The sequence below is a fragment of the Mobilisporobacter senegalensis genome (genome assembly GCF_003752155.1).
GTDB classification, from domain to species: Bacteria; Bacillota; Clostridia; order Lachnospirales; family Lachnospiraceae; genus Mobilisporobacter; species Mobilisporobacter senegalensis.
Genome location: NZ_RJVG01000002.1, coordinates 403,701 through 519,043, shown reverse-complemented (window position 1 = coordinate 519,043; position 115,343 = coordinate 403,701). Strand labels below are relative to the sequence as shown.

Sequence of the window (115,343 nt, the reverse complement as noted above, 5' to 3'; positions counted from 1 at the left end):
TAATAGTTATTAAAATGCAATATTGAAAATGAGAATAAATCTCATTTTCAATATTTTTTTAAAATAAATTCCAACACACAATTCTGTTTATTTCTAATAAAATCACAACTTTTAGAAAAATACCGAAAATAATACTTGCAATATTTAATGAACCGTTGTATGATATATATTGTTGCAAGGCCCATTGGTCAAGTGGTCAAGATGCCGCATTCTCAGTGCGGAGACAGGGGTTCGACTCCCCTATGGGCTGTTAATATTTTAGATGTTTTTTTGATTTCACATATATTTGTAAGTCATAATTATGTTTATCTGATGACTGGCACTTATTGTTTCTCTCTTACAAAATGTGAGATAACAGCTGCTATGTCCCTAGATAAGTATAACTAAAGTTCAAATGTGGTAATACCACATCTGAATCAAGTTATACTTTATGAATTACAATGTATGTGATTTTTTATTTACAGGTAAAATATAATAAATAATAGGAGGTATCTTTCATGAACAAAGGTACAGTAAAATGGTTTAACGCACAAAAAGGATTTGGTTTTATTACAAACGAGGAGAATGGTGAAGATGTATTCGTTCACTTTTCAGGAATTACAACTGATGGTTTCAAATCTTTAGACGAAGGTCAAAAAGTAACTTTTGACTTAACAAATGGTGCTCGTGGAATGCAAGCAATCAACGTTTGCGCATTCTAGGAATCAGACTACGTATAAACAAAATTATGTAGATAAAAAAAGGACTTTGGCCAATTAGCCAAGGTCCTTTTCCTTTATCAGATATGATTAAACTTTTATTATTTTTGATGATGTGGATTCTCTTGGACTATCTGAATTGCTTTCACTATTTCTGTAACTAATTGAATTTCAAATTTTTTATCTAAGGAATCTACTTTAGATATAATACTTCCCTCAGCAGTTGCAACATATCTTGTAGGAACTCGATTTAATACGTAAGAAGCAATATCCAGCCTACATTGTTCACACTTGCAACCTTCTACTGTGTTAATAATTTCATCTACCTTGTTTAGCACGATTTCTTCCATTACATTCCTAAATTCAATTGACACACAATCCCCCCCTTACAGACTTTGTTACTCCTTTAACATATCGGCTATATCCTATAAATAATTAACCCCATAAGTCTAATAATGATATCTGGTCTGATGCCGGCAGATCTCCTAACAGTCCAAGATCCCCCATAAGATCAACTACAGTTGCACTTACTTTTGACCTTTGTCTAAAATCATCTCTTGATAAGAACTTCCCATCTTTTACTGCTTCCACAACTGCATCTGCTGCCTTTTCTCCAAGACCATCAATTGTGCTTAAGGAAGGCATTAATTTATCCCCGATAATCTGAAAATGATGGGCTTTTGCCTTATATATATCAATAGGTTCAAATTCAAATCCCCTTGCATACATCTCCTGCACAATCTTCATGTCTTTTAATGTGTCTTGTTCTTTTTTAGACAATTCATTGCTTCGTTTTTTATAATCAACCAGATAATATTCAAGGCGTTCTCTCCCCTGACACATAATCTCATAATTAAAAGCAGAAGCACGAATACTAAAATATGCTGCATAATATGCCATTGGATAATAAACCTTAAAATACGCAATACGGAATGCCATCATGACATAGGCCGCTGCATGAGCTTTTGGGAACATATATTTAATCCGCTTACAGGACCAGATATACCATTCTGGTACATTAGCAGCAAGCATTGCTTCTTCCATCTGAGGCTGCAGACCTTTTCCTTTACGCACAGATTCCATTATTTTAAACGCAAGTCCACTTTCCACTCCCATATAGATAAGATATGTCATAATATCATCACGGGTACAAATTGCAGTAGATAGAGTACATTTCCCTTCTGCAATTAAAACTTGTGCATTATTCAGCCATACATCTGTACCATGGGATAGTCCGGAAATACGCACCAGGTCGGAAAAATTCTTTGGTTTCGTATCACGCAGCATCTGCATAACGAATTCAGTACCAAATTCAGGGATGCCAAGACATCCTAGATCACAACCCCCTAAATCATTTGCCTTTAATCCCAAGGCGCTTAAATTGTCAAACAGGGATAAAACTTTTTGGTCATCCAGTCTGATTGTCTTTGCATCTACACCAGTAAGGTCTTCCAGCATACGTATCATAGTAGGATCATCATGACCCAGAATATCTAATTTCAAAAGGTTATGATCAATGGAATGGTAATCAAAATGTGTGGTAATTGTTTTGGTTGTCATATCATTGGCAGGTCTTTGCACCGGTGTGAAAGAATAGATTTCCTCACCATGAGGCAGAACGATAATTCCACCTGGATGTTGACCTGTAGTTCTGCGAACTCCAACACATCCATAAGATATTCTCTCTATCTCCGCTTTTCTTTTATGAATATTTCTCTCTTCATAATATTTGTAAACATAGCCATATGCTGTTTTATCTGCCAATGTACCAATGGTACCGGCCCTGAATGTATACCCTTTACCAAAGATTTCTTCCGTATAGTCATGGGCATGACTCTGATACTCACCTGAGAAGTTAAGATCGATATCAGGCTCTTTGTCCCCATTAAACCCTAAGAAAGTTTCGAATGGGATATCATGACCATCTTTACTTAAAGGCTCTCCACATACCGGGCACAATTTATCAGGCATATCACAGCCAGATGCCCCGGCATGTTTTTTGATATCTTCAGAATCAAAATCAGAGTAAAAACAATGAGTACAATAATAATGGGCAGGAAGAGGATTTACTTCGGTAATACCTGACATGGTAGCTACAAAGGAAGAACCTACAGATCCTCTGGAACCTACCAAATATCCATCTTCATTAGACTTCCATACTAATTTTTGAGCAATGATATACATAACCGCAAATCCATTGGTTATGATAGAATTTAATTCATGCTCCAGTCTGTTTTTTACCATAGCCGGCAATTCAGGGCCATACATAGAGGTTGCCTTATCATAACATATATTTCTTAATGTCTTATCTGAATCTTCAATGACAGGAGGACATTTGTCAGGACGCACTGGCGATATCTTTTCAACCATATCTGCAATCTTATTGGTATTGGTAATTACGATTTCTTCTGCTTTCTCCCGTCCAAGATAACTGAATTCCTCAACCATCTCTTCTGTTGTTCTAAAATATAATGGCGCCTGATTATCTGCATCTTTAAATCCTTTCCCTGCCATAATAATACGACGGTATACTTCATCTTCCGGATCTAAGAAATGGACATCACAAGTTCCAACCACTAATTTATTGAATTCTTCTCCTAAAGCGATAATTTTCTTATTAATATTAATTAAATCTTCCTTAGAATTAATATCCATTTTATCACTCTCAATCATAAACTGATTATTACCAAGTGGCTGTATCTCAAGATAATCATAGAAATTTACAAGCCTTGTAATTTCTTCTTTCGGCTGATTTCTCAGAATTGCCTGATACAGTTCACCTGCTTCACAGGCAGAACCAATTATCAATCCTTCCCGATTCTCCATAAAGACACTCTTTGGTATCCTTGGCCTGCGATTATAATATTCAATATGAGAAAGTGATATTAATTTATATAGATTCACTCTGCCAATATCATTTTTGGCTAGTATAATTGCATGATATGTCGGCAATTTCTTAATGGTATCTCCAGTTAATTTACTTATTTGATTTAACTCATCCAGATTATGTACCTCACGCTCATGAAGCATCTCAATAAATTTTACAAAGATCTCAGCAGTCGCACCTGCATCATCCACTGCCCTGTGATGATTTTCCAGAGAAATTCCCAGAGCTTTTGCTACCACATTCAATTTATATTTACTTAGTTCAGGAAGCAATACTCTTGCCATTGCAACTGTATCCAGCACGGTAAATTCTGTTTCGATTCCAAGCTGTTCTGCTTTCTTTTGGATAAAACCTACATCAAAAGAAGCATTATGGGCAACTAATATACATCCTTCACAGAACCTTAAAAATTCAGGAAGAATTGTATCTATCATAGGCGAATCCATGACCATGGAATCATTAATACCCGTTAATTGCTCAATCTGAAATGGAATTGGGATATCAGGATTAATGAATGTGCTGTATTTGTCAACAATCTTTCCATCCACAATTTTAACTGCACCGATTTCAATAATTTTATCATGTACTGGTCCAAATCCTGTAGTTTCAATATCAAAGACAACACAGGAGGCCATTAATGACTGGCCTTTGGAATTCTCCACAATATCCTTTAAATCATCCACCAGATATGCTTCCACTCCATAGATCACTTTAAAATTATCATTCTTTTCCACTGCATGATTTGCATCCGGGAAAGCCTGGACCACACCATGGTCGGTAATAGCAATCGCCTTATGTCCCCAGGCAATGGCTCGCTTAATTAGTGTTTTTACATCAACAACTGCATCCATATCACTCATCAATGTATGTGCATGAAGTTCAACCCTCTTAACCGGGCTATTATCCTGTCTTGTTGCTGTAAAATCAGGAATGGTTTTAATTCCTACAATAGAACCAATGGTAATTTCCCGCTCGTATTTATCCATCAGGGCCATACCCTTTAATTTTATGAATATACCTTCCTTAAGTACATCTAATAATTCAGATACCTGTTCATTCTTTAGAAAGATCTTTCCAGCGATAGTATCTGTAAAGTCTGTTACGGAAAATGTAACAATTGTTTTTTCATTTCGTAATTCCCGTGCTTCCAGTTTCATGATCTTACCACGAATTACCACTTCTCCTATTTCATCTTGTATATCTGAAATAGGCATGGATTCTCCCTCAAAACCCTTACCATAAATAGTATCCGGGTCATGAATCGTCTTTTTGGGAGTGTACTTACTTGTATAATTGCTTTTTTTATCACTCACAGCCGATTGACTTGTAGTTTTTTTAGCAATCGTTTCCTCTGTCTTATTCTCACCTCTCCCGGATTCCGGGTTTACAGACTTTTGATTGGTATGTTGTACATTTACTCTTGCTTTCGCAAAAGTAACTACATTATCTTCCTCAGTTTCTTCTTTTTCCGGTATTGGAATATAATCAAAGAAAACCTTGACCATATAGCCAAAGCGATTCTGAAATATATCTTCTAATTTCATTTTAATATTTTGTGCCTTGCTCTTCATGATGAAACTGTCATCAAGAGCAATATGTAAAACATCCCCCTCAAATGACCATCTGGAATGTTTTAATATATTGCATTCAATAATACTCTCTTCCTCAAGTTCTGCAAGAAAACTATCAAAATATAAAGGCATAAGTTTCTCAGGAGTATATCCGGCAGATAGTTCATATCGTTCAATGATAGTAATCTTATTGCTCACTTTTTGAAACAGCTGTTTTTTCATCTGATATTCCATTTGCTTCATTTGTACTTTACTAATCAGCCTTTTACTTAATAGATGAATTTTGATCTCAAAAGTAGATTTAGAGATATTTACTTTTTCAACAATTACCTCTGCAAATAAATCATGAAGACTTCCACTAATTGATAAAGTGTCAAACACTTCAAAAAAACTCATTCCCATATCATTCACTCCAATTTCATCAGATAAAGCAATAAAACATATGCCCAGGTTTTCTATTGGATTCTCTTGTAAAATAAATTTCTTACTCTTTCCAATTTAACAATTCATATCTTAATGTTTCAAGGAGCTGTTCCTCAGGGACTTTCTTAATAATCTTACCTTTTTTGATTAATAATCCTTCCCCATTGCCTCCCGCAATTCCAATATCGGCTCCTTTTGCTTCCCCAGGACCATTCACTGCGCATCCCATAACAGCAACCTTAATATCTAAATCAATATCCTGAACCATTGTTTCAACTTTATTTGCTAATTCAATAAGATTAATCTTAGTTCTGCCACAGGTCGGACAAGAAACAACTTCAATCCCGCCTTTTTTTAAACCTAATGTCTTTAAAATTAATTTAGCACTATAAATCTCTTCCAATGGATCTCCTGTTAAAGAAACTCTGATTGTATTTCCAATACCTTCATTAAGAATGATCCCCAAGCCAATAGAGGATTTAATATTACCCGATAGAACTGTTCCCGATTCTGTAATACCCACATGAAGGGGATATCCCGTCTTTTCTGCAATCAATTCATGTGATCTGACACACATTAAGACATCCGAAGATTTAATGCTTATTACTAGATTATCATAATCTAAATCTTCTATAATCTTCACTTTATCTAAAGCACTTTCAACAATTCCCTCAGCAGTGACACCACCGTATTTTTCAAGCAGATTCTTCTCCAAAGAACCACTATTTACTCCAACCCGGATTGGAATATCATACTCTTTCGCTTTGTCTACTACAGCTTTAATTCTATCGATACTACCTATATTCCCTGGATTAATTCGTATCTTATCTGCACCATGCTCTATTGCAGCAATTGCCAGACGATAGTCAAAATGAATATCTGCTACTAACGGAATACGAATTTGCTTTTTTATTTCAGTAAAAGCCTGTGCAGCCTCCATTGTTGGAACTGCAAGGCGTATAATTTCGCATCCTGCGATCTCAAGTGCTTTAATTTGTGCTACAGTGGATTCTATATCTTCTGTCCTGGTATTACACATGGATTGTATTAAAACTGGATTTTTGCCACCGATGATACGATTTCCGATATGAATTTCTTTCGTATTCTCTCGAATCATGATAATTCTCCTATCTATTACTTTATAACAGTTCAGCCATACAGCAAAGCGGAATCAAACTTAGGGCTGAACTGTAACATTACTTTGGGTTGTTACTGAAACAATCTTGAAATATCGTTGAACATAATAAATACCATTAAAATCATTAATGCAATCAATCCAATCATATGAACCAATCCTTCTTTTTCCTGATCGATTGGTTTTCCTCTGAATACCTCAAGGATAAGAAATACCAATCTTCCTCCATCTAAAGCCGGAATAGGTAATAAGTTCATAACACCAAGGTTGGCGCTAAGAAGGATACTTATATAGGAAAGACTTAAAAATACTGTCAATATACCTTCCTGTTTACTTTGTTCATACGTTTCTCCAATAATATTTACAATTCCAACCGGACCGGCAATGTCATCTTTACTGACTCTCCCCATTACCATCTGCTCCAGGCTCTTTATCGTAGTAACAATCCAATATTTTACTTCAATTGCACTATATTTTAACACTCCAAGTGGAGATGTCTTTACTCTTCCCATATTATATCCGAAACCTAATTTATAAGATTCTTCGATAAATTTTGGTGTAATATTTACGGTATCAGACATTCCGTCTCTTTCATAAGTGAGCAGAACGGTTTCTTCCCCCAGAGGATTGGATTGGAAATACTGATTTAATTCTGTGCCGGTGGATATTTTTTGCCCATTGATATTAGTAATAATATCACCAACTTTTAAACCCGCCGCCTCAAGAGGCATACCTTCACCTATTACTGTTATTTCAGCTGCTTTTTCAGACGGATCATAATAGAATCCCATTTGGTAAGTTTTTGTCTTTACAGGATTTAATTTAACCGTATTTAATTTACCATTTCTAAGATACTCAATTGTAACAGGTGCCTGAGTGATTGTGTTGAATTGAAAAAAGTTAGCGATATCACGAGAGATATCAATGTTTGAACCATTCATTTCAGTTATCACGTCACCAACCATAAGTCCAGCCTCTTCTGCACTCATTCCTTTGTCAATCTTTGTGACAGCCGCCGGATCATATCCTATGTTCCCTATGATAAATAATGCAAGAACAAATGCCAGTATAAAGTTAAATATGGGACCTGCAGCAATTACAGAAATCCTTGCCCATACAGATTTTTTATTAAATGCATTATCTGCATCTACTAATTCATCTTCACCAACCATCATACAAGAGCCGCCAAATGGAAGAAGTTTTATTGAATATCTGGTTTCTCCTTTTTTAAAGCTTGCAATTCTAGGCCCTAAACCAATGGAAAACTCATTTACTCCAATTCCATTCTTCTTTGCTAAAAGAAAATGACCAAGTTCATGTATGATAATAATAACACTAAATATAATGATCGCAACTAAAATATTCATATTACCACCTGCTTTCTATTAAATCATATGTTGCCTTTTCTATATCTAGAATTTCCGAAACAGACGGATTCGGTATGTTCTTATGTTCTCTGACAGCATATTCAATAATCTCTGGTATTTGTAAATATTGTATCTCTCTGTTTAAGAATTTAGCAACTGCAATTTCATTAGCCGCATTAAACACAGTAGGCATACTTCCACCAGCTCTGCCAACTTCATAAGCTAATTTTAATCCTGTAAAAGTATCAAAATCTGGTTCTTCAAAAGTAATTTGTTTTAATTTATAAAAATCTAATCTTTCTCCTGGAAGATTTCTTCTGTCAGGATAGAATAGGGCATATTGAATTGGCAATTTCATATCAGGAGTGCCAAGCTGTGCCATAATTCCACCATCTAAAAATTGTACCATAGAATGAATTACACTTTGGGGTTGTATTACTACCTGAACCTGATCAAAACTAACGTCAAACAGCCACCTTGCTTCAATCACTTCCAGACCTTTGTTCACTAATGTAGAGGAATCTATTGTGATTTTTCTTCCCATTGACCAGTTTGGATGCTTTAGAGCATCTTCCACCTTCATAACCTTTAATTCATCCTTGGTTTTACCTCGAAATGGACCGCCAGATGCTGTTAATATAATTTTATCAATTTGTTCCTGTTTTTCACCATTTAAAGATTGAAAAACAGCTGAATGTTCGCTGTCTACCGGAAGGATATGAACTCCCATTTCTTTTGCTAAAGGCATTATAATATGCCCTGCTGTTACCAACGTTTCTTTATTGGCAAGGGCAATATTTTTCTTATTCTTAATTGCTTCAATGGTAGGCCTGATTCCAATCATACCTACAATGGCAGTAACTACTATATGCCCTTTATCCCATGTAGCACATTCAATTAACCCATCCATACCAGACACTACTTTTACATTGGTATCTTTAATGTTTTCAGATAGTTCTCTGGATTTATCGGCATCCCATACACAAACAATTTCCGGATTGAACTCACGAATTTGTTTTTCTAATAAAAATATATTCGAGAATGCTGCCAATGCTACAATATTTAGGTCAGGATTTTCTCTTGCTACTTCAAGGGTCTGTGTTCCAATAGAACCGGTAGAACCTAAAATCACTATATTCTTCATTTCATTTACCTCATCAGAATTAAGTTTTACTTTATCAATAACTTGGCAAGATAATATACAATTGGAGCTGTAAATATAATGCTATCAAAACGATCTAAAATCCCGCCATGACCTGGTATCAATTTAGAATAGTCTTTTATATTATGATCTCTTTTAATCGCAGATGCAGCTAAATCACCAATTTGTGAAATGATACTTGCGCATCCACCTATAATAGCAAAAATAATTTGGGGATTTGCAATATTTAAATATGAATTTAAAATAGTTCCGTAAATACCTCCAATAAGGGCAGCACCAAGAATACCCCCAATTGCTCCTTCAATTGACTTTTTAGGACTAAGCTTTGGAGACATCTTATGTTTACCAATCAACATTCCCACGCAATATGCACAAGTATCAGATCCCCATGCACCAATAAATATAAGCCATACAAGGATCGCACCATCCCTTAGCATTCTGACTTGATAGATGTAACTAAGCATAATTGAAACATAAAAAAAGCCAAAGAAAATTAAGGTTATCTGATCTGTATGATATTCAGGAAACGAAAAAACATAAACTCCCATAAGTATCATTAAAAATCCTATGATATAGGCAAAAGAATATTCTTCTAAATGTAATAATAACATAGTATCAAAAATTATACTAACTAAATAACCTATATATCCAATCAGTTTATTATGAATTCCTACGATCTTATATAGCTCATGTAGCCCAATTACTGATATAACGAGTATTGCTGCAAATAGAATATTTCCTCCCATAATTACTGTGAAAATTGTGATTGCTAAAAGAATCACTGAACTAATCAGCCTCTCTTTAAACATAGTACTCCTCCTATATTGCCCCAAAGCGTCTATCTCTACTATTATAATATTCGATTGCTTTTAATAATTCTTCTTTCGTAAAATCGGGCCACAATACATCTGTAAAATAAAATTCAGTATATGCCAGCTGCCATAATAAATAATTAGATAATCTCTTCTCCCCGCTAGTCCTTATCAATAAATCCGGATCTGGAATTCCTTTGGTATCTAAATATTTTTCAAATAATTCTTCATCTATATCATCCAATTTAAATTGTTTATTATCATAATCATGTATTAAATTCTTCATTGCACGAAGGATTTCATCTCTACTTCCATAATTTAATGCAACTTGAAAATTAAGGCCCGTATTACTTGCAGAAACTATCTCTAATTCTTCAATACTTTCTCTAATATCAGGACCTAACTTAGATTTATCTCCAAGCACTCGGACTTTCATATTGTTCTTTTTACATGTTTTAATACAACTCTTTAAATAACTACGAAGAAGTTTCATAAGCGCTTCCACTTCTTCATCCGGTCTTTTCCAATTTTCAGTAGAAAAAGCATATATAGTAAAATACTCAATTCCTAGATCATATGCATCCTCCAGAATTTTCTCAACTGTTTTACTGCCCTGGACATGACCATAGTTTCTAGGCATAAATCTTTTCTTTGCCCATCTTCCATTCCCATCTAATATTACTGCGACATGTTTTGGTATCATCATATCACTACCAGTCTCTTTCAAAATCTATGCCTCCTAGCTCCTATGCAGCCTCTTTATGTAACACTTTAGCCGCAAAGTCCTTAAATGAATATGTAAAGAAAAAGAAGACGTACTTTGCTATAATAGACAAAATACGTCTTGAATCTTCTATTATACTGTAAGTATTTCTTTTGATTTATCTTCAACAGCCTTGTCTATTTCAGCAATATATTTATCCGTAAGTTTTTGAACCTTATCTTCTAAATTTTTTAATTCATCTTCTGAGATTTCATTTGCTTTACTTTGCTTTTTGAATAAATCATTTGCATCTCTTCTAATATTACGAACAGCTACTTTAGCATTTTCGCCTTTTTTCTTAACATCTTTCACTAATTCTTTTCTTCTTTCCTCTGTTAATTCCGGAAAAGTAAGCCTGATTATTTTACCATCATTATTTGGAGTCAGTCCAAGGTCAGAAACCATGATTGCTTTTTCAATTTCTTTAATTAAACTGCTTTCCCATGGTTGAATTTGAATAACTCGTGGTTCTGGAACAGATATATTAGCTACTGTCTGCAGTGGAGATGGTTGGCCATAATAATCAACCTTAATCTTGTCAAGCAGATGAGGATTCGCTCTCCCCGCCCTTATAGATGCATATTCTTCCTTTAAATTACTCAATGATTTTTTCATTTTATCTTCAAAAATTCCAATATTTGAATCCATAATATTTCCTCCTAATCCAAATAATAGTATCATAAAAATATACTATTATTCACCAAATAATATTCTATATTCTATACAATTACTCTAGTACCATTTGATTCGCCTCTTACAGTATTTACAATACTGTTTTCTTCATGTAGAGCAAATACAAGCATTGGCATACGATTCTCCAGGCACATTATTGTAGCCGATAAATCCACCACACCAAGTTTTTTCTCAAGTACCTCTTCTATTGTTATCTCATCGTACTTCTTTGCAGAAGGGTTTACCTTAGGGTCGCAGTCATAAACACCATCTATTGCTTTCGCTAGTAAAATTACATCTGCTTCAATTTCTATTGCACGTAGTACAGTTGCAGTATCCGTTGAAAAATATGGATGTCCTGTGCCACCTGCAAAGAAAACTACCATCCCCTTTGAAAAATATTTATTTGCCCTGTCTTTAGAATATAGTTTAGTCATTGATCCACATTCAAACGGAGTCAATACTTGTGTCATCATCCCTACATGGCGAAAGATCTCTGATACATAAATACAATTCATTACCGTTGCCAGCATTCCAATCTGATCTGCCTTAGTTCTGTCAATGGTCTCACTGGTTCTACCTCTCCAAAAGTTGCCACCGCCTATTACAACTCCTACAGATACACCGTCCTCTACAAGTTGTTTTACTTGATTTGCTACTTTAATACAAGTAGCTTCATCAAAACCAGTTTTTTTATCTCCTGCTAATGCTTCACCACTTAATTTCAGTAAAACTCTATTATATTTTTCCATCTTACACCTCTTATGTTTATTCAATCGATTCGGCAATCAGATTTTTATTCACTTACTAATTACTTATCAAATACACTTTCAATATCTACATCTGAATAACTTAATGAACAGAATCCATCAATGATTGCTCCATTATTGATTTGAACAGATTTTGCATTGATATTTCCTTTAATGATAGCTTTCGAATCAACCACAATCGGACCATTAATATCAATTTCTCCTTTTACTGCCCCTGCAATAACACCTGAAGATGCGGTAATGTCACCAATAACTACTGTACCATCACTTATTTTAACACTTCCTTCACTATTAATACTGCCTTCCAATCTCTTTGTATTAACATACACTTCAGAAGCCATAGCATTACCAGTTACTTCGCCAATAATTGATAGTTTGCCAAGACAATCAATATCACCATGAATTGTTCCCATTACTTCTAAAGACCCATCTGATGTAATGCTACCTTCAATAATAGTCCCTTTTGTTATTACTGTAACTTCATTTTTTACTTTATTTTCCTTGTCCTCAGGGTCATTTAATGTTTCTTCAAAAGTGATTTCCTCTGGAACCTCATTCTCTTCTCTGGATAAAGTCTCTGTAAGTGTCTCATCAGAAAGTGAATCATCTTCACTATCATATTCTTCATTAAATAATTCTTTTAGAAACTCTTGATCTACATCATCATTGAAGCTTTCTTCTTCGTCTTCTTTTTCTACTTCAGTTTCTACATTTTGTACTTCTTCTAAAGTATTCACCATCTCATCGTCGTTATAAGAATCTTCCGATCCACCTTCTGGCAATAATTCGTTCACAGCTTGTGATAAATCATCCTTAAAATCTTTAAATAAACTCATTCCTATACCCTCCTAAGTAATTTCTCTATTTTATAGATTCAGCTCTAACATGCTGAACTGATACGGTGTCTTGATCTATCGGCAAGATATTATATTCCTGTTCTTTCAATTCCCGTATTAATTTCGGTAATGAATTCACTGTGTTTAGCTTTGTGGGAGAATCATGCATCAAGACTACTGATACCTTCTTATTCTTAACACCTGAAAGTACATTCTCAACTAACTTGTCCGATGTCAGTTTCTCACCTGTAGCATCTCCATTCACTACATTCCAATCAAAATATGTTATATTCTTATCATTGAGATAGCGTATGTACTGTGACATATCAACTTTACTTACTTGATTACTGCTTCCTCCCGGAAAGCGAAATAAATTGGGTCTGACTCCAGTTACTTCGTATAGCAAATCACTTAACTGGTTAAAATCCTTTTTGAAGTTTTCCAGGGAATTATATATATTTTTATATTGGTGAGAATAAGAATGCATTCCTAATGTATGCCCTTCATTAACAATCCGCTGGTACATAGCTTTCGAATACGAATCTGTCTTGCCAATAACAAAAAATGTCGCCTTAATCTGATTTTCATTCAATATGTCAAGTATCTTCTCTGTATAGATGCTCGGTCCATCATCAAAAGTAAGATAGACTTTTTTATTATTTTCTATTTTTTTAATATCAACTGAATCCTTATCTTTAGATTCCTTATCCAATGATTCATTTGATACTTCCTTGCTATCGTTTACTTGTGTTGCATGATTTACAGTTTCTTTCTCTGCCGCATGTACTATATTATCTTTATGTGAAGAATTCATGGAATCCTTATAAGTATCATACTCATCATCATGCATCACTTTTAGAATTTTAATCTCTTTTTCTAAAGAATTTATTTTAGAAAAAAGAATCAGGCAAAGAATCGTAGGTAATAACAAAAATATTATAATAAAGGTTATAATAAACATCTTGATGCGTTCTATACGCTTGCGTCTATGATTAAGATTATTTCGATTGATTTCTAGTTTTTCATTATCCAAGAAATCATCCCCTTATCAATATTAACATAATCATTCTATCATATTCTAACACATTTCCAATTGTTTGTACAATTTAATTTAATAATTTTAATAAAAATATGTTACAGTTCAGCCTTAAGCAAAACTGTAACATAAATATGGCTTTACGATTTCTCGTAAAGCCATTTGTTATTTATACTTAATAAAAATTATTTGCCTAATTGTCTTGCTACTTCTTCAGCAAAGTTTTCTTCTTTCTTTTCTAAACCTTCACCAGTTTCATAACGAACAAATTTCTTAACAACGATTGGCGAGCCAGTTTCTTTTGCTACACTTTCAAGATATTTGGCAACAGTTAAATCACCATCTTTAACATATACCTGATCTACTAAACAGAATTCTTTTAACTCTTTATTAAGACGGCCAACGATCATTTTATCAATAATATTATCTGGCTTATCTGGGTTTTCATTCTTAGCTTGAGCTTTTAAGATTTCTGTTTCATGAGCAATGAACTCTTCAGAAATTTCATCTCTGGTAACATATTTTGGATTAATAGCTGCAATTTGCATTGCAAGATTCTTTGCTGCTTCCATTGCAACTTCATTAAAGTTACCGGTTTCAACCTGAACTAATACACCAATTCTACCACCACCATGGATGTAAGAAACTACATAGTCATCCCCAGCTTCAATTTTTTCAAATCTTCTGATATTCATATTCTCGCCGATAACAGCAATTTGAGAAGATAATTCTTCCTTAACAGTTTTTGAAGTATCTAAAGCCCATTTTTCTTCAAGGAATGCTTCAATATCAGTTACTGTAGTCTTAGCTGCCTGAGCTGCAACTGCGTCAACAAAACTTCTAAATTTCTCATTTTTAGCAACGAAATCTGTTTCACTATTTACTTCAACAATTGAAGCAACTTTATTATCATCACTTATATTAGCTGTAACAATACCTTCAGCTGCAATTCTTCCTGCCTTCTTTTCGGCAGCTGCAAGTCCTTTTTCTCTTAAAAATTCTACTGCTTTTTCCATATTTCCATCTGTCTCTGCAAGAGCTTTTTTACAGTCCATCATTCCTGCGCCTGTCATTTCTCTTAATTCTTTTACCATTGATGCTGTGATTGCCATTCTAAACGTACCTCCATTAATTAATTTGAATTAATCTTCACTTGATCTATACTTAGAAAAAGCTTCAACCTAGGCATGATCAGAAACTCATATAATGATTTTCTAATCATACATATTAGGCTGAAGCATCTTAACTTTCCTATGCTTCTACTGCTTCTTCTACAACTTCTTCTACAGTATCATCGTTCATCTGTGTTCCTTGATTTGCTTCAATAACTGCATCAGCCATTTTAGCTACAATTAATTTAACTGCTCTGATAGCATCATCATTACCTGGAATTACAAAATCTAATTCTTCTGGATCACAGTTTGTGTCAGCGATACCAATTAATGGAATCCCTAATACATGTGCTTCTTGGATACAGATTCTTTCTTTCTTAGGATCAACTACGAAGATTGCATCTGGAATGCCCTTCATATTTTTAATACCGCCAAGATTCTTTTCAAGTTTTTCCCATTCTTTTCTTAATTCAATAACTTCTTTTTTAGGAAGAACATCGAAAGTTCCATCTTCAGACATAGTTTCGATTTGTTTTAATCTATTGATTCTGCTTTGAATTGTCTTGAAGTTAGTTAGCATACCACCTAACCATCTTTCATTTACATAATACATACCACAACGTTCAGCTTCTGATTTAATTGAATCCTGAGCCTGTTTTTTAGTACCTACGAAAAGAACCTTACCACCATCAGCAACAACATCTTTAATTGCTTTGTAAGCTTCATCTACTTTACCAACTGATTTTTGTAAATCGATAATGTAGATACCATTTCTTTCTGTGTAAATGTATGGAGCCATCTTAGGGTTCCATCTTCTAGTTTGGTGACCAAAATGTACACCAGCTTCAAGTAATTGTTTCATTGAAATAACACTCATTGTTTTTCCTCCATTTGGTTGATTTCATCCGCATGTTTCCTTTTTCTAAAAAACCTTTCGGCACCATTTTAGAAATCAACATACGTGTTTTTTAACGTGTAGATTATATCACATTGATTTTAATATAGCAAGGATTTTCTTTATTTTCTTTATTTTGTAATTATTTCTGCGATTTTATCGTAAGAATCCCCCTCTTGGATTTCATATGTCCCAGGGATAATTCTTCTTTGGTAATTATGTTTTATTAAATATTGATCGAACTCTTTTGCACTATCTATGACCCCGGCATCTTCAAGTGCTTTAGATACTGAATAGGAGTACATACCGCTCTTAATTGTTACTTTGATTTTTTGTAGTGATTCTTCTGCTTTTTCTTCCACTTTTGTCTCTACAGGCTTTTGATCTGCTCCATCTGTTGAAGATTTGTCTGACAAAGAAGTATCTTTTGAAGCTTCCTTGTCCGCTGTTTCATCCTCTGAAGTTTCATCTGTTTTATTATCATCGTTGGTATTTGCTTCTTTATTGTCTGTATCTTTATTGTCATTAGCAGCATTCTTAGACAGTTCCTTTAAATCGCCCTCATCTAAGCCTGCTTCTTCTTTTGATACCATTCCTAATTTTGCTGCTCTTTCGATGATTTCGGCATCGCTTATTTGGGGTTTTGTAGTGAGCGCTGCCAATGCCGCTGTTAATACAATTCCACTACCTAGACCTCTCATGAAATATTTAAGTCTCATCCTTGAATCTGTCCTTTCCCACGCATCTTATCCTTTTTGAATAAATATCTTACTACACTTTTTCTCCCTGGGATAAACCGATAACCAATTTAATTTCCCCTTGTCCGATCTCAAGCGTTTTCGCAATTTCTACAATTGATTTTCCTTCACTATAAAGTTTCAATATTTGTTCATTCTTTAATTTTTGCTCAATCATCTCTTGTGTCTCTGAAATTTCTTTTGCTTCCTTTGTCTTTAGCTGTGTATTTCTTAATTTTTCAATCGCTTTTTCATCTTTTGTTACATGCTCAACTCTTTCATTGCCGGACTTTTCTTTTACTTCAATATCATTTTTGTTTTCATATAATTTTTTTATAGCATCTTCTTTTTCATTTAACATATTATATAGAAAAACAGCCTCAGTGTGGTTTTGATTGATCTTCTCCAATATTTGATCCGAATATTCACTTACAGCCATTATCTTCTCATTGGAGATTTGACTAAGTCTGTCTTCTGTTTTATACATAGCAGTGTCAAGCTCTTCTTTTATAATTGTATTAATCTGATCTTTCACATTAGTTGTTTCTAAGTCTTTTAATATATCAGAATTCTTTCCATCTGTATTTTGACCATTTGCCCCTGTAATCTTTTCAGATATTATATAACTAATTGCAATAATAACTAAACCAACTGCTACTAAAAAAACATGAAAAACTGTCATAAAATTCTCTCCTATATCTTTATATCAAAATTACTGAGTTTAATCTCAGTCTTATCTTTTGACTCTTTTTTTTCTTTCTTTGTCCCTTGTCCTTCGTATGAATTGCTTCCCTTCTCTTTTGCATCATAACGTTTCTCTTTGTTTTCACTCTTAGTAGATTTGACGGCTTGCTGGCTGTTATGAATTACTTCTTTCTGGAACCCGGACTGAATCTGAACATGTTCTGCAAAAGTTTTAGAAGCTTCACCCTGTTTATACTGAGTTACTTCCTGGGATTTCGGAGCCATAGAAATCATATCCAACCTTGATATTGGCATGCATAACACTTCCTTCCTGTTATCTAATAAGGTTTTACAAGTATATCAGCACCCTCACGTAAGAATTGACAGTAATGCTGTTCACTTCTTACAAAATAAATTACATTAGATATTACAATCTTAACTCCAGGATAGGCTATATTGGATACTCTGACCTTACCACCCTCTGTATTTTCTATAACTACTTTTAAATCTTCGAATCTTGCTTTTGCTTTTTCAATATTTTCTTCTAAAGCCAGACTATTCTTAGAAGCTATTTGTAGATAATTTAATTTATCTGCTGTCAGCTTTTCACCCAGATCCATCTTTTTTTGTAATAAGGTCACAACCTGTAATAATTTTTCTTTTTCATTTATCATAGCAGGAATATCTTTTTCTAAAGTATGTAATTCATCTACTAAAATTGGATCAATACCTACTTCTAATGTTGTACTGGTTCCCATGGTAGACCCTACACTCTTGACCGAGATAAGAGAACTCGACCGTAAGGTCCCCCCGGTTACGGAGCCATTCCGTCCATTTACATTAATTTCTCCCTTGGCAGTTACATTGCTATGAAGTATTGCTCCTGCTGTAACATTACTGCCTGATATTACCTCACAGCTTTCAATAAACTTAGTTATAACATCTCCCTGAGCCTCTAACTTACCACGACTCATTCCCTGAATTCCTCGTCTTAAGATTATTTTACCTTCAGCAATAAGAGTTGCACCTTCAACAACACCATCTACTTCAATATCTCCTTTTGCCTTTACAGAAAATCCCGTGATAACATTACCTCTGATATGAACATTTCCATCATAGTTAATGTCACCCGTAGAGGTATTTACATCGCCGTTTACATCATATGTATCTGCAACCACAACTTTATCATTTTCAAGTTTTACATGCCCAGAAACATCTGTATACATAATACATCCATCTTCTGATAAGTGAATATTCTTTCCATATCTTAAGATACGATTTACTACTTTATCTGGAGGAAGTGTCTTACCAAGTACATCCATCCCTGGCTTTCCATAAACAACAGGTTCTAGCGTTGCAAGAATATCCCCAGCTTTCACTTTACTAATAACATCTAATTGATGAAAATCCACTGAACCGTCTTCATTTATTTTAGGCTTTGCATTATTACTGATATTGAAGTGGTAAATAATTTTAGCATCATGACCCTTTTCCGGAGGCGTACCCGCTGCAAGGATGATATCTGTACAATATTGCCTGTTTTTGAAAAACGCTTCAATATTCTCATTTAGAATTCCATGTTTTACTCCTGCATGGACCAAATCATTTAGAACTTCTTCACTGCTAATTGTTTTTCCTCCAGTGGATGGTGGATAAAATCTTCCAAAGACAGTCATTCTATCGCTGGATATGGTAATTTCAACGCTTTCATTTTCCGGTAATACAGTCTGATTCCCAATTTTTACTTCAATTGGTCCCTTCGCCTTGTTAATTGTATCATGAAGAGTTTTTATATCATAATCCATAATTCTCTTTTTTGTTAAATATCTACTGACCTCATCAAACTTAAGCGGTGCACCACCATTCATTGCAGGAAAAATCTTCATATATATTCCGTCATTCTTTATACTTAATTGAAAAAAACCATTTTTATACATCATATCCATCCCCCATTTCACACTAATAGATATTAGTAAAGACTTCTACATTCCCACCTAACTTTAATCGCAATTTTTGCAGAGCTTTTGTATGTAATTGCGATATTCTGGATTCAGAAACCTCTAGAATCTGACTAATTTCTTTTAATGTTAATCCTTCATAATAATATAAAACAACCACTTTTTTTTCTTTTTCTGTTAAAGAATCTAAGGTTTTAACCAACAACTCTTTGAGTTCCTGTTTCTCAATAATCTTCTCAGGCTGCTCAAAATCTGAATTGTGGAATGCTTCCATTTTTATTTCTGATCCTTGCTCAATAAATTCATCTAAAGAAATAAGATTTGATATCTTAGTCTGATTTTGCCACTGTTCTAACTCTTCTAAAGAAATATCCAATTCTTTTGCTATTTCTTCGTCTGATCCAATCTTTCCGTATTCTTTGTTAAATTTGTGATATGCATTATCAAGCTTCTTTTGCTTCTGCCTAAGTGTTCTTGGAACCCAATCCATTTTACGTATCTGGTCTAAAACAGAACCTCTGATTCTTAAGCTTGCATATGTTTCAAACTTAATCCCTTTTGAATAATCAAATTTATCAATAGCATCTATCAGCCCAAATATTCCATACCCAACCAAATCATCATATTCAACGCTATAACCAAGATACATGCTCAATCTCCCGGCTACAATCTTAACAAGTCCAGCATATTCAATTATTAGTTTGTCCCTAACCCCTGGGTTTCTAGTTTTTGTATAATCTTCCCAAAGCTTATTCTTCTCTGCTTCGTTCATATATTCCTCCTAAGGTTCCAGTTCTTCTCCAGATTCTGAATTTCCCTCTAAGGAGTTGTCATCTTCTGCTACACTAGATAACTCCTCTTTATTATCAGAAAAACTTTCGTTATTATTTGATTGCATTGCAAAGTTAAGTATATTTCTGGCAATCAATCCGATAATATAAAATATAATTAAAACCAATAATAAAGTTTTTAAACTACTTAAAATCTCATTTTGTCTTATAATACTAATCATACAAGTAATTATCCCAGCCAATAAAGTTATGAAAGCCGGTATGTATCTTAATTTCATATTATCCCCTCAATCTGCTTCGTTTTTCGTCTTAAGAATGAAACTATAAGATTTTTATTTCTTTTCCAACTGATTTAATTAATAATTCCCCTGTTTCTGTATAAAATTCTATGGTCCTACCATAATTTTTTCCTGTATCCTCAGCCAAAATCCTTATTTGAAGATCATTTAACTTTTGTTTTGTCGCCTCTACATTTCGTTCCCCAACTCTTAACATATCACTATTTGAACTAAAAGCAAACATCTGGGCTCCTCCGGCAATTTTTGCAACCAAAGAATTTCTATTTGCCCCTTTTTTCTTCATCTCTTCAATCAGAGTCTCAATACCAGTATCTGCAAATTTTGCTTTATTATTATTGTTTTTTATTTTAGTACTGTCTGGTAACATTATATGCGCTAAACCGGCAACTTTCGTTATTGGATCATATAAAACAATACCAACACATGAACCAAGTCCTAATGTGGTTAAAGAATCTGGGATGATACATGTATTTAAGTCAGCCATCCCCACTTTTATCATCTGTCCCATAATTGCACCTCTATAATCCTAATGAAGATAGGATTAAGCTATAGGACTCTATCGTTGGTATTAAAATAAAATATCCATTTACAAACTTATCTGCTTCTCCAAATTGTGATTGAATTAATAATGCCCTGTCTCCAATTTTGCCAAACTCAATAGCCGGTACACTTAAAATAGCGCCAGCCATATCTATTGCCATATAAGGAACGGATGAGGTTATTGTAAGATTTGTTAACGCTGCTAAAGAAGAAAGATATGCTCCGGCTATAATATTACCAATTTCATTTAACGCTGATAATTCCATTTCTGAAAAATCATCAAAATTGTCAACTTCTTTGCCTAAGAGAGCATTCACAAGATGATGTGCAGATTCCTGGTCCAAAATAAACATCATCATACCTTCTGCTTGTCCTTGCAAGGTTAATAAAATACCTACTACCAGTCTTTCAGCTCCTCCAATAATTTCAGAGATTTCCTTAAATTCTAATAGCTCAACTTTTGGGACATTCATATCAATCTTAGTGTTAATGAGCTGAGACAATGCCGTAGTGGCATTGCCTGCTCCAATATTACCAATCTCTCTTAATACATCAAAGTCCATATTATCCATATTATCTAAATTAAGTCCTGACATAGTATCACTCCTTTAATTAATCTCTTTATCGATAATAACTCCTGCGATGTTTAATAATGAGATCAGACCATCTCCATGTTTCCCAATTCCACTTAAATATGATGTTTTCTCATCTTTTGAATTGTGGGTTACTTTTTCAATATCGCTGTCATTTAGTGTTACAACTTCTTTCACTTCATCTACTATAACACCAACTGCAGATTGTGATTCCAGTTTTATAATAATAATTCTTGTAGAATTTGTAAATTCATCTGCTTCCAAACCAAATTTCAAACGAATACTCATAACAGGAATAATTTCGCCTCTCAGGTTTATTACTCCTTTAAAGTATGATTGTGCTTTTGGTACTCTTGTGATTCTTTGCATCCTGACAATATTATCTACATATTGGATATCAATACCATACTGTTCATTACCAATTTTTACAACTATGTATTGTTTTCCATCAATTACACTTATCTTTTCTTCCATAGTAAGCCCCCCTATACTAATGTATTAACATCAAGAATTAATGCTACTTCACCGTCACCAAGTATTGTGGCGCCACCGATTATCTTATTATTATTAATATATTTACCTATTGATTTAATAACAATTTCTTGTTGTCCGATTAGATTATCTACCACAAGACCTGCAAGTCTATCACCTTTTGCCACGATAACAACTGTTAAGCTTTCCGGTTTTTCTTCTCTCGGTGTGACATCTAAGATCTTCTCTAATCTAATTAGCGGAATAACAGATCCTCTTAAGTTGATTACTTCTTTTGTCTGCACATACTTAATCTCAGAATAACTTACATCTTCAATTGTTTGAATGCTGCCAAGTGGAATTGCATATTTCTCATTACCAAGTTCTATCATAAGCGCCTGGATGATTGCTAAAGTAAGAGGTAAGCGAATAATAAAGTTGCTTCCTTCACCAAGTTTTGTTCTGGCTTCTATATCTCCTCCCAGACCTTCGATCTTATTCTTAACAACATCAAGACCTACACCTCTGCCTGAGACATCTGTAATTACTTCCGCTGTAGAGAAACTTGGTCTGAATAGAAGTTCAATTGCATCTTTTTCAGACATGGTATCCGCTTGTTCCTGAGTAATAACACCTTTATTAATAGCACTTTGTTTTACTTTTTCCACATTAATTCCAGCACCATCGTCTTTTACTTCAATAACAACATTATTGCCATCCTGGTATGCGTCTAAATAAATAGAACCTTGTTCTGATTTTCCGGCCGCTTTTCTTTCTTCTGCACTCTCGATGCCATGATCTGCTGAATTACGGAGTAAATGCATTAATGGATCACCGATTTCATCAATTACAGTTCTATCAAGTTCTGTATCTTCACCAGTCATGTATAATTCCATCTGTTTATTTAATTTTTTAGAAAGGTCGCGAATCATTCTTGGGAATCTGTTTACTACACTTTCAATAGGAACCATTCTGACTTTCATTACTGATTCATGTAAGTTTGTTGTTACTCTTTCAAGATATTCAATTTGTTCATTAAATCCTGATTCATGTCTTTCTGCACTTTCTGAACCATTCAATGAAACAAGACCATTCTTGGCTATAATTAATTCACTTACAAGATTCATTAAAACATCTAATTTTTCAATATCAACACGAACAGAACGATTTACTACTGGCTTAGAGTTCTGCTTTGCAGCTGTATTGCCATTTCCATTACGATTTGCTTTTGCAGTATCTTCCTTTATTTGTGCTGCTTCTGTAGCAGTTGCAGTGTTGCCATTATTGCTATTACTGCTACTAACTGTTTCATTAGGTAAATCTATAAGTTCCATTGATTCTAAAAATACTTCTTTTACTTCAGATACATTTAGAATTGCTTGTTTTACAACATCAATTTTTTCCTTTGTAAGAAGTATTACGCTAAAATCAAAATCAAATCTTTCATCTTCGATGTCCTGCACCTCAGGGGATGATTTTATAACATCACCAAGTTCTTCCAATGCTTTAAAAACTAAAAATGCTCTTGCCGCTTTCAGTATACAATTTTCTGAAATATAAACAGTAATGGTATATACATTTTCGCCTATCTCTTTCGCCTTTGTGATTGCATGTCTTTCATGATCTGCTACTGTAAGTTTTTTGATCTTATCAGGAGTTGCTTCTGCTAAAGCACTGATAGACATGGCTTCAACTTGTCCATCTTCTTTCTTGTTTTCAACACCTTTTCCTAAACCTATCTCTAATATCCTGTTAAGGGCCTTAATAATAGCTTCGTTATCATCAGTTCCTTCATCTGCTGCTTCCTGAATATTGGCAAGATAAGATTCCAGGGCATCTAAACCTTTGAACAATATATCTACTAATTCTGCCGTTACATTCATCTTTCCATTACGGATTTCAGAAAATACATCTTCCATATCATGTGTAAGACGCTGCATTCTCTTATAACCCATAGTTCCAGCCATACCTTTTAAGGAATGAGCTGCTCTAAAGATTTCATTAATTGTATCTGCATTATCAGGTTCCTTTTCTAAAATTAATAATTGCTCGTTAAGACTTTGTAGATGTTCTCTTGTCTCATCAATGAAAATCTCTAAATATTGGCTTACGTCCATTTTAATGCACCCCCACGTTTCTTGTAATAGCATCTGCAACTTCACTAAGAGATACAACCTCATCAACTAATCCTGATTCCTTGATTACTTTTGGCATCCCGTAAACTGTGCTCGTTGCCTCATTTTGGGCTATTACATAGATTCTTTTCTTTTGGTCTAATTGTTTGATCCCTTTTGTGCCATCACTTCCCATTCCAGTAAGAACAACACAAGTAATTTCGTCAAAGGTGGAATCTAATAAAGATTCATACATGATATCTGCACAGGGTTTTAAGCCATTTCTAGCTGCTTCTAAGGTAATTGATAACTTATATTCTCCGGAAGCTTGTGGAAGTAATCTCATCTGATAACCACCCTTGGCAATATATACTACACCTTTTTGTATGATGTCACCATTCTCAGCTTCTTTTACTGTAACCTTGCTTAATTCATTTAGACGGGCTGCAAGCGTTTTCGTAAACCCTTCTGGCATATGCTGAACCACTAGCATAGCAGCATCCATATTGGCTGGAAGTTCAGGAATTACTGTCTGAAGCGCTTTTGGTCCCCCTGTGGAACAAGCAAGAGCAATTAATTTAGAAGCTTTTGATTTATTAAGAATCTCTTTATTTCTAACCTTATTAATTGGCTTTGTCTCCTCTATAACAGAATTTGTAATCGGTAAATTCTGATTTGTAGCCAGAGTTAAACATTGAATTAAGCGATTCCTAAATATATCACCTTTGGTCTCAAGAAAACTTATAGGTTTTGTTACAAAATCAAATGCTCCAAGTTCCAAAGCCCGGATTGTTTCTTTTGCATCTTTTTTTGCAACGGTACTTACCACAATAACCACTAATTTAATATGATTTCTCGCTAACTGTTCTAATAATTCCAGCCCATTCATTTTCGGCATATTAATATCCAGCAGAACCGCATCATATTTATTAGAGTTACGTGTTATGAGATCAAATCCCTCTAAACCATTTACAGCTATATCTGATACAGTGAATCTATCATCTGAGTTTATTATATCAGATATAACCCTTCTCATAAGTGCAGAGTCATCTATTATTAAAATTTTTTTCTTCATCTTAAATAAAACCCTTTTCTTTCCATCGAATTTTCCTCTCCTCCTGGAAAATAAATTGTATTATTTCCTCTCGTTGAGTATAATCAATTTCTATAAACTCCACACGATATTCATAATAATCAGACTTATTTATTAATTTTAATACTGATTTTATAAGTCCTACAACAGTTAATTCATGTTCTTTAGTCTGGTTGAATAGGTTAAGTTTTACTCTTAGTCTGTCTCCTTCATTTTCTTCATGGTTGGAATGAAATCGTATTCCTCCGCCACTGATATCATTAGATATTCCAAGAGTCCAGAAGCTTTGAATCTTTTCTAATTCATCCATTATTTCTTGTCTTTCTTCTTGGGACTTAAACTGTTCTTCTTGAATTCTGTTAATATACTCTCTTTCATTCTCTGTTTCAATTCGATATTTAATATCCATAACATAATTTAATCTATAATATTGACGTCTTTGGAATTTTTCAAAATCAGATAAAAACTGAACTGTAACTGCAGAAATATTATTTTCATGGTAACGGTCTACTATTACTGCATCACACTGATAAGGTCCCTTTTTTGTATAAAAGCATAAATGATATCTTTCACCAATCCCTAACAGAATTAGTTTACCTCTTTGGATAGGCATGGCTATGGTAGCCTCGTGCTTTCCAAAATCTAACAATTGGCTGACATATTGTTTCATATCTATCTGATTGATATCATTCAATTTTTTACGTAAATCTATCTTATCACCGATTGAAATTAGATTAGAAAGCATATTTTGACCTCCAAACTAAGCAAAAGGAACCTGCCTGAATATATTTGGTGGAAATTTCAAGTGTGAAAGTTTTTTGTCTCACACTTCGTCCCAGCTACTTCATGGTCTTAACCCTTAAAAGGTTGGAAAATAAACTACTGATTCCTCTATTATGGGACGCCTTGATTGGGATATCATCACTATTTAAATTATTAGCCAGATCAAATATAGCTTTTGATGAAGTTGATGTAGGATAAATGAGAGAGAACGGCTTTTGCTGCATAACCGCTTTTGAAACATTATTATCTTGTGGTATGGCTCCTAAATATTCTAATTGTATATTTAAGAATTTTTGAACAACCACACTTAATTTATGGAATAATTCTTTTCCATCATTTGCTGAAGCAACCCGATTTGTAACTATTTTTATTACTGTATTCTCGTTACAGAATTCTGCATTTTTATTTAACGTTTTCAAGAGTGCATATGCATCTGTAATTGATGTAGGCTCAGGAGTCACTACCAACAGTACTTCTGAACTGGCAATTACAAATTCAAGAACACTTTCAGATATTCCAGCCCCTGTATCAATAATAATGACATCAGCTATTTCATCTAACTCACCGAGATTTTTGGTCAATGATACTATCTGTTCTCTATTCAGATTGGATAATTCCTGTATTCCAGAACCTCCTGAAATAAATCCAATATCTTCAGGGCCTTTTGTTATAATTTCCTTTATATTCTTTCCATGATAAATTAAGTCTGCAAGATTATAAATAGGTCTGATACCAAACATAACTTCAACGTTTGCAAGACCAAAATCTGCATCAATGATGACTACTCTTTTTCCAAGTCTTTTTAACTGAAGCGCCAAATTTACAGAAACACTGGATTTGCCAACTCCTCCCTTTCCACTGGTAACCGTAATTACCCTTGCATTGCTTAATCGTTGGTTGCTCTTCTTAATAATATTTCTGAGATTTTCAGCCTGGTCCATACATCATTTCCCTCCCAACAACTTCTTTGCAATCTTTTGTGGATTTATAAGTCCTATGTCATCAGGTACATTTTGGCCCCATGTGGCGTAAGATAATGGTGCATTTGTCAACATCCTAATATTTAAAATGTTGCCGACACAATTGGTTTCATCTATTTTAGTAAAAATAAGTCTATAATTCGTAATCTCTTGATAAGTCTCTGCAATTCTGATTAAATCGTTGTATTTTGTCGTAGCGCTGAGTACTAAGTACACTTCTTTCTCTTCTTCTTCAATTGCTGAAAGTAATAGTTCAATATCGTCTCTTTGTTCTCTGTTCTTATGAGAACGGCCTGCAGTATCCACTAAAACAAGGTCATAATCTGCAAAAATTTCCCTCGCCTCACGAATCTCTTCCTCAGAATAAACCACCTTAAGTGGTATCCCCAGAATATTAGCATATGTTCTTAACTGTTCTACTGCGGCAATGCGATAAGTATCCGATGTGATTAAAGCTACTTTCGCTTTTCGCTCAAGCATAAAGCTTGAAGCTATTTTAGCTATAGTTGTTGTTTTACCAACTCCGGTAGGTCCAATAAAATATACGAATTTTACCTTACCTGGCTTTATTTCAATATTCTTTGGCTGACCTAATTTCAAAACTATTTTTTGATATATGGTCGCCAATATATTATCTACTGAAACATCCTTATTTAATGTTCTTTCAAAATCTTTAAGAATTTGATTCGCATATTCTTCATCCACTTCATTATTTAAAAGTTGATGAAAAATCAAATTAATATAAGTAGCATTTCTATTCAAATTCTTATTTGGTTCTTCCTGTTTTTCCGGGCTCATTTTTTCATCACGTTTCTCACTCATTTGCTGTTCTAATAGAAATTGTAAACTATTTAGTTTCTCTTCAATGGCTGACGTTCCTGCTTTTGCTTCCACAGATTCTTCTTCTTTAATGATATCCTTAAAATTATCTAAAGATACCTTGGGAACCTGAAAATTTTCATTACTTTTTGGTGCACTTTTTCCTCCGCTATAAGATAAGTTTTCGTCTAAGGCAGCAGTTACCTCAACATTCATCTTTTTAAATATCTTATAAATTCCTTTTGGTTTTACCGTCTTTATATTCATAACAATAGCATCCTTGCCAAGTTCCTCCTTGGCAAGCATGATCGCTTCTGTTTCAGTATTCCCTTGAAATTTTTTAATAACCATTATGCTGTCACCATCCCAACTGATTGCAATTCAACATCAGATTCAATTTCATTATAAGAAATAACAATTAAATCTTTATAATAATCTGAAGTCAATTTTTTAAAATACATTCTTACAATTGGTGAAGTGATTATAATTGGATTCTTTCCCAGGTTTTCCAATTTTGAAACTTCTTCACCTACAGAATGAATGATATCTTGTGTTTTTTCTGGATCCAGAGTTAAATAAGTACCTTGCTCCGTCTGTTTTACTGAGCCCATGATTTCCTGCTCAATTTTAGGATCCAGTGTAACTACACTAGTTGTTTCACTATCCGGAAAATATTTATTGGATATTGCTCTTTTTAAACTTTGTCTTACATATTCGGTCAAAACATCTGTATCCCTTGTTGTAGATGCAAAATCTGCTAATGTCTCAAGTATGGTTATTAAGTCCCTTATAGATATGCCTTCTTTCAACAAATTCTGAAGCACTTTCTGAACTTCACCAATACCAAGAAGTTTCGGTATTAATTCACTAATTAATGTAGAATTGGATTCTTGAACATTGTTGATAAGATTTTGGACATCCTGTCTGGTAAGCAATTCCCCTAAGTTATTACGTATGACTTCAGTTAAATGAGTCGCAATAATAGATGGCGGGTCCACAACGGTATATCCAAGTGATTCCGCTCTTTCTCTTTGGCTTTCCGTAATCCAGATGGCTGGAAGATGGAAAGATGGTTCAAATGTAGGTATACCTGTTATTTCTTCTTCCACGTAACCAGGATTCATAGCCATATAATGATCAAAAAGTATTTCTCCTTCACTCACAGGAGTTCCTTTTATTTTGATTACATATTGATTTGGTTTTAATTGAATATTATCTCTTAAACGTATCATAGGAACAACACAGCCAAGTTCAAGAGCAACTTGTCTACGGATCATGACAACACGATCCAGCAAGTCTCCTCCCTGATTTGTATCCGCCAGAGGAATAATTCCATATCCAAATTCAAGTTCAATAGGATCCACCTGTAACAGGGACGTAACATTTTCCGGCCGTCTGATTTCATCTGCAGAAGACTCATCTGTATTAACTTCTTCTTCAATTCCTGCAATTTCGATTCTGTTAGCTATTACTCGTCCGCTAATGATAAAAAGCAAACCATAAGCGCTAAATACTACTACATTTAACGGTGTGGTAATTCCAAGGAATATCATAGCAGCTCCAACCATGTATAAAACTTTTGGTATGGAGAATAATTGCTTTACAAGGATATCTCCCATATCTGCTTCTTTTGATACTTTTGTTACCAAAATACCTGTAGCAAGGGATATCATTAAGGAAGGAATCTGACTTACCAAGCCATCACCAATGGTTAAAATCGTATATCTGTCTAAAGCTTCATTGAAGCCTAATCCTTGCCTGAACATACCAATTGCGATACCACCGATAAAGTTGATAAATGTTATTACAAGACCGGCAGTGGCGTCTCCTTTAACATATTTTGTAGCACCATCCATCGCTCCAAAGAAGGAAGATTCTTCTTGTATTTTCTCTCTTCTTTCTCTTGCCTGGACATCTGTAATGGCTCCAGTATTTAAATCAGCATCAATTGCCATCTGCTTTCCTGGCATAGCATCTAATGTAAATCTTGCAGTTACTTCTGCTACTCTTTCAGAACCCTTATTAATTACGATAAATTGTATAATAATTAAAACGATATATACAATGATACCTACAATTAAATCTCCCCCACCAACAAAGTTACCAAAGGTAGTTACAACGTTACCAGGTGCCCCTGTAGTTAAAATTAATTTTGTAGAAGAAATATTTAAAGAAATTCTAAATAATGTAGTAAATAACAAAATACTTGGGAAGCTTGACATATTTAAAGCTTCTTGAGAAAATAATGCATTTAACAGGATAATAAGAGCTATTGAAATATTTAAAGCCAATAATATATCTAATAATGCAGCAGGCATAGGAATAATCATGAAAATGATTGCTGACAATAGAAATATACCTAATGCTAAATCTGACTTTTTCATCGGATAATCTTCCTTTCAAATAATTTTAGCTCATCTTATTTTTAAGTCCATATACATAAGCCAATACTTCTGCTACCATTTGATAAAGTTCATTTGGAATCTCGCTATCAAGATCCACATTGTAATACAACATTCTGGCAAGAGGTTTATTCTCAACAATTTCAATTTGATTTTCTCTTGCTATCTCTTTTATCTTCAAAGCCATATAATCAGCTCCCTTAGCAATCACTATCGGTGCTGAATTGGAATCTTTGTCGTACTTAATTGCAACCGCCAAATGGGTTGGATTGGTAATAACAACATCTGCCTGAGGTAGTGCTTGCATCATTCTTCTTTGAGAAGCTTCCCTCATTTTACTTTTTATTCTGCTTTTTATCTGTGGATCTCCCTCAGATTGTTTAAATTCATCTTTTACTTCCTGTTTTGACATCTTCATATCCTTTTTAAACTTCATCTTCTGATAGAAGAGATCTGCAAAACCAATAATCAGAAAAAACATACTGATTTTTAATCCTAAATCGATGGTCATTGACCCAATTAGTTCAATTGCCTGATTTAAAGGAATATCATATAAATTTATTAATGTCGCCCATTCGTCTTTCAGAGCGTCATAGACCACGTAAAACATAAAACCGACTTTAATTACTGATTTTGACAAATCTAATAATTTCTCCATTGATATGATTCTTTTAAAGCCTTTCAATGGATCTATTTTATCAAACTTTGGTTTCAAAGGTTTTGTGGTAGGTTTCCATTTGACCTGTAAAATATTTACCAATATAGCCACAATAATTGTAGAAAGAAAGACTGGAACACTTATGATAATAATTTGTAACAGAATATCAAAAAATAGTGTTCTGGCTGTTGCTACATTGAATTCTGTCTTTGCCAGATCAGGAATTTTATAGTATATAATGCGAAAAGATTCTAAAAATTTAGTACCGATAAATCCAGTAAAAATTCTTAAGATTATGAAAAGTGTGGCCAGAGATGTTGCTGTAATTAATTCTGTACTTCTTGCAACCTGCCCTTCTTCTCTTGCATCATTTAATTTCTTGGTTGTAGCCTCTTCTGTTTTTTCACCACCAGGTCCTTCTTTGGCAAAAAACTGAAGATTATATTTTAGATATTTTTCCATCTATATACCTCTATATTAAAATTAAGGCGACATGGAACGAATTATTAATTTCATCATTTTATCCATCTCATTGAATACAAAATCTGATACATTTGGCAGTAATCCTATCATCAGGAACAAAACAACCAAACCTGCGAATATCTTAAGCTGCATACCAATTACAAACATATTCATCTGTGGTGCTATTTTAGCCATAATGCCCAAAATAATATTTATTAGCAAACTAGATGCAAATATGGGTAAAACAATACGAAATCCAATAATGAAATAATCTACCATGAACTGAATCATGATCAGGTACATATCCGGCCTGAAAATCCCTTCACCAACAGGTATTATCGTATAAGTATCAACAAATGCTATCAAGATATAATGATGCATATTGGTTATAATTAACATAAGCATAACTAAATACATATAAAAATTACCGGTTATGGAAGTTTGGCTCTTAGAAACCGGATCAAAAAGATTGACCATGGATAACCCAATCTCCATATCTATTACCTGTCCTGCAAAATTAAGAATTGCCGTGCATATATTGGCAAAATACCCAAGTAATAAGCCTACTAAAAATTCTTTCAATACAAGAATCCCATATTCTATCTCTGTTTGATAGCTTATCGTCTTTAAATCCACTACCTGGTATAATAAAAAGGCAAGAAATATTGAAAAACCAGTCCTTAGTCTTATTGGTGTATTGGACATACTAAAAAAAGGTGCTACTAAAATAAAAGCTGATATTCTCACAAGTATCAGCAGGAAATATTCAAAATTTTGTAATGTAAAGAATTCCATAATAGTTATCTTATATATTGACTAAAACTGGAATATAATTCTATCATATAATCTGCTGTCGTCTTAAGAATCCATGATCCGCACAGCATCATGACAATAAAAATAGCGATCAATTTGGGAACAAATGTGAGGGTTTGCTCTTGAATTGACGTTATTGTTTGAAATATACTAATAATTAACCCCACTACCATGGATACTAAAAGCATCGGAGATGATACTAATATTATGATCCATAAAGCTTGTCTTGCTATGTCTATTGCAATATCCGGCGTCATTTAATTCACCCTCTTAATAAAATGTCTTAACGAGATTTCCAATAATCAAATTCCAGCCATCAGCCAGAATAAATAATAATATCTTAAACGGCATAGAAATTGTTGTTGGTGGCAACATCATCATACCCATAGACATCAAGGTAGAAGCTACAACCATATCAATAATAATAAATGGGATATAAATTAAGAACCCTATAATAAATGCCGTTCTTAATTCACTTATTATAAAAGAAGGAATCAACACTGTAGTTGGTATATCCTTAATATCATTTACTTCTGTTACATCTGCAATATCCAAAAATAATTTTAAGTCTTTGGTATTCGTCTGCCCATACATGAAATTTCGTATTGGTTCGAGTCCTGCTTCTATAGCTTCTTCCTGGGTTATTTCATTATTGGACAACGGCTTTAATGCAGTGTCATTCACCGTTGTTATTACTGGTGACATAATGAACATTGTTAAGAATAAAGCTAAACCAATAATAATCTGATTGGGAGGTGTAGTCATAGTTCCAATCGCACTTCTTACAAAATGGAGTACCACAACAATTCTTGTAAAAGAAGTCACCATAATTATAATAGATGGCGCTAAAGTAATTATGGTAAGTAACAATAAGATTTCTAAAGTACTGGACAAATTCTGGCTATCGCCGTTATTTGTAAGGTTTACATCCAGTTGCCAGGGAATTGTACTTCCCGCTCCTTCGTCAACATCTGTTGCATATACCGGTGTTGAAAAAATAAAGGTCAAAGTACTTATGAAAATTAACATACCTAAAATTTTTAAAATATTTTTTTTCATTTTAACCAAATATGCTTTCATAAATATCAACCTTTACTTGTTTTTATTATTATCTTTTTTGATTTTTATATTATTTAATATATCTTTAAAATTTATTGGTGCAATTTCACCCTCGCTTTTTATTACCTGGTCAGCATCAAGCTCAGTTATATATTCAATATGATCTTTGCTGACCCCGATTACCACATATTTACCACTTACTTCAATAATCTGAAGAAAACGGTTTGGAGCAATCTTATAAGTTTCAATTACTTTAAAATTACGGTTTTTCAAATTGGTCACAGTAGTAGTACCAACAAATTTTGAAGTAAAATATGCTGCTGCTAGAATTAGTACAAATACTATTATCAGACCAATTAACTGCAATGCATTTTCTAAAGTTGATCCCCACGTTACCAGATATACCATATTAACCCACCGCTTTTTTAACTGCTTCTAATACTCTGTCTGCCTGGAAAGGTTTCACAATGAAATCTTTGGCTCCACATTGAATAGACTCAATTACCATTGCTTGTTGACCCATAGCAGAACACATAACTATATTAGCATTAGGATCTGCAGCTTTTATCTTCTTTAAAGCTTGAATTCCATCCATCTCTGGCATTGTAATATCCATTAAAACTAAATCAGGCTTTGTTTCATTATACTTTTCAACTGCTTTTACTCCATTTTCTGCTTCACCAGCCACATTATAACCATTCTTGGTTAAAATATCTTTAATCATCATTCTCATAAATGCAGCATCGTCACATATTAAAATATTCTTTGCCATTGCAATATCTCTCCTGTCATTTCATTTATTCAATATAAAGCTATGCTTCTATTGTATTTACTTATTTATTTTGCCGGAAAACAAATTACTCTTTAATAATTTCTGTAACCCTTATTCCGAAACTTTCTTCAATAACAACAACTTCGCCTTTTGCAACAAATTTACCATTTACCAAAACATCTACTGGCTCTCCGGCTAATTTATTTAGTTCAATGATAGTTCCTGGTGTGAATTCCAAAATTTCTTTAATAGATTTATTGGATCTGCCTAATTCAACCGTAACTTCAAGGGGTACATCCATAATCAGATCGATATTCTCTTTTTGAGTAAATACATTCATATTATTAGAGAATGCTTGGAATTGTGCCGGTTGTACATTAACGTCCGGTGAAGGCATACCATAAGGCATTTGTCCGCCATAAGGTATCTGTCCGCCCATTGCAGGCATACCATAAGGTATCTGTCCACCCATTGGAGTTCCATAAGGCATTTGTCCACCCATTGGTATTCCCTGTTGTCCCATAGTCTGATTCATTGGTTGAGATGTTAAATCGACTGAAGGTGCTGGTGTTGGATTTGTCGCTTTATTCCTATCCATATTCTTATTATGAGTCTCTGCAAAATTTTTATAAAGTTCTCTTGCAAAGTCAAATGGATATAATTGCATTAATTCACTGTTGACTAAATCTCCAATCTCCATTTTAAATGATACTTTTACAAAGGTTCCTTCTAAGAATTTATTAATATTCTTAATGTCAATGGTATCATTTAAATCAACCAGACTTGCTTGTGGAGGACTAATATCCACTCTCTTTTCCAACATGGATGAAATTGAAGTAGATGCAGATCCCATCATCTGGTTCATGGCCTCACATAAAGCACTAAGGTGCAGTTCTGATAATTCGTCTGATGTATTTGTTCCGTCTCCACCCATCATTAAGTCTGTAATAATTTTGGCATCATATTCTTTTATGATTAAGATATTATTACCCGCTAGTCCGTCTTTATATGATATTTGAACAAAAACACATGGTCTGTCACTATCATCTGTTAAATCACTTAATGTCGCATATGATACTACAGGTGTAGTAATAACCACTTTTTGACTAACCAGAGTTGATAAGGTTGTAGCTGCAGTCCCCATGCTAATATTAGAAATTTCCCCAATGGCATCCTTTTCAGCTACTGAAAGAGAGTCTTCTGTCTGACTCTTATTATTATTTGAATCTGACGGCTCAATAACTTCATCTGAGCCTACTCCATTAAGTAATGCATTTATTTCTTCTTGTGATAACATACCATCCATAACCCTTTACTCCTCCTTTATAATCGATGTAATTCTTGCCGCATAATTCTCCCCTGAAGCTCCTGGTAAGGCTGAAAATTTCTTTATATTACCCACAAAAATATCAAGTTCATCTTCTACCTTTGTATTCAACCGGATAATATCACCTAACTGTAAGTTCAAAAAATCATTCACAGAAATTGAACTTTTACCCAATATAACCCGAATTGGTATCTTCGCCTTTGAAATTGCTACTTCAATTACTTCTTCATATGATTTATCATCTTTTACTTTCATTGTTGAGAACCAATATTTCGTATTCAGCTTATCAATTACAGGTTCCAAACAATCATACGGTAAGCAAATATTCATAAGTCCTTCTACATTACCTATTTTAATATTCATAGTGACAATGGAAGTCATCTCACTTGGTGAAATAATTTGTGCAAATTGAGAGTTTGTCTCAATTCTTTCCAGTCTAGGTTCTATATTAATAACATTCTGCCAAGGATCTCGAAGTAAATTCGTACATATATTCATAATTCTTTCAATAATAATTAATTCGATTTCTGAGAAATCTCTTGATCGTTCCAGGGGTAAGCCATTACCACCTAACATTCTGTCAACGATTGCATATCCTAAATTATCTGCAAGTTCAATTATTATATTACCCTCAAGTGGAGCAAAATTAACGATTCCAAGAAGCACTGGATTAGAAAGGGCATTGGAGAACTCGGAGTAAGTAACTGCTTCTGAATTCACTACCTCAATCTGAACATTCTTTCGAAAATATGCCGGTAAATTTGTTGATAATAACCTTCCATAATGTTCAAAAATTATTTCTAATGTTCTAAGATGTTCTTTAGAAAATTTAGAAGGTCTGGCAAAATCATAATTTTTAATTTGCTTTTCACCAGTATCTTTGAGCTCATCTGTATCTAACTCACCACTACTTATTGCTGCTAACAAATTATCTATCTCGTTTTGCGATAGAACATCGCCCATTACTATTCACCTCCTGGATATCTTAATTAAATTTAATTCCCTCATCTTAAATTTAAACAGTATTCTACTGTAATATCATATCATAATTAATCATTAAGATAAAGTGAAATCATACTAATTTCCTACCTTTTTTCGTAAAATATTACAAAAATATACATTTAATATTTTTTCTGTTTATTGAACAAGCATATTGCTAAAGGAAACATTAATAATAAAGTTCGATTTAAAATAATCCCTTAATTGAGTTAATACTTCTTCTTTTATCTGTTCTTTATTTGCAACTACTTCACTTGCAGTATAATTAGAAAACACATTATTTATAATTTCTTTAATTACACTTTCATTTGTTGCAATCGTTGGACTTAATGTTTCATAATCTTTTGATGTTGTATCAAGTGACAGCGATACTTTAAGTAATGCATAATGAGACTTCGTATCCCCTTCATTTCCTTTTAATGTGATTGTTAATTCATCCTCAATATTATGAATTGCTATATCTTGGACACTTACATTTGAAGATTCTCCATCCGGCGATTCCAATTCCAAATCAATAATGGAAGCCACCTGTGCAATTAATTTATTTGTTTTATTTGATGTTGGAACAACTGCAAAAACTAAAACTGCTGAAAATATTACATTAATTACACAAAGTGCTATAACAATAATACTTAATAAATTTTTTCTCATTATACTCTCTCTCCTACTCTTATTCTTTTACTTCATTATATATTTTTATTTCTACTCTTCGGTTCTTTGCTCGTCCATCTTCCGTTTTATTGGAAGCAATTGGATCAAATTCACTTCTGCCACTGGATTCTAATTTTCTAGGATCAAGCCCTTTTTCATTAATAAAATACTCATATACGGTACAAGCCCTTGCAGTTGACAGCCATAAATTATTTTTATAATTCGCATTTGAAATGGGAATATTATCCGTATGTCCCTCAATAACTATCTGAGCATCACTATATTTTTTAAGAATATCGCCAACCTTACTAAGAATAGGAATTGCATTCTTCTTAATATCTACCTTGCCTGAATCAAATAAAACAGCACCACTTAAAGATATCCTGATAAATTGATTATTCTCATCAATGCCTATATCTATATAATCATCTAAATTCTTTTTATCTGCTATCTTAGAAATATTATCATAGTTCTCTCTGGCTACCTCTTCTAATTTTTCCTGATATGCACTAAGAGGATCTGTTTCATCCTCTTCATTGGTTTCACTTGCTTCCCCCATATTGGTGTAATACTCATCTAAATTATTAAGCTGAGCCGTTCCATTCGATATGAGATTTCCATCTCCTATCCCCTCACCACCTTTTTCAAAAATTGAAAAAGTACTTGAAAACGATTTTACAAGCTGATCATATTTTTCAGCGTCTACAGTGGAAGAAGCAAAAAGTAAAACGAAAAAACAGAGAAGTAAATTCATTAAATCGGCAAATGTATTCAGCCATGGAGCACCAGCTCCAGGTTCTTCTTGTTTTTTCTTTCTAGCCATTCACTTCACCACCTTCATTTCCATTAAAATCCGCTCTACTTGAAGGCGATAAGAAAGATTTCAGTTTTTCTTCTATAACTCTAGGATTTTCACCTGCCTGAATTGATAAAAGACCTTCTACCATTACCTCTTTCATCATGACTTCCCCACCATTTCTAGATTTCAGCTTATTAACAACCGGTATACAAATCCAGTTAGCTAACACTGATCCATAAAATGTAGTTACAAGTGCAACCGCCATATTGGGACCTATGGACTCAGGATCATTTAATGACTTAAGCATATTAATAAGACCAATAAGAGTACCGATCATACCCCAGGCAGGACCCATGGCACCTAACTTATCCCAAAAACCAATAACATCATTATGCCTATCTTCAATACAGTTTAATTCTGTCTCTAAGATACTGCGGACTAATTCAGGATCTGTACCATCTACAATAAGTAAAATTCCTTTCTTTAAAAATTCATCTTCTACCCCATTCGCCGCTTCTTCCAATGCAAGCAGTCCTTCTTTTCTGGCTACATTAGATAAATCAATAATTGTACGAATAGTCTCTACTTCATTTGAAGGAAGAGGTTTTAAAATTAATCCGAAAGAAGCAAGCTTTCCAGCATAAGCTTTTAAACTTGGTTCCATTGTTATTAGCGTCGTAAAAGATCCACCAAAGGTAATTAAGATTGATGGAATGTCAAAGAAATTTGTCAAGTTCCCCCACATCCATGACATTGATTGTTGATCAAACGCAATACCAAATACCATTAACGCAATACCAGCGATTAAACCTATAATTGATGCAATATCCAAATTAGTCACCCACCTAACATAATCTTTTTACTTTCTATTTGTCTTTTGTTTAAATAATATATATAACATTTAAATTTTTTTCATATTTATTCTATATTAAAATTTTGTTAATTTTACAAAAATTTGCATTAATCTTGTTTATATAATTCTTTTTTGTATAATTTTACAAGATTGAATACTTCTTGTCTACTTTCTTTTACAATTAATTTCTTACCTGTTGTAAGAGTAATTACTGTATCTGGTGTTTCCTCAATTGTTTCAATTAAATCATCATTTAATGTAATTTTTATATTACTCATTTTTGTTACTTCTATCATCTAAAACACCTCTTTTTCCAAGTTAAGGGTGGTAAGGAAATACCACCCTTAATTCATTGATATTATCGTTTCAAATTAATCAATTCTTCTAGTAAAGAATCGGAAGTTGTAATAATTCTTGAGTTTGCCTGGAAACCTCTTTGAGTAACAATCATATCAGTGAATTGTGCAGACAGGTCCACATTAGACATTTCTAATACACCTGTTGAAAAATTACCGCCGCTTGCTGAAATATCTTTACCAATACCATCAAAACCACCAGAGTTCTGAGTCTCTGCAAAGCGATTATTACCTACCGCTTCCAGACCTGCTGGATTTGAGAAGCTTGCAACTGCAATTTGGCCAAGTAATTTCTGGTCACCATTATCATATGTACCATAAATCTTACCGGCTGCATCTACGCTGACACCTGTCATATTACCGACTTTTTTACCGGCACCAGTTCCATCTAAACCACCTTTGGTAGATGAGATAGATGATTTACCACTTGTTGCATACATTGTCATTGTTGAGAAGTCTACATCGATTGGTTTATATAATCCCGTACTGGATGAAGTAATTGTAAGTGATGTTGATTTGGCATTAGCAGTTGTTCCAACTTGTACAAAGGCACCGCTACCTGGATTAAATGTAATTGTATTTGTTCCAGCAGTTTGGGTTCCCCCTGTTATCGTAGCTAATCCTGTTTCTTCATCAACTGAACCAACAGTATAAGAAATTCCCCCAAAGGATACAGCAGTAGTAGTAGTTGATTTAACATATTTAGTACCGTCAAATGTTGCAAAAATCGACTTATCATTAGGTCCTAAAATATCAATTAAATTCATATTATATTGACCTTCTATTGGAGGGTTTAACTCTATAAGTTCAAATTTAGCAGTACATAAATTACCAAGATTATCATAGAACTGCATCTGAGTTGGCTTTCCGTCCACAAGTTGTGTATCATTTTGATCAATATTACCTGTAAAATATGTTTTTTCTGTCGCTGCTGGTTCTGTTAATAGATTCTCTGGTGACATAATTCGAAGGGCAGACACTTGGTTTGCAACAATTTTTGTTGGATCTGTTGGGTCTACCTGCCATCCCATAACAGTAGCACCATCAGAAGTACATAATGTACCACCTGCATCTACTTCAAAAGCACCACTCTTTGTGAAATAGTTTGTTCCACCACTATTTACAATAAAGAAAGAATCATCACTAATCATAATATCAAACGGATTGTCTGTTCTTTGTGCTCCACCTCTTGTTGTAATCTGTGTTTTAATAGAGGCTAAGTTAGCACCAAGACCTATCTGCTTCGCATTTTGTCCAGCCGCACCAGTTTGCGCATTTGGTCCGGTTGCACTTTGAGTGGTTTGATAAAAGATATCTGAAAAATTAACTGTACTTGCTTTAAATCCAACGGTATTAACGTTAGAAATATTGTTACCTATAACATCCATCTTGGTCTGGTGTACTCTTAAACCTGAAACACCAGAGTATAATGATCTCATCATAATATTTGACCTCCTAAATCAAAAATGTTCATACACATTTTTTAATAATTTGCTATAATATTCTTCATCTTCTCTGTCATTCAAAGATGATTCGCTTCCTAAAAGGTCCAGCTACTTAAATAATTACAGCACCATCAATATTGGTAAAAATTTTATTCTCACTATCATTTACTGCAGTGACAACCGTATTATTCTTAACATTTACAATAAACGCAAGATCGTCAATCATCACCAAAGACTCATTAATTCCTTTTTCAGAAGCTTTTCTTGCTCCTAATTCAAGTCTTTCCAGTTGTGAATCTGACAGATCAATGTTCCTCTCTGCTAATCTATCATTGGCATGTTTTGAGAATTTTAACTCACCACCATCAATTATCTCTTGTTTCTTCTCTAATATAGATTGAAATGATTGGGAGTCAGCCTTTAAAGGCTTGTCCACATACTTGTTTTTTGGATTGGTGACGAGCTGCCCTGTCATCTGCTCAATGGAAGGAAAATTGTTTTTAGAAATATTCATATCATCTTCCCCATTTCTATCCTATTCTTAATAATACAGAATATTAAGATTCGCTTGGTGTCTTCGTAGAATCTGTAACAGTAAGGGTAACTGTGTCCTTCACAGTAGTTTTACTAACATCATCAAATACTATTTGAACTTTATAAGCACCAACCTCAAAGTCCTTTAACGCCTCTTTATCGATTGTTAATAAACCACTTTCACTAATGGATACATATTTATCTTCAATCGTGACTTCGCCAATCTTAATTGTAGCTTTTGTTGCAGCATTTTTACTGCTTCCAAGACTTACTTGAAAACTTTGGTCAATTGGTGTTGCCTTATCAAAGCTTAAATCTGTCTTAGTTACATAAGGTAAACCAAGGGAATCTAAGAATGCCTCATCAATTACAGTATCCAGATTACTTGCCGGATATAGGCTTCCGTTAATAGAGAGATAGGCAGCTCCATTGGTCATTGTAGCAAAATCAACCCTGCCACTTACATAACTTGTATTTCCACCTGTATCAACAGTCTTCATAATAACATTCTTACCAACCAAACCAAATGCCTGGGTATTCGTACTTGTGGTATTTAGATTCTGCATCTGCTCTAACTGTGAAAAGGTAGCCAGCTGTGCCACATATTCCGTATCTGTACTAGGATTAAGTGGATCTTGATATTTCATCTGTGCTGCCAGCAATTTTAGAAATGCATCTTTGCCAAGGGTATTGTTGCCATAATTACTAGTTTTTGAAGTAGTGTTCATATCTTTTAATACTCCATTTTCAACACCATTCACTAAATCTGCCATTTTGTTTCCTCCTTTCTTTTTTATGCGGTGTAGCTTACTGTACTGCCATTCATTAACATCTCAGTCGTAATACTGTCATCAATGGATAAGTCATTACTTTCATCAAAACCATCTAATTTCAGAGGCCTTTTTGATTGTTTTTGTTCCTGGCCTTCTTTAAATGTTTCATTACTTTCTGAAAATGTAAAATTTGAAACTGTGACATCAATTGATTCTACCTTAACACCCTGGTTGTTCAAATTCTCTTTCAAAATCTGTATTTGACTTTCTATTGCTTCTTTTGCCACTGCATTTTGGACTGTAAATTGTGCAGTCAATACACCTTCTTTTGTGGTTACTGATAAATTGACTTTTCCAAGGTTCTCCGGATTCAAATGAAGCTCCATGCCTGTTGCATCAGGTTTAATATTAATTCTGATTTCTCTGACAATCTGATTCACAATATCTCTCATCTGAGTCACTTCTACAATTTCCTGATTTACTCCATCATTTCGAATGGTAGTAAAGGTAAGATTATTAATGAATTGATCAGTCTTAGAGGCCACAGAGGTATCCTTATTCTTTTCCTGCCCATTTCCATTCATTGTTTCATTGCCTGAATTCCTGTTATCATCATCACTAACTTTCACATTTTCCATATCCGGATTCTGTTCCTGTGACTGGTAAACCTTCTGATTCTCTTTTGCATCATTGCCATTTACTTCTTTGTGAACAGTAAACTTTATCTCCTGCTCAAGAGACTCTGGTTCCGTTCCATCGACAGGCATATCCTTTGTGACCTGATCAGCTATATTATTATCCTTTGAAATCTCTGTTTCGCTCGTACTGTATTCTAATGTTGATTTATCAGAGTTTTTACCAAGAAGATATTGAAGTTCTTCTTCTGTAATTCCAAAGTCTTGAATATTTAACTGATTCATCTCCCCAGACAGATTCATTAATTGATTCAATAAATTCTCATTAGTAAGCACTGCAGTAATATCAGTTTCACCAGATGCTGTTAATACCAGATTCTTTAAATTATCAGCATTTAATAAATCTATCATTGTCAAACCTAATGTACTCATGATCTGATTTAATTCTTCTTCACTGATATTTAAAGATTCTTTCACTATAGATTCAATCTTCTCTGATAAAGCTGAAATTTCTTTACTACTTTCATCAATTATCGTGGATTTTATGTCTTTTTCTTCATTGGCATCGGATACTTTTTTTGTATCTTTAGGACTTATTGCGCTATCTGCCACTTGATTTTTTTTCCCTGTCTGTGAAGCATTTACATCAACTGTTTTTTTACTATTTGCTTTTTGGTCAGCCCTGGTAGATACATTTTGATAGTCAGAATTTAAATTGCCATTTAAATACTTGCTAAAATCACTATCAACAGGCGTATTTTTTGAATTTAATGTATTACCGGAATTGGTTGAACTAAGGATGTTCACTCCTCCCGAAGTAATTGTCTGTGCTGTCATACGGCTCCTCCTTTCCTTAATATTTGTGCTTTGAATGTTTCATGAACCATTCTCTGCTCTATGCTAAGTTGACTATATTTAATAATCAATCTTAGTATCTCATTCATAATTTTGATGCTTTATTCCATTAAAGACATTTTCTTTGTGATTCTGGCAGCAATAGCACTATCCATTTTTGCTAAAATTGCTCCACTTTCTTTTGGTTTCATACTCCTTAGTATTTTGCATACTAAATCTAAATCTCCTGTCATTACTTCAAGAATTGGAGCTGCCTCTTCCGGCTTCATTGTAGAATATTGTTTGGCTTGATTTTTAATTTCTTCATCCACCTGCATTTGCTGAATCACTTGTTTATATAATTCTTCCGCATGTGTAGGATCTATACTTTCATAATATTTCTGATATTCAGTAATTTCCGGAGCTTTTTCATTAAACACAACTTCTGTTTCAAATTCTTTTAATTTCTTCTCATATTCTAATTGATTCTCTTCAAAAACTTTAAGTCGATCGATTTCAGCTTGTAACTGGGCTACACTAGAACCTTCTTCAGATTCTGATTGTTTCATGCTGTCCAGTTCTTTCTCAAGTTTTTTAATAACTTGTACAGCTTCACTGTAGTTCTTATAAGGATAATCATTCTCTTCTGCTAACTGTTCATCCGGAACGGACGGCAATACTCGGTTGATTACAGGAATATCCTTTAAAACCGGCCTTAAAACCGTGCTGCCAAAGCCTCCCACATCAAACTTTATTAATAGTGCAAAAACTCCAAGCCATATTAAAACAATTGCAAGAATGATTAATGAAGTTATAATCTTACTACCAAAACTTTCCTTCTCCCGGTCAAGTCCGTCGAATTGCTGATCCCTCTTATTCTTCTTTGCCATTATTTATCTTCCTCACTACTTGTAGTATTGTTAAACTTAAAACTGACTAATTCATCAATTTCCTTACGTTCTTCCGCATCAATTTCTTTCTTGAATTCTTCAAAAGCATTTTCCTTCAGCTTTTCATAAGTTTTCCTTTCTATCATTGCTTTATTTAGCTTATCTCTCGCAATTTCTAACTCATGTTCTGCTTGCTTTACTTTTATCTTTTGTACTTTTATATGATATTTTGTGGTTTCTATTGCATTCTCATGGGTTTTAATCTCTAATAGATTTAACCTCCTGGATGTAGTTACCTTATTCTCTGATTCCTTTTCATTAGCTATAAACAGGTTATTATTCATTCCCTCTGGCTCCTGATGAATTAAAGATCTGGTTAATTGTTCATAAAATACCTTTTTATCCTCAAATTCCTGTAATACCTTTTCTTCTTGATTTAGTTTAGCTCTTGCTTCTCCATAGGCGGTTTTCGCCTGATCTTCCAGTCGAAATTTAATATCAAGAATATTTTGCATTTTAAAGATAAATTTTGCCATATCTTATCCTATTCTTCAAACAATTCACTCATCATAGTTATTATCTCAGGAAATTCATATTTATCATTTACATTCTGAGTCAAAAACTGATTTACAGCTTCAATATTAGCGATCGCATAATCGATATTCTTATTAGAACCTGCTTTATAAGCACCAATATTAATCAAATCTTCTGCCTCATTATAAGTTGCTAATACTGCTTTTAATTTATTTGCAGTTTGTTTATGTTCACTTGTTGCAATTGCACTCATGACACGGGAAATACTTTGTAAAACATCTATCGCTGGGTAGTGATTCTTGTGAACCAGCTTTCTTGACAGCATAACATGCCCATCTAATATACTTCTCGCTGTATCTGTAATTGGTTCATTAAAATCATCACCATCAACTAAAACAGTGTAGAGACCAGTAATAGAGCCAATATCTGACTTCCCTGCTCTCTCAAGAAGTTTTGGCATTTGTGCATAAACACTTGGCGGATAACCTCTTGATACCGGTGGTTCTCCTGATGCCAGACCAATCTCCCTTTGAGCCATTGAAAATCTTGTTAAGGAATCCATCATGAGTAAAACATCTTTCCCCTGATCCCTAAAAAATTCAGCGATTGCTGTTGCTGTTTTTGCTGCTTTGTTACGAATAAGAGCAGGTTTATCAGAAGTTGCTACTACAACAACGGAACGTTTCATTCCTTCTTCTCCCAGATCTCGTTCAATAAATTCACGAACCTCCCTGCCACGCTCTCCAATGAGCGCAATTACATTGATATCTGCTTTTGTATTTCTTGCAAACATACCTAGCAGCGTACTTTTACCAACACCACTTCCTGCAAAAATACCAATTCTTTGACCCTTACCTACTGTGATGGTTCCATCAACTGCCTTAACACCTAATGGCAGTACTTCATCAATGAGTTCCCTTTTTAAAGGATCTGGAGGCATTGCTTCTACAGAATATCTGTCATAGCAATTAAAATCGGTTCCATCAATTGGATTTCCTAATCCATCCAGGGTTTTCCCTAATAAATCCTCTCCAACAGGAATCATTAATGGTGCATTGGTACATTCAACTGTACTTCCTATACCTACACCCTCTACATTGTCGTAAGGCATTAATAAAATTCTATCATCCTTAAATCCAACTACTTCTGCCATAATTGTCTGGGTTTTATCTTTGGAAACTATAATACATAAGTCATTTAATCTTGCGTCTGGTCCTATAGATTCTATTGTTAAACCAACAACTTTAACTACTTTACCAAGTTTTTTTTCATATGACTTATCAAGTAATTCTCTATATTTGCTAAAGTCTATGGATATCAAATGATTACCTGCTTTCCCCTCAAAATCTGCTAAATACGTGCAAGAATCTTTAAATCTGTAATAAGATTCTCTAATTTAATATTTAGGCTACAATCAATCATACGATTATCTGTTTCAATGAAACATTCGTTACTACTTAAACTGTTGTCTTCAATAATTTCAAGCTGGGCATCGTTTTTCAAAATATTCGTAATTTCTTCTCTCTTAGATTCCACTACCGGATAATCATCTTTTGATACTTTAATTGTGTAATTCTTACTATTTTCTGTACCTGTAATTGCCTGGTGTATGAGATAGTGAATTATTTCTTTATGATCTTCAGCCATAACTCCAGTTAATTTGTAAAGATAATCAATCATTAATTTCACGAAGGCCGGTTCAACCTCTTTTATTTTTTCGTTATAATCCTTTTCAAGAGAAACAACCTTTTCTTCCAGTTCTGTTTTTAGCCTGGCGATTTCATCCTGACCCTCTTTTTTGCCAATAGAGTACCCTTCATTTCTGGCATCTTCAAATATTTTTTCTTTTTCAAGATTCGCTTTGCTAATCCCATCATTAATGATTTGCTCCGCTTTTTCATTTGCATTTGCCAGAATCTCATCCACCATTTCATCTGTATTGATTTCTGGGGTTATCTCCACATTCTTTGCGTTAATCCCTTCCACAAATGTTTTTGCTTCTTCATCACCAGATTCAACATCTACATTTGTGACCGGATTAAACTTATATATATCTTCACGATTGTTCGAATCTATCACTCGTTTTTCAGTACCACTGAAATAAATATAGTTGGATTTAATAAGATTAGACAACAATCTCGTCACCTCCACCTCTGGAAATAATAATCTCTGAAGAATCTTCTAGTTTTCGAATGATATTAACAATTTTCTGCTGTGCTTCTTCAACATCCTTCATACGAACAGGACCCATATATTCCATATCTTCCCGGATCATAGTTGACAGACGTTGTGACAAGTTATTAAAGATAACATTTTGAACTTCTTCATTAGAACCTTTAAGTGCAACAGCAAGCTCGTTATTATCAACTTCTCTAAGAACTCTTTGAATAGATTTATCATCAAGCGATAAGATATCTTCGAATACAAACATCTTTCTTCTGATTTCATCTGCAAGTTCTGGCTCTTCAATTTCAAGAGTTTCCATAATATGTTTTTCAGTTCCTCTATCCACAGTATTTAAGATTTCTACAATAGAATCTACACCACCTACAATTGTGTAATCCTGGTTTACCAAAGAAGATAGTTTTCTTTCTAATACCTTTTCCACTTCCTTGATTACATCTGGAGAAGTCCTGTCCATCTGTGCGATACGTTTTGCAACATCTGCCTGCTTATCAGGGGCAAGAGATGAAACAATCTGGGATGCCTGGGCAGAAGATAAATAGGAAAGGATAAGAGCAATTGTCTGAGGATGTTCATCCTGAATAAAGTTTAGCAACTGACTTGCATCTGTTTTCCTGACAAATTCGAAAGGTCTGACCTGTAATGATGCTGTAAGTTTACCAATAACATCTCTTGCTTTTTCTGCTCCTAATGCTTTTTCAAGAAGTTCTTTCGCATAGCCAATACCACCTTCTGCAATATATTGTTGCGCTAAGCAGATCTCATAGAATTCATCCATGATAGATTCTTTCGTATTTGGTGAAATACTTCTTGTATTTGCAATCTCTAAAGTCAGAGTTTCGATTTCTTCTTCTTTTAAATGTTTAAAAATACTGGCAGATTTCTCTGGTCCAAGTGCAATTAACAAAATCGCGGCTTTTTGAACTCCCGATATTTCTGTATTCTTCGCCATATTATTCTACCCCCAGTCCTCATTAAGCCAATTTCGAAGCAATTGAGCAACTGCTTCCGGATTCTCATCCACAAATTTCTCAATCAACTTACGAGTCTCAGATTTTTCACTAAATTCAATATCTTCAAGAGATAGATTCTCTTTTGTAGTTGCAAGCAGTTGTTCCACTGACAATTCTGGCTCAAGTTCAGTAACTTCAACTGGCGCCATTCCTTTAAACACTACAAAAATTAATAATGCAACGATTAACACTGCCAGAATAATCATTAAATAATTTGATAAGGATGGAGAAGTCTTTTCAGATGCTTGAAAAATTGGTTGTTCCCACGCAGTAATCGTCATCTTATTTGCGCTGATTCCTGTTGTGTTTGCTACCGTATCATATACATCCTGTGTCACTTCCAATTGAGTCCTTGCATCATTTTCCAGGATATATTCATCAAATGTAATACCATCTAATGTCCCCTGCTTTTTCAAATCATCTTCTTTGACTACTTTATAATTAATTAATACAATACCTAAAGAAGATTCGTCTGGTTTTACTGCACCAATCTCTTTTTCAGTATTCGTAACTCTTTCATTTGGTTTATACTGGTTTTTCTCTATAACAACACTACTGTCAGTTGACCCGTTGGTTTCTATGTTATAAGTCGTACTGTCTCCATTAGAATCTGTACCCGGTACTCCGCCACTGGCTGAAGTCCCTTTGCTTTCATACGTATAACTATTATCTAAAACACCCTGATCTTCTCCTTCCGCCGGAGTATATTCTGTATAAAGATCAGTTACTTTGTCCATATTAAATACTATATTGGATGCTCCGATTTCTGCATCATCATATCCCATTTTAATTAACACGGAATATACATTGTTCACGATTGTATTAGTTAATCTTTGTTTATATTCGAAAGAAGAATTGATGTTACCACCTGCTGATAAATCATTATTTCCTCCAAATAGTAAATTTCCATTCTGATCAGATATGCGAATATGATCAAGTGTCTGATTACCAACTGAGTTAGCTACATGATTCGCAATTGCATCAACGGATGATGTTTGAAAATCATCTGTAGTCGTAAGCAGTACGCTTACGGATGATTCTTTTTCTTCAGATAATATGGTATAATCCTGAACTGGTTCGTCAATTCGAACAACTGCATCTTTTACACCAGCATAACGAATGACATCGTTTCTAAGACTATTTTGTAAAACGTACATCGTTTTTAATTTACGCTCTTCATTCGTCGTACTGATACTATTGTTAAACGCATCTTCTTCTGTCATTCCAGTCGAAGGTATATCATTATTTCCCAAAATCATTAAGGCATTGGTTTTTTCTTTTTCATCCACAGATACTACTAATCCATCGCTGGATAACTTGTATTTGATATTCTCGGCTTCCAATAAATCTACTACTTCACTAGCTTCTGCAGTTTTATCAAAAGCTGCTAATTTCGTATATTGAGTACGAGTTAAAAAATAAGATAATAATACTATGGTGAAAAAAACAACTGCAATGACACTAATAATGATAGTTTTTTGCTTACTTGTATATTTATTCCAAAATTCTAATAATTGCGCAGGTAATTTCTTTAATTTTTCTACCATGTGTTTGCTCCTTCAGTTACATCATTCTACGATTCATTAAAAAGGTGTTTTCCAATTTTTAACTAGTGTTAGAATTGTAGACTCATAATTTCTTTATAAGCTTCTACCACCTTATTTCTTACAGCAACTGTGTATTGTAAAGAAGTATTGGCTTTGCTTTGTGCAATCTGAAGATCATGTGTATTAGTGGATATCCCCAATGCATATTTCATTTCTTCCTCTTCTGCCGCATTGGTTAAACTATTGGTATCATTAATCATTGAAAGTGCAGATTCAAATAATGCTTCAAAAGATTCATTCCGAGTGGTTGATACTTTACTCGCATAATTCTTATTATATGTGCTTACACTTTCTAAACTCCCTATCGATGTAATATTCATTATTAGCCTCCTAATATATTAATCTAACTCAAATAAATACCCCTATTTATTTACCTATTTCTAAAGCTTTCAGCATCATATTCTTGGTTCCATTAAAAGCAGTTACATTTGCTTCGTAAGAACGGCTCGCATCTATTAAATTAGTCATCTCTGTAACTGTATTCACATTAGGATATGACACATATCCTTCTTCATTGGCATCTGGATGAGACGGATCGTATACTTCTCTCATTGCCGTCTGTGTATCCTCTACAATATTCGTTACTTTAACACCATTACTGGTATTACCTGCAACCATTCGAAGTACATTACTAAAACTCGTTACATCTTTCTCTGCCATAACTACCGTTTTACGTCTGTATGGATTACCATTTGCATCACGTGTTGTATTTACATTTGCAATATTTTGTGAAATTATATCTGTTCTAAGCCTTTGAGCAGTCATTCCACTCGCGCTTATATTAAGTGCATCTAACATCGACATGTTATACCCTCCTCAATTTATCTGCTGACTATCATCAGGTTATATTCAACACAGTTTTAATCCTGCTAAATTCCTGTGTAATACTATCACTAATTGTATAATACCTTAATTGATTTTTAGCGAATTCCGCTTCTTCCGTATCAATATCTACATTATTTCCATCCATTCGGTAGCTTGTATTGGCATGATCCGTATAGGTTGTTGCATTCAGTGTTGTCAGATCCACTTCCCCTACTCTCTCATCCAGTGATTCACCACCTGCAAGTGCCGCCATAAGATATGATTCAAATTGAACATCTTTTCTCTTATAATTTGGCGTGTCAACATTCGCGATATTGTTTGTTAAAACAGTGGTTCTAGCCCAGCTGGCATCCGCAGCCTTATCTAAAACATTGATGTAATTATATGCATCAGATCCTATCATTTGAACACTTCCTTTCCTCTAACAACAATTATAACTTATTTTGACAAAAAAACAATAAAAATTCTTAAATTTACACTTATTTAACGTAATGTATATATTAAATGCAGAATTTTCAACGATTTTTTTCGTCATAATAGGACAAAATACCTATCCAAAAAGGGATATGACCTTAGGCCATATCCCTTTCTTGAACACCCATATTATAATTGTTTTTCATCTCTCGTATTGTTTTCACTTTAGCACCTTATACCATATATTCTTTTGTACAATTGTTTAAATATATGTAATTATTTATGATTCATCTTTTTTAGTTCATCAAAAACTACATCATTGAGCACTTTAATATACGTTCCTTTCATTCCTGAAGAACGAGATTCAATTACTCCTGCACTTTCAAATTTACGGAGTGCATTCACGATTACCGATCTTGTAATTCCAACTCTATCTGCTATTTTACTGGCAACTAAAATGCCTTCATTGCCATTCAATTCTTCAAAGATATGTGATATCGCTTCTAACTCTGAAAATGATAAAGTACTGATTGCCGATTTTACAATTTGAACTTTTCTACTTTCTTCTGCACTTTCTTCATTTACTGAACGCATCATTTCAAGCCCTACAACGGTGGTACCATATTCACTGAGAATAATATCATCGATTGTGTATTTTTCGTCACTCTTGTACAAGAAGAGAGTTCCTAATCTTTCACCCGCAATGTCTATTGGAGTGATAATCGCTTCATACTTTTCAACATTCGGGAATTCAAAACCTAATGTAACCAAATTTACATTTTCTTTTGTGGAAAGTATATTTAGCAGTCTTTCATTAAGCATGCTGTCAATATACCCTCCAACATTATCTTTAATTAATTCTTTGATTTCATCAACGTCGCCTCTGTTCTTGATCCCTAATACCTTGCCCTTTTTACTGATCACAAGTATATTGGAATCTAAGATTTCACTTAACACATCACATATATCATTAAATACTACCATATGCGAGTTATTATTGTGCAAAAGCTTATTAATTTTTCTGGTTTTGTCTAACAACTGTACACTCATTATAATCCTCCCAGTTATCTATATACCCATCCAATTGTACTACTTTCTAAATTTTAACACACCTTTTAGCTAAAAACAATACTTATTTATGACTTTTGACACATACTTTAGTAAATATTACATATTTTTTTATGTTTATCAACTATTCCAACAGAAAAAATAATTGTGTAAACAATCTAATGGGTTTCTTTGCTAGTTTTAACAAATCCACATGTTTCATCAATACAAACTAACTTTGACCCTTTTTCTAACAAAATATTCCCACATTTCGGACACTTTTCTTTGGATGGTTTTTGCCAGGTCATAAAATCACATTCCGGATTTCCTTCACATCCATAATACCTTCTACCTTTCTTGGTTTTACGTATTACGATACCTTTCCCGCATTTTGGGCAATCTACATCTATTTTTTCTAAATAAGGTTTTGTATTTCTACATTCCGGGAATCCTGGACAAGCTAAGAATTTACCGTGAGGGCCATATTTAATAACCATATTTCTTCCACAGTCATCACAAAGGATATCGGTTACTTCATCTTCAATCTTAATCTCTTCCAATTCTTTTTCAGCATTTTTTACAGCTTCATCAAGATCAGGGTAGAAATTGCTTACTACAGTCTTCCAATTGATAGAACCATCTTCCACCTTATCTAATAAAGATTCAAAATTGGCAGTAAAATTCACATCAACAATACTTGGAAATGCCAATTTCATAATGCGATTCACTATCTCTCCAAGTTCAGTCACATAGAGATTTTTATTCTCTTTTGCCACATATCTTCTTGCAATAATTGTCGTTATGGTTGGTGCATACGTACTTGGCCGTCCGATTCCTAATTCTTCCAATGTTTTTACTAAGGAAGCCTCTGTAAAATGGGCTGGTGGTTGTGTAAAATGTTGTGAATGTTCTAATTCCTTTAGAGAAAGTTCTGAATCTTCACTTATGTTGCCGGATAAGACATTCTCTACTTCTTTATCTTCTTCTGTGGAATAAACAGTCATAAACCCTAAAAAAGCTACCTTTGATGCTGCCGTAGTAAAACGGTAACCCCCACCATCTATTTTTATAGAAGTTGTTTCATATTTAGCCGGTTGCATTCTGCTGGCAATAAATCGTTTCCATATCAGTTGATAAAGGCGAAATTGATCTCTGCTCAAAGAATCTTTTACAATAGTGGGTGTCAGCTCAATATAAGTTGGTCTGATTGCTTCATGGGCATCTTGAATTTTCTTTCCACTATTCTTTCCATTGGCCTCTTTTTCAACAAAAGAATCACCATAGGTAGTCTTAATATATTCTTTTGCATTGGCATCCGCTTCGTCAGATACACGGATAGAATCCGTACGTAAATATGTGATCAGACCTATGCTGCCTTTTCCTTTAACATTAACACCTTCATATAACTGCTGTGCAATTCTCATTGTCTTTTGAGTTGAAAAATTTAACGTCTTTGCGGCTTCTTGTTGCAGTTTACTTGTAGTAAAAGGATTTGGTGCTTTTTTTATCCTTTCACCTTTCTTTATATCTGTAATCTTATAATCTGCATTTTCCAATTGCTTCAAAATAGATTTCAGTTCTTCTTCATTATGGATAGCAATTTTACCATTACTGTCTCCATAAAATTTGGCAATTAGAGGTTTTTTATCTCCTTTTACATGAAAGGAGGCTTCCAGATTCCAATATTCTTCCGGAACAAATGCATTAATTTCATCTTCCCTGTCACAAATGAGTCTAAGGGCAACAGACTGGACTCTGCCGGCACTCAATCCTCGTTTTACTTTTGCCCATAAAAGGGGGCTTATACTATATCCCACCATTCTGTCAAGGATTCTTCTTGCCTGCTGTGCATTTACTAAATCCATATCAATATCTCTTGCCTGCTTAATAGATGCTTTTACTGCATTTTTGGTTATCTCATTAAAAGTAATCCGGTGAATATGAGATTCATCTATTTTTAATGCTTTTGTAAGATGCCAGGAAATTGCTTCTCCTTCGCGGTCAGGGTCAGTCGCAAGATAAACGATATCTGATTTTTTCACTTCCTTACGAAGATTGGCTAATAATTCCCCTTTCCCTCTGATTGTTATATATTTGGGTTCATAATCATGTTCCACATCGATTCCCAGTTGACTTTTGGGTAAATCTCTAACATGTCCGTTTGAAGCTAGAACTTCATAATTGGAACCCAGAAATTTTTTAATTGTTTTTGCCTTTGCTGGTGACTCCACTATTACAAGATATTTTGGCATAATAACACTCCTTATATTATAGGTAATTGCAGAATCTCCCGGTTTTGCACTACCTTTTTACCTATGTTGACAATACATAATAATGATTGCCAATCTGCTTTATACAGTCTTTTAGCTGCAAATTAACTAAAATGTCTATCAATTCTTTCATATCTAAATCGGTATTTAAAATAATTTCTTCCAAATGTTTTGGATTCAGACTTAACATATCATAAACTATTTTTTCTTTTGTTTCAAGTTTTTTGTAAATTTTTTTATTCCCTAAAAAATTGTTTAAATTAAGTTCTTCTTTTAAATCACTTGATAAATCACAATATTTATCTAAACACAAATTTTCACAATTTGCAATAAATTCTTCAATAATGTCATCGACACAAGTCACCAATTTGGCTCCCATTTTAATTAGATTATTGCATCCACTGCTTGATATATCCGTTATTCTGCCTGGTATCGCATAAATATCTTTTCCCTGTTCTAATCCATAATCAACAGTGATAAATGTACCACTTCTAAGCTTTGCCTCTATGACCAATATTCCATCAGAAAGCCCGCTGATAATCCGGTTTCTCATTGGAAATAAGCCGGGAAGCGGCGGAATTCCAAGTCCATATTCAGAAATGATTCCTCCACATTGCTCCATCCTGGTATATAATTCAATATTCTCTCTGGGATAACATATATCAATGCCACATCCTAATACTCCAAAAGTACCGCCAATTGTTTCTATTGCTCCTTGATGAGCAAAGCTGTCAATTCCTCTTGCCAGGCCGCTTATAACCTGTATACCTTTCTCACCTAATTCCTTTGCGAAAAACTTTGCCATTTCTTTACCATAAACAGAGTAATTTCTGGCTCCAATGATAGCCATCGTTTTTATGTCTGTTTTTGGAAATCTTCCTTTGACATATAATCCCATAGGCGGTTCAAAAATATGTTTTAACTTTTCCGGATATGCTGTATTGTCTTTTGTTACAAAGTATATTCCTTTTTTATATAATTTATCATAAGATATTTTGGCAGACTCTTTATTTTTATCACTTAATATTGATTCAATATTTTGTTTTGTTAAACTGGGAATTAATATTAATTCTTCCTCCTTTGCATAATATATATTCCTTGCATCTTTATAATAGTCTAATAACTCATTTGCTTTTTTGATTCCTATATCAGGAAGGCAATTCAACCAATGAATATATTCATCATTTAACATTTCATCATCCTTTGCTCTCTAATTTTTATTCTTATTTACATAGACCAGTATTTTTTATCAATACTTCGATAGCAGATGGCTTCGTTTAGATGTGATGCTTTAATATCCAGAGAATCTTCTAAATCAGCAATCGTTCTGGCCACTTTAAGGATTCTGTGGTACGCTCTTGCACTTAAATTTAAATGATGAAATGCTTTCTCAAGGAGCCTTTTCTCTGATGCTCCAAGATTACAATATTTTTGAATCATTTTTGGTGTTAATTCTGAATTAAAATGAATTTCTTCCTCCTGATACCTTTCTAACTGGATCATTCGCGCTTTCATCACACGTTTTCTTATTTCTCTGGAAGATTCATTTATAATATTTTGTTCTAATTCCTTATAATTTATCTGTAATGTTTCTATACATATGTCAATTCGGTCTAATAGTGGCTGGCTGATCTTTCCCAGATACCTCTGTACCTGATTGACAGAGCAGCTGCATCTGTTTCTATCAGGATAATATCCGCAATTACATGGATTCATGGCCGCTACCAGCATAAAATTTGCAGGATACCTAAAACTACCATTTAGCCTTGTAATTGTTACATCTTTATCTTCTAATGGCTGTCTTAAAATCTCTAAAGTATTCTTATTAAATTCTGGCAATTCATCCAGAAAAAGAACTCCACCATTAGCCAGAGAGATCTCCCCCGGTCTTGCTTTTCTCCCTCCGCCCGTAAGAGCAGTAAGCGATATGGTATGATGCGGAGAACGAAATGGCCTTTTAAGAATTAAAGATTGATCATTATTTAGCAAACCAAATACACTGTAAACTTTTGATATTTCCATACTTTCTTCCAGAGTCAGTTCTGGCATAATTGTTGGTATTCTCTTAGCGAGCATGGTTTTTCCTGCCCCAGGAGTTCCAATAAATAGAATATTATGCATACCTGATACTGCAATTTCAACTGCTCTTTTTGCTGCAACCTGTCCATGTATATCCGAAAAATCAATATCCGTTTCTTCGTCATAATGTTGAAACAGCTTTTCTACATCTACATATTCTGGTTCTATTATACTTTCGTTATTTAGATACCTGACTACTTCTTCTAAACTTTTTACACCAATTACATCAATGTCTGATATAACTGCACCTTCTTTCGCATTATCCAACGGGACAATACAGCGGGAAAAGCCCTGACCTAATGCCATTTTTACAATAGGGAGGACACCATTTACTTTATTAATTTCTCCATTTAAGCTTAATTCACCTATAATGAGTGTATCTCTAATATTTTCTTCGGGAATGAAACCAAGAGTTACCAGAATTGCGACTGCAATAGGAAGATCGAAGGCTGTACCTTCTTTTTTGACATCTGCTGGTGATAGATTAATTGTAATTCTTTTTACAGGAAGTTTAAATCCGGAGTTCTTTAATGAGATTCGAACCCTTTCCTTTGCTTCCTTTACTTCTGATGCGAGGTATCCTACCATTAAGAACTCAGGCAGGCCATCGCTGATATCCGCTTCAACCTGAACAAGAAAACCATTTATTCCATGGACAGCGGCGCTAAATGTCTTATTAAACATATTTGCTCCTTTCTATTCTCATTTGAAAGCAGCATTACCCTATGTAATTATACAGAATTTAGTCGAAATTATCAAGGAATAATTTCCATTACATCCATATTTCTCCTGTCTTTACCTATAATGCAGAAGTATGTTATATATTGAAGAAATTATTCTTCTCTGAAACATATAATATAATAATAATTAATTCGAGGATTACGATGGACATATATGTAGTACAACCAGGCGACACAATTGATTCAATCGCTAATATGTATGGAGTTTCAGCTGCAAAATTAATCCAGGATAATGAGCTGGAAACTCCATATCGCTTAGTGCCCGGGCAAACCATAGTAATTGCATATCCCAAGCAGACATATATAGTGAAAGAAGGTGATTCTGTAACCAGCATCGCAAATGCTTACGATATTACGATTTTGCAATTATTTCGAAATAATCCATCACTTTCAGGAAGAGATTATCTTATTCCAGGAGAAACATTGGTAATTAGTTATCATACCATTAGGCAAATGACCACGAATGGTTTCGCATATCCTTTTATTTCCACGGGCACTCTTCGCAGAACATTACCAAATCTAACTTATCTTTCAATCTTTAATTATCAAACAACACAAGAAGGCAATATAATAACTTATTCCGATGACCTCGAGATAATAGAATTGGCTAAAGAATACCAAACGGTTCCACTAATGATGCTTACAACCTTAACAACCCAGGGAGAACCTAATGTAGACGTTGCATATACTTTATTATTAAATGATGAATATCAAAATAAAAATGCAGACAATATTCTTAATATCCTAAAATCCAAAGGATATTATGGCGTAAATATTGCTTTTAATTATTTAAATGTAACGAATCAGAACCTCTATGTAAACTATATTTCAAAAATTTCAAATCGTTTAACCAGTGAAGGATACTTAGTTTTTATAACCATCAATCCTAATTTTAAAAAAGAGAATAGCGAAGAATTATTTGAAAAAATTGATTACTCGGCTATTAGTCAATATGTTAATGGTATGATGTTCCTGGAATTTATATGGGGAAAAAATGTTTCACCTCCTTCTCCAGTTTGTTCCTATACTAATTTAAAGACCTTGACGGAGTATGTCATCACTCTGGTCCCCCCAGAAAAACTACTAATAGGCAAACCAATTATTAGTTTTGATTGGGCCCTCCCCTTTATTGCGGGCCGGTCCCGGGCTATATCTCTAACTTTAAATGCTACTATTAATTTGGCTCAAGAGGTTAATGCCGTAATTCAATTTGATGAGCCCTCTCAGACACCTTATTTCTATTACTACGATTTTAACTTTGGCCTGCCGGTAGAGCATATTGTATGGTCCATAGATTCCAGAAGCATACATGCACTTGAAGGATTAGTTTTGAATTATGATCTAAATGGAGTGGGAATTTGGAATATAATGATATATTATCCCCAGTTGTGGTTAATCATTAATTCCCAATATGATATTATTAAGATTATAGAATAAAATTAAAGGAAAGAATTTCTTTGTCTTTATAAAATAATAGATTAAATTAACAGTTTAAAATGAAAAAACAAAAAAGGACGTCAAGCCAGAATACTGTAATGGCGTTCTTTTTCTTATATGAGATACCGTATATTAGAACTCTTTTATATTCCTATATCATATAATAATAATAAAATATGAATTTGAGGCTATAATGAATATATATGTAGTACAACCCGGTGATACTATTTTTTCAATAGCTGGTATGTACGGTGTAACAGCTTATCAGTTGATTCAGGATAACGCTTTGGAAAACCCTTATGAATTAGTGCCGGGGCAAACCATCGTAATTTCATATCCAAAACAGACACATACAGTTATAGAAGGGGATTCTATAGAAAGTATTTTAAATACTTACCAAATTACATTTATGCAATTATTGAGAAACAATCCATTCCTCTCAGAGAGAAATTTTCTTTATTTAGGTGAAACTCTGATAATCAGTTATAATACCATTGGAAGCCTGTCCACAATGGGTTATATTTTTCCTTTTATAAACATGAATACACTACGTAAAACATTACCAAATCTTACCTATCTTTCTGTTTTAAATTATAGGACTTCAGAAGAAGGAGAAATAATTACTAGTTCAGATGACACAGAGATTGTGCAAACAGCAAAAGATTATGGTGTAGTTCCTCTAATGATGATTACGACCTTGACAGAACAGGGAGAACCCAATATTGAAATTGAATTCAGTATATTATTAAGTAAAGAATATCAAAACCAGAATATTGATAAGACCCTTAATATTCTTAAAACTAAAGGATATCAAGGGGTAAATATTATTTTCAATTATGTTAATACTACAAATTATTATTTATACGAAGAATTTATTGCAAATGTTGCAAGTCGATTAAACGGTGAGGGATATATGATATTTGTAACTATCAATCCCCATATAGATAATATTAATGACGAAATATCTTTTGAAAAAGTAGATTATTCAGGAATCAGCCAACACGTAAATGCTATGGTTTTTTTACGGTTTATTTGGGGGAAAAATTTTGGTCCACCAAAACCAGTAAGTTCTATCACAAATTTAAAAGCTTTTATAGATTATGTACTTACCACAGTTGAACCTGAGAAAATCATATTAGGAAAACCAATCATCAGCCTTAATTGGGAACTTCCCTTCATACAGGGTTCATCAAACTCTAATGCCCTGACCCTAAATGCAACTATTAGTTTAGCAAATGACGTTAATACGACAATTCAGTTTGATGAAATATCATACACACCATATTTTTACTATTATGATTATAACTTTGGTATACCAATTCAGCATATTGTATGGTCTATAGATGCCAGAAGTATAAATATCTTAAATCGTTTAGTTTCTGATCATGGTATTTATGGTACCGGTGTGTGGAATATCATGGTTTATTACCGTCAATTATGGTTGATTATTAATTCTCAATACGATATCATTAAACTATTACCTGACAATCAAAATACAGATTTTCTACTTGTATAACATGATTTAAACAAAATAAATTAAATATTCTAATGTTTAAAGAACGCCAAACCAAAAATAGAGGCGTTCTTTTTATGGTTCTTTTGTTTCAAATAATTATATTTTATCATTCTATTTTCTTAACCATATATCTTAATGCCGTTTTTAATTTCTCCGGTTCAGTTTTATTCACATTGGATAAATATATTTCTCTATGCACCAGCGTAGTTCTTTCAAGTTCATTCTCTTTTATAAAATGAATCATTTGCTCAAATGACTCTGGCTCATCATCATAGGAGCCTTTATGCAACATTTGGACACACAGGCCATCTTGTATTTCACCAAAAGTGACTTCTCTTAATAAAGGATATTTTTTCTTATTATAAGCAATTCCATATGCTTTTTGGAACACATTTTCATCTACAAAATCCGGCTGTCTTATCATAATCGTATACAGTAATTCTTCTTTGTCTAATTTATCCAGTGTTCTTCCCTTCTCAGATAAATCCCATAGCCCTTCTAATGGATATACAGTATATTCATAGTAGCCATCAGGAGTAAATCCATTTTTAGGCATCATTCTAACTGAATATGCCATAGAATATAATGCTCTCACTCTCTCTGAAAAATCCTCATGATTTGGATTTCCTTCTCCTTGAATCATAAAAAATTTCTGTTTTGGCACTTGAACAAGTTCAGGTTTTTCTTTTGGCAAATATAACTCCTTCTCATTTTTCCTCCATTCATATTTCATAAATACTACCTCTTTCGTTTGTTATTTTTTCTCTTAAATATAGCAAAAGAAACAGGACAACAGTATGTCATGTTTCTTTTACTTTACTTTTTATTTAATCATTTAAAATATTAAAATCAGTCTTATCTTAATTATCTAGAATCTTCTTCAGTTCATTCATAAATGTATTCACATCTTTAAATTCACGATAAACTGATGCAAATCTTACATAGGCAACCGGATCAAGTTCTTTTAATTTGTCCATAACTATCTCCCCAATAATGCTGCTTGAAATTTCTTTCTCTTCAAGATTAAATATTGTATTTTCAATATCATCGACCAAAGCATTGATTTGATCCACTGAAATTGGTCTCTTATGACAGGAACGAAAAATTCCTGCTTCAATTTTAGAACGATCATAAGGTTCCCTAATATCATCTTTTTTAATTACAACTAAAGGGATTGACTCAACCTTTTCATAAGTTGTAAATCGCTTGCTACATTCATCACATTGACGTCTTCTTCTGATAGAATTATTGTCATCTGCCGGTCTTGAATCAATAACCCTTGTATTATCTTCTCCACAAAATGGACACTTCATCCTGAACCCTCCTATTCAATACATATACTTATGATTATATTGAACTTGGCAATTTTGGTCAAGTATTTTCCATATTATGATTGGGCGCCCGTTTTATGTTAATGATGTTTATCACATTTAGATTTACAAAAATAGCGTGTGAGATTATTATCCAACAGAGACACGTTCTCACTCGGTTGTCGCTCATAGCGGTACATAAGGTCTCTTTATGGATTAATAATTCACATGCTATTCTTTTTAGGTTATTGATGTGATAAACATTCCAGCTTTCTGAGGGCGCCAATTTTAAGTAACACTTGATAAATGAGGATGTGAGGTAAAGCGTCATAAAATAATTACAGTTCAGCCCTAAGCTCGATTCCGCTTCCCTACATCTCGCTTAGGCAGAGCGCCATATAGAAAGAAGCTTACAAATTACACTTAGTGTGCAAGCACCCACGTGCAATTTGTAAGCTTCTTTCTGCATGGCTGAACTGTAACTAAAAGTCTTTAATCTTGACGAAGCATTTTTCTTCGTCTATGTTGACCAATATAATATCTGGGCCAATTTGTTTAATACAGCAGAAATTAATTACATATTCATGCTCCCTGCCGATGACACCCCAGATTTTACAAGGACCCGGAACAATAATATTAATAATTTTACCTGTACAGATATCTATGTCTACATCACAAACATATCCAAGTCTCTTACAATCTCTTTCATTAATTACTTCTTTTTCTCTTAATTCGCAGATTCGCATAAGAAAACTCCCATCGTATACTACGTTATTATAATATATGACAGGAGTGCCTATTAATGACCATAATCATTATCTCTCTATTAAATAATTTTTCATATTTTTTAGTGCAGACTTCTCAAGCCTGGAAACCTGTGCCTGAGAAATATTAATTTCTTCTGCAACTTCCATTTGAGTTTTTCCCTGGAAAAACCTTAATTTAATAATATTATTTTCTCTTGAAGAAAGTTTATCCATAGCTTCTTTTAATGATATTTCTTCTAACCAGTTTTCCTCTTTATTCTTTTTGTCACTTACCTGGTCCATAATGTATAAAGTGTCTCCGCCCTCTGAATATACTGGTTCATATAATGATACAGGATTCTGAATAGCATCTAGTGCATAAGCAATATCTTCTTTAGAAATACCAATTTCTTCTGCTATTTCGCTTACAGTAGGTTCCTTGTCGTTTTTCTTCGTTAAAGCTTCTTTTGCATAAATAGCTTTATAAGCAATATCACGAAGAGACCTGCTGACACGAATGCTGTTATTATCTCGTAAATATCTGCGGATTTCACCTATAATCATTGGTACTGCATAGGTAGAAAATTTTACATTCTGGGTCACATCAAAATTATCAATGGCCTTCATCAGACCAATACATCCAATCTGAAATAAATCATCAACATTCTCATTACTATTGGAGAATCTTTGTATGATGCTAAGTACTAATCTGAGATTCCCTTTAATATATTCTTCTCTGGCTTTTTTGTCACCTTCTAAGATTCTTTTAAATAATTCTTCCTTTTCGCTATTCTTTAATAGGGGTAACTTAGCTGTATTTACCCCACATATTTCTACCTTGTATAGAGCCATGTGGAAACCTCCAAATCATTTTATATTCTTATATAAAATGATTCACATTAAGGCTCTAATTTATACGATTGAATTCTATGTAATTATTTCCTTTTTTTACGAAACCCATATTAATCGTCGTTACAGCTCAGCCTTAAATCTGTTTCCCTTTACTGAATAACTAACTTTCTAATCGGATCATCTCTTTTTTTAACCTCTTAATAATTTTTTTCTCTAGTCTTGAAATATAGGACTGGGAAATACCAAGTAAATCTGCTACCTCTTTTTGAGTTTTTTCATTTCCATCCTCTGTGTTTAAGCCGAATCTTAATTGTACTATAATTCTTTCACGCTCGGATAATTTTGATAATGCTTTATTTAATAACTTACGATCTACTTCATCTTCAATATTTTTATATATAATATCTTCCTCTGTACCAAGAATATCAGATAAAAGAAGTTCATTTCCATCCCAGTCTACATTTAAAGGTTCATCAATGGAAACTTCCATCTTTGTTTTATTATTTCGTCTTAAGTACATTAATATTTCATTTTCAATACATCTGGACGCATACGTTGCCAATTTTATATTCTTATCCGGATTGAACGTATTAATTGCCTTAATTAATCCGATCGTTCCAATAGAGATTAAATCTTCAACTCCAATCCCTGTATTATCAAATTTCTTGGCAATATAAACGACTAATCTTAAATTATGCTCTACTAAAATACTTTTTACCTGGGTATCATATTCTGTTCCTAATTTATTGATAACTTCTGCTTCTTCTCTTGGATCCAATGGTGCTGGTAAAACTTCAGCTCCTCCTATATAATGAATATCACCTCTTTGTTTAAAGATGATACTTTTAAAATTCGGCATCACTCGAAATTGAAATTTATTTGTCATAGATATTTTTAAAAGCATGATTGTTCCTCCTATTTATAGTAATTCTTTATGTAAAATAACTTGATAATCTTCGTTGTTAGACAATTTCCCATTATGCATGGCTATAATCGTTTTCATATTATTTGATACAAAATTATTACTGTTTTCTTCTAGCTTATTATTTGCTACTTCATCAATAGAATGTACAATAACTTCATTAAAAATTACTCCTATTAGCATACCATTATCTTTGCCGATCGATTTGTAAGGAATAAAACGTATGGATGCCGCATATTCTATGCCAATAGTATTATGATCTAAAAACCCTTCTTTAAGGTAGGCTTCAATTGTATCTTTTAATTTCTCTGGCAGAAGTTCTTTTACCGAGCTATATTCTGCTATTGCAACTGGCTTTTTTGAAATTGGATCTCTTAAACTATTACCAGTATCATATAACCCTTTTAATATCAGACTTTTATCACTGTATTTTACTTCCACCTCATAAATATTATGAGCCTTCCTCTTTGTTTCTTCGAATGCTTTAATAAATAGTTTGATTCCAACAAATATTATTGGGCTTAATAATAAAAAGAACTTAATTTTAACATTAGAAAACAAATTTTTCATTAATAATTCTCTAAAGAAATACCCTAAATTCGTGTGATAATATAGAGAATTTAGAAACCCACCCAAGAAAAATGTTATAATAAAAAGCATTATAATATTCTTAATAAATTCCCTGAGATTAATGAATCGATAAGCGATCCTAACCATTAGGCAGGTTGTGAATATGTACATGAAGATAAACTTTATCACCATATTTAGATTTGGAAGTAATGCAATAACACATGCATTTATTCCACCTATTATTCCAGCCAAAACAATTCTAATTGTTGTACTATTTAGTTTTCTAACTTTTTTTAATATTATTAGTAGAATAATGTCCATAATGAAATTTATTAAAAAAAGTGTATCAATGTAAATCTCAAGGTACAAGGTTCACCTCCATAACTTCTTTTGTATAGCCTAAAAGACTTAATAAAATATCACTTCCATCTGTTTAGCTATTCCTATTATATCTTAGACATCTTTTATATTTTGTCATAAATTGGAATTTTTATCGTATTTTTATGTTCCATTTATTTACAATTATTGTAGCTTTATGTGTACATTCGCCAAATGTCAAAAAGAGCCAGAGTAGTCCCTCCCCCTTGACTCGTTGCCTTCGCATACCTCAAGAGACGCAGTCTCTCTTCAGGCATTACTTTTCCGTACCTCAAGAGACTTCGTCTCTCTCGGTCATTACTTTCGCGTACCTCAAGAGACTTCGTCTCTCTCGGGCATTACTTTCGCGTACCTCGAGAGACTTCGTCTCTCGAGGGCATTACTTTCGCGTACCTCAAGAGACTTCGTCTCTCTCGGTCGCGGGCAGTCGCCAAATGTCAAAAAAAGAACGGGAACAAACCTTTATGCAAGCATAGGTTTGTTCCCGTTCTTTTTTTGACGCTTGGCTCGTTGCCTTCGCGTATGTATTTATTTTATTTTCGATTATGATTTCTTTGTAAGAATTCTGGAATCTTGATTCCGCCATGTTCTGAATCTTCATTCGCTGGCATTTTGGAAATACTTTGATTTCCAGTTGATGTAAAACTTTGTGGTTTCATTGAATTGCCTAAAGTTGGATGACTAGTTGTTCCAGCTGTAGATGTAGTATTTTTTACCGGACTGCCAGTATTATATTTAAAATTTGACTTCAGGTTATTGTTATTTAAAAAGCTTGGTGCCTTAATAGGTTCTCCATTGGCACTTTCATCAAGGCCTGTAGCAATTACAGTAATTGTAGCTTCATCTGGAGTTGTATCATCAAACATTGCACCAAAGATAATATTTGCATTCTCACCTGCTAATTCCTGTACAAATGTAGCAGCTTCATTTGCTTCAACTAAGCTAATATCACCAGAGATGTTAATAATTACATGGGAAGCACCTTCGATAGTTGTCTCCAAAAGAGGACTGGTGATTGCCTGCTTAACAGCATCAATACATTTATCATCGCCTTTGCCCAGACCAATACCAATATGAGCAACACCTTTATCTTTCATTACTGTCTGAACATCAGCAAAGTCAAGATTAATAAGCCCTGGAACATTAATAAGATCTGTAATACCCTGCACACCTTGTTGAAGTACTTCATCCGCTTTTCTTAAGGCATCCGGCATTGTTGTCCTTCTATCTACGATCTCAAGTAATCTATCATTAGGAATAACGATAAGCGTATCTACATTCTCTTTTAACTTATCAATTCCCCCAATCGCATTATTCATACGTGCTTTTGCTTCAAATTTAAATGGTTTCGTTACGATACCAACTGTTAAAATCCCCAGTTGTTTTGCTATCTTAGCAACGACCGGTGCTGCACCTGTTCCGGTACCACCGCCCATACCACATGTAACAAATACCATATCGGAGCCTTTTATAATTTCAGTTAGTTCTTCTACACTTTCTTCTGCTGCTTTCTCACCAATTTCAGGTTGAGCTCCCGCTCCTAACCCTTTTGTTAATTTTTCACCAATTTGAACACACGTTGGGGCTTTACAATTTTTTAAATGTTGCTTGTCCGTATTTACACAAATAAATTCAACCCCAATTATATTTTCTTCTATCATCCTATTAACAGCATTATTTCCTGCTCCGCCTACTCCAACAACAAGTATTTTGGCTGCAGAATCTGCTCCGTTTGTCTTTATTTCAAGCAAGGTACTTCCTCCTTCATCCTCTTCAATTTTATCCCCAGTTCATACCCATAACCTATATAATATAATATATTTAATTCAAAAAATAATCAACCCTAAATTTGATTTTTTACATAATTTCTCGATTATTATGACTGAATTGGGACAATAGTACTATTCTTAATCTGGCTTAAAAACAAATGTATTATTTTCTTCTGTAAAGTTGCTCATATCCAGCACACCTTTTAGGTTCCCGGACTTTTGTAAAATATTTTTAAGATTCGCCATTTGCTCATCATAAAGATCATGTTTACCAAGGAGAACCCTGATATCACTTGATATTAACGTAACCTCATTGTTTGGACTAAATGATATCTTATCAATTGGTAATTGGTACTTTCTTATTAATTGTGTAATATTTAAGATAGTAACTAACAATTTATCGTTTGGAGTTTCTATCTTTTCATTAAGAACCAATTTATCATATTTTAGTCCAACAATATAAGGTACGTAATCTATTTTTCGCTTAGAGCTTTCTACGATAATCCCATCTTTATCAAAATAAAGAATCTGACCCATATATTCAATACAGCCTATCATTGTTTTTTCATAAACATTAATATCAACTGTATTCTGATTTACTAGTTCAATATCTATTTTCTGAATAAATGGAATCTCTGTTTTATCAAAGTACTTATGTTTTAGGAATAAAAATAATGAATTCTTATCAAATTCATTTACAATTAACTTATTCTTTATCTGTTCTTCTGTATAGTAATCACATCCAATAACATTGACCTTCGTTATGCGGAAGCCAAAATATAAAATTAAAATTGCTATAAGAAGAATTATAAATAAGATAAGAAACTTCTTGAATTTTTTCTTTCCATAATTTGATTTCTTCTGTACATCGTGTATCATCACATCACCTATTAATCCAGATATTTAATATCAGCACCTATTTCTTTAAAATCCCTTACTATATCTTCATAACCTCTGGAGATATAAGAAGTATTATCGACTATGGTTCTGCCTTCTGCAATAATTCCCGCAATTACTAATGCAGCACCGCCCCTCAAATCACTTGCGAAAACCTCCGCACCATGAAGCATAGGAACTCCCTTCACAACAGCCAGCTTACCCTCGACTATAATATTAGCCCCCATTTTAATTAATTCGCTTACATTTTTATATCTCGCTTCAAATATATTCTCAATAATAATACTTGTTCCTTGGGCAATAGATAAGGTAACCATAATTTGGGACTGCATATCCGTTGGAAACCCTGGATATGGACTCGTCCTTATGATGTCAATTGCATTAGGCCGTTCCATAGAACTAATGGTAATATAATCACTGCCACAATATATCCCACATCCCATATCAATCAAAGTCATTACTACAGAATAAAGTTCTCTGCAGCTGGCTCCTTTTAATGTAATCTTTCCGCCGCGTCCAGCAAGAGCTGCCATATAAGTTCCCGCTACAATACGATCTGCAACAAGTGTATATTCTACATCATGAACTTCTTCTACTCCTTCAATTGTAATGGAGTCTGTTCCAGCACCGTAAATTTTTGCTCCCATAGCATTTAAGAAATTACAAAGTTCCATAATTTCCGGCTCTTTTGCTGCACCAATAATTTTAGTGGTTCCTTCCGAAATAACACTCGCTAAAATTATATTTTCTGTAGCTCCAACACTTGGAAAGTCTAACACAATATCATTACCAATAACTTTTGTAGTATTACAATAAAGCAAACCATCTTCTTCCTTAATTTCTACATTTAATTTTCTTAATGCTTTTAAATGCAGGTCAATCGGCCTGGCTCCTATGGAGCATCCTCCCGGAAATGATATAGTTACACTTTTTTCTCTTCCAAGTAACGCACCCAGTAATATAATGGAGGAACGCATCTGCCTTACATATTCATCTGAGACTTCCGTCTTAAGAATATTTTTTGCATCTACAATAATTGAATTTCCTTCCATAGTCACGATACATCCTATACTTTCAAGTATTTTGTTCATATGAAGTACGTCCAATATATAAGGGCAGTTATTCATTTTACATACCCCTCTGTTTAATACTGTAGCAGCTAATATGGGTAAAATTGCGTTCTTAGATCCATGTATATTAAGTTCTCCATGTAACTGTTTTCCACCAATAACTTCAATACGTGACACCTGACACACACCCCTGAAAATCAGAAATATATTATATTATATGAAATAAGAAAATATGTGTGTTTGGCTTTGTTTTTTTAAAAAACTTATCTTTCGTACTTAATTTGATTGGAAACGCTGAGTACAATGCCCATTTCTACAAGCAGGATCGCCACTGAAGTTCCTCCATAGCTAATGAATGGGAGCGGTATACCAGTGGATGGTATGGAATTAGTAACAACTGCTATATTAAGAATAACTTGAATCGCAATATGTGTCAGTACTCCTACAGAGATAAGCCCACCAAAGAGATCGGGAGCACTAATGGCTATTATAAATAATCTCCATATTAGCAATATAAATAATAAGATGATCGCAACTGCTCCAAATAGACCTAACTCTTCACAAAGTATGGTAAAAATCATATCATTATAGGATTCTGGAATAAACCCTAATTTCTGCATACTTTCTCCAAGTCCGGTACCAAAGATACCCCCTGATGCAATTGCATACAGCCCTTGGAGAATCTGAAATCCATTTTCATTCGTTTCAACATTTAACCATATGTCAATACGCCCAATTCGATATGGCTCTATTATAATAAAACCAACAATGGCTGTTACTAAGATACCGACTACCCAAAAGAAATATGCTTTCTTTTTACTGGCGACAAAACACATAACAAACATGATGCCTGCAATAACGATACCAGTACTTAAATTTTCTTTGGCAATTAATCCAAGAAGTGGTGCCATATAAACCGCTACTCGAAAGAACCCTTTTATTTTATCCAACTGTCTTGGTGCTAAAGTTATAATATAGGAGACAAATAAAATCGTTCCTACTTTAGATAATTCCGAAGGCTGGAAACTTCCTAATGGACCTAAGTCGATCCATCTCTTTTTTCCATTAATTACATCTCCAAATATAAGCACGTATATTTGTAAAAAACTACAGAATATATATAATAATGTTACTAACTTAATTTTTATGACAGGTAATTTTTTTATGTAAATTCGATAATCTATCTTTGAGACAAAAATCATGGCAACGACACCAAGGATAGCCGCAATACCCTGTTTTTCTAGAAAGTGTGTTGGCGCAAGATTTTTTGTCTGTGCAGTATAGGAACTCGTACTATAAATCATAACCAGGCCAAAACACACAAGAAAAAGTGTGAGAAACAGTAAGCTATAATCATAATAACTATGGACTTTTTTAAGTTTTGCTGATCGTTCTGCCCTGTCTAACGCCATTGATTCATCCCCCTACTTAAAGCTTGTAAACTAACTCTTTAAACACTCTGCCTCTTTCTTCATAATTCTTAAACATTCCCCAACTTGCACAGGCAGGAGAAAGTAATACGCTATCTCCTGGTTTAGCATGTTCTTTGCAGACATCCACTGCTTCTTCTAAGGTGTCTACCAGAATAATATTATGAAAACCAAGGTTTTTTGCAGTTTCCGCAATTTTTTCTCTTGTCTGTCCCAGTAAAACAAGATATTTTACTTTACCATGAAAAGACTGAATCCATTCTTTATAATCCGAATTCTTATCATATCCCCCACCGATAAGTAAAGTAGGTGTAACCATGGCTTCAATTCCTTTGATTGCAGCATCTGGATTCGTTCCTTTGGAATCATTATAATATTTTACGCCATTTTTTTCATCCACATATTCAATCCGGTGCTCTACAGCAACAAAGGATGTGATTGCCTTTTTAATACAATCCATTGGTACATTAAGGCTGCCCCCGATAGCAATACCAGCCATGATATTTTCATAATTATGAGTCCCGAGTATTTTCAGCTCATGGATATTACAGATATGAATCTTTTCATTATCTACAGAATATATAATATTCCCGCCTTCTAAATAAATACCTCTATCCAACGGACGTTTACTGCTAAAATACAAAATCTCAGCCTTTGCTTTTTTACTAAGCTCACGTAAGGTATTATCTTCATAGTTTAAAACAAGGATATCCTTTGACGTCTGATTCTTGAATATATTTGCTTTTGCATTTATGTAACATTCCATTGTATGATGTCTGTTTAAATGATCTGGTGTAATATTTAGTATTGCTGATACATCTGGCTTAAAATCATAAATTGTTTCTAATTGAAAGCTGCTCATCTCTGCAACAGTTATAGAATTATCATTCATATCAGATACCATCTGGGTATATGGAATACCAATATTCCCAACAACAAAAACACTTTCATAATATATTTTCATTATCTCACCGACCAATGCGGTTGTAGTTGTTTTTCCATTTGTTCCAGTAATACCAACAATCTTTCCTTTGGAAAACTGATAAGCTAATTCTACTTCTCCCCAAATAGGCAATTGTAAATTTCTAAGTTCATTCACTAAAGGAATATCTGTGGGAACGCCGGGGCTAAGTACTACCAGATCAAGGGTTTCCATCACATCTTTCGGCAAATTTCCAAGAATGATATCAGCCCTTTCTTTGCCGCCAATTTTATCTATTACTTTATCTATATCCAGATTTACATTTCCATCGAAAAGTATCACCTTTGCATTCATCTTATTTAGTAATTCTGTTGCAGCAATTCCACTAATGCCCGTGCCGACTACTAATACGTTCTTATTCTCAAAGTTCATGCCGTTTCTCCCTTATATCGTTCTTATTAAATATTATAGTGCCATTAATCCCACCAGACATAGAACAGCAGTTACTATGGAAAATATAGCAACGACTCTTGTTTCAGACCATCCTCCTAATTCAAAGTGGTGATGAATTGGCGCCATTCTAAAAATTCTCTTTCCTTTTGTAGCTTTAAAATATCCAACTTGCAGCATTACTGATATTACTTCTATTAAATAAATAAATCCCACAATTATAATAAATATTGGCATTCTTAGCATAAATGCAGTGGCGGCTACAAATCCTCCCAGTGCCAGAGAACCCGTATCTCCCATGAATACTCTGGCTGGATATACATTATAAATTAAAAATCCTAATAAACTTCCCGCTACTGCGCAAGTAATTGGTGAAATTCCACTCCCCGTCCCTATGGCAACAACACTAAAGAATGTGGCGACCAGAACAGTGACACTGGAAGCCAGGCCATCAAGACCGTCTGTAAAATTAACACCATTTACTGTACCTAGAAAACTAACAAATAGTAAAGGAATAAACATATAAGAAAAATTGAGGAATTTACCACTACTAAATGGTATGATCATAGCAGTACCAACATCTGTGAAATTAATCAAATAGTAAGCAAATATTGCTGTAACTAAAATTTGCCCAAACATCTTTTGCCATGCTCTAAGTCCTAAATTTCTCTTCAACACTACTTTAATATAGTCATCAAGAAATCCAATCAATCCAAAACCTAAAGTTACAAAAAGGATTGGGAGTACCTCCATATTATCTTTAATATATATTAATGATGTAATTACAATACTGCATAATATAATTAATCCACCCATGGTAGGTGTACCTGATTTTTTTTGATGAGATTCTGGACCTTCGTCTCTTATATATTGACCAAATTTTAATTTTTTCAAAAAAGGGATAAAAATTGGGCAAAGTATCACACTAATTGTAAAAGATATCAATACTGGTATAATTATTTTAAAATCCATTTAAATTCACCTCATAGTTTTCTCTATTGTAAATCTTTCTCTAATCATATAACTACAATATTATATGTCATTCTAAATATAGAATCAAGTCACTATTTTTGTTAATCTTTTCCCCTGGTAATGGGAATTGTTCTTTCACGACTTCACCTTCACCCAAATAATAAATATATGATATTTCATGTACTTTTTTTAACTCGTTCACTTCTTTTTTGGTTTTGCCAACAAAATTGGGAACTGTAATTTCACCGATATTATATTCTTCCATTTCTTCTTCTGTGTATTTTGCTTCAATGCCAAGGTAAGGCAATATATTATCAAATAATTCTGATATTACAGGCGCTGCAATTGTTCCACCATAATAGATACCAACAGGCTCGTCGATTAAGAGTATTGCAATCACTTGTGGATCGTCTGCCGGCGCAAACCCAAGAAATGAGCTTATATATTTGTTGCTGCTTCTTGGTAATTTTTCAGAAGTTGCTGTTTTTCCCCCAATACGAAAACCTGGAAGATAAGCCCTTATACCACTGCCGTCTGAAACAACTGCTTCAAGCAACATCTTCATTGTATCAGATGTTTCTTTTGAAATGGCATTTTCTCTTGTTTCATATTCTAATTTTTTTACTGCATTGGATTCAGAATTTCTAATCTCTATCCCAAAATGAGGGGTTACTATTGTGCCTCCATTTACTACTGCACTTGCTGCAGTAAGTAATTGTACCGGAGATATTTGAAACGATTGCCCAAATGACATAGTTGCAAGTTCCACTGCACCAATATCCTTCAATTTATGCATGATTGAATTTGCTTCTCCCGGAACATCAATTCCTGTTTTACGAAACAATCCTAATCTTTCATAGTATTTGTACATATTCTTAGGGCCGACTCTAGCCCCTATATCCATAAACACGGGATTACATGAATTTTTAATTCCTTCTACAAAAGTCTCTGTGCCATGTCCCGTTGTTTTATGGCAACGTATTCTTCTATCCTCAACAATTCGAAATCCCGGGCAAGAAAATGTGTCTGTAAGTTTTACTACCTTTTCTTCCAGTGCAGCAGTAGCTGTTACTATTTTAAAAGTAGACCCAGGTTCATAAGTATCGCTAATGCAGGCATTTCTCCACATATTATTTAGAAGCTCATTTTTCTTTTCATCACTTAAATTTTCACTTGTTTCATAATTTAAGTCGTAAGGATTATTTAAGTCAAACTCTGGAACATTTACCATTGCATAAATTTCACCATTCCTGGGATCCATTACAATGATTTTTGCACTCTTTGCTTCCTTCGCTTCCATAACCTTTTTTGCTGCCTGCTCTGCATATTTTTGTATGTTAATATCTATACTTGTGTATAGATCATTTCCTGGTATAGGTTCAATTCTGTCTTCCGCTGCGTTAGGTATTTCTACCCCTCTGGCAGTTGTTAATGTAAGTATTGTTCCATTGGTACCTTTTAGAACCTTATCATAAGCAACTTCTAACCCTATAATTCCCTGATTATCGCTTCCTGTAAAACCAATCACTTTTGATGCTAAAGTTTCATAAGGATAATATCTTTTATAATCTTCATCAACCATTACACCATCCAGAGATAAATTTCGAATAAAATCAGCCGTTTCCTTATCCACATTGGATTTTATTCTTTCTATGGAAGAAACCTTTTCCACTCTTTTTCTTACCGTCTCTTCGCTAACTCCTAAGGCCATAGATAATTCGCTTATTACACGCTCTGGATCAGTAATCTGATTGTGGATAACTGAAATGGTGCTAACTGGTTTGTTTCCGGCAATTTTAACTCCATTTGCATCATATATATTACCTCTGGGAGCTTTGATAGGACGTTCCCTTTCATGAATTTCTCTGGCTCTTTCAGCATAATATTCTGATTTAAATATCATAAGATAACTTAATCTGCCGATCAGGCAAATGATTACGATTGCAATCATAACCACTACAAATAATATACTTCTACGATTATATGTTTTATTTCTAACCATAAATATCCTAATAAGTTTGATTATTTTATTTTATTACTAATATGCATCAGATATGAGTGGTTATCTTAATTATTAACGATTTGTTAGGTTATATACGAAAATTATTCCTCTGTGGTTTCTTCCTCCACCACATTTTCATGAGATTCTACATTATTATCTTCCTCAGATTTCTCTTTCGTAGGATAAATATTCAGAAATGGAAGTATTTTTTCCATAATGCGGCTGGCCATTTTTGTTGCAATAGAACTATCGGCCTGAAACTCAACATTGGGTTCTTCTACAATTACATAGATCACCATGGTCGGGTTTTCAACCGGAGCAAAACCTAAGAAGGACACTAAATATTTATCATTGCCTCTGGGGATTGTTTCTGCAGTACCAGTTTTACCGCCAATTTCATATCCTGACACTTGAGCACCCTTTGCAGTTCCGTTTTCTACAGTTTGATACATATATTCTTTTAAAATATCTGATGTTTTTTTAGATATGGTTTCTTTCACTAAAGTTCCTTCAATATTATTAACAATGGCTCCGCTCTCATTTTGGATCTGTTTTACAACATGTGGCTGGTAATAAGAGCCGCCATTTATAAGGGATGAAAAAGCACTTGCCATCTGAACCATGGTAACAGCTTCTCCCTGTCCAAAACTACTGGTTGCCAGTTCAATGGGATTTAATTTTTCTTTTGAAAAAATCAATCCTGTTGTTTCTCCAGGAAGGTCGATTCCAGTCTTTTTTCCAAACCCAAAAATCTCCTGATATTTGCTGAAAGTATTCTTACCTGCCTTTTTTGCTATCTGCATTAATGCATCATTACATGAAAACATCATTGCTTCTTCTAAAGTTATCTGTCCGTGTCCTGTTCTTTTACTGCAATTAATTGTAACTCCAAGTACTTCTTCATGACCATCGCAGTAATAGGTTTCACTTCCGTTTAAAACAGCTTCCTCAAAGCTTCCCGCCATAGTAAAAGGTTTGAATGTGGAACCTGGTTCATAGGCATCACTAATGGTAAAATTTCTCCAGATTTCATTTAATAACTTTAGTTTTTCTTCCTCATTCATATCTGCTATTTCACTTTTAGAATAGAATTTATCTAAATCTCTCGGATTATTTAAATCATAAGATGGATTAGAAGCCATTGCTAAAATTTCCCCATTCTGGGGATTCATCACCAGTACTGCCGTATTTTTGCTCCCGACATCTTTATTATATTTCTTGATTTCTTTTTCAATCATATCCTGAACATTAGCGTCTATCGTTGATACGATTGTATTTCCATTCTTCGCTGGTTTTACCGTTCTTTCCAGTTTTAGCTGACTGTCAAAATATCCATATTCACGGCCATTCGATCCATTTAATTCTTCATTATAATATTCTTCAATGCCCCAGTTTCCAACATTACCTTTTGATGTGAATCCTATGATATCACTTGCAACTGTATTTAATGGATATCTGCGCACATATTCTTCTTCAAACCAGATCCCTTTAATATTGTTTCCTACTCCATCTTTATCTTCTTTCAATTTATTTACATACTCATTATAAGAATCAACTTTCTCATAGGAAAGTTCTTTTTGTAAGATATAATATCTTTTTTCTTTTTTTTCATTTAATAGATCTATAATTTCTTCTCTGTTGGCACCAAAACATTCCACTAATGCCTGTATTGTAGGTTCTTTGTATTTTTGTACTTCTTCTTCCTCTACTTTTACTTTTTCCAGAATTTGTTTTGGGTCTAACACAAGATTGTAGACCTTCTCACTTCTTGCTAATACAGTTCCCTTCCTGTCTATAATGTCTCCCCGTTTAAAGGGAACGACATTACTCACATATGTCTGTTGTGATAAAACTCTTTTCGCATATCTGTCTCCATCTTTATTGGTAAGATAAATTAGTCTACCAATTAATACCACAAAAATTACTATAACAACGCAAAAAACAAGCAATACACTTGCTTGCATTTTTGACGTAAACTTCCTTATTTTTTTTTCTTTCATCTGATTCCTCATAATAACACCTGCTTACTTTTCCAATATCTTATTCAATAAACTATTCTTTTCCACTTCAGGAATTTCTGCATATTTTCTGGCATAATCGCTTGCAGCTTTCTCATATGTAATAATATGGTCTCTGCCCGCATGCACCATTCCCAGTTCTTTAGTCGCTACTTTATAGATATAAGTCAAATCAACGGTTGTATTAATTCTTTGAAGTGTTGTATTATTGTCATTTTGCAATGAAACCAATTCACTCTCTAATCTGGCAGTTTCCTTGCTCATACTTGTTATCTCTGACTGCACCTGTAGATAACTTACACATACATATAGGGTAACAATAATTGCTGCAGAAAGTACTAATAAAGATCCAAGATCGATTTCTTGAATATAACCGGCTCTTTTAGCTCGTCCTCTTTTTTTGCCGGAAGCTTCTTCCCTTCTTTTTAGCTCTCTGAACTCTTCTTTGGTCAGAGGTTCCCTTTTGATAGGACGCATTTCTTCTCTAGACGGCGCAGTGTTTATTTTTCTAACCGTACTTCCATAAACATATTCAGTTTTATTGGATTTTCTAGATGATTCCATGCTTTCCCCTCTTTTCAATAAAACATATACTATACTGTTCTTTCAAAAACTCTTAATTTTGAACTCTTTGATCTTTTATTATTGATCATTTCCTCCTCTGAAGGAATGATTGGTTTCTTCGTGATTGCTTTACCCTTAGATACCTTCCCACATACACACACTGGAAAACCAGGCGGGCAGGTACATGGATCTTCTAAATTACGAAAGATACTTTTTACAATTCTATCTTCCAGTGAATGGAAAGTTATAATACATATTCTTCCTTTATCACTCAGCAGATCTACCATATCGTTTAATGTATTATTAAGAACTTCTAATTCTTTGTTAAGTTCAATTCTTATTGCTTGAAAAGTTTTCTTGGCCGGATGCCCTGTGGCCATTCTTAATTTCATTGGTATTGCTGCTTTAATTGCTTCCGTAAGTTCGTCAGTCGTTTCAATTTCTTTCTCATTACGAACTCTTACGATATGCTTTGCAATATTCTTGGCAAACTTATCTTCTCCATAATCTCTGATGATACGATAGAGATCATATTCAGAATATTGATTCACAATATCTTTGGCAGTCATATCATTTCTTGTATCCATTCTCATGTCAAGGGGAGCATTTGCCTTATAAGAGAAACCTCTTTCCAAAGTATCCAGCTGATAAGAGGAAACCCCTAAATCCAGAACAATGCCATCTACTTTATCAATCCCTAAATTATATAAAACTTGCTTCATATCAGAATAGTTGCTTCTTACAATCGTAACCTTGTCCTTAAAATCAGCAAGTTTCTCGCTGCTTGCCTCTATAGCTGCACTATCCTGATCAATGCCGATAAATCTTCCATTCTCTCCAAGTCTTTTGCATACTTCATAAGCATGTCCAGCTCCACCTAAAGTTCCATCCACATATATTCCATTTTCTTTTATATTAAGATTTTCTATTGTTTCTTCTAATAATACTGATTTGTGCTGAAAGTTCATTGTTTCCTCCTAAAAGCTAAGTCCGAAATCAGACATGTGTTCCGCAATTTCGTCCATATTGTCATAGTTATTATTAACATCCCAACGTTCTTTACTCCATATTTCTATTTTGCTTAAAACTCCAACAAATATGATATCTTTTTCAAGTCCGGCATGTTCTCTTAATTTTTGCGGAATTAAAATTCTACCCTGCTTGTCTACTTCACAATTTGCTGCGCCTGCCATAAAGTAACGTTGTAATTGTCTTGCTTCTTTATTTCCTGGAAGTTTCTTTAACTCTACAATAAACTTTTGCCATTCTTCATTAGGGTACACAAAAAGACACCCGTCCAAACCTAGCGTCACAACGAATTCATCGCCTAATGATTCTCTAAATTTAGCTGGCACGATTATTCTGCCTTTGGTATCAATTGAATGATTATACTCACCCATGAACAATGACTTCACCTTCATTTCAAATGGTGTTGATGATTTATTCACCACTTTCTATCTAATGTCTACCACTTTCCACCACTTTGTACCACTTATGATGCTATTTTAACTTATTTTTGGGAATTGCACAAGCCTTTCATTAAAAAAAAGCATGAACTATAGGTTGCTATAATTCATGCTTTTTTTACAATTTCAACATATTGTACTAATATTTAATTTTTAATTTGTTTCACAACTATATATAGTTGCAATTATTTTCTTGTAAATTTATAGGCATTTTGTCCTAGTTTTCCATTACTGTATTTATATTCCTGTTCTAACAGGATTTGCTGCTCTTTTACGTTTCACAATTATAATAATTACCGATACCACCGCTAATATAATTGATAAGATTTGAGAAACAGCCAGATTAGTACCCCAAAGTAATAATTGATCCGTTCTTAAGCCTTCAATCCAGAATCTTCCCAGTCCATATCCTGCAAAATATAGCAGAATCAGTTCACCATCAAATTTTTTCTTCTTTGTATATAAAAGAATTAATATTAGGACGATCAGATTCCATAAAGATTCATATAAAAAAGTAGGGTGGACCTGAATGTACTCTGTTCCATTGATATTAATTACATGCTGTAGAATATCATCTGTAATATTATAAGAAGCAACATCTGATTTCTTTAACTGCATTGCAAATATATTATCAGTGTAACCACCAAATGCTTCTCTGTTAAAGAAATTTCCCCATCTTCCTATGATTTGTCCGGTTAACAGGCCCACACATCCTGTATCTGCTAATAGCCAAAATGATATCTTTTTAATTTTTGAATACACGATAGCGGTAAGGACAGCGGCTATTACACCGCCATATATTGCAAGTCCGCCTCCTCTGGTGTTAAATACAGAGAGCAAATCACCCCTATATTCATCCCATGCAAAGATAACATAATATACTCTCGCACCAATTACGGATAAAACAATGGCATAAAGTGCAAAATCAAGAATCAAATCTTTATCCAGGCCCGTTCTTTTGGCCTGCCATTCAGCAACAAGGTACCCAATTAACATACCTAACGCAATAATCATTCCATAATAAGCAATAGGAAATCCAAAAAAATCAATACCTGTACCTACATCGTACAGTTCAATTCCAAGTCCAGGGAATCTGATACTCATGTTTAAAAACATAATCTTTCCACTTCCTTTATTTTGTTAGCAAGACCCAAGCGAACATGCAGGCATGTCCATTTAAGTCTTAGATTTTCAACTTTCTGCACTTCTTATACATTAAAACGGAATAATATTACATCTCCATCTTGGACAATATATTCTTTACCTTCTGAGCGTACAAGACCTTTATCCTTTGCAGCATTATAGCTTCCGCATTCAACAAGATTCTCATAATTTACAACTTCTGCCCGTATAAATCCTCTTTCAAAATCAGTATGGATTTTACCGGCAGCACCAGGTGCTTTTGTTCCTTTTGTAATTGTCCAGGCCCTGGTTTCCTGTGGACCTGCAGTAAGGTAACTAATTAATCCTAATAATTTATAACTTGCACGAATTAATTTCTCGAGACCAGATTCTGACAGACCTAAATCTTCTAAAAACATCTTCTTCTCATCTTCATCTAATTCCGCAATTTCCTGTTCAATCTGGGCACAAATTACAAACACTTCAGAGCCTTCATTCTTGGCAAATTCCCTAACCTTGGCTACTTCACTGTTATTCACGCCGTCATCCATTAAGTCATCTTCTTTTACATTTGCAGCGTAAATCACAGGTTTATACGTTAAAAGGTTATATCCTTTTAATATTGCTTCTTCGTCATCATCCTCAGTTTCATAACCAATTGCTAATTTCCCTTCTTCCAGGTGTGCCTTTAATCGCTTAAGCAAATCCGCTTCTTTTGCCATGTCCTTATCTCTGGCAGCACCTTTTCCCACTTTACCAATTCTACGATCAAGAATTTCCATATCAGAAAATATTAATTCCAGATTAATAGTCTCAATATCCCGAAGTGGGTCAATGGAACCATCAACGTGTATGATATTACTATCTTCAAAGCATCTTACCACATGTACAATAGCATCCACTTCTCTTATGTTAGATAAAAACTGATTCCCCAGCCCTTCCCCTTTGGATGCTCCTTTTACTAATCCGGCAATATCTACAAACTCAATTGCCGCCGGAACGATTTTTTCAGAATCATATAATTTACCCAGTACCTGTAACCTTTCATCAGGAACAGGTACAATTCCTATATTAGGATCAATAGTACAGAATGGATAATTTGCTGATTCTGCACCTGCCTTTGTTAAAGAATTAAATAATGTACTTTTTCCTACGTTTGGTAATCCCACTATGCCTAGTTTCATCTGTGTGTCTTCCTCTCTATTCTCCACTTAATCTTTTGATTCAGCCGCAATTAATATACCTTCTTTGATTTCAATAAAGGCAATCTTATCGGATACTTCATTACTTATCCCAAGACTATCACCAATCTGCAGATCTTTTTCCTTAAGGGGATATTTAAATCCTTTTAAGGTTACTCCTATTACTTCCTCTGTAAGTGGAAGTAATGAAAAATATGTCCCGAATAATTTTTCTCTTTCAATTCTAGTATTTGAATCTATCAGATAAATTTTATTATTGGCATCGATAATTGACGCTCTAACCTTCTGTTTTAAAGGTATTAATAATAAATTTATATTTCCAATCAAATGATCAATCCTCGTCCCTGTGGCTCCAAGAATGATAAGTTCTGTGGCTCCAATGGATATTGCAAGCTCTATCCCAATCTGGGTATCCGTATAATCTTTATGGGAAGGATATTCTTTAATAATTGGTTTTTTTCCGTTCTTTAAAACAGCGCCTTCAAGATATTTATCCAGCACATGTTTTGATACCGAATCAAAATCACCGACTATATAATCTGGAAAAATATCAAGCCTGGCTACCTGGTTAAGTCCAGAATCTGCACCAATTATTATGTCAAATTGGTTCTTATTAAGATACTCTTCAACAAAACTCATCTCAATGGTTCCGCCTGTAATAAGCAGAACTTTTTTCTCTATATCCGCCATACTAACCTTTCATATTACCTAGTCTTTTTCTTTGCAATGTATATATATATTTTACTAAGTTCTTACTTGTTGTTGTAAATATACACCCATAGAAATTTTGATACAATCCATGGGACTCCCTGGTTGTTCTAACAACTTCTGCCTTACACTTTAGCATACCAAAAGGAGTATCCAAAATAAATTCCAGTTCATCCCCTATATTGAATACATTATTTGAGAAAATTCCCACACCATTTTCACTTAAATCTTTTATGAAGCCCAGGCAATGCTTCGTCTCATATTCAATTTCACCAATTAATGTATCTTCCTCATATTCAGAATCTTCTGTCTTTTTTTCTACAAGATTCATTACATAATAAGTTAACGTAATGTCTTCACCCATAAATACACGAAAAGCATTACGCCTATTAAATTTTTCTCCCTCAGAACTTCCTGTTAACGTAAAATGATGCACTCTGCTTCCATCTAATATGATAACTTTTGCTCTTAAGTTTTTCCATCTCCATAGCTGATGATTGATCCGATAGATTATCTCAATTTTATCGGTATCCTGAAAATGAAATACTTTTGTGCGATTTGCTATCAACGAAATACTAAAATTATCTTCATTCACATCTTCCAGCTTACTTACCAAACGATACTTATATCCTGAGCGGTAAACAAAAATCTCAATTGACTTTCCAACCTGCATTTCATTAAGAAACACTATTCAGTTCCCTCCTAAATTGGTTCATGTTACTTTCTACATCACCTGAAAAAATTGATGTACCCGCAACAATAACATTGGCACCTGCTTTTAGAATCTCTCCCACATTGCCCAGATTAATTCCACCATCCACTTCAATGTCAACAGATAGTCCTTTTGCTACAATACAATTTCTTAATTCTTTAATTTTATCAATAGAAAAAGGAATAAAACTTTGTCCTCCAAACCCTGGATTCACACTCATGATCAATACCATGTCAACTTCACTTAAGATATAGTCAAGTGAAGAAAGTGGTGTAGAAGGGTTGAGGGAAACACCGGCTTTTACTCCTAATTCCTTAATACGAGATACCGTTCTGTGTAAATGTTTGCAAGCCTCCACATGAACAGTAATAATATCTGCTCCTGCTTTTACAAACTCTTCAATATATCTTGTTGGATCTTCGATCATTAAGTGTACATCCAAAATTTTATTTGTAATTTCCCGAACTCCTTTTACAATTGGAATTCCGTAAGATATGCTCGGAACAAACATCCCATCCATTACATCAATATGAATATACTCTGCCCCTAATTGATCCACTGTTCTTACTTCTTCACCAAGTTTTGTAATATCTGCTGCTAAAATAGATGGGGCTATAACATTCATTTTAATATCTCCTTTGATTCTTCAATTCATTGTATAATAATGTATAGTTCTCATATCTGATCGTACTTATCTTCCCTGACTGGAGCGCTTCTTTTACTGCACAATCTGGTTCATTAATATGAACACATCCCTGAAACCTGCATTGTTCTTCATATTCTGCAAATTCTAAAAAATAATTTTTCAGTTCATCCTTATCGAAGTTATTCACAAAGAGGGAACTGAATCCAGGGGTATCCATGATGTATGTTGAATCTCCACCATGAAAAAGTTCTGAGTGCCTTGTTGTATGCTTACCTCTTTTAATCTTTTCACTAATACTTCCGGTCTCCATATTAGCACCAGGTAATACTTCATTAATAATAGATGATTTTCCCACACCGGAAGGACCGGCAAGAACTGTAGTTTTTCCTTTTAGCAACTGTTCAATCTGCCCAATTCCTGATTTTTGCAAAACACTGGTAAATATAACTTGATAACCACATTTTTTATATGTTTCTCCTAAAAGGTATAACTCATGTTCTGAAGCTATATCCATTTTATTAAAACACACGATTGCATCAACTTCTTGTTTCGTCATCATAATTAAAAAGCGGTCCAGAAGATTTAAATTAGGAGCCGGCTGTGTAATTGCAAATATTACTAAAGCCTGGTCCACATTAGACACTGCCGGACGAATAAGTTCATTCATCCGTGGCAGTATCTTAGTTACATTTCCTTTTTTATTCTCTTCATCAATAATGTCAAATTCCACATTATCTCCTACTAAAGGTTTCATCTTCTGATTACGAAAGGCTCCTTTAGCTTTGCATTCATATACACCATAACCTTGCCTATGAATATAGTAAAAGCCTGCTACACCTTTAATAATCTTTCCTACCATTATTTTTCCACCTTAGTAAAATTTATTGTCCATTGGCCTGGTAATCTTTCACCATCCAGATACATTCTGATTTCTCCATCGGATTCACTGTTACCTATTATTTGCTTCGTTAATGGGAAATCATCATAAGTTAATACACTTTCATAAACATTGGTCTGCTCTCCGTCCTGTGTCAGTTCAAGTGTAATAACACCTTCTTCATCTTCTGAAATAAAAGGATTATCAGTGATTGTCACACTGCCTTTGTATACATATTCTTTTGCTTTCGGTCCTTTACTTACAGTAAAATCAACTGCAGTTCCTTCTTCTACTTCTTTATTTACTGAATAGCTCTGTGTAATTACAAATCCTTCTTTTACTTCATCTGAATTCTTATAACTTATATTTCCGGCAGTTAATCCCTGATCTTTTAATTTTTGAATTGCTTTCTCTTCTGAAAGATTTCTTAAATCAGGAACAAGCTTCATTACCTTTTCTTTTCCACTGCTTAAGATAATTGTAACTGTATCGCCTTCTTTTACTGCTGTTCCTCTTTCAGGATTTGTTCTGATAACTCTTCCCTGGTCTACCGTATCACTAAATTCAAATTCATGTTTCACGACTAATTTTGCCTCTTCCAGGATAGTGATTGCTTCTTCATCCAGTCTGTTGTATACATCCGGTACCTCAAAAGCTTTTGGTCCATCGCTTACTGTTAATATAAGTACGTCTCCAGCTTTAATTTCATTCCCCGGCAAAATGGATTGTTCCATGACAATATCTTTTTCTATTACATCTGAATACTGATATTCATATTTATAACCAATATTCTGGTCTCTTAAAATATCAATTGCATCTTCTAATTTTTTACCAGTTACTTCAGGTGCAGTCACTGCTTCTGTCGTCTCTCCCACTTCTTCCGTAACCTCAGATGGGTCACCTTTCTTTTCAGTACCTCCCAATTTGAAAAGACCAAAAGTTTTACCAACTAAAAATATAATGATCAAGCACAGAATTACTGCTGCTACAATACTTCCGGTCACCATGATCTTCTCCAGTTTTGGATCTACTTCAGACTCTTCCTCTTCTCCGTCTTCCGTATTTCCTTTTATTATTTTCGTAGTATCTCCTACTCTGGAATTTATTTTTGACTCATTTTTTATATGTCTTACTTCTTCGTCACTCAGATTAATTGTAGGTGAATCACTAATGATTGCTGCAGGTATCTTTACAAAGTCTCCATTGGGATTTGTAATGGAACGCTTTAAATCAATAATTAAATCATGTGCAGATAAGTATCTTCTTTCCGGTTTTTTCTGCATACATTTTTGAACAATATTTTCAACACTGATAGGAATACTTGGTTCAAGTTCACGTAGTGGTGTTGCTTCTTCCTGAATATGAAGAAGAGCAACTGATACAGAATTGTCCCCAACAAAAGGAACTCGTCCAGAAAGCATTTCATATAAAGTTACACCTAACGAATAAATGTCGCTCTTTTCATCACTGTATCCTCCTCTTGCCTGTTCCGGTGAGATATAATGAACAGATCCCATAGTATTGGATGATATGGTATTTGAAGATGCAGCTTTTGCAATTCCAAAGTCTGTAACTTTAACCTTGCCTTCTCTGGAAATAATAATATTCTGGGGCTTAATATCTCTATGAATGATATGATTATCATGAGCAGCTTCCATCCCTTGTGCAATTTGAATCCCGATGCCTACTGCTTCCTTAATTTCTAATTTACCTTTTCTTTCAATAAAATTCTTAAGAGTAATTCCTTCTACTAATTCCATTACAATATAATGCAGGCCTGCTTCCTCTCCAACATCATATACATTAACAATATTAGGATGAGATAAGCCTGCTACCGATTGAGCTTCCGCTCTGAATTTTGATACAAAACTTTTGTCATCACTATATTCAGGTTTTAATATTTTAATTGCTACAAATCGATTCAGACGATGGCATTTTGCTTTATAAACATCTGCCATTCCACCTGTTCCAACCTTATCAATTATTTCATATCTTTCACTTATAAACATACCTGGTTTTACCATATTTCTCACCTCTCATTTATTCTCGAATAAGTATAATTGCAATATTATCTTTGCCGCCATATCCATTTGCTCTCTCGATTAATTTATTGCCAATTAACTCAATCTCAGAATATTCATTCACTATGTCCATGATTTCCTCATCATCCATCATATTCGAAAGACCATCAGAGCACATAAGTATCGTATCCCCTTGTTTCAAGGAAACCTCAAAATAATCCGGAGAAACATATTTATTAGATCCTACTGCTCTGGTTATCACATTTTTATTTGGATGGAACCTAGCTTCTTTTCTCGGTAATTCTCCTGTTTTAATCATTTCTTCCACCAGTGAATGGTCTTCAGTTATCTGCTTGATCTCACTATTTATTACGTAGAGTCTGGAGTCTCCTATATTCGCCACATACATCGTATCATTAAAAATTGTGGCGACTACCAAAGTGGTGCCCATCCCATCTAATTCACTTTGCTCTTCTGCTTTTGACAAAAGTTCTTCATTGGCAGTTTTAATAGCATCCTCTAAAATACCAACTGGAGTCTTTCTTTTACTTTCCTTTATTTGCTTCGTAACTGTATCAACACAAAATCTAGATGCAAAATCGCCCGCTTTATGCCCACCCATTCCATCTGCAACAATAAACAGGTTAGGCAAATTTCCTATTGGATTATCTTCACAGTATATATAATCTTGATTTACGGTCCTTTCTTTTCCGACATCTGTAATAGAAAAAGATTTCATCCTTTCCCTCCTATTCCGAAAAATGATCGTCCATATAGCTCTTTCTTAATTGACCACAGGCGGCATCAATATCTGCTCCCATTTCTCTTCTTATAGTAACATTTATTCTGTATTTTTCAAGTATATTTTTGAAATTCTGTATAAACTTAGCATCGGAATGCTTGTAATTTCGCTCTTTTATAGGATTTACAGGAATCAGATTTATATGGCAGTTCAATCCCTTAACCAGTCTTGCTAATTCCATCCCATTTTCTTCACTATCATTTATACCTTCCACTAAACTGTATTCAAAAGTCAGTCTTCTTCCTGTTTCCTCATAATAATAATGACAGGCCTCCATTAATGTTTTTATGTCATATTGATTTGCTACCGGCATAAGTTCCCTTCTGACAGAATCATTTGGTGCATGTAGTGATATAGCAAGAGTAATAGCAAGATCGGCCTTAGCAAGTTCTTTTATTTTAGGCACTAATCCACAAGTAGATACCGTAATATTTCTCTGGCTGATATTTAGCCCATATTCATCGGTTAGTATCTGAATGAATTGAATTAGATTGTCGTAATTATCAAGGGGTTCTCCAGTACCCATAACAACTACATTGGATACCCTTTCTTTCGATATCTTTTGAATTTTATATATCTGGTCCAACATCTCAGAAGAAGTTAAATTCCTCTCAAGTCCTCCAATAGTAGATGCACAGAATTTACATCCCATTCTGCATCCAACCTGGGAAGAGATGCACACAGAATTCCCATGCTTATACTTCATTAATACACTTTCGATAACTCTGTTATCCTTTAGCATGAACAGATATTTTCTTGTACCATCATCACTTGATATTCTCTCATCTACAATTTTTAGTGAAGTAAGTTCATATTTCTCATTTAGTTTTTCTCTTAAATCTTTTGATAAGTTTGTCATCTCATCAAAATCATCTACTAATTTCACATGGATCCAATCGTAAATCTGTTTTGCACGAAAAGCTTTATCTCCCAGAGAAATTATTTCTTCTTTCAGTTCATCGAAATTCAAGGATTTAATATCTATCTTTTCCATTATAATATCCTCTTCTATTTATCTTTTCTTAGCTTTGCAAGAAAAAATCCATCTGTATCATGAATCCCCGGAAGAAATTGAAGATATCCTTCCTTTGTCGTATTACATCTTAAGGATTCTGGCAGGTACTCATCTATGGATTCCAAGCTAAAATTATATTTATCCATAAACCACTTCACGTTGTTTATGTTTTCATCTTTATTCACAGTACAGGTACTATATATTAAAATACCGCCTTTTTTTACATATTGCCAAACAATATCTAAAATATCTCTTTGTAATTTTACTAAATCTTTTTGTTTTTCTGGTGTCATCTTATATTTTATATCCGCTTTTTTACCAAAAACTCCAAGTCCGGAACATGGTAAGTCAGCAAATACAATATCTGCTTTTTCCAAACTGTCTTTATCATACGCTAAAGCATCAACAATTTCTGCTTTTACATTGCTATAAGCTAATCTATGAATATTGTCCTCAATTAATGACACCTTATATTCTGTCAGATCTCTTGCCATTATAATCCCGGTTGATTGCAATTTATCGGCTGCATGGAGGCTTTTCCCGCCTGGAGCTGCACAAACGTCAATAATAGTATTGCCTTTTTCAATTCCTGCTACTTCTGCTACAAACATGGAGCTTTCATCCTGAATCTGGAAAAAACCCTGCTCAAACGCAGGAATATCATTCATATAGTTGATTCCAGAAATACGGTATGCATATGGCAAATAAGGACTGTCTGTCACTGTAATACCGTTGTCCAATAATATTTCTTTCAATTTTAACGGTTCTGTTTTTGTAAGATTACAGCGAATAGAAACTTCTCTTTCCCTCATGGAATCTCTCAACATCTTTTTCACTGCTTCGTAATCATAATCATTCAGCCAGTTGTTTATGATCCATCCAGGAGTAGAATATAATACGCTTAAATATTTTACCGGCTCCTTGGTTTCGTCGGGGTATTTAATATTGTCTTTATTCCTGCTGATGTTGCGAAGGATTCCATTCACGAACCCTTTTAGATTATAAAAGCCCTTTTTCTCTGCAAGTTTTACTGCTTCATTACAGGCAGCACTTACCGGTACAGAATCCATAAACAGTATCTGATAAACACCCATTCTCAGGATGTTACGAATCACCGGCTTCATCTTACCAACCTTAACCTTTGAAAATTGATCTAATACATAATCTAAATGCAATAATCGTTCAATGGTACCTTCGGATAATCTGGTCAGAAATGCTCTGTCCTGTTTTTCAAGGTATTGATATTTTTTAAGAGTATTATTAATTACCTGATGGCTGTATTCGTTATTCTCGGCAACATCAATTAAAATCCCTAAAACTAATTCTCTGATAGGTGCCGCCTTAGTCACGATCTCTTCCTCCAAATAATAAGACTAATCTAAGTAACTGTAAAATAGATGCTGCTGCCCCTGCAACATAAGTTAATGCTGCTGCACTTAACACTTTTTTAGTCCCTCTAAGTTCATCCTCACCCAGAATTCCAGTATCATCTAAAATCCTTACAGCTCTGCTGGAAGCATTGAACTCTACTGGAAGAGTAATGATCTGAAATGCTACCGCTGCGGAAAAAAGTAAGATTCCAAATGTAATTAATGTTTGTGAACCCACTAAGAATGCACCTATAAGAATAATAGGCAAGGCTATGGAAGATCCGAAATTAGCCACTGGAACGATCGCACCTCTAAGTTTTAATGGTACATAGCCCTGATCATGTTGAATCGCATGGCCACATTCATGAGCTGCTACACCAATGGCCGCTACTGAAGTTTTGTTGTATACGGAATCTGACAAACGTAATGTTTTACTTCTTGGATCATAGTGGTCGTTTAAATTACCAGATATTCTCTCAACACTTACATCATAGATACCTGCATTTTGTAATATCCTCTCAGCAGTCTGTGCTCCAGTTAAGCCGCTCATACTGCGTACTTTTGAATATTTTGCAAACGTTGTTTTTACTCTGCCTGATGCTAATAAACATAGCACCATACCGATAAGAACTAAGTAAAAATATGGATCATAATAATATGGAAAATACATAATTCAACCTTCTTTCTATACTAATGTATAATAAATGCTTTTTGCCATAAAGAAAACATTTTGTGGATCATAAGCAAATTCACCTCATACTATGTAAATTCACTTTCATATATTATCCCAAAATTGTTCCTATATCAATCTTATATCCTCTTAAAAATTCATCTGTTTTCATCCGCTTTTTCCCTTCCAGCTGCAATTCCAGAATGGAAAGTGCATCTTTTCCGGTAAGTACAATGATTTCTTCTTTGGTAAGATCAATGATTTCCCCTGGTCTTCCATTGAAATTACCTTCCACAACCCTGGCTCTCCATACTTTTAAGGTTTTATCCTCCAGAGAAGTATATGCGCTTGGCCAAGGATTCAGTCCCCTGATCAATCGTTCAATCTCCCCAGCGGATTTATTAAAATCAATTTGTCCCAAAGCTTTATCAAGCATTTTAACATAATTAGACTTGCTATCATCCTGTTTGATTCTATCTACCGTACCATCCTCTAATCTTTTCAATGTTTCTACTAATAGCTTCCCACCTATTTGAGATAATTTATCATGAAGACTTCCACCAGTCTCATCATTATCAATGGAAACTTCTTCTTGTAATAACATATCACCAGTATCAATACCTACATCCATATACATTGTAGTAATACCCGTTACTTTTTCTCCACCAATGATGGACCATTGAATTGGGGCTGCTCCTCTATATTTAGGTAACAAGGATGCATGAACATTAATACATCCATACTTTGGCAGATCCAATATCGCTTTTGGAAGTATCTGGCCAAATGCTACGACTACAATGACATCTGGTTCCAGTTCTTTTAATATCTCAATAAAAGATTCTTCTCTTGCTTTCACTGGTTGATAAACTGGAATATTATATTCTAATGCTTTCTCTTTCACTGGTGGATAAGCTACTGATTTTCCTCTTCCTTTTGGTTTATCCGGCTGGGTAACAACTGCAATTACTTCATGACCTGCTTTCATAATCTCTTCAAGTGTTGAAACTGAAAAATCTGGTGTTCCCATAAATACTACTTTCATAGGCATCTCCTAACTTTTACTTATTTTTTATAGGCATTTGCGAAACTCTAACTTATTCTTCTTCCTCACTGGTATTTAGTAAGTCACCTTCCACTTTTTCTACATAAAGGTGACCATCCAAATGATCGATCTCATGGCATAATGCTCTGGCTAATAATTCCGTGCCTTCAATTTCAAACTCTTTCATATTCTCATCAAATGCTTTTACTTTAACATAGTTTGGCCTTGTTACAACCCCTATCTTCCCTGGAACACTAAGACATCCTTCACTTCCTGTCTGTTCTCCAGAAACTTCAATAATCTTAGGGTTGATCAGTATAATGGCTTCCTCTCCTTCTGGTGAAACATCAATTACCACAATTCTTTTTAGAACACCGACCTGTGGAGCTGCTAAACCCACTCCCTGAGCATCATACATGGTATCTAACATATCTTCTATTAATACTTTGATCTTTGGAGTAATCTCTTTTATTTCTCTTGCTGGCTTATTTAAAACGCTGTCTCCAATTAATCTAATATTTCTAAGTGCCATCTTTCTATTCCTTTCTATTCTCATATGGGAGTAGTTGTGAAACTCTTTAGTGTCTATGATTGTTCCTAGTAACCATTCATAGGATCAAAGTCAAACTGAACACCCACTCCTTTAAATTCAATTGGACTTTCTATTTTTTCAAGATTATTTTTAATGTCTTTTAATTCTTCATAATCTATATGTTTTACATATATGATCCACCTGAAAATATCTTTTGCTTTTGATAAATATGCTTTCGTTGGTCCAATGATACCTAACTGATTTTCTTCATTGATTCTATACATATCATTATCATTGGATGTTTTTAAATCATTTATTACTTTCAAAAGAAAATATGCATAATTTTTTGCTTTTTCATCCTCTTTGGAAGTAATCAGAATAGCCAGGATATGGGAAGCAGGAGGATATTCCATCAGTTTTCTAAAAGTCATTTCTTCTTTATAAAATTCTTTATAATCGTTCCTGCCTGCCGCAACAATACTATAGTGTTCCGGATTATATGTCTGTATAACTACTTCTCCAGGTTCACTTCCTCTTCCTGCTCTTCCCGCAGCCTGTGTCAACAACTGAAAAGTCCGCTCTCCTGCTCTATAGTCGCTGGCATATAGTGATAAGTCTGCGGCTATAATACCTACCAATGTAACATTTGGAAAATCATGACCTTTTACAATCATCTGGGTACCGACCAGTATATCTGCCTCCTGATTTGCAAAGGATGATAATATTTTTTCATGACTGTTCTTATTTGATGTAGTATCCATATCCATCCTAAGTACCCTGGCTCCTGGAAATTCCTTCTTAATAAGTTCTTCCACTTTTTGTGTCCCGGTGCCAAAAGCGGCTATGAATCTGGAACCGCAGGCAGGGCAATTATCTGTCATAGGCTCATGATAACCACAATAATGACAGACTAAATGTCCATTATTATGGGAAGTTAAAGATACATCGCAATGGGGGCATTTCATTACATGTCCGCAGCTTCTGCATGATACAAAACCTGCATACCCTCTCCGATTAATAAATAACATGATTTGTTGTTTCTTATTCAACCGATCTATAATTAAGCTCTTTAATTGTTCACTAAAGATAGATTTATTCCTTTTCTTTAATTCTTCTCTTAGATCAACGATATGAACTCTTGGAAGAATTCCCTGACCTGCTCTTATGTTCAATTGATATAATTTATATTCACCCTCTAAAGCTTTATAATATGCCTCGAGAGATGGAGTTGCAGAGCCTAAGATCACGCTGGCTCCAACCATGGCTGCCCTCTGAATTGCTACCTCTCTGGCATGATATTTGGGAGGTGTTTCACTTTTATAACTTCCTTCATGCTCTTCATCGATAATAATAAGTCCTAAATTAGAAAATGGTGCAAATAAAGCTGACCTGGGGCCGATAATAATATCTATCTCATTATTCTTTGCACGTAAATACTGATCATATCGCTCTCCAGCAGAAAGTCTTGAATTCATAATGGAGATTCGATCACCAAAACGTTTATAAAAACGGTTTACCGTTTGAAAGGTCAGTGCAATCTCAGGAATTAACATAATGACTTGTCTGCCCTGGCTGATTACATGCTCAATAAGTTCCATATATACTTCTGTTTTGCCACTTCCTGTAATTCCATGGATTAAATAAGTATTTCTTATTCCCAAATCGTATTCTTGTTTTACTTCATCAATGATTTTTTGCTGTTCTTCATTCAGCACAATTTTTTGGTTTTCTATCTCTTTCCTTTTAATAGGATTACGATAGATCGTTTCAGAAACTATTTCAATAATCTTTTGTTCTTCCAGGGCTTTTATCGTTTGCCTTGAAATATTAAGTTTATTTACTGCTGTTTCATAATCCAGCCCATTCTCTTTTAGCAGTTCCTCTAGTAGTCTGGCTCTGGCTACATTATGTTTCTTATGAAATTCCTCCAGTTTTTCTTTGGCCATATCCTGAGAAAGGATAAGATGAATCATCCTTTTCTCAACATTCTTAACTGTTCTCTTTACTGGTATGACCGTTTTTAGTGCATCATTCATAGTTGCTCCAAATGTATCTTTAATCCAATAAGCAAGATGAATTAAATGAGATTCAATCACTAAGCCATTGGAAGGAACATTTAATAATGGTTTAATTAAACTCACATCAAACTTGGGAGTGGCTGATAACCCGACAATATACCCTTTTATGGTACGATTCCCTCTACCAAAAGGAATTTCAACCAAGGCACCAATCACTGCCTTACTGATAAATTCATCCGGCACAGCGTATTGATAAGACTTATCTAAATTCTCATGTGAGATATCCACAATTACGTCTGCATATACCAAGTGCTGCACCCCTTTCTCTGCTGTATAAATAATTATGAAACGATTGGCTTTTCTAACTTCAAGATACTATTTCTTCTTTTATGGCTTTCACTATTTCTTCTGTATGCATGCCTCTGGAACCTTTGATTAATACTGCATCCCCCATCTGTAAATATTCCTTTAGATACTTAATTGCATCAAAATTTTCATCAAAGGAAGCAGTTTGTATCTTTTTATCTTTATTCTCAATTGCTTTTACAATTGCTTTTGCCTCAACGCCGATAGTAACTACTAAATCAATATTTTTACCTGCTATAAATTCTCCTACTTCATAATGTAATTGGTAAGAATGTTCTCCGAGTTCACGTACATCTGCTAGAACAGCTGCTCTGCGCTTTACTAATGGCATTTCTAACAGCATGGAAATTCCGCTTTTAATTGAATCAGGACTTGCATTATAGGTATCATCAATAATTTTTATTCCACGGACCTCTTCGATCTGCCCCCTCATTGCTATTGGACGATACGCTTTTAAAGATTCTTTTGCATCTTTTAGGGGTACCTTAAAATGCTCTCCAATAGCAAGTGCAACCACTGCATTAAATACATTATGCTCACCAAGAACTCCCAGTTCGACCTCTTCCATTTCATTCTTTGATTTATAATGAAATCTTGTGCCATTCCCCACTGTATTAATATTACTTGCACTATAGTTACAACCTTTATTGGTACCATAGGAATACACTAACGATTGGTTCAATTTATTGCGGGTCACTTCCGATATATCTATTGTAACAGTATTTTGTGGAATTTCTGTGTATTGATGGATTTCATTTAAAAGCTTATCATTTCCATTTACATATAAAATACTTGAGTTGTTAAATTCATTAATAATATTTAATTTTTCTTTTCGGATATTCTCCTGAGTTTTTAGCTGAGCTATATGGGATACCCCAATATTCGTCATTACTGCTATTGTAGGTTTTGCAATGGCTGAAAGTATTTCCATCTCTCCAAATTCACTCATTCCCATCTCAATAACTGCAATTTCATCAGTTTTATTTATCTGAAACATCATAAGTGGAAGACCTATCTGGCTATTCATATTTCCAGCTGTTTTTATAACTTTATATCTGGATTCCAGCACTGTTGCAATCATCTCTTTTGTGGTTGTCTTACCCACACTGCCCGTCACTCCAATCACTGGAATCTGAAATTTATCCCGATAATAGGAAGCAAGAATTTGGAGGGATTTTAGAGTATCCTCTACTCTGATATAGTTCTTATCCTCTCTTATATCTTTAATCTCTCTACATGTAAATACCGCAGCTGCACCATTTTCAAAAGCATTATTTATATAATTATGAGCATCTACTCTTTCACCGATAATTGGTACAAATAACCCATCTTTGTGGATTTCTTTTGAATTGGTACTGACTGAGGTTATAATAGTATCCTCATTACCATTGATAAGAATACCATTTACCGCTTTTACAATTTCCTTTATACTTAATGCTTCCATTCTGTTTCCAACTCCATTTTTATTTTTATAGAGGATACGGGGACAAAGTCCGGTTATCTCTTAATTGCCCGTCAAATTTACAGGTTACTTTAATTGTTCAAAAACATTCTTAAGGATTTCACGTTCATCCATAGTAAATTTTTCACCTTTAATTTCTTGATAAAGTTCATGTCCTTTCCCTGCCAGAACAATAATGTCACCAGGAATGGCATTTTCAATACAATATCTGATTGCTTCACGCCTATCTTCTATAGAAATATAGTTCCCCTTCTCCTTCTCAACACTGGATACAATATCTGCTATGATATCTGCCGGTTCTTCGAATCTAGGATTGTCTGAAGTCACGATTGTTAAATCTGCAAGCTGTGCTGAAACCTTACCCATTTCATATCTGCGTAATTTAGAACGATTTCCTCCACATCCAAATAAACATACTAATCTTTTTGGATTATAGTCCTTAAGTGTAGATAAAAGTTCCTTCAAACTTACTTCATTATGGGCATAATCGATAATTACACTATAAGGCTGATTTGTATTATATACTTCCAACCTTCCTTTTACTTTGATCGTTTCAAAAGACTGTATGATATCTTTAATTTGAATATTGAAATGTTTACAAATTGCAATGGCACAAAGTGCATTATGAACGTTGAATTCTCCAGGCATGTTTAGTTTAACCTCAAAATTCATAGTTCCTTCTACATGGAAACGGATTCCTAAAATACTATCTTTACGATATAAAACAAGATTAGTCGCTCTAAGATCTGCTTTGCCTGACAAACCAAAGCTTTCAATTTTGCAGGTATGGTCCTTGATAATATTTTCGTAGTTATCGTCATCTATATTGATAATCCCTGTTTTGCATTGTCTGAATAATAAACTCTTATAATACATATATTCTTCATAAGAACTGTGTTCATTCGGTCCTATATGATCTGGAGAAATATTTGTAAATACGCCGTAATCATATTCGATACCCGCAACCCTGTCTAACATAAGTCCCTGGGAAGATACTTCCATTACAACTGCTTCACATCCGGCATCCACCATCTGTTTCAGATATTTCTGTAAAGTATAACTTTCAGGAGTTGTATTCACAGAACTTATTTTATCTTCTCCGATTAAGACTTCAATCGTTCCTATTAATCCTGTTTTAATACCTGATTGCTCTAATATATGTTTTACCATATAAGTTGTTGTTGTCTTCCCTTTTGTACCGGTAATTCCTATAGTTTTTAATTTTTTAGCCGGATGGTCAAAATATGCACAGGACATATGTGCCAACGCATTTCTCGTGTTTTTTACCAAAATCACAGTAATTCCTATTGGAACTTCAATCTCTTTTTCCACAACCAATGCCGTTACTCCGGCTTTTAATACGTCAGGGATCAGATCATGCCCATCCATATTACTTCCTTTAATACATACAAAAACATCACCTGGTTTAACTTTGCGGGAATCCTGTACTATATCTGTTACATTTATATCTGCCTCTCCTTGAAGAACTTTGTATGTTGTATTATTTAATAATTCCATTAATTTCATATGCATCTCTCCCCTAATACTTTAAAATTTGTTAACAACTGACATCTAATATAAACATCCCCGCTTCCTTTAAAGCTTGTCAAGATTACTTTAAAGGAATCGGGGAATATCTTTCGTACTTAAGGTTCCAACCGATAAATCATAGGAAATAATTATTTTTCCTAATATGTCACATTATAATCCATCTTAATAATAGTGTCAACATTTTGCATTTTCATTGTATTCCTTGGGAATAATATGTAAATACATAAAAATAGTTACATTTTTAATCAAATATATTTAATTTATTAAAATTTATACTATAACAATAAAATAAAAAAAAGCTTTCAAAAAAAATTTTATATGATATAATATCATCGGAGTAATTTGTTGTAATTATTCTAAACATCTATTTATTTATTCGTTTACCAATATAATCACATAGATATACTATCAGGAAAGGAGTGTATGGTACTAGATTGTCCTTATGATCTTATCATATCCATTTAGTAATCATACAAAATAAACAATGAGGAAAACAAAAATTATATGTACATTTGGTCCTTCTACCGATAAGGAAGGGATCATGGAAAAATTGGCATTAGCAGGTATGAATGTTGCCAGATTCAATTTCTCTCATGCTGATCATCAGGAACATGGAGGAAGATTTGAAAAATTAAAAGCACTTCGTAAAAAACATAACCTGCCAATTGCAGCACTTCTTGATACAAAAGGTCCTGAAATTAGAATCTGTAAATTTGAAAATGATAAAATAGAATTAAAAAAAGGCCAGGAATTTACCTTGACCAGCCGCGATATTCTTGGAAACGAATCTATTGTTTCAATCACATATCCAAAACTTCCACAAGACATTAAAGTTGGTTCTTCTATCTTAATTGACGATGGATTAATTGAAATGACAGTAAAAAGCAAAACAGATACTGATATCATTTGTATTGTAAATAATGGTGGCATTATCTCTAATAATAAAGGGGTCAATGTACCCGGTACTGTTTTAACTATGCCTTTCATCAGTGAAAAAGATCGTAAAGATATTATCTTTGCAATTGAAAAAGGTTATGATTTTATTGCTGCTTCTTTCACAAGAACAGCTGCTGATATATTAGAAATCAGAAAAATATTTGAAGAATATAATTGCAATTCTATCAACATCATAGCAAAAATCGAAAATATGCAAGGTGTAAATAACATTGATGAGATTATTGCTGTTTCTGATGGTATTATGATTGCCCGTGGTGATATGGGTGTTGAAATTCCTAATGAAGAAGTGCCGGTAATCCAAAAAATGATCATCAAAAAAGTTTATGATGCTGGAAAACAAGTTATTACAGCAACACAAATGCTTGATTCAATGATAAAGAATCCTAGACCTACCAGAGCTGAGACTACGGACGTTGCCAATGCTATTTACGACGGAACCAGCGCAATTATGTTATCTGGTGAAACAGCTGCCGGGTTATATCCAGTAGAAGCTTTAGAAATGATGGTCAAGATAGCAATTCGTACCGAAGAAGATATCGATTATAAAACCCGTTTAAAGAAACGTGATATTCCAAGTAATCCAGATGTAACAAATGCAATTTCTCATGCGACTGTTACCATGGCTCATGATTTAAATGCTGCTGGTATTATTACAGTAACAAAATCAGGGCAAACTGCCCGTATGATATCTAAATATCGTCCTAAATGCCCTATCTTCGGCTGCAGTACTTACGAACATGTATGCAGACAATTGAACCTTTCCTGGGGCGTTACTCCGCTTTTAATTGAAGAGAAAAAAATAACTGATGAATTATTCCAGCATGCAATTAAAACTGTTGAAAATGCCGGTCATGTAAGACCAGGTAATCTGACTGTTATTACTGCTGGTGTTCCTCTTGGAATTTCAGGTACAACCAACTTAATTAAAGTTCAAATCGTGTAGTATTTGTTTGATATGGACATATCAGTTTAATTTATATAAAAAATATAGCTGCAGCTAATGTAAATTTAGCTGCAGCTTTTTTGTTAAGCTTTTGATTTAAGCTTTTGATTCGTTTTCTTAATTTGCTCCCCAAGCCATCTTTTATATTCGTCATATTCTCATTTTCCACGTCTAAAAGATACAAACGGAATTATAATCATTATTATAGATATAATTGCCACTATGATTGAAGTAACCATATAAACCCATACCATTGCCCCAGCAGTAAGCAGGACTTCCCATTAAAAATTCCTGAAAATTCATGACCAAACAGGCTATTACATTCAAGACAGCTAAAACAATTGGTAATGTAGACTTATTTTTCATTTTTCAACTCCCTTATATAAATATCATCTTTACCTTACAGGGTATATTTACTCATTTTTAAAGTGCTTACAGTTACGGCAGATAAATTTCCATCCATTAATTCGCTTGATTCTTCGAAGAATCTCGTCTTCCTTTAATCCACTATTTACTGTATAAATAGTAGCTTCACATTCCTCTGGTTTCATTTCTTTTTTTATAATAGGGCAATTACGCATTATACTTTCCTCCACTTACCTGATGACTATCCGCTGTTATTATACTATAGATTCATATGTTTTACAAAAGGAAAAATCAGAGTATTCCCATATTGTAAATCAAAAAAAATGTGATATAATAAAAAAGCGTGTCAAAAGAGAAGAAAACGTATGATAGTATAAAACTGAAACAATAAGGAGCAAGGAAATGAGTATTTTAAATGTAGAACACCTTAGTCATGGGTTTGGGGATAGAGCAATATTTAATGATGTTTCTTTTCGTCTTTTAAAAGGAGAACATATTGGATTAATTGGTGCAAATGGTGAAGGTAAATCAACCTTCCTTAATATAATAACTGGTAAACTTATGCCTGATGAAGGAAATGTAGAGTGGGCCAAAAATGTAAGAGTTGGTTATTTAGATCAACATACGGTACTTGAAAAAGGTATGACTATACGTGATGTCTTAAAATCAGCATTTTCCTTTCTTTATGGATTAGAGGAAAAAATGAATGAACTTTGTTCCAAAATGGGAGATGCAGATGATAACGAACTTATGGTTATAATGGATGAATTTGGTACTATCCAGGATACTTTGGATTCCCATGACTTTTATATTATTGATTCTAAAATAGATGAGATAGCCAGAGCATTTGATATTGATGAAATCGGTTTAGATAAAGATGTAACTGATTTAAGCGGTGGTCAGAGAACCAAGATCCTTCTTGCCAAACTGCTGCTTGAAAAGCCGGATATTCTTTTACTTGACGAGCCGACGAACTATCTTGATGTTACTCATATCGAATGGCTAAAACGTTATCTTAATGAATATGAAAATGCTTTTATACTAATTTCCCATGACATTCCATTCTTAAATAGTGTTATAAATCTTATTTATCATATGGAAAATCAAGAATTAAATCGTTATGTTGGGGATTATAATAAATTTATGGAAGTTTATGAAGTAAAAAAAGCTCAATTAGAAGCTGCTTATAAAAAACAGCAGCAGGAAATTAATGAACTCCAGGACTTTGTTGCCAGAAATAAAGCCAGAGTATCTACCAGGAATATGGCTATGTCAAGACAAAAGAAACTTGATAAAATGGAAGTGATCGAATTAGCCAAAGAAAAACCAAAGCCAGAATTTAATTTTAAAGAAGCCAGAGCAGCCGGCAAATATATATTCCAGGCAGAACATCTGGTGATCGGCTATGATGAACCACTATCCAAACCTATCACATTCAGTATGGAACGTGGTGAAAAAATCGTATTGACAGGTGCAAATGGTATAGGTAAAACTACCTTATTAAAAAGTATACTTGGAATTATCAGGCCGCTTCAGGGCCGGGTTATTCTTGGAGACTATCTGTATAAAGGTTATTTTGAACAGGAAATGACTGGTGCCAAGAACAATACCTGTATTGAAGAACTATGGACTGAATTTCCTTCTTATACTCAATACGAAATACGAAGCGCTCTTGCAAAGTGTGGTTTGACAACAAAACATATCGAAAGCCAGGTCAGGGTTTTAAGTGGTGGCGAACAGGCAAAAGTACGTCTATGTAAACTAATTAACCAAGAGACAAATATTTTATTATTAGATGAACCTACAAATCATTTAGATATAGATGCAAAAACAGAACTTCAAAGAGCTTTAAAAGCATATAAGGGCAGCATCTTACTAATCTGCCATGAACCTGAATTCTATGATGGACTTGCCACAAGAGTCATTGATTGCACAAATTGGAGCACAAAAATATAACTGAACATAAAAAAGCAGGGTGTTATTGTCTTATAACATCCTGCTTTTTTATATTTTTAATATATATACTATTATATCTTCTTTTTTAATTCTTCCAGTTCGTCTTCCAGTTTTTTATAATCTTCCATTTTAGCCCCTAAATCTCTTTTTGTTTCTAATTGGTTTTTAGGTTTTGCTAAAAGAACTTTTAATGTTAATGCAGCACCACCGCAAATTGCTACAAGCATAATTAAATATTCATATAGGTTTCGATTGCTGAAAATAAAGCGGGTTCCTGCAATGATGGAAGCTAATATAATCACTATACCAAGAACGGTTACAAGCTTCGCTCCCATTGAATCCGGGTCTGCAAATATCCAGCAGATCCCCACAATAAAAGGAACAACTACAAGGCCGCTCATGCCCAATCCCCCGATTCTCCAGGCATAGAAACCTGTAGTAACCGTAACACTGGATGTAAACCAATATAAACCGGCTATTAACATGATGATTCCTACTAAAAATGTAACTAAGTCATTTCTTTCTCTTTTCATTCGTATCTCCCCCTATTTTACGATACCAAATTTGTCAAAAGGCCATATTCGCACAATTGCATGACCGGCAATCATATCCCGATGAACCAGACCAACTTCTTCATATCTGCTATCCAGGCTTATCTCCCTATTGTCTCCTAATAGAAAGAATTCATCATCACCTAAAGTAAGTGGTTCTTCTGCAATACCAGAATATGTAATTGGATCCTTGCCATAGTTCTCTTCTAACTTATCTCCATTAATATAGATATCTTCCCCTATAATCTGGACTGTTTCTTCTGGAAGTCCAATCACTCTCTTCACATAATATTCGTCCACATCTTTTCCATATGGGTAAAATACAATAATATCAAAACGCTCTGGATTCTTAAACTGATAAGTTAATTTGTCTAATAACAGCCGATCTTTATCATGCAATGTGGTTTCCATAGAATCCCCATCTACAATTGTTTTTTGTATTACATATCTTGGCAGAACAAAAACACACATGATAAAAATAATTGCATAAATAATGATTTCTTTTAAACTTGCTAATAACCTGGGCTTTTTACTACTTGTTTGACTTAAATCTAAATGTTCAATATCTATTGAATTCATTTTTAGATCCTTAGTATCCATATTACCCCTTCTTTCATATTTATTGATGCTTTAATATCTCCATCTCACTTAACGGCCAGATTCTTGCAAAAGTACGGCCAATGATCGCCTCTCTCTTTACCTTCCCTACTTCATATCTGCTGTCTGTACTGTGATTACGATTATCACCCAGTACGAAATATTCATCTTCACCCATTACGATAGGTTCTTCTGCCATACCAGGATCTCTCATTGGTTCATTGCCATAATCTTCTTCTAAAACTTCTCCATCTATATAGATTTTGTTTCCTATAATCTGTATTGTCTCCCCTGGTAAACCTATAATCCGTTTAATATAATATTCATCCTTATACTCTTCATAAGGCCTGAATACTACTATGTCAAAACGTTCCGGATCATTAAAACGATATGATATTTTTTCTAAAATTAATCTGTCTTCATTCTTTAATGTATTTTCCATTGAACTTCCGTTTACTTCAACCTGCTGTCCAACAAAATTATATATGATAAGAACAACTAGCATTACTGTTCCAAAATATAAAAGCATATCTAAAACATCTTTTAAGATACTGTCCTTCTTTTTGTCAACTTTCTTTTCTTCTGCTTCCATGGTAAGTCCTCTATTTCTTTAATATTAATATTGCATCAAGTGGGAGTGCCACAGTCAATAGTCATCAGATAAAAATAATACATGACACTAGAATAATATGCTTCTATTGTCATGTACCTTATCTTGGAAGAATATCCAAAATACAAATGTATATAGATTAATCCTCAGAAACTTCTGTTTCGTCACTCACAATTTTAATCTTTGATTCATAAAGTTCTTCTACAGCAATAGAAAGCGGTTTCGGACAATCTGCCTTTACAAAAGCCTCACTGCCGTCAATGATCTGTCTTGCTCTTTTTGCGGTTGCTAAAACAATAGAGTATCTGCTATTAACAACAGGTTGTTCTCCTGGTTCTACCTCGCTATTTACAACTTCCATTAAATCTGTATATGATGGATGTATCATCTTATATATCTCCTTCCTTAAAAGCCTTAAGCTCATCTTTCATCTTAATAATAAAATTATAGTTATTTGAAGCTTTATAATGTTCATTCTGAATTATATTATGCACTGTTTCCACACATTCCTCAAGTTTATCTGTTTCATTCAGAACAATATAATCATATTCTTCCATATGAATCACTTCATCTGCTGCTCTTTGTAATCTTTGTTTGATCTTATCAATACTCTCAGTACCTCTTCTGATCAACCTTGATTTTAACTCTTCACCAGTTGGTGGTGTAATAAATATTAACAACGCATCGGGAAATTGGTTTTTTACTTTTAGCGCTCCTTGAATTTCTATCTCAAGAATCACATCTTTCCCAGCATTTAATTGGTTTTCAACGTACTTTTTTGGGGTTCCATAGTAATTACCCACATATTCTGCCCATTCAATCAATTCGCTATTATTAATCATACCTTGAAATTCTTCTCTTGTCAAAAAGAAATATTCTCTACCATGCTCTTCTCCTGTTCTTGGAGCTCTTGTAGTAGCCGATATTGATAATTCATAATTATATTTCTTTAGGAGGGCTTTCATAACGCACCCTTTACCCGCACCAGAAAAACCTGATACTACTGTCAAAACGCCTTGTTTATTCATTCTTCTTCACCTTTTGTGGTTGATGCTGTATCTATGCCATTTGCCCTGCTTGCAATTGTTTCCGGAAGTAATGCAGACAGCACCAAATGACCACTTTCTGTGACAATAACAGACCTTGTTCTTCTGCCACATGTAGCATCAATAGCCATGCCACTATCCTTTGCATTCTGAACCATTCTCTTTACTGGTGCCGCCTCAGGACTTATAATGCTTATAATTTTATTCGTATTTACTATATTACCAAAACCTATATTAATCAGACGATTCAAGTAAATTCCTCATTTCAATTATGATGATGAACAGCTTATTCAATATTTTGAATTTGTTCTCTGATCTTTTCAATCTCTGTTTTCAGACTAATTGCTTTATTCGTTATTTCAATATCATTTGCTTTTGATAAAATTGTATTTGCTTCACGATTCATCTCTTGTGCAATGAAATCCAGTTTTCTTCCGACACTTTCATCTTCCATTAAAGTATCCTTCATATTTGAGATATGGCTTCTAAGTCTTACTGTTTCTTCATCTACACATATTTTATCAGCGTAAATAGTAAGTTCTGTTGCAAGTATTCCTTCATCGATTTTTGTGTCACCAAGAAGTTCCTGAACTTTTGCAAGCAGTTTCCCTCTATATTCTTCCAAAATCTCCGGAGATCTTTCTTCAATAAATGCTACATATTCAAGCATACCATCTAATTTTCCAAGAAGATCTTCCTTTAAATTCTGACCTTCTGCAATTCTGGCATCCACAAATTTCTCAGCTGCCTCCCGTATTACCTGTTCTATAAAAGCCCACAACTGTTCCTCATCAATTGCTTGTTCTTCCAGGGTAAAAACATCCGGATATCTTGATAAATTGGAAGTTGTTATATCATTCACGAGATCAAATTCGCTGCTAAGTCGTTTTAAATTATTTAGATATTCTCTTGCCAGATCTTCATTGAACTTTACACATACGGTATTTTCTGTATAATCTTCATAATTGATAAATACATCAACCTTGCCTCGTCCGATATATTGTTTTAAAAGATTTCTGATCCCAGCTTCAAAGAAACTTAATTTCTTAGGCATCTTAATGGAAATATCACAAAATCTATGATTAACTGCTTTCATTTCAACAATTATCTTACGTTCTTTTGTTGCTACTTCGCTCCTGCCAAATCCTGTCATGCTTTTTAGCATCTACTCACACTCTTTTCTGTCACTGGGCTTATATAGCACCCAAAAATATGCAATATGTATCAAAACATACACTTTAGTCATTATAATAGATATAATATTGCAAGTCAATATCAGGGAACTATTTTCAAAACCATTTTTTCTTCTTAAAAATAGCAATTGTAACAATTACTATAAAGATGCTGCACAGTATAACAATGGGATAGCTATAAGTATATTTAAACTCCGGCATATTCAGATTCATGCCATACCATCCGGCAATCAGGGTAAGTGGATAAAAAATTGCTGTTATTACTGTAAATACTTTCATGATTTTATTCAGATTAATATCTACTTCTGCCTGATAAGCCTCACGGATCTGAGTGATATATTCATTTAAAAATAAAATGCTGCCATGTAATCTTCCAAGTTTTCCTGCCAGTATTTTTAGCAAACGAATGGATTGTTTATCTAATAAATTATTTTCATTTACTAATATTAAATTAAACAGATTAATCATTTGTTCGTAATAGCGCTTTAGTGTAAATAACCTTTTACGGAATTGTACAATGCTGTTCACATAGTCCTTTGATTCTTTATTGATGATAACTTCATCTTCCAGTTCCATAATTTCATTCTCATATCCATCAATATACTGGTTGTCTTTTTCAAATAATTTATCTAAGAAATCATATAATAATCTTCCAAAACTAACATCTATATTATTGTCTTCCGTAATTTCACTAATGATGTTCTTTACCAGCATATCTTCATTGCATACAATAAGGAAGCGGTTTTTCCCTATAAACATATGCATGGTCTGAGCATCATCATAGATATTATCAAAGTCCATAATAGGAATACATAGGATGTCCAGATCTTCCCGGCTTTCAAAACGAATGGAATGATTGATTAATGTTTTGGTGAGTACTCTGATTGAAATTTGAAAAGATTTTGCATATTTGGAAGCATCCTCATAAGAACATAGACCGATATAATTCTTATCTTCCATATTTTCTATCTTCTTACCTTCTAATGGTCTGATGTTACCATTTTCCATTAAATAAATCATATGATTCCTTCTTTCAGTCTTTTGCTAAAATTTTATCAATTTAGGATTTCTATGTTCAAAGATGGTATAGTATTCAAATCCAAGAGATACTAATATATCACTTATCTTCCTGAAATCATAGGCTAAATGTTCTGGTTTATGAGCATCGGACCCAATCGTAATATATTTCCCACCCAGTTCTTTGTAGCGTTTAATAATATCCCTGTGGGGATGAGACTGCTCTAATCCATATTTATAACCGGACGTGTTTACCTCCAGGGCTTTTTTCTTATGGATGATTGCCAGTAAGATCTTATCCAGTATATCGGCATATTTCTTATAAGAATAATTCTGATTCTTACAAGGACCATATCTTACGATATAATCAATATGTCCATAGGTATCAAAATCATCATAAGCATCCATATTATCAAGAATCGTCTGAAAATATCCTCGATACCCTTCTTCTTCCTCTTTCTCTTCCCAATATTCTCTATAATACGGATCCAGATCATCTACTATATGAGAAGAACCGATAACAAAATCAAAAGAATATTTACTTACTAATTCCTGATACCAGCCGGCTAATTTAGGTACAAGCCCCAATTCAATCCCTTTATAAATCTTAATACGGTCTTTATAATACTCTGACATTTCTTCTATCTGATGAAAATATTCCTTCACATCAAATGTAAAATTCATATGATATTGTTCCGGATATAAATGATCCATATGGTCCGTGATACATATCTGGGTAAGCCCAATATCAATTGCTCTTTCAATCATATCTTTCATTGGGGTATCAGAATCTCCTGAAAAATCAGTATGAACATGAAAATCTGCACAAATCATTTTATCTCCTTTCATCACCATCACAATTAATCTTTTACCTGAACGATCCCTGTGATATCCGGAGTTATCATTAGTGAATAGTTGGTATAATACACAACAAACCCAGGTTTCCCCCCACTTGGTTTTTTTACATTCTTTTTCTGGGTATAGTCTATTTCTACTTTATCTGTTCCACGTGCTTTGGAATAAAATCCTGCCAGTTTTCCTGCTTCCTCAAATGTTGTATCAGGAAGTTCCTCTCCATTGGTTTTCACAATAACGTGAGAGCCTGCCATACCTTTGGCATGAAACCACCAGTCATTTCCCGTAGCAATTTTAAAAGTGAGCTCTTCATTCTGATAATTATTCTTACCTACATACATATGATATCCATCCGATGATATATAATGAAATGGCTTGCTTAAAACTTTCTGTTTCTTATTTCCTTTTCCAGCCACAAATTTACGCTTTAAATAACCATATTCCATTAATTCTTCTTTTAATTGAATCAAATCCTCTTCCTGCAACGCAATATCCAGGGAATTACTGATAGATTCAAGATGGGATAGTTCTTCTTTTGTTTCTTCAATAAATTGTGACAATGCTTCGTAGGTACGCTTTAATTTATTATATTTCTCAAAATATTTCTTGGCATTTTCTCCCGGTGACAAAGTCGGATCCAATGGTATTGTGATTTCTTCATTCGTGTAATAATTAAGTGCCGTTAATGACTTTGCACTTTCTTCCAGATTATAACCATATGCATTGATCAATTCACCATACACTTTATATTTATCACGTTTTTCTGTATCTTTTAACTGTTTTAACTGCAGATCATATTTCTTACGTGCGCGGTCCAACCCATTGGATACAACCCGGCGATAATCAGAAGTCTTCTGACGTATTCTTGTTATAACATTCTTTAATGAATAATAAGTCTCCAGTAATTCTGAGATAGAATCAAATGGCTTCGCCACCAGGTTCCCATAACAGGTCAAAGTTGTACTTGAGAATTCAATAGGCTCATTTCCATCATAAACAATATTAGGCTTGTATTTATTTCCTTTTATATCCTCAATAAGCCGTTCTAAATTTTTATATAGATGTAACATTTCTATATCATTTAGTGCACTGCAGGAACTTTCCGCATCAATAGCAGCCCTATGGCAGACTTCTGTTCCAATTAGTGGACTGATACCTGTCAAAGAAGTATAGATTGCTTTTCCAATGGGCATTGGTTTGCTTATGACTACTTCTTTAAATTGTTCATAACTTAAATCAAAAGGATTTAATTTATCTTGTGTTTGTGGAATAAAATAGTGTCTCCCTGGAAGTACTTCTCTTACGGAACTGACCAGGCCAGAAATATGCTTAATGCTATCCACAATAACTTTATTCTCATCACAGAAGATAATATTACTGTGTTTGCCCATTAACTCAATCATTAAATGCTTCATACAAACATCCCCTAATTCATTAAGATGCTCAATTTCAATATTTATAATTCTCTCCAGTCCAGGCTGAGTAATACTAAGTATTTTAGCACTATTTAAATGTTTCCTAAGAAGCATACAAAAATTCGGTGCAGTTAATGGACTCTGCTTGTTCTCTTCCGTTAAATATATCAGGGGCAGACTTGCTCCTGCCGATAATAAAAGTCTATATTGTTCTTTATTATTTTTAATGGTAAGAATTAATTCATCATCCTCAGGTTGAGCTATTTTATTAATACGTCCATTTACAAGTTTTTCATTTAACTCATACACAACGTTTGCGATTACTAATCCGTCTAATGCCATAATGTCTCCTTACTATAATAAGAATGATCAGATGTTTGCGAACTATTAAGTTTTCTAAATTTATGAAATAATTAATACGAATTCTGACTCTATTTATTATTCTTAATCTTTTGCTGCTAAAAATACAATCAATTATAATTATACTATAATAAGTAATAAGAAAAAAGCACTATCTTACCTGATGCAAAATAATGCTTTAAATATTTTAAATAATATTAATTATTTTGGTGATTTATTCGTAATGGTTCCTCCACCAACTACATAATCTCCATCATAGAATACCACTGCCTGTCCCGGGGTAATAGCCCGTTGTGGTTCTTCAAATATACATTCAATCAAATCTTTATCAATTTTTCGAATAGTACATTTAGCACCTTTATGACTATATCGAATTTTAGCATCTACAATCATCTCATCATCAAGATCGGGTATAGACATAAAGTTTAGATTGTCTGCATATAGTTTTTCATTAAATACCTGATTGGAATCACCAATCACGACTTCATTGGTTTCCGGCCTTATCTCCAGTACAAATACAGGATATCCCAGCGCTAAATTTAACCCTTTTCTTTGACCCACAGTGTAGTGTGTAATACCTTTATGTTGTCCCAGAATTTCTCCATCCGATGTGACAAAATTACCTTCTTCAATAATTGAATCAGTGTTCTCTTCAATGAATCTGGCATAATTATTATCTGGGATAAAACAGATTTCCTGACTGTCGGGTTTATTTGCAACTTTCAGATTAATTTCTTCTGCTATTTTACGAATCTGGTCCTTGGTGTATTCCCCTACCGGCATTAGAGTATGCTCTAATTGAAACTGGGTCAGATTATATAAGGCATAGGTCTGATCCTTTGCAGCGGTTGCTGATTTCATGAGGGTAAATCTTCCATTATCCAGCTTTACGACTCTTGCATAATGGCCAGTTGCAATATAATCTGCACCAATATCCAGGGATCTTTTAAGAAGGGATTCCCATTTTACATAGCGATTACATGCAATACATGGATTGGGAGTTCTACCTGCAAGATATTCCTGTACAAAATAATCCATCACATTATCTTTGAATTCATTCTTAAAATTCATTACATAATAAGGAATCTCAAGATCACTGGCCACCCTCCTGGCATCATCAACGGCACTTAAACCACAGCAGCCACCATTCGACTCTATGGTGCAAGAATCTTCATCCTGCCAAATCTGCATCGTAACACCAACTACATCATATCCTGCTTTCTTAAGCAAATATGCAGCAACAGATGAATCCACTCCTCCTGACATGCCAATTACCACTTTTTTCTTATCCATGATTAATATTCCTCTTTGGTATCTTCTTCACCATCATGAATATCTGACTTTGGTTTTGTTAAACCTTCGATTTTCATTCCATTCTTTTCTGCATAGTCCCAAAGTGCAGAATGAATTGCTTCTTCTGCAAGTAAAGAACAATGGATTTTAGCTGGTGGCAGGCCATCTAATGCTTCCATAACTGCTTTATTGGTAATCTTTAAAGCTTCTTCTACAGTCTTGCCCATTACTAATTCAGTAGCCATACTGCTGGTAGCCACAGCTGCACCACATCCAAAGGTTTTGAATTTACAGTCTTTAATCACACCACTGTCATCTATATCAAGATACATTCTCATGATATCTCCACATTTTGCGTTACCTACTGTTCCAACCCCGCTGGCATTCTCAATTTCACCTACATTTCTTGGGTTTGAAAAGTGATCCATTACTTTTTCGCTGTACATAATTTTCCTCCTAATTAAAAATCCTGATATTCTGAATTTTTATTTATCAATTTTGCAAACATGCTCTAAGGAACATGCCCTTGTGTGCAAGTATTTTTATTTTCTTAAATTAAGGTTAAAAGATATCTCTCAACCACGTTCTCTCATAAAATCTTCATATAATGGTGACATTGAGCGTAATTTATCTACAATCTCTTTGATTTTCTCAATGACATATTTTATCTCATCTTCTGTAATATCTTCACTCAGTGTTAATCTTAATGAACCATGAGCAATCTCATGAGGTAATCCGATTGCTAATAAAACATGGGATGGATCAAGGGAACCCGAAGTACATGCAGAACCACTTGAGGCACAAATATTTTGCATATCTAACATAATAAGCAAAGATTCCCCTTCTATAAATTGAAAACTAAAATTTACATTATTGGATAATCTTTTGGTTCTATGACCATTTAAACGCACATATGGAACTTCATTCAGAATTCGATTGATTAAAAGTTCTCTTAAGTAAAGCTCTTTCTCTCTTCTTTCATTGATTGTTTTCATAGCCATCTCTACAGCTTTACCAAAACCTACAACACCTGGCACATTCTCCGTTCCGGCTCTACGGCTTCTTTCCTGAGCACCGCCATGGATAAATGATCTGAGTTTAAGGCCTTTTTTAATATATAGGAAACCAATTCCTTTTGGGCCATTTAACTTATGTCCACTGGCACTAAGCATGTCAATATTTAGGTCATTCACATCAATTTCAATATGTGCATAGGCCTGCACCGCATCAGTATGGAATAACACCCCATGTTTCTTGGCAATTTCTCCAATCTCCTTTATTGGTTGGATTGTACCAATTTCATTATTGGCAAACATAACAGAAATGAGAATTGTATTTGGACGGATTGCTGCCTGAAGTTCATCTAGTTTTATTACGCCATTCTCATCAACATTGACATAAGTGACTTCACAGCCATGTTGTTCCAAATATTCGCAGGTATGAAGAATTGCATGATGTTCTATCTTAGAAGTAATAATATGATTTCCTTTATTCTTATAGGCTTCTACTGTTGCAATCAATGCCCAGTTATCTGATTCGGTTCCACCTGCAGTAAAATAAATCTCCTCAGTCTTTGCATTTAATGAATTTGCAATCACTTCTCTTGCTTTATCAACAACTGTTTTGTTCTGAGAAGCAAATTCATAGATACTGGATGGATTTCCAAATTTTTCAGTAAAATATGGCAGCATGGCTTCAACTACCTCTGGTCTTGTAGGTGTTGTTGCAGCATTATCTAGATATATCTTTCTCTCCATTATGTCATCTCCTATTATTATACATTCATTACCTGAATCCAATTCACAACTCATTGATGACAGGTATGTTTATCTCTCTCTTTGAGATCTTTTAACTGACTTTCCCGCACTTGCAGGCTTTCTTCCACAAGCTCAGAAAGCATAATTTCATCAACTACATTATTGATGCTGTCACTGATTCGTTTCCACACATACTTGGTAACACACATCTCAGAACCACTGCAAGTAGATTCTCCCCCAGTAACCTCTGCGCAATCTACCGGATTTAAGTCGCCTTCTAACGCTCTAAGGATATCTCCTACAGAAATCTGCTCTGGTTTCTTTGCAAGAGTATAACCACCCTGGGCTCCCCTTGTACTATTTACAATTCCAGCTTTTTTAAGTTTTGCGATTAATTGTTCAAGATAGCTTATGGAAATATCCTGTCTTATGGCAATGCTGCTTAAAGCAACTGCTTCTGTCTCACAATTCACTGCAATATCAATAACTGCTTTCAATCCATATCTGCCCTTTGTAGAAAGTTTCATTAAATCACCTCTTTACCCTACTATTTTAATTCCGAGTGTTTTAGTTGGTATTATGAATAATATTATCATTAAGATATTATATTGTCAATATTTTAAATTGTTCTTTTTCACGTAATAGACAGGCTTTATGAAGCTATATGTCCACTAAATATTTGGCACTGTTCCTGTATTATTATAGTACATGAAAAGGAGCTGTTCCATCACAGCTCCCTGTTTGTTTTCTATTACTTTAATAAATTTTGAATTTTCCTATTTCAAATTGGAGGTTTTCTGCCAATATGGCTAATGAATCACTTGCACCGGCAATCTCATCTAAAGATGCTGTCTGCTCTTCTACCGTAGCAGAAACCTCCTGGGTTCCTGCCGCATTTTCTTCTGAAATAGCCGAAAGATTCTCGATTGTTGAAATCATCTCTTCCTTCTTTCCTTCCATAACAAAACTTGCATCATTAAGGTTTTTGATAATATTTTGTATTTCATCGATTGCATTACTAATACCTTCAAATTTCTCCATAGTATTATTTACGCTGACTGTTTGGGATTCCATAATGACCCCCACTTCTTCAATCGCTTTTACTGAAGATCCTGTTTTTTCAGTAAGTTCCTGTATCACAAGATCAATTTCACTGGTAAATTGATTTGACTGCTCTGCAAGTTTTCTGATCTCATCCGCCACAACAGCAAATCCTTTTCCTGCATTCCCTGCTCTGGCCGCTTCAATGGCTGCATTAAGAGAAAGCAGATTCGTCTGTTCCGCTATACTCTTGATCATGTTACTGGCCGCTTCAATTCGTCCTGCACTTTGATTTGCCTCAATGATTACATTGCGGATTTCTCTTGATGCGTTACCGGATGTTTCATTTTTTCTGCTTAAATCCTTTACTACTTTTAATCCTTTGTTCTTAAGCTCATCTACCCCATCGATTGATATATTTAATTTATCAATATACGTTTTTATGATTTCAATCTCACCACTTAAGATCTGAATATTATTCGTTCCTGATTCCGTCTCTTTTGCCTGCTCCATAGCACTCTGGGATATTTCTTCAATCGTCCTTGCCACCTCATTGGCAGCGATTACAGACTGTTTCGTTGTGGAAGTTAATTCCACAGAAGCCGCTGCAAGCTCTTTTGCATCTTCTGCAACAATTTTTACAAGGTTTCCAATATTTTCTTTCATCGTGGTAAGGGCTTTTCCCATTTTACCGATCTCATCTTTTCTCTTCATTATTTTATGGTTCTTCTTATCTGCCTCATATATAAATTCATACCTGGACATTCTTTCAATAGAAGAGAGGAGAACTATAATAGGTCTGGATATAAACATCCCCGCTCCGCTTCCTGCAATGATACCCAGCAAAAGCAGTAATGCTGTAGCCATTACTATATAATTTTGAAGAGAATTCATTGTGGATAAAATATCACTTTCATAATTGCCAATGCCGAGTATCAGTGATGTATCCGGTATTGGTACCATGGCGGTAATCCGTTCTTCATTATTATATGTATAATTTAAAATTCCACTCTGGCCTTTCCCTAATTCCTTTAAAGCAAGTCCAAAGTTTTTTAATTCTCCATCTGATTCAATCTGCTGAAACACATTGACCTGATTCAGAACTAATTCCTGGTCCGGATGGGCCACTATGGTTCCTTCTTCATTTATAATAAAAGCATAGCCTGTTTCACCAATACCCATCTGATCTGTAATATCGTTTAAGTCTGTCACCGGGGTTCTTCCTGTTAGAACTCCTACAACTTCGCCAAATGCTTCAATAGGGGACGCATACATGATTACAGGAGTATTAGTGACCCTGCTTATGATTACATCCGATACATTTGCTTCTCCTTCAAGTGCCTTTTTAACATAATCCCTGTCACCTAACTGCAGGGTGTCACCAGTTTTAATATACCGGGCTGTACCATCCGGCAAAACTACAGCCATATCTTCGAAACCTAGCCTGTCAACCTGCAATGCAAGAGACTGCCTTTGAGTCATCCATTTCATATCACCCATTGATTCTCTTTTTGAGACTTCATATAGCACTTGCAGACGCATCTTAAAAATATTACTTACACGTTTTCCTCCTTCATCAGCAAGTTCCATCATGCTCTCTTTCTCACTTTTTATAAAGGCACTTCTGCTATAAGTAATAGCCAGTGACCCTATTCCCAGAGAAACAATGATTATAATAATTCCTACTATACCACCAATCCTTTTTGATAAATTTATATTCATATTCATCCCTCTTTTGTTGTTTACGTGGATAGATCTTTTACACTATCTCTTTCTATAAACTCAGTACAAACCTGTGTCTTTGTCTTAATACCAGTTTCATTTCTGATCACGTCAAGAAGTCTTCGAACTGCCAGCTGTCCCATCTCCTGTTTGAACACCTTAATTGTAGATAATCTTGGGGTTGATATCTCACAGGATGCCAGATCATCAAATCCAATGAGAGATACATCCTCCGGAACACGATATCCTTTTTCAATAAGGGCTTTCATGGCGCCCAATGCAATCATATCATTATCTGCAAAAAATGCAGTAGGCAGCAACGGCTTATTCTCCAGATATTCAATCATATCCCGATAAGCACCATCCATTGTTGTCCCCAGTGTTACAATATATTGTTCCCTGAGTCTGATATTATTTTTTTGCAAAGCTCTTATATATCCATTGTATCTTGCACTAAAAGCTTTGATCCTGAATCTTCCCCTTAAATATCCAATTTCTTTGTGTCCCTTGCTAATTAAATATTGAACCGCATTTTTGGCAGAATCTGAATTATTGATCAGTACTCCGTTGAAATCCATTGAGGAACTCCAGCTGTCCAGAATCACAATTGGGCATTTTGCATCCTTAAATCTTTCAAAATCTTCATCCTGTGCTTCTGTTCCTAACATAATAACGGCAGTCGATCTGTCATTTAAGATTTCTTCCAATCTTGTTTCATAAGAATCACTGCGTCTATCTAAATTGCATATTGTCATTTCATAACCAGATTCCCTGCATTCCGATTCCACACCTTCCAGTAAATTAGTGAAGAATGGAGAATTATCAATAATAGAACCATTTCTCTTATAAATAACTAACATAATTCTTAATATCTTAGATTCATTTACGTAACCGATTTCATTGGCAACCTTAAAAATCTCTTCCGCAGTTTCTTTATTCACACCTTTTTTATGGTTTAAAGCATTGGAGATCGTAGCAGGTGAAAAACCCGTGATATCACTTATTTTTCTAATACTTGGCTTCAAAGCAGTTCCTCCTTGTATCAATATTTTTCGTACTTTATCCCCAAAAAGGGACCTAATATCTCTTGAAAAATATTAACATATCATTCCTTAATTTACAATTTATTTATAAGCCAGCCTAAACCATAAAAATCTTTATATTTACATATTTCTTGTTAATGTTAAAAGGAATTACTAATATTTTTATCTTCCTTTCTTAATAATCGAATTGATATTCTTCTACTTCTTTCCTATATGGAATGGATACCGTGGCTCCTGG

At 34.1% G+C, this 115,343-nt stretch carries 114 protein-coding genes, 1 tRNA gene and 1 pseudogene (1 of these 116 only partly in view); 6 read left to right on the top strand and 110 right to left on the bottom strand.

Annotated features, from left to right (window positions below; genetic code table 11):
• Nucleotides 1–178 precede the first annotated feature (178 nt).
• Both EDD66_RS05180 and EDD66_RS05175 read left to right on the top strand, forming a co-directional pair.
• A tRNA-Glu gene (locus EDD66_RS05180) sits at nucleotides 179–250 on the top strand.
• Between the two features lie 247 nt (nucleotides 251–497).
• Nucleotides 498–701: a cold-shock protein gene (locus EDD66_RS05175; protein ID WP_123608490.1), complete on the top strand. Its 204-nt coding sequence runs from the start codon at nucleotides 498–500 to the stop codon at nucleotides 699–701.
• Nucleotides 702–799: 98 nt separating this feature from the next.
• On the opposite strand, the gene EDD66_RS05170 is transcribed toward EDD66_RS05175, so the two are convergent.
• The 57 genes from EDD66_RS05170 to EDD66_RS04890 all read right to left on the bottom strand — a co-directional run bounded on the left by EDD66_RS05170 (nucleotide 800) and on the right by EDD66_RS04890 (nucleotide 56,920).
• Nucleotides 800–1,072, bottom strand: coding sequence for a late competence development ComFB family protein (locus EDD66_RS05170; protein ID WP_123608489.1), 273 nt, complete (start codon nucleotides 1,070–1,072; stop codon nucleotides 800–802).
• A gap of 61 nt (nucleotides 1,073–1,133) precedes the next feature.
• On the bottom strand, nucleotides 1,134–5,558 hold the full coding sequence (locus EDD66_RS05165) for a PolC-type DNA polymerase III (protein ID WP_123608488.1): 4,425 nt from the start codon (nucleotides 5,556–5,558) through the stop codon (nucleotides 1,134–1,136).
• Between the two features lie 82 nt (nucleotides 5,559–5,640).
• Nucleotides 5,641–6,696: a flavodoxin-dependent (E)-4-hydroxy-3-methylbut-2-enyl-diphosphate synthase gene (gene ispG, locus EDD66_RS05160; RefSeq protein ID WP_123608487.1), complete on the bottom strand. Its 1,056-nt coding sequence runs from the start codon at nucleotides 6,694–6,696 to the stop codon at nucleotides 5,641–5,643.
• 92 nt (nucleotides 6,697–6,788) lie between these two features.
• Complete coding sequence (gene rseP, locus EDD66_RS05155) at nucleotides 6,789–8,081, bottom strand: RIP metalloprotease RseP (protein WP_123608486.1); 1,293 nt, start codon at nucleotides 8,079–8,081, stop codon at nucleotides 6,789–6,791.
• A 1-nt stretch (nucleotide 8,082) separates the two neighbouring features.
• Nucleotides 8,083–9,225, bottom strand: coding sequence for a 1-deoxy-D-xylulose-5-phosphate reductoisomerase (locus EDD66_RS05150; protein ID WP_123608485.1), 1,143 nt, complete (start codon nucleotides 9,223–9,225; stop codon nucleotides 8,083–8,085).
• Nucleotides 9,226–9,251: 26 nt separating this feature from the next.
• Nucleotides 9,252–10,052 carry a phosphatidate cytidylyltransferase gene (locus EDD66_RS05145; RefSeq protein ID WP_123608484.1) on the bottom strand — a complete coding sequence of 267 codons (801 nt, stop codon included), beginning with the start codon at nucleotides 10,050–10,052 and terminating at the stop codon, nucleotides 9,252–9,254.
• Nucleotides 10,053–10,062: 10 nt separating this feature from the next.
• The gene (locus EDD66_RS05140) at nucleotides 10,063–10,761 is read right to left on the bottom strand and encodes an isoprenyl transferase (RefSeq protein WP_123608533.1); all 699 of its coding nucleotides are present in this window, start codon (nucleotides 10,759–10,761) and stop codon (nucleotides 10,063–10,065) included.
• A gap of 150 nt (nucleotides 10,762–10,911) precedes the next feature.
• Complete coding sequence (gene frr / locus EDD66_RS05135; RefSeq protein WP_123608483.1) at nucleotides 10,912–11,466, bottom strand: ribosome recycling factor; 555 nt, start codon at nucleotides 11,464–11,466, stop codon at nucleotides 10,912–10,914.
• Nucleotides 11,467–11,537: 71 nt separating this feature from the next.
• The gene (gene pyrH, locus EDD66_RS05130; protein ID WP_123608482.1) at nucleotides 11,538–12,242 is read right to left on the bottom strand and encodes a UMP kinase; all 705 of its coding nucleotides are present in this window, start codon (nucleotides 12,240–12,242) and stop codon (nucleotides 11,538–11,540) included.
• A gap of 59 nt (nucleotides 12,243–12,301) precedes the next feature.
• Nucleotides 12,302–13,096, bottom strand: a complete 795-nt coding sequence (locus EDD66_RS05125; protein ID WP_123608481.1) for a bactofilin family protein — start codon at nucleotides 13,094–13,096, stop codon at nucleotides 12,302–12,304.
• 25 nt (nucleotides 13,097–13,121) lie between these two features.
• Nucleotides 13,122–14,129, bottom strand: a complete 1,008-nt coding sequence (locus EDD66_RS05120) for a polysaccharide deacetylase family protein (RefSeq protein WP_123608480.1) — start codon at nucleotides 14,127–14,129, stop codon at nucleotides 13,122–13,124.
• 188 nt (nucleotides 14,130–14,317) lie between these two features.
• Nucleotides 14,318–15,244, bottom strand: coding sequence for a translation elongation factor Ts (tsf, locus tag EDD66_RS05115; protein ID WP_123608479.1), 927 nt, complete (start codon nucleotides 15,242–15,244; stop codon nucleotides 14,318–14,320).
• Between the two features lie 139 nt (nucleotides 15,245–15,383).
• Nucleotides 15,384–16,121 (bottom strand): 30S ribosomal protein S2, encoded by a 738-nt coding sequence (gene rpsB, locus EDD66_RS05110; protein ID WP_123608478.1) that lies wholly within the window; start codon nucleotides 16,119–16,121, stop codon nucleotides 15,384–15,386.
• Between the two features lie 149 nt (nucleotides 16,122–16,270).
• Nucleotides 16,271–16,858, bottom strand: a complete 588-nt coding sequence (locus tag EDD66_RS05105; protein ID WP_123608477.1) for an MltG/YceG/YrrL family protein — start codon at nucleotides 16,856–16,858, stop codon at nucleotides 16,271–16,273.
• Nucleotides 16,859–16,910: 52 nt separating this feature from the next.
• Nucleotides 16,911–17,558, bottom strand: a complete 648-nt coding sequence (locus tag EDD66_RS05100) for a DUF6115 domain-containing protein (protein ID WP_123608476.1) — start codon at nucleotides 17,556–17,558, stop codon at nucleotides 16,911–16,913.
• 11 nt (nucleotides 17,559–17,569) lie between these two features.
• Complete coding sequence (locus EDD66_RS05095; protein ID WP_123608475.1) at nucleotides 17,570–17,875, bottom strand: hypothetical protein; 306 nt, start codon at nucleotides 17,873–17,875, stop codon at nucleotides 17,570–17,572.
• Nucleotides 17,876–17,898: 23 nt separating this feature from the next.
• Nucleotides 17,899–19,500, bottom strand: coding sequence for a DUF342 domain-containing protein (locus EDD66_RS05090; protein ID WP_170164257.1), 1,602 nt, complete (start codon nucleotides 19,498–19,500; stop codon nucleotides 17,899–17,901).
• Between the two features lie 19 nt (nucleotides 19,501–19,519).
• Nucleotides 19,520–20,290 (bottom strand): FliA/WhiG family RNA polymerase sigma factor, encoded by a 771-nt coding sequence (locus tag EDD66_RS05085; RefSeq protein WP_123608473.1) that lies wholly within the window; start codon nucleotides 20,288–20,290, stop codon nucleotides 19,520–19,522.
• Between the two features lie 9 nt (nucleotides 20,291–20,299).
• The gene (locus EDD66_RS05080) at nucleotides 20,300–20,587 is read right to left on the bottom strand and encodes a hypothetical protein (RefSeq protein ID WP_123608472.1); all 288 of its coding nucleotides are present in this window, start codon (nucleotides 20,585–20,587) and stop codon (nucleotides 20,300–20,302) included.
• A 43-nt stretch (nucleotides 20,588–20,630) separates the two neighbouring features.
• Complete coding sequence (locus EDD66_RS05075; protein ID WP_123608471.1) at nucleotides 20,631–21,116, bottom strand: chemotaxis protein CheD; 486 nt, start codon at nucleotides 21,114–21,116, stop codon at nucleotides 20,631–20,633.
• A 10-nt stretch (nucleotides 21,117–21,126) separates the two neighbouring features.
• A complete protein-coding gene (locus EDD66_RS05070; protein WP_123608470.1) occupies nucleotides 21,127–21,744 on the bottom strand; it encodes a chemotaxis protein CheC in 618 nt (205 codons plus the stop codon).
• Between the two features lie 12 nt (nucleotides 21,745–21,756).
• Nucleotides 21,757–22,215, bottom strand: a complete 459-nt coding sequence (locus EDD66_RS05065) for a chemotaxis protein CheW (protein ID WP_123608469.1) — start codon at nucleotides 22,213–22,215, stop codon at nucleotides 21,757–21,759.
• 11 nt (nucleotides 22,216–22,226) lie between these two features.
• On the bottom strand, nucleotides 22,227–24,329 hold the full coding sequence (locus EDD66_RS05060) for a chemotaxis protein CheA (RefSeq protein ID WP_123608468.1): 2,103 nt from the start codon (nucleotides 24,327–24,329) through the stop codon (nucleotides 22,227–22,229).
• A 1-nt stretch (nucleotide 24,330) separates the two neighbouring features.
• Nucleotides 24,331–25,401, bottom strand: coding sequence for a chemotaxis-specific protein-glutamate methyltransferase CheB (gene cheB / locus EDD66_RS05055; RefSeq protein ID WP_123608467.1), 1,071 nt, complete (start codon nucleotides 25,399–25,401; stop codon nucleotides 24,331–24,333).
• Between the two features lies 1 nt (nucleotide 25,402).
• A complete protein-coding gene (locus EDD66_RS05050; protein ID WP_123608466.1) occupies nucleotides 25,403–26,164 on the bottom strand; it encodes a flagellar brake protein in 762 nt (253 codons plus the stop codon).
• 94 nt (nucleotides 26,165–26,258) lie between these two features.
• On the bottom strand, nucleotides 26,259–27,143 hold the full coding sequence (locus EDD66_RS05045) for a MinD/ParA family protein (protein WP_123608465.1): 885 nt from the start codon (nucleotides 27,141–27,143) through the stop codon (nucleotides 26,259–26,261).
• Nucleotides 27,144–27,146: 3 nt separating this feature from the next.
• Nucleotides 27,147–28,352, bottom strand: coding sequence for a flagellar biosynthesis protein FlhF (gene flhF, locus EDD66_RS05040; RefSeq protein ID WP_123608464.1), 1,206 nt, complete (start codon nucleotides 28,350–28,352; stop codon nucleotides 27,147–27,149).
• Nucleotides 28,352–30,385 carry a flagellar biosynthesis protein FlhA gene (gene flhA / locus EDD66_RS05035; RefSeq protein ID WP_123608463.1) on the bottom strand — a complete coding sequence of 678 codons (2,034 nt, stop codon included), beginning with the start codon at nucleotides 30,383–30,385 and terminating at the stop codon, nucleotides 28,352–28,354. Before flhA ends, flhF begins: the two co-directional genes overlap by 1 nt.
• Before the next feature lie 25 nt (nucleotides 30,386–30,410).
• Entirely contained in the window at nucleotides 30,411–31,523 is a 1,113-nt protein-coding gene (gene flhB / locus EDD66_RS05030; protein ID WP_123608462.1) for a flagellar biosynthesis protein FlhB, read from the bottom strand.
• Between the two features lie 21 nt (nucleotides 31,524–31,544).
• Entirely contained in the window at nucleotides 31,545–32,318 is a 774-nt protein-coding gene (fliR, locus tag EDD66_RS05025; RefSeq protein ID WP_207667750.1) for a flagellar biosynthetic protein FliR, read from the bottom strand.
• 5 nt (nucleotides 32,319–32,323) lie between these two features.
• Nucleotides 32,324–32,593, bottom strand: a complete 270-nt coding sequence (fliQ, locus tag EDD66_RS05020) for a flagellar biosynthesis protein FliQ (RefSeq protein WP_123608460.1) — start codon at nucleotides 32,591–32,593, stop codon at nucleotides 32,324–32,326.
• Nucleotides 32,594–32,606: 13 nt separating this feature from the next.
• On the bottom strand, nucleotides 32,607–33,416 hold the full coding sequence (fliP, locus tag EDD66_RS05015) for a flagellar type III secretion system pore protein FliP (RefSeq protein ID WP_123608459.1): 810 nt from the start codon (nucleotides 33,414–33,416) through the stop codon (nucleotides 32,607–32,609).
• 12 nt (nucleotides 33,417–33,428) lie between these two features.
• Complete coding sequence (gene fliO, locus EDD66_RS05010; RefSeq protein WP_123608458.1) at nucleotides 33,429–33,803, bottom strand: flagellar biosynthetic protein FliO; 375 nt, start codon at nucleotides 33,801–33,803, stop codon at nucleotides 33,429–33,431.
• 1 nt (nucleotide 33,804) lies between these two features.
• Nucleotides 33,805–34,167: a response regulator gene (locus EDD66_RS05005; protein ID WP_123608457.1), complete on the bottom strand. Its 363-nt coding sequence runs from the start codon at nucleotides 34,165–34,167 to the stop codon at nucleotides 33,805–33,807.
• Nucleotides 34,168–34,252: 85 nt separating this feature from the next.
• Nucleotides 34,253–35,473: a flagellar motor switch phosphatase FliY gene (gene fliY, locus EDD66_RS05000; protein WP_123608456.1), complete on the bottom strand. Its 1,221-nt coding sequence runs from the start codon at nucleotides 35,471–35,473 to the stop codon at nucleotides 34,253–34,255.
• Between the two features lie 6 nt (nucleotides 35,474–35,479).
• Nucleotides 35,480–36,457, bottom strand: coding sequence for a flagellar motor switch protein FliM (fliM, locus tag EDD66_RS04995; protein ID WP_123608455.1), 978 nt, complete (start codon nucleotides 36,455–36,457; stop codon nucleotides 35,480–35,482).
• A gap of 174 nt (nucleotides 36,458–36,631) precedes the next feature.
• On the bottom strand, nucleotides 36,632–37,144 hold the full coding sequence (locus EDD66_RS04990; protein ID WP_123608454.1) for a flagellar basal body-associated FliL family protein: 513 nt from the start codon (nucleotides 37,142–37,144) through the stop codon (nucleotides 36,632–36,634).
• A gap of 19 nt (nucleotides 37,145–37,163) precedes the next feature.
• Nucleotides 37,164–37,967 carry an OmpA/MotB family protein gene (locus EDD66_RS04985; protein ID WP_123608453.1) on the bottom strand — a complete coding sequence of 268 codons (804 nt, stop codon included), beginning with the start codon at nucleotides 37,965–37,967 and terminating at the stop codon, nucleotides 37,164–37,166.
• Nucleotides 37,960–38,775 (bottom strand): motility protein A, encoded by an 816-nt coding sequence (locus EDD66_RS04980; protein ID WP_123608452.1) that lies wholly within the window; start codon nucleotides 38,773–38,775, stop codon nucleotides 37,960–37,962. The genes EDD66_RS04985 and EDD66_RS04980 overlap by 8 nt, the downstream gene beginning before the upstream one ends.
• 128 nt (nucleotides 38,776–38,903) lie before the next feature.
• On the bottom strand, nucleotides 38,904–39,092 hold the full coding sequence (locus EDD66_RS04975) for a flagellar FlbD family protein (protein ID WP_123608451.1): 189 nt from the start codon (nucleotides 39,090–39,092) through the stop codon (nucleotides 38,904–38,906).
• A gap of 62 nt (nucleotides 39,093–39,154) precedes the next feature.
• Nucleotides 39,155–40,594: a flagellar hook protein FlgE gene (locus EDD66_RS04970; RefSeq protein ID WP_123608450.1), complete on the bottom strand. Its 1,440-nt coding sequence runs from the start codon at nucleotides 40,592–40,594 to the stop codon at nucleotides 39,155–39,157.
• Between the two features lie 115 nt (nucleotides 40,595–40,709).
• Nucleotides 40,710–41,111: a TIGR02530 family flagellar biosynthesis protein gene (locus EDD66_RS04965; RefSeq protein WP_123608449.1), complete on the bottom strand. Its 402-nt coding sequence runs from the start codon at nucleotides 41,109–41,111 to the stop codon at nucleotides 40,710–40,712.
• A 43-nt stretch (nucleotides 41,112–41,154) separates the two neighbouring features.
• Complete coding sequence (locus EDD66_RS04960) at nucleotides 41,155–41,904, bottom strand: flagellar hook capping FlgD N-terminal domain-containing protein (RefSeq protein WP_207667749.1); 750 nt, start codon at nucleotides 41,902–41,904, stop codon at nucleotides 41,155–41,157.
• 20 nt (nucleotides 41,905–41,924) lie between these two features.
• Nucleotides 41,925–43,376, bottom strand: coding sequence for a flagellar hook-length control protein FliK (locus EDD66_RS04955; RefSeq protein ID WP_123608448.1), 1,452 nt, complete (start codon nucleotides 43,374–43,376; stop codon nucleotides 41,925–41,927).
• 119 nt (nucleotides 43,377–43,495) lie between these two features.
• Nucleotides 43,496–44,263 carry a MotE family protein gene (locus EDD66_RS04950; RefSeq protein WP_123608447.1) on the bottom strand — a complete coding sequence of 256 codons (768 nt, stop codon included), beginning with the start codon at nucleotides 44,261–44,263 and terminating at the stop codon, nucleotides 43,496–43,498.
• The gene (locus tag EDD66_RS04945) at nucleotides 44,263–44,799 is read right to left on the bottom strand and encodes a flagellar export protein FliJ (RefSeq protein ID WP_123608446.1); all 537 of its coding nucleotides are present in this window, start codon (nucleotides 44,797–44,799) and stop codon (nucleotides 44,263–44,265) included. Before EDD66_RS04945 ends, EDD66_RS04950 begins: the two co-directional genes overlap by 1 nt.
• 8 nt (nucleotides 44,800–44,807) lie before the next feature.
• The gene (gene fliI, locus EDD66_RS04940) at nucleotides 44,808–46,115 is read right to left on the bottom strand and encodes a flagellar protein export ATPase FliI (protein WP_123608531.1); all 1,308 of its coding nucleotides are present in this window, start codon (nucleotides 46,113–46,115) and stop codon (nucleotides 44,808–44,810) included.
• Nucleotides 46,116–46,147: 32 nt separating this feature from the next.
• On the bottom strand, nucleotides 46,148–46,933 hold the full coding sequence (locus tag EDD66_RS04935) for a FliH/SctL family protein (protein ID WP_123608445.1): 786 nt from the start codon (nucleotides 46,931–46,933) through the stop codon (nucleotides 46,148–46,150).
• A complete protein-coding gene (fliG, locus tag EDD66_RS04930; protein WP_123608444.1) occupies nucleotides 46,923–47,933 on the bottom strand; it encodes a flagellar motor switch protein FliG in 1,011 nt (336 codons plus the stop codon). Before fliG ends, EDD66_RS04935 begins: the two co-directional genes overlap by 11 nt.
• A 6-nt stretch (nucleotides 47,934–47,939) precedes the next feature.
• Nucleotides 47,940–49,541 carry a flagellar basal-body MS-ring/collar protein FliF gene (fliF, locus tag EDD66_RS04925; RefSeq protein WP_123608443.1) on the bottom strand — a complete coding sequence of 534 codons (1,602 nt, stop codon included), beginning with the start codon at nucleotides 49,539–49,541 and terminating at the stop codon, nucleotides 47,940–47,942.
• A 68-nt stretch (nucleotides 49,542–49,609) separates the two neighbouring features.
• Nucleotides 49,610–49,921 carry a flagellar hook-basal body complex protein FliE gene (gene fliE / locus EDD66_RS04920; RefSeq protein ID WP_123608442.1) on the bottom strand — a complete coding sequence of 104 codons (312 nt, stop codon included), beginning with the start codon at nucleotides 49,919–49,921 and terminating at the stop codon, nucleotides 49,610–49,612.
• A gap of 46 nt (nucleotides 49,922–49,967) precedes the next feature.
• A complete protein-coding gene (gene flgC / locus EDD66_RS04915; protein WP_123608441.1) occupies nucleotides 49,968–50,405 on the bottom strand; it encodes a flagellar basal body rod protein FlgC in 438 nt (145 codons plus the stop codon).
• 34 nt (nucleotides 50,406–50,439) lie between these two features.
• Nucleotides 50,440–50,829, bottom strand: a complete 390-nt coding sequence (gene flgB / locus EDD66_RS04910) for a flagellar basal body rod protein FlgB (protein ID WP_123608440.1) — start codon at nucleotides 50,827–50,829, stop codon at nucleotides 50,440–50,442.
• Between the two features lie 287 nt (nucleotides 50,830–51,116).
• Nucleotides 51,117–51,890, bottom strand: coding sequence for a GTP-sensing pleiotropic transcriptional regulator CodY (gene codY / locus EDD66_RS04905; RefSeq protein ID WP_123608439.1), 774 nt, complete (start codon nucleotides 51,888–51,890; stop codon nucleotides 51,117–51,119).
• 176 nt (nucleotides 51,891–52,066) lie between these two features.
• Complete coding sequence (gene topA, locus EDD66_RS04900) at nucleotides 52,067–54,139, bottom strand: type I DNA topoisomerase (protein ID WP_123608438.1); 2,073 nt, start codon at nucleotides 54,137–54,139, stop codon at nucleotides 52,067–52,069.
• Between the two features lie 61 nt (nucleotides 54,140–54,200).
• Entirely contained in the window at nucleotides 54,201–55,349 is a 1,149-nt protein-coding gene (gene dprA / locus EDD66_RS04895; protein WP_123608437.1) for a DNA-processing protein DprA, read from the bottom strand.
• A gap of 35 nt (nucleotides 55,350–55,384) precedes the next feature.
• Nucleotides 55,385–56,920: a YifB family Mg chelatase-like AAA ATPase gene (locus tag EDD66_RS04890; protein ID WP_123608436.1), complete on the bottom strand. Its 1,536-nt coding sequence runs from the start codon at nucleotides 56,918–56,920 to the stop codon at nucleotides 55,385–55,387.
• Between the two features lie 200 nt (nucleotides 56,921–57,120).
• On the opposite strand from EDD66_RS04890, the gene EDD66_RS04885 reads away from it, so the two are divergent.
• Together EDD66_RS04885 and EDD66_RS04880 are read left to right on the top strand one after the other, a co-directional pair.
• Complete coding sequence (locus tag EDD66_RS04885) at nucleotides 57,121–58,413, top strand: LysM peptidoglycan-binding domain-containing protein (RefSeq protein ID WP_123608435.1); 1,293 nt, start codon at nucleotides 57,121–57,123, stop codon at nucleotides 58,411–58,413.
• A 193-nt stretch (nucleotides 58,414–58,606) separates the two neighbouring features.
• The gene (locus tag EDD66_RS04880; protein ID WP_123608434.1) at nucleotides 58,607–59,929 is read left to right on the top strand and encodes a LysM peptidoglycan-binding domain-containing protein; all 1,323 of its coding nucleotides are present in this window, start codon (nucleotides 58,607–58,609) and stop codon (nucleotides 59,927–59,929) included.
• A 106-nt stretch (nucleotides 59,930–60,035) separates the two neighbouring features.
• On the opposite strand, the gene EDD66_RS04875 is transcribed toward EDD66_RS04880, so the two are convergent.
• The 33 genes from EDD66_RS04875 to EDD66_RS04715 form a co-directional block, all read right to left on the bottom strand.
• Nucleotides 60,036–60,662, bottom strand: coding sequence for a GyrI-like domain-containing protein (locus tag EDD66_RS04875; protein WP_123608433.1), 627 nt, complete (start codon nucleotides 60,660–60,662; stop codon nucleotides 60,036–60,038).
• A gap of 127 nt (nucleotides 60,663–60,789) precedes the next feature.
• Nucleotides 60,790–61,242 (bottom strand): transcriptional regulator NrdR, encoded by a 453-nt coding sequence (nrdR, locus tag EDD66_RS04870; protein ID WP_123608432.1) that lies wholly within the window; start codon nucleotides 61,240–61,242, stop codon nucleotides 60,790–60,792.
• Between the two features lie 479 nt (nucleotides 61,243–61,721).
• On the bottom strand, nucleotides 61,722–61,985 hold the full coding sequence (locus EDD66_RS04865; protein ID WP_123608431.1) for a PRC-barrel domain-containing protein: 264 nt from the start codon (nucleotides 61,983–61,985) through the stop codon (nucleotides 61,722–61,724).
• A 69-nt stretch (nucleotides 61,986–62,054) separates the two neighbouring features.
• Complete coding sequence (sigG, locus tag EDD66_RS04860) at nucleotides 62,055–62,837, bottom strand: RNA polymerase sporulation sigma factor SigG (protein ID WP_123608430.1); 783 nt, start codon at nucleotides 62,835–62,837, stop codon at nucleotides 62,055–62,057.
• Between the two features lie 160 nt (nucleotides 62,838–62,997).
• Nucleotides 62,998–63,741: an RNA polymerase sporulation sigma factor SigE gene (sigE, locus tag EDD66_RS04855; RefSeq protein WP_123608429.1), complete on the bottom strand. Its 744-nt coding sequence runs from the start codon at nucleotides 63,739–63,741 to the stop codon at nucleotides 62,998–63,000.
• 15 nt (nucleotides 63,742–63,756) lie between these two features.
• Nucleotides 63,757–64,698, bottom strand: a complete 942-nt coding sequence (locus tag EDD66_RS04850) for a sigma-E processing peptidase SpoIIGA (RefSeq protein ID WP_123608428.1) — start codon at nucleotides 64,696–64,698, stop codon at nucleotides 63,757–63,759.
• A gap of 542 nt (nucleotides 64,699–65,240) precedes the next feature.
• On the bottom strand, nucleotides 65,241–66,458 hold the full coding sequence (gene ftsZ / locus EDD66_RS04845; RefSeq protein WP_123608427.1) for a cell division protein FtsZ: 1,218 nt from the start codon (nucleotides 66,456–66,458) through the stop codon (nucleotides 65,241–65,243).
• Nucleotides 66,459–66,614: 156 nt separating this feature from the next.
• The gene (locus EDD66_RS04840) at nucleotides 66,615–67,355 is read right to left on the bottom strand and encodes a cell division protein FtsQ/DivIB (RefSeq protein WP_123608426.1); all 741 of its coding nucleotides are present in this window, start codon (nucleotides 67,353–67,355) and stop codon (nucleotides 66,615–66,617) included.
• Between the two features lie 11 nt (nucleotides 67,356–67,366).
• The gene (gene murA / locus EDD66_RS04835) at nucleotides 67,367–68,620 is read right to left on the bottom strand and encodes a UDP-N-acetylglucosamine 1-carboxyvinyltransferase (RefSeq protein ID WP_123608425.1); all 1,254 of its coding nucleotides are present in this window, start codon (nucleotides 68,618–68,620) and stop codon (nucleotides 67,367–67,369) included.
• An 86-nt stretch (nucleotides 68,621–68,706) separates the two neighbouring features.
• On the bottom strand, nucleotides 68,707–69,855 hold the full coding sequence (locus EDD66_RS04830; RefSeq protein WP_123608424.1) for an FtsW/RodA/SpoVE family cell cycle protein: 1,149 nt from the start codon (nucleotides 69,853–69,855) through the stop codon (nucleotides 68,707–68,709).
• A gap of 16 nt (nucleotides 69,856–69,871) precedes the next feature.
• The gene (gene murD / locus EDD66_RS04825) at nucleotides 69,872–71,227 is read right to left on the bottom strand and encodes a UDP-N-acetylmuramoyl-L-alanine--D-glutamate ligase (protein WP_123608423.1); all 1,356 of its coding nucleotides are present in this window, start codon (nucleotides 71,225–71,227) and stop codon (nucleotides 69,872–69,874) included.
• A gap of 33 nt (nucleotides 71,228–71,260) precedes the next feature.
• Entirely contained in the window at nucleotides 71,261–72,217 is a 957-nt protein-coding gene (gene mraY, locus EDD66_RS04820) for a phospho-N-acetylmuramoyl-pentapeptide-transferase (protein WP_123608422.1), read from the bottom strand.
• Between the two features lie 67 nt (nucleotides 72,218–72,284).
• On the bottom strand, nucleotides 72,285–74,219 hold the full coding sequence (locus EDD66_RS04815) for a penicillin-binding transpeptidase domain-containing protein (protein WP_123608421.1): 1,935 nt from the start codon (nucleotides 74,217–74,219) through the stop codon (nucleotides 72,285–72,287).
• A 101-nt stretch (nucleotides 74,220–74,320) separates the two neighbouring features.
• Nucleotides 74,321–76,219 carry a peptidoglycan D,D-transpeptidase FtsI family protein gene (locus EDD66_RS04810; protein ID WP_243115302.1) on the bottom strand — a complete coding sequence of 633 codons (1,899 nt, stop codon included), beginning with the start codon at nucleotides 76,217–76,219 and terminating at the stop codon, nucleotides 74,321–74,323.
• A 24-nt stretch (nucleotides 76,220–76,243) separates the two neighbouring features.
• A complete protein-coding gene (locus EDD66_RS04805) occupies nucleotides 76,244–76,801 on the bottom strand; it encodes a septum formation initiator family protein (RefSeq protein WP_123608419.1) in 558 nt (185 codons plus the stop codon).
• Between the two features lie 29 nt (nucleotides 76,802–76,830).
• Nucleotides 76,831–77,769: a 16S rRNA (cytosine(1402)-N(4))-methyltransferase RsmH gene (rsmH, locus tag EDD66_RS04800; protein ID WP_123608418.1), complete on the bottom strand. Its 939-nt coding sequence runs from the start codon at nucleotides 77,767–77,769 to the stop codon at nucleotides 76,831–76,833.
• A 9-nt stretch (nucleotides 77,770–77,778) separates the two neighbouring features.
• Nucleotides 77,779–78,207 carry a division/cell wall cluster transcriptional repressor MraZ gene (mraZ, locus tag EDD66_RS04795; protein WP_123608417.1) on the bottom strand — a complete coding sequence of 143 codons (429 nt, stop codon included), beginning with the start codon at nucleotides 78,205–78,207 and terminating at the stop codon, nucleotides 77,779–77,781.
• Nucleotides 78,208–78,504: 297 nt separating this feature from the next.
• On the bottom strand, nucleotides 78,505–79,383 hold the full coding sequence (gene lgt / locus EDD66_RS04790) for a prolipoprotein diacylglyceryl transferase (protein WP_243115301.1): 879 nt from the start codon (nucleotides 79,381–79,383) through the stop codon (nucleotides 78,505–78,507).
• Between the two features lie 92 nt (nucleotides 79,384–79,475).
• Nucleotides 79,476–80,573, bottom strand: coding sequence for a redox-regulated ATPase YchF (gene ychF / locus EDD66_RS04785; RefSeq protein WP_123608416.1), 1,098 nt, complete (start codon nucleotides 80,571–80,573; stop codon nucleotides 79,476–79,478).
• A gap of 27 nt (nucleotides 80,574–80,600) precedes the next feature.
• A complete protein-coding gene (locus tag EDD66_RS04780; RefSeq protein WP_123608415.1) occupies nucleotides 80,601–81,281 on the bottom strand; it encodes a thiamine diphosphokinase in 681 nt (226 codons plus the stop codon).
• A 1-nt stretch (nucleotide 81,282) separates the two neighbouring features.
• Complete coding sequence (locus EDD66_RS04775; RefSeq protein WP_123608414.1) at nucleotides 81,283–81,987, bottom strand: PilZ domain-containing protein; 705 nt, start codon at nucleotides 81,985–81,987, stop codon at nucleotides 81,283–81,285.
• Entirely contained in the window at nucleotides 81,977–82,636 is a 660-nt protein-coding gene (gene rpe, locus EDD66_RS04770; RefSeq protein ID WP_123608413.1) for a ribulose-phosphate 3-epimerase, read from the bottom strand. The genes EDD66_RS04775 and rpe overlap by 11 nt, the downstream gene beginning before the upstream one ends.
• A 1-nt stretch (nucleotide 82,637) precedes the next feature.
• A complete protein-coding gene (rsgA, locus tag EDD66_RS04765) occupies nucleotides 82,638–83,516 on the bottom strand; it encodes a ribosome small subunit-dependent GTPase A (RefSeq protein WP_123608412.1) in 879 nt (292 codons plus the stop codon).
• Nucleotides 83,516–85,558 carry a Stk1 family PASTA domain-containing Ser/Thr kinase gene (gene pknB, locus EDD66_RS04760; protein ID WP_123608411.1) on the bottom strand — a complete coding sequence of 681 codons (2,043 nt, stop codon included), beginning with the start codon at nucleotides 85,556–85,558 and terminating at the stop codon, nucleotides 83,516–83,518. The genes rsgA and pknB overlap by 1 nt, the downstream gene beginning before the upstream one ends.
• A gap of 16 nt (nucleotides 85,559–85,574) precedes the next feature.
• Nucleotides 85,575–86,294, bottom strand: a complete 720-nt coding sequence (locus EDD66_RS04755; protein WP_123608410.1) for a Stp1/IreP family PP2C-type Ser/Thr phosphatase — start codon at nucleotides 86,292–86,294, stop codon at nucleotides 85,575–85,577.
• Between the two features lie 10 nt (nucleotides 86,295–86,304).
• Entirely contained in the window at nucleotides 86,305–87,351 is a 1,047-nt protein-coding gene (rlmN, locus tag EDD66_RS04750) for a 23S rRNA (adenine(2503)-C(2))-methyltransferase RlmN (RefSeq protein ID WP_123608409.1), read from the bottom strand.
• A 14-nt stretch (nucleotides 87,352–87,365) separates the two neighbouring features.
• Nucleotides 87,366–88,721, bottom strand: coding sequence for a 16S rRNA (cytosine(967)-C(5))-methyltransferase RsmB (gene rsmB / locus EDD66_RS04745; protein WP_123608408.1), 1,356 nt, complete (start codon nucleotides 88,719–88,721; stop codon nucleotides 87,366–87,368).
• Nucleotides 88,714–89,412, bottom strand: a complete 699-nt coding sequence (locus tag EDD66_RS04740; RefSeq protein WP_123608407.1) for a zinc metallopeptidase — start codon at nucleotides 89,410–89,412, stop codon at nucleotides 88,714–88,716. The genes rsmB and EDD66_RS04740 overlap by 8 nt, the downstream gene beginning before the upstream one ends.
• A gap of 112 nt (nucleotides 89,413–89,524) precedes the next feature.
• Nucleotides 89,525–90,454: a methionyl-tRNA formyltransferase gene (gene fmt, locus EDD66_RS04735; RefSeq protein ID WP_123608406.1), complete on the bottom strand. Its 930-nt coding sequence runs from the start codon at nucleotides 90,452–90,454 to the stop codon at nucleotides 89,525–89,527.
• 52 nt (nucleotides 90,455–90,506) lie between these two features.
• Nucleotides 90,507–90,986: a peptide deformylase gene (gene def, locus EDD66_RS04730; protein ID WP_207667748.1), complete on the bottom strand. Its 480-nt coding sequence runs from the start codon at nucleotides 90,984–90,986 to the stop codon at nucleotides 90,507–90,509.
• Nucleotides 90,987–91,051: 65 nt separating this feature from the next.
• Nucleotides 91,052–93,313 carry a replication restart helicase PriA gene (gene priA / locus EDD66_RS04725; protein WP_123608404.1) on the bottom strand — a complete coding sequence of 754 codons (2,262 nt, stop codon included), beginning with the start codon at nucleotides 93,311–93,313 and terminating at the stop codon, nucleotides 91,052–91,054.
• Nucleotides 93,314–93,371: 58 nt separating this feature from the next.
• Complete coding sequence (locus EDD66_RS04720; RefSeq protein WP_123608403.1) at nucleotides 93,372–94,814, bottom strand: UDP-N-acetylmuramoyl-tripeptide--D-alanyl-D-alanine ligase; 1,443 nt, start codon at nucleotides 94,812–94,814, stop codon at nucleotides 93,372–93,374.
• A gap of 84 nt (nucleotides 94,815–94,898) precedes the next feature.
• A complete protein-coding gene (locus EDD66_RS04715) occupies nucleotides 94,899–96,359 on the bottom strand; it encodes a UDP-N-acetylmuramoyl-L-alanyl-D-glutamate--2,6-diaminopimelate ligase (RefSeq protein ID WP_123608402.1) in 1,461 nt (486 codons plus the stop codon).
• 508 nt (nucleotides 96,360–96,867) lie between these two features.
• On the opposite strand from EDD66_RS04715, the pseudogene pyk reads away from it, so the two are divergent.
• Nucleotides 96,868–98,280: pseudogene (gene pyk / locus EDD66_RS04710) on the top strand (pyruvate kinase); the annotation flags it as partial.
• Nucleotides 98,281–98,314: 34 nt separating this feature from the next.
• On the opposite strand, the gene EDD66_RS18805 reads toward pyk, so the two are convergent.
• The 3 genes from EDD66_RS18805 to EDD66_RS18375 are packed head-to-tail and all read right to left on the bottom strand — an operon-like array spanning nucleotide 98,315 to nucleotide 98,864.
• A complete protein-coding gene (locus EDD66_RS18805) occupies nucleotides 98,315–98,437 on the bottom strand; it encodes a hypothetical protein (protein WP_279232878.1) in 123 nt (40 codons plus the stop codon).
• A 17-nt stretch (nucleotides 98,438–98,454) separates the two neighbouring features.
• Entirely contained in the window at nucleotides 98,455–98,649 is a 195-nt protein-coding gene (locus EDD66_RS04705) for a hypothetical protein (RefSeq protein WP_123608400.1), read from the bottom strand.
• 47 nt (nucleotides 98,650–98,696) lie between these two features.
• Nucleotides 98,697–98,864: a hypothetical protein gene (locus tag EDD66_RS18375; protein ID WP_170164256.1), complete on the bottom strand. Its 168-nt coding sequence runs from the start codon at nucleotides 98,862–98,864 to the stop codon at nucleotides 98,697–98,699.
• Between the two features lie 187 nt (nucleotides 98,865–99,051).
• Here EDD66_RS18375 and EDD66_RS04700 point away from each other — a divergent pair, with 187 nt between their 5' ends.
• Nucleotides 99,052–100,605 (top strand): ABC-F family ATP-binding cassette domain-containing protein, encoded by a 1,554-nt coding sequence (locus tag EDD66_RS04700; protein ID WP_123608399.1) that lies wholly within the window; start codon nucleotides 99,052–99,054, stop codon nucleotides 100,603–100,605.
• A 71-nt stretch (nucleotides 100,606–100,676) separates the two neighbouring features.
• Here EDD66_RS04700 and EDD66_RS04695 read toward each other — a convergent pair whose 3' ends face one another.
• From EDD66_RS04695 to EDD66_RS04615, 17 genes are all read right to left on the bottom strand, one after another.
• On the bottom strand, nucleotides 100,677–101,138 hold the full coding sequence (locus EDD66_RS04695) for a hypothetical protein (protein WP_123608398.1): 462 nt from the start codon (nucleotides 101,136–101,138) through the stop codon (nucleotides 100,677–100,679).
• 12 nt (nucleotides 101,139–101,150) lie between these two features.
• Nucleotides 101,151–101,756 carry a signal peptidase I gene (gene lepB, locus EDD66_RS04690; RefSeq protein WP_243115300.1) on the bottom strand — a complete coding sequence of 202 codons (606 nt, stop codon included), beginning with the start codon at nucleotides 101,754–101,756 and terminating at the stop codon, nucleotides 101,151–101,153.
• A gap of 19 nt (nucleotides 101,757–101,775) precedes the next feature.
• Nucleotides 101,776–102,345 (bottom strand): signal peptidase I, encoded by a 570-nt coding sequence (gene lepB / locus EDD66_RS04685; protein WP_123608397.1) that lies wholly within the window; start codon nucleotides 102,343–102,345, stop codon nucleotides 101,776–101,778.
• A gap of 157 nt (nucleotides 102,346–102,502) precedes the next feature.
• Complete coding sequence (rpoZ, locus tag EDD66_RS04680) at nucleotides 102,503–102,751, bottom strand: DNA-directed RNA polymerase subunit omega (RefSeq protein WP_123608396.1); 249 nt, start codon at nucleotides 102,749–102,751, stop codon at nucleotides 102,503–102,505.
• 1 nt (nucleotide 102,752) lies between these two features.
• Complete coding sequence (gmk, locus tag EDD66_RS04675; RefSeq protein WP_123608395.1) at nucleotides 102,753–103,391, bottom strand: guanylate kinase; 639 nt, start codon at nucleotides 103,389–103,391, stop codon at nucleotides 102,753–102,755.
• Nucleotides 103,388–103,660: a DUF370 domain-containing protein gene (locus EDD66_RS04670; RefSeq protein ID WP_123608394.1), complete on the bottom strand. Its 273-nt coding sequence runs from the start codon at nucleotides 103,658–103,660 to the stop codon at nucleotides 103,388–103,390. Before EDD66_RS04670 ends, gmk begins: the two co-directional genes overlap by 4 nt.
• Before the next feature lie 35 nt (nucleotides 103,661–103,695).
• Nucleotides 103,696–104,574 carry a YicC/YloC family endoribonuclease gene (locus EDD66_RS04665; RefSeq protein WP_123608393.1) on the bottom strand — a complete coding sequence of 293 codons (879 nt, stop codon included), beginning with the start codon at nucleotides 104,572–104,574 and terminating at the stop codon, nucleotides 103,696–103,698.
• Between the two features lie 124 nt (nucleotides 104,575–104,698).
• The gene (locus tag EDD66_RS04660; protein ID WP_123608392.1) at nucleotides 104,699–105,622 is read right to left on the bottom strand and encodes a magnesium transporter CorA family protein; all 924 of its coding nucleotides are present in this window, start codon (nucleotides 105,620–105,622) and stop codon (nucleotides 104,699–104,701) included.
• Between the two features lie 24 nt (nucleotides 105,623–105,646).
• A complete protein-coding gene (locus tag EDD66_RS04655) occupies nucleotides 105,647–106,453 on the bottom strand; it encodes a histidinol-phosphatase HisJ family protein (RefSeq protein WP_123608391.1) in 807 nt (268 codons plus the stop codon).
• Between the two features lie 26 nt (nucleotides 106,454–106,479).
• The gene (locus EDD66_RS04650; protein ID WP_123608390.1) at nucleotides 106,480–108,231 is read right to left on the bottom strand and encodes an Rqc2 family fibronectin-binding protein; all 1,752 of its coding nucleotides are present in this window, start codon (nucleotides 108,229–108,231) and stop codon (nucleotides 106,480–106,482) included.
• A gap of 219 nt (nucleotides 108,232–108,450) precedes the next feature.
• Nucleotides 108,451–109,542: a tRNA 2-thiouridine(34) synthase MnmA gene (gene mnmA / locus EDD66_RS04645; protein ID WP_123608389.1), complete on the bottom strand. Its 1,092-nt coding sequence runs from the start codon at nucleotides 109,540–109,542 to the stop codon at nucleotides 108,451–108,453.
• 2 nt (nucleotides 109,543–109,544) lie between these two features.
• A complete protein-coding gene (nifU, locus tag EDD66_RS04640) occupies nucleotides 109,545–109,988 on the bottom strand; it encodes a Fe-S cluster assembly scaffold protein NifU (protein WP_123608388.1) in 444 nt (147 codons plus the stop codon).
• Nucleotides 109,989–110,117: 129 nt separating this feature from the next.
• Nucleotides 110,118–111,299: a cysteine desulfurase NifS gene (gene nifS, locus EDD66_RS04635; RefSeq protein ID WP_123608387.1), complete on the bottom strand. Its 1,182-nt coding sequence runs from the start codon at nucleotides 111,297–111,299 to the stop codon at nucleotides 110,118–110,120.
• A 50-nt stretch (nucleotides 111,300–111,349) separates the two neighbouring features.
• Nucleotides 111,350–111,826 (bottom strand): RrF2 family transcriptional regulator, encoded by a 477-nt coding sequence (locus EDD66_RS04630; protein ID WP_123608386.1) that lies wholly within the window; start codon nucleotides 111,824–111,826, stop codon nucleotides 111,350–111,352.
• A 229-nt stretch (nucleotides 111,827–112,055) separates the two neighbouring features.
• Nucleotides 112,056–114,062 carry a methyl-accepting chemotaxis protein gene (locus tag EDD66_RS04625; RefSeq protein ID WP_170164255.1) on the bottom strand — a complete coding sequence of 669 codons (2,007 nt, stop codon included), beginning with the start codon at nucleotides 114,060–114,062 and terminating at the stop codon, nucleotides 112,056–112,058.
• 20 nt (nucleotides 114,063–114,082) lie between these two features.
• The gene (locus EDD66_RS04620; RefSeq protein ID WP_123608384.1) at nucleotides 114,083–115,087 is read right to left on the bottom strand and encodes a LacI family DNA-binding transcriptional regulator; all 1,005 of its coding nucleotides are present in this window, start codon (nucleotides 115,085–115,087) and stop codon (nucleotides 114,083–114,085) included.
• A gap of 193 nt (nucleotides 115,088–115,280) precedes the next feature.
• A protein-coding gene (locus EDD66_RS04615; RefSeq protein WP_123608383.1) for a ribokinase crosses the window boundary here: on the bottom strand, nucleotides 115,281–115,343 show its final stretch. It continues 828 nt past the right edge of the window; 63 of the gene's 891 nt are visible here — the last part of the coding sequence; its start codon lies beyond the right edge, outside the window; it ends in the stop codon at nucleotides 115,281–115,283.

What these genes read in the sequence shown, in the direction of transcription:
- EDD66_RS05175 (WP_123608490.1), top strand. Translation starts at nt 498, where the DNA reads ATGAACAAAGGTACAGTAAAATGGTTTAACGCACAAAAAGGATTTGGT.
- EDD66_RS05165 (WP_123608488.1), bottom strand. Translation starts at nt 5,558, where the DNA reads ATGGGAATGAGTTTTTTTGAAGTGTTTGACACTTTATCAATTAGTGGA.
- ispG (WP_123608487.1), bottom strand. Translation starts at nt 6,696, where the DNA reads ATGATTCGAGAGAATACGAAAGAAATTCATATCGGAAATCGTATCATC.
- rseP (WP_123608486.1), bottom strand. Translation starts at nt 8,081, where the DNA reads ATGAATATTTTAGTTGCGATCATTATATTTAGTGTTATTATTATCATA.
- EDD66_RS05150 (WP_123608485.1), bottom strand. Translation starts at nt 9,225, where the DNA reads ATGAAGAATATAGTGATTTTAGGTTCTACCGGTTCTATTGGAACACAG.
- EDD66_RS05145 (WP_123608484.1), bottom strand. Translation starts at nt 10,052, where the DNA reads ATGTTTAAAGAGAGGCTGATTAGTTCAGTGATTCTTTTAGCAATCACA.
- EDD66_RS05140 (WP_123608533.1), bottom strand. Translation starts at nt 10,761, where the DNA reads ATGATGATACCAAAACATGTCGCAGTAATATTAGATGGGAATGGAAGA.
- frr (WP_123608483.1), bottom strand. Translation starts at nt 11,466, where the DNA reads ATGGATTCAAATATTGGAATTTTTGAAGATAAAATGAAAAAATCATTG.
- pyrH (WP_123608482.1), bottom strand. Translation starts at nt 12,242, where the DNA reads ATGGAAAAATATAATAGAGTTTTACTGAAATTAAGTGGTGAAGCATTA.
- EDD66_RS05125 (WP_123608481.1), bottom strand. Translation starts at nt 13,096, where the DNA reads ATGAGTTTATTTAAAGATTTTAAGGATGATTTATCACAAGCTGTGAAC.
- tsf (WP_123608479.1), bottom strand. Translation starts at nt 15,244, where the DNA reads ATGGCAATCACAGCATCAATGGTAAAAGAATTAAGAGAAATGACAGGC.
- rpsB (WP_123608478.1), bottom strand. Translation starts at nt 16,121, where the DNA reads ATGAGTGTTATTTCAATGAAACAATTACTTGAAGCTGGTGTACATTTT.
- EDD66_RS05105 (WP_123608477.1), bottom strand. Translation starts at nt 16,858, where the DNA reads ATGAGACTTAAATATTTCATGAGAGGTCTAGGTAGTGGAATTGTATTA.
- EDD66_RS05100 (WP_123608476.1), bottom strand. Translation starts at nt 17,558, where the DNA reads ATGACAGTTTTTCATGTTTTTTTAGTAGCAGTTGGTTTAGTTATTATT.
- EDD66_RS05095 (WP_123608475.1), bottom strand. Translation starts at nt 17,875, where the DNA reads ATGCCAATATCAAGGTTGGATATGATTTCTATGGCTCCGAAATCCCAG.
- EDD66_RS05090 (WP_170164257.1), bottom strand. Translation starts at nt 19,500, where the DNA reads ATGATGTATAAAAATGGTTTTTTTCAATTAAGTATAAAGAATGACGGA.
- EDD66_RS05085 (WP_123608473.1), bottom strand. Translation starts at nt 20,290, where the DNA reads ATGAACGAAGCAGAGAAGAATAAGCTTTGGGAAGATTATACAAAAACT.
- EDD66_RS05080 (WP_123608472.1), bottom strand. Translation starts at nt 20,587, where the DNA reads ATGAAATTAAGATACATACCGGCTTTCATAACTTTATTGGCTGGGATA.
- EDD66_RS05075 (WP_123608471.1), bottom strand. Translation starts at nt 21,116, where the DNA reads ATGGGACAGATGATAAAAGTGGGGATGGCTGACTTAAATACATGTATC.
- EDD66_RS05070 (WP_123608470.1), bottom strand. Translation starts at nt 21,744, where the DNA reads ATGTCAGGACTTAATTTAGATAATATGGATAATATGGACTTTGATGTA.
- EDD66_RS05065 (WP_123608469.1), bottom strand. Translation starts at nt 22,215, where the DNA reads ATGGAAGAAAAGATAAGTGTAATTGATGGAAAACAATACATAGTTGTA.
- EDD66_RS05060 (WP_123608468.1), bottom strand. Translation starts at nt 24,329, where the DNA reads ATGGACGTAAGCCAATATTTAGAGATTTTCATTGATGAGACAAGAGAA.
- cheB (WP_123608467.1), bottom strand. Translation starts at nt 25,401, where the DNA reads ATGAAGAAAAAAATTTTAATAATAGATGACTCTGCACTTATGAGAAGG.
- EDD66_RS05050 (WP_123608466.1), bottom strand. Translation starts at nt 26,164, where the DNA reads ATGCTTTCTAATCTAATTTCAATCGGTGATAAGATAGATTTACGTAAA.
- EDD66_RS05045 (WP_123608465.1), bottom strand. Translation starts at nt 27,143, where the DNA reads ATGGACCAGGCTGAAAATCTCAGAAATATTATTAAGAAGAGCAACCAA.
- flhF (WP_123608464.1), bottom strand. Translation starts at nt 28,352, where the DNA reads ATGGTTATTAAAAAATTTCAAGGGAATACTGAAACAGAAGCGATCATG.
- flhA (WP_123608463.1), bottom strand. Translation starts at nt 30,385, where the DNA reads ATGAAAAAGTCAGATTTAGCATTAGGTATATTTCTATTGTCAGCAATC.
- flhB (WP_123608462.1), bottom strand. Translation starts at nt 31,523, where the DNA reads ATGGAAAAATATCTAAAATATAATCTTCAGTTTTTTGCCAAAGAAGGA.
- fliR (WP_207667750.1), bottom strand. Translation starts at nt 32,318, where the DNA reads ATGGAATTCTTTACATTACAAAATTTTGAATATTTCCTGCTGATACTT.
- fliQ (WP_123608460.1), bottom strand. Translation starts at nt 32,593, where the DNA reads ATGACGCCGGATATTGCAATAGACATAGCAAGACAAGCTTTATGGATC.
- fliP (WP_123608459.1), bottom strand. Translation starts at nt 33,416, where the DNA reads ATGAAAGCATATTTGGTTAAAATGAAAAAAAATATTTTAAAAATTTTA.
- fliO (WP_123608458.1), bottom strand. Translation starts at nt 33,803, where the DNA reads ATGGTATATCTGGTAACGTGGGGATCAACTTTAGAAAATGCATTGCAG.
- EDD66_RS05005 (WP_123608457.1), bottom strand. Translation starts at nt 34,167, where the DNA reads ATGGCAAAGAATATTTTAATATGTGACGATGCTGCATTTATGAGAATG.
- fliY (WP_123608456.1), bottom strand. Translation starts at nt 35,473, where the DNA reads ATGGATGGTATGTTATCACAAGAAGAAATAAATGCATTACTTAATGGA.
- fliM (WP_123608455.1), bottom strand. Translation starts at nt 36,457, where the DNA reads ATGGGCGATGTTCTATCGCAAAACGAGATAGATAATTTGTTAGCAGCA.
- EDD66_RS04990 (WP_123608454.1), bottom strand. Translation starts at nt 37,144, where the DNA reads ATGAGAAAAAATTTATTAAGTATTATTGTTATAGCACTTTGTGTAATT.
- EDD66_RS04985 (WP_123608453.1), bottom strand. Translation starts at nt 37,967, where the DNA reads ATGGCTAGAAAGAAAAAACAAGAAGAACCTGGAGCTGGTGCTCCATGG.
- EDD66_RS04975 (WP_123608451.1), bottom strand. Translation starts at nt 39,092, where the DNA reads ATGATAGAAGTAACAAAAATGAGTAATATAAAAATTACATTAAATGAT.
- EDD66_RS04970 (WP_123608450.1), bottom strand. Translation starts at nt 40,594, where the DNA reads ATGATGAGATCATTATACTCTGGTGTTTCAGGTTTAAGAGTACACCAG.
- EDD66_RS04965 (WP_123608449.1), bottom strand. Translation starts at nt 41,111, where the DNA reads ATGAATATTTCTAAAAACAATTTTCCTTCCATTGAGCAGATGACAGGG.
- EDD66_RS04960 (WP_207667749.1), bottom strand. Translation starts at nt 41,904, where the DNA reads ATGGCAGATTTAGTGAATGGTGTTGAAAATGGAGTATTAAAAGATATG.
- EDD66_RS04955 (WP_123608448.1), bottom strand. Translation starts at nt 43,376, where the DNA reads ATGACAGCACAGACAATTACTTCGGGAGGAGTGAACATCCTTAGTTCA.
- EDD66_RS04950 (WP_123608447.1), bottom strand. Translation starts at nt 44,263, where the DNA reads ATGGCAAAGAAGAATAAGAGGGATCAGCAATTCGACGGACTTGACCGG.
- EDD66_RS04945 (WP_123608446.1), bottom strand. Translation starts at nt 44,799, where the DNA reads ATGGCAAAATTTATCTTTAAAATGCAAAATATTCTTGATATTAAATTT.
- fliG (WP_123608444.1), bottom strand. Translation starts at nt 47,933, where the DNA reads ATGGCGAAGAATACAGAAATATCGGGAGTTCAAAAAGCCGCGATTTTG.
- fliF (WP_123608443.1), bottom strand. Translation starts at nt 49,541, where the DNA reads ATGGTAGAAAAATTAAAGAAATTACCTGCGCAATTATTAGAATTTTGG.
- fliE (WP_123608442.1), bottom strand. Translation starts at nt 49,921, where the DNA reads ATGAATATTACATCGATAGGGAGTTTAGAAAGTGTAAGCACATATAAT.
- flgC (WP_123608441.1), bottom strand. Translation starts at nt 50,405, where the DNA reads ATGTCGATGTTAGATGCACTTAATATAAGCGCGAGTGGAATGACTGCT.
- flgB (WP_123608440.1), bottom strand. Translation starts at nt 50,829, where the DNA reads ATGATAGGATCTGATGCATATAATTACATCAATGTTTTAGATAAGGCT.
- codY (WP_123608439.1), bottom strand. Translation starts at nt 51,890, where the DNA reads ATGAGTGTACAGTTGTTAGACAAAACCAGAAAAATTAATAAGCTTTTG.
- topA (WP_123608438.1), bottom strand. Translation starts at nt 54,139, where the DNA reads ATGCCAAAATATCTTGTAATAGTGGAGTCACCAGCAAAGGCAAAAACA.
- dprA (WP_123608437.1), bottom strand. Translation starts at nt 55,349, where the DNA reads ATGTTAAATGATGAATATATTCATTGGTTGAATTGCCTTCCTGATATA.
- EDD66_RS04890 (WP_123608436.1), bottom strand. Translation starts at nt 56,920, where the DNA reads ATGTTTAATAAGACATTTAGCGCCGCTGTCCATGGAATAAATGGTTTT.
- EDD66_RS04885 (WP_123608435.1), top strand. Translation starts at nt 57,121, where the DNA reads ATGGACATATATGTAGTACAACCAGGCGACACAATTGATTCAATCGCT.
- EDD66_RS04880 (WP_123608434.1), top strand. Translation starts at nt 58,607, where the DNA reads ATGAATATATATGTAGTACAACCCGGTGATACTATTTTTTCAATAGCT.
- EDD66_RS04875 (WP_123608433.1), bottom strand. Translation starts at nt 60,662, where the DNA reads ATGAAATATGAATGGAGGAAAAATGAGAAGGAGTTATATTTGCCAAAA.
- nrdR (WP_123608432.1), bottom strand. Translation starts at nt 61,242, where the DNA reads ATGAAGTGTCCATTTTGTGGAGAAGATAATACAAGGGTTATTGATTCA.
- EDD66_RS04865 (WP_123608431.1), bottom strand. Translation starts at nt 61,985, where the DNA reads ATGCGAATCTGCGAATTAAGAGAAAAAGAAGTAATTAATGAAAGAGAT.
- sigG (WP_123608430.1), bottom strand. Translation starts at nt 62,837, where the DNA reads ATGGCTCTATACAAGGTAGAAATATGTGGGGTAAATACAGCTAAGTTA.
- sigE (WP_123608429.1), bottom strand. Translation starts at nt 63,741, where the DNA reads ATGCTTTTAAAAATATCTATGACAAATAAATTTCAATTTCGAGTGATG.
- EDD66_RS04840 (WP_123608426.1), bottom strand. Translation starts at nt 67,355, where the DNA reads ATGATACACGATGTACAGAAGAAATCAAATTATGGAAAGAAAAAATTC.
- EDD66_RS04830 (WP_123608424.1), bottom strand. Translation starts at nt 69,855, where the DNA reads ATGGCGTTAGACAGGGCAGAACGATCAGCAAAACTTAAAAAAGTCCAT.
- murD (WP_123608423.1), bottom strand. Translation starts at nt 71,227, where the DNA reads ATGAACTTTGAGAATAAGAACGTATTAGTAGTCGGCACGGGCATTAGT.
- mraY (WP_123608422.1), bottom strand. Translation starts at nt 72,217, where the DNA reads ATGGATTTTAAAATAATTATACCAGTATTGATATCTTTTACAATTAGT.
- EDD66_RS04815 (WP_123608421.1), bottom strand. Translation starts at nt 74,219, where the DNA reads ATGGTTAGAAATAAAACATATAATCGTAGAAGTATATTATTTGTAGTG.
- EDD66_RS04810 (WP_243115302.1), bottom strand. Translation starts at nt 76,219, where the DNA reads ATGAAAGAAAAAAAAATAAGGAAGTTTACGTCAAAAATGCAAGCAAGT.
- EDD66_RS04805 (WP_123608419.1), bottom strand. Translation starts at nt 76,801, where the DNA reads ATGGAATCATCTAGAAAATCCAATAAAACTGAATATGTTTATGGAAGT.
- rsmH (WP_123608418.1), bottom strand. Translation starts at nt 77,769, where the DNA reads ATGAACTTTCAGCACAAATCAGTATTATTAGAAGAAACAATAGAAAAT.
- lgt (WP_243115301.1), bottom strand. Translation starts at nt 79,383, where the DNA reads ATGTTTTTAAACATGAGTATCAGATTCCCTGGACTTGGAATTGAACTG.
- ychF (WP_123608416.1), bottom strand. Translation starts at nt 80,573, where the DNA reads ATGAAACTAGGCATAGTGGGATTACCAAACGTAGGAAAAAGTACATTA.
- EDD66_RS04780 (WP_123608415.1), bottom strand. Translation starts at nt 81,281, where the DNA reads ATGGCGGATATAGAGAAAAAAGTTCTGCTTATTACAGGCGGAACCATT.
- rpe (WP_123608413.1), bottom strand. Translation starts at nt 82,636, where the DNA reads ATGAATGTTATAGCCCCATCTATTTTAGCAGCAGATATTACAAAACTT.
- rsgA (WP_123608412.1), bottom strand. Translation starts at nt 83,516, where the DNA reads ATGGTAGGAAAGATTATTAAAGGTGTAGCAGGCTTTTACTATATTCAT.
- pknB (WP_123608411.1), bottom strand. Translation starts at nt 85,558, where the DNA reads ATGGTAAAACCAGGTATGTTTATAAGTGAAAGATATGAAATAATTGAT.
- EDD66_RS04755 (WP_123608410.1), bottom strand. Translation starts at nt 86,294, where the DNA reads ATGAAATCTTTTTCTATTACAGATGTCGGAAAAGAAAGGACCGTAAAT.
- rlmN (WP_123608409.1), bottom strand. Translation starts at nt 87,351, where the DNA reads ATGGAAAAGATAGATATTAAATCCTTGAATTTCGATGAACTGAAAGAA.
- EDD66_RS04740 (WP_123608407.1), bottom strand. Translation starts at nt 89,412, where the DNA reads ATGTATTTTCCATATTATTATGATCCATATTTTTACTTAGTTCTTATC.
- fmt (WP_123608406.1), bottom strand. Translation starts at nt 90,454, where the DNA reads ATGAAAGTAGTATTTATGGGAACACCAGATTTTTCAGTTTCAACACTT.
- def (WP_207667748.1), bottom strand. Translation starts at nt 90,986, where the DNA reads ATGGCACTTAGAAATATTAGATTAATTGGAGACAGCGTTTTAAATAAG.
- EDD66_RS04720 (WP_123608403.1), bottom strand. Translation starts at nt 94,814, where the DNA reads ATGGAAGCATTAAGTATAAAGGAAATTGTAAAAGCGGTAAATGGTATT.
- EDD66_RS04715 (WP_123608402.1), bottom strand. Translation starts at nt 96,359, where the DNA reads ATGAAATTAATGGAATTATTAAATAATACAACATACAAAGTTCTTCAA.
- EDD66_RS18805 (WP_279232878.1), bottom strand. Translation starts at nt 98,437, where the DNA reads ATGACGAATATAAAAGATGGCTTGGGGAGCAAATTAAGAAAACGAATC.
- EDD66_RS04705 (WP_123608400.1), bottom strand. Translation starts at nt 98,649, where the DNA reads ATGAAAAATAAGTCTACATTACCAATTGTTTTAGCTGTCTTGAATGTA.
- EDD66_RS18375 (WP_170164256.1), bottom strand. Translation starts at nt 98,864, where the DNA reads ATGCGTAATTGCCCTATTATAAAAAAAGAAATGAAACCAGAGGAATGT.
- EDD66_RS04700 (WP_123608399.1), top strand. Translation starts at nt 99,052, where the DNA reads ATGAGTATTTTAAATGTAGAACACCTTAGTCATGGGTTTGGGGATAGA.
- EDD66_RS04695 (WP_123608398.1), bottom strand. Translation starts at nt 101,138, where the DNA reads ATGAAAAGAGAAAGAAATGACTTAGTTACATTTTTAGTAGGAATCATC.
- lepB (WP_243115300.1), bottom strand. Translation starts at nt 101,756, where the DNA reads ATGGATACTAAGGATCTAAAAATGAATTCAATAGATATTGAACATTTA.
- lepB (WP_123608397.1), bottom strand. Translation starts at nt 102,345, where the DNA reads ATGGAAGCAGAAGAAAAGAAAGTTGACAAAAAGAAGGACAGTATCTTA.
- rpoZ (WP_123608396.1), bottom strand. Translation starts at nt 102,751, where the DNA reads ATGATACATCCATCATATACAGATTTAATGGAAGTTGTAAATAGCGAG.
- gmk (WP_123608395.1), bottom strand. Translation starts at nt 103,391, where the DNA reads ATGAATAAACAAGGCGTTTTGACAGTAGTATCAGGTTTTTCTGGTGCG.
- EDD66_RS04665 (WP_123608393.1), bottom strand. Translation starts at nt 104,574, where the DNA reads ATGCTAAAAAGCATGACAGGATTTGGCAGGAGCGAAGTAGCAACAAAA.
- EDD66_RS04660 (WP_123608392.1), bottom strand. Translation starts at nt 105,622, where the DNA reads ATGATTTATTTAATGGAAAATGGTAACATCAGACCATTAGAAGGTAAG.
- EDD66_RS04655 (WP_123608391.1), bottom strand. Translation starts at nt 106,453, where the DNA reads ATGATTTGTGCAGATTTTCATGTTCATACTGATTTTTCAGGAGATTCT.
- EDD66_RS04650 (WP_123608390.1), bottom strand. Translation starts at nt 108,231, where the DNA reads ATGGCATTAGACGGATTAGTAATCGCAAACGTTGTGTATGAGTTAAAT.
- mnmA (WP_123608389.1), bottom strand. Translation starts at nt 109,542, where the DNA reads ATGGATAAGAAAAAAGTGGTAATTGGCATGTCAGGAGGAGTGGATTCA.
- nifU (WP_123608388.1), bottom strand. Translation starts at nt 109,988, where the DNA reads ATGTACAGCGAAAAAGTAATGGATCACTTTTCAAACCCAAGAAATGTA.
- nifS (WP_123608387.1), bottom strand. Translation starts at nt 111,299, where the DNA reads ATGGAGAGAAAGATATATCTAGATAATGCTGCAACAACACCTACAAGA.
- EDD66_RS04630 (WP_123608386.1), bottom strand. Translation starts at nt 111,826, where the DNA reads ATGAAACTTTCTACAAAGGGCAGATATGGATTGAAAGCAGTTATTGAT.
- EDD66_RS04625 (WP_170164255.1), bottom strand. Translation starts at nt 114,062, where the DNA reads ATGAATATAAATTTATCAAAAAGGATTGGTGGTATAGTAGGAATTATT.